The organism is Romboutsia ilealis (assembly GCF_900015215.1).
Classification (GTDB): Bacteria; Bacillota; Clostridia; order Peptostreptococcales; family Peptostreptococcaceae; genus Romboutsia; species Romboutsia ilealis.
Genome location: NZ_LN555523.1, coordinates 173,015 through 288,357 on the forward strand (window position 1 = coordinate 173,015; position 115,343 = coordinate 288,357).

112 protein-coding genes, 1 other RNA gene, 1 pseudogene and 1 other annotated feature (2 of these 115 running past the window's edge) are annotated in these 115,343 nt (G+C 27.7%); of the genes and pseudogenes, 102 read left to right on the top strand and 12 right to left on the bottom strand.

Annotated features, from left to right (window positions below):
* The 12 genes from CRIB_RS00795 to CRIB_RS00850 form a co-directional block, all read left to right on the top strand.
* Positions 1 to 702 carry the 3' portion of a phosphate ABC transporter substrate-binding protein gene (locus tag CRIB_RS00795; RefSeq protein WP_071119138.1) on the top strand. It extends 123 nt beyond the left edge of the window, so 702 of the gene's 825 nt are visible here — the last part of the coding sequence; its start codon lies off the left edge, out of view; the stop codon is at positions 700 to 702.
* A 224-nt stretch (positions 703 to 926) separates the two neighbouring features.
* Positions 927 to 1,841, top strand: a complete 915-nt coding sequence (gene pstC, locus CRIB_RS00800) for a phosphate ABC transporter permease subunit PstC (RefSeq protein ID WP_180702686.1) — start codon at positions 927 to 929, stop codon at positions 1,839 to 1,841.
* A 1-nt stretch (position 1,842) separates the two neighbouring features.
* Positions 1,843 to 2,667, top strand: a complete 825-nt coding sequence (gene pstA / locus CRIB_RS00805) for a phosphate ABC transporter permease PstA (RefSeq protein ID WP_180702687.1) — start codon at positions 1,843 to 1,845, stop codon at positions 2,665 to 2,667.
* A gap of 23 nt (positions 2,668 to 2,690) precedes the next feature.
* Positions 2,691 to 3,452, top strand: coding sequence for a phosphate ABC transporter ATP-binding protein PstB (gene pstB / locus CRIB_RS00810; RefSeq protein ID WP_180702688.1), 762 nt, complete (start codon positions 2,691 to 2,693; stop codon positions 3,450 to 3,452).
* A 48-nt stretch (positions 3,453 to 3,500) separates the two neighbouring features.
* Positions 3,501 to 4,154, top strand: coding sequence for a phosphate signaling complex protein PhoU (gene phoU / locus CRIB_RS00815; protein ID WP_180702689.1), 654 nt, complete (start codon positions 3,501 to 3,503; stop codon positions 4,152 to 4,154).
* A 250-nt stretch (positions 4,155 to 4,404) separates the two neighbouring features.
* Positions 4,405 to 5,781: an NADP-specific glutamate dehydrogenase gene (gene gdhA, locus CRIB_RS00820; RefSeq protein WP_330404894.1), complete on the top strand. Its 1,377-nt coding sequence runs from the start codon at positions 4,405 to 4,407 to the stop codon at positions 5,779 to 5,781.
* A gap of 304 nt (positions 5,782 to 6,085) precedes the next feature.
* Positions 6,086 to 6,958, top strand: coding sequence for an FUSC family protein (locus CRIB_RS00825; protein ID WP_180702690.1), 873 nt, complete (start codon positions 6,086 to 6,088; stop codon positions 6,956 to 6,958).
* Between the two features lie 707 nt (positions 6,959 to 7,665).
* Positions 7,666 to 8,478, top strand: coding sequence for a polysaccharide deacetylase family protein (locus tag CRIB_RS00830; protein ID WP_180702691.1), 813 nt, complete (start codon positions 7,666 to 7,668; stop codon positions 8,476 to 8,478).
* 83 nt (positions 8,479 to 8,561) lie between these two features.
* Positions 8,562 to 8,804 (top strand) — a binding site (T-box leader).
* Between the two features lie 108 nt (positions 8,805 to 8,912).
* On the top strand, positions 8,913 to 11,576 hold the full coding sequence (locus CRIB_RS00835) for a valine--tRNA ligase (RefSeq protein ID WP_180702692.1): 2,664 nt from the start codon (positions 8,913 to 8,915) through the stop codon (positions 11,574 to 11,576).
* Positions 11,577 to 11,874: 298 nt separating this feature from the next.
* The gene (locus CRIB_RS00840) at positions 11,875 to 12,522 is read left to right on the top strand and encodes a YitT family protein (protein ID WP_243633546.1); all 648 of its coding nucleotides are present in this window, start codon (positions 11,875 to 11,877) and stop codon (positions 12,520 to 12,522) included.
* A 136-nt stretch (positions 12,523 to 12,658) separates the two neighbouring features.
* Positions 12,659 to 13,282, top strand: coding sequence for a PH domain-containing protein (locus CRIB_RS00845; protein ID WP_180702693.1), 624 nt, complete (start codon positions 12,659 to 12,661; stop codon positions 13,280 to 13,282).
* A gap of 45 nt (positions 13,283 to 13,327) precedes the next feature.
* Positions 13,328 to 13,663, top strand: coding sequence for a hypothetical protein (locus CRIB_RS00850; protein WP_180702694.1), 336 nt, complete (start codon positions 13,328 to 13,330; stop codon positions 13,661 to 13,663).
* Positions 13,664 to 13,810: 147 nt separating this feature from the next.
* On the opposite strand, the gene CRIB_RS00855 is transcribed toward CRIB_RS00850, so the two are convergent.
* Positions 13,811 to 14,464, bottom strand: a complete 654-nt coding sequence (locus tag CRIB_RS00855; protein WP_180702695.1) for a YczE/YyaS/YitT family protein — start codon at positions 14,462 to 14,464, stop codon at positions 13,811 to 13,813.
* A 150-nt stretch (positions 14,465 to 14,614) separates the two neighbouring features.
* Here CRIB_RS00855 and CRIB_RS00860 point away from each other — a divergent pair, with 150 nt between their 5' ends.
* Positions 14,615 to 15,925, top strand: coding sequence for a bifunctional folylpolyglutamate synthase/dihydrofolate synthase (locus CRIB_RS00860; protein ID WP_180702696.1), 1,311 nt, complete (start codon positions 14,615 to 14,617; stop codon positions 15,923 to 15,925).
* A gap of 49 nt (positions 15,926 to 15,974) precedes the next feature.
* Here the strand turns inward: CRIB_RS00860 and CRIB_RS00865 are convergent, their stop codons facing one another.
* Positions 15,975 to 16,223, bottom strand: a complete 249-nt coding sequence (locus CRIB_RS00865) for a TIGR03905 family TSCPD domain-containing protein (RefSeq protein WP_180702697.1) — start codon at positions 16,221 to 16,223, stop codon at positions 15,975 to 15,977.
* Between the two features lie 122 nt (positions 16,224 to 16,345).
* Here CRIB_RS00865 and CRIB_RS00870 point away from each other — a divergent pair, with 122 nt between their 5' ends.
* On the top strand, positions 16,346 to 17,212 hold the full coding sequence (locus CRIB_RS00870; protein WP_180702698.1) for a beta-propeller fold lactonase family protein: 867 nt from the start codon (positions 16,346 to 16,348) through the stop codon (positions 17,210 to 17,212).
* A 2-nt stretch (positions 17,213 to 17,214) separates the two neighbouring features.
* Here CRIB_RS00870 and CRIB_RS00875 read toward each other — a convergent pair whose 3' ends face one another.
* The 3 genes from CRIB_RS00875 to CRIB_RS00885 all read right to left on the bottom strand — a co-directional run bounded on the left by CRIB_RS00875 (position 17,215) and on the right by CRIB_RS00885 (position 18,479).
* Positions 17,215 to 17,751, bottom strand: a complete 537-nt coding sequence (locus CRIB_RS00875) for a DUF4364 family protein (protein ID WP_180702699.1) — start codon at positions 17,749 to 17,751, stop codon at positions 17,215 to 17,217.
* A gap of 263 nt (positions 17,752 to 18,014) precedes the next feature.
* The gene (locus CRIB_RS00880) at positions 18,015 to 18,218 is read right to left on the bottom strand and encodes an alpha/beta-type small acid-soluble spore protein (protein WP_180702700.1); all 204 of its coding nucleotides are present in this window, start codon (positions 18,216 to 18,218) and stop codon (positions 18,015 to 18,017) included.
* A gap of 96 nt (positions 18,219 to 18,314) precedes the next feature.
* A complete protein-coding gene (locus CRIB_RS00885; RefSeq protein ID WP_180702701.1) occupies positions 18,315 to 18,479 on the bottom strand; it encodes a hypothetical protein in 165 nt (54 codons plus the stop codon).
* A gap of 123 nt (positions 18,480 to 18,602) precedes the next feature.
* Here CRIB_RS00885 and CRIB_RS00890 point away from each other — a divergent pair, with 123 nt between their 5' ends.
* The 25 genes from CRIB_RS00890 to ssrA all read left to right on the top strand — a co-directional run bounded on the left by CRIB_RS00890 (position 18,603) and on the right by ssrA (position 43,735).
* Positions 18,603 to 19,367 carry a polysaccharide deacetylase family protein gene (locus CRIB_RS00890; protein WP_180702702.1) on the top strand — a complete coding sequence of 255 codons (765 nt, stop codon included), beginning with the start codon at positions 18,603 to 18,605 and terminating at the stop codon, positions 19,365 to 19,367.
* A gap of 96 nt (positions 19,368 to 19,463) precedes the next feature.
* Positions 19,464 to 20,099, top strand: coding sequence for a single-stranded DNA-binding protein (locus CRIB_RS00895; protein WP_180702703.1), 636 nt, complete (start codon positions 19,464 to 19,466; stop codon positions 20,097 to 20,099).
* Between the two features lie 93 nt (positions 20,100 to 20,192).
* Entirely contained in the window at positions 20,193 to 20,765 is a 573-nt protein-coding gene (locus tag CRIB_RS00900; protein ID WP_180702704.1) for a class I SAM-dependent methyltransferase, read from the top strand.
* 75 nt (positions 20,766 to 20,840) lie between these two features.
* Positions 20,841 to 20,981: a hypothetical protein gene (locus CRIB_RS00905; RefSeq protein WP_180702705.1), complete on the top strand. Its 141-nt coding sequence runs from the start codon at positions 20,841 to 20,843 to the stop codon at positions 20,979 to 20,981.
* Between the two features lie 2 nt (positions 20,982 to 20,983).
* The gene (locus tag CRIB_RS00910; protein ID WP_180702706.1) at positions 20,984 to 22,753 is read left to right on the top strand and encodes a sigma-54-dependent Fis family transcriptional regulator; all 1,770 of its coding nucleotides are present in this window, start codon (positions 20,984 to 20,986) and stop codon (positions 22,751 to 22,753) included.
* Positions 22,754 to 23,065: 312 nt separating this feature from the next.
* Positions 23,066 to 24,370: an L-cysteine desulfidase family protein gene (locus tag CRIB_RS00915; protein WP_180702707.1), complete on the top strand. Its 1,305-nt coding sequence runs from the start codon at positions 23,066 to 23,068 to the stop codon at positions 24,368 to 24,370.
* A 68-nt stretch (positions 24,371 to 24,438) separates the two neighbouring features.
* The gene (gene hpt, locus CRIB_RS00920) at positions 24,439 to 24,978 is read left to right on the top strand and encodes a hypoxanthine phosphoribosyltransferase (RefSeq protein ID WP_180702708.1); all 540 of its coding nucleotides are present in this window, start codon (positions 24,439 to 24,441) and stop codon (positions 24,976 to 24,978) included.
* A gap of 280 nt (positions 24,979 to 25,258) precedes the next feature.
* The gene (locus CRIB_RS00925; RefSeq protein ID WP_330404896.1) at positions 25,259 to 25,660 is read left to right on the top strand and encodes a VOC family protein; all 402 of its coding nucleotides are present in this window, start codon (positions 25,259 to 25,261) and stop codon (positions 25,658 to 25,660) included.
* An 81-nt stretch (positions 25,661 to 25,741) separates the two neighbouring features.
* Positions 25,742 to 26,347, top strand: coding sequence for a DUF4397 domain-containing protein (locus CRIB_RS00930; protein ID WP_180702709.1), 606 nt, complete (start codon positions 25,742 to 25,744; stop codon positions 26,345 to 26,347).
* A gap of 370 nt (positions 26,348 to 26,717) precedes the next feature.
* Complete coding sequence (locus tag CRIB_RS00935) at positions 26,718 to 26,969, top strand: small, acid-soluble spore protein, alpha/beta type (protein WP_083334976.1); 252 nt, start codon at positions 26,718 to 26,720, stop codon at positions 26,967 to 26,969.
* Entirely contained in the window at positions 26,956 to 27,702 is a 747-nt protein-coding gene (locus CRIB_RS00940) for a class I SAM-dependent DNA methyltransferase (protein ID WP_180702710.1), read from the top strand. Before CRIB_RS00935 ends, CRIB_RS00940 begins: the two co-directional genes overlap by 14 nt.
* 25 nt (positions 27,703 to 27,727) lie before the next feature.
* Complete coding sequence (gene hslO, locus CRIB_RS00945; protein ID WP_180703628.1) at positions 27,728 to 28,603, top strand: Hsp33 family molecular chaperone HslO; 876 nt, start codon at positions 27,728 to 27,730, stop codon at positions 28,601 to 28,603.
* A 416-nt stretch (positions 28,604 to 29,019) separates the two neighbouring features.
* Positions 29,020 to 30,366, top strand: a complete 1,347-nt coding sequence (gene rpoN / locus CRIB_RS00950; protein ID WP_180702711.1) for an RNA polymerase factor sigma-54 — start codon at positions 29,020 to 29,022, stop codon at positions 30,364 to 30,366.
* Between the two features lie 145 nt (positions 30,367 to 30,511).
* Positions 30,512 to 31,531 carry a sugar-binding transcriptional regulator gene (locus CRIB_RS00955; RefSeq protein WP_180702712.1) on the top strand — a complete coding sequence of 340 codons (1,020 nt, stop codon included), beginning with the start codon at positions 30,512 to 30,514 and terminating at the stop codon, positions 31,529 to 31,531.
* 56 nt (positions 31,532 to 31,587) lie between these two features.
* Positions 31,588 to 32,595 carry a type I glyceraldehyde-3-phosphate dehydrogenase gene (gap, locus tag CRIB_RS00960; protein WP_180702713.1) on the top strand — a complete coding sequence of 336 codons (1,008 nt, stop codon included), beginning with the start codon at positions 31,588 to 31,590 and terminating at the stop codon, positions 32,593 to 32,595.
* A gap of 130 nt (positions 32,596 to 32,725) precedes the next feature.
* Positions 32,726 to 33,925: a phosphoglycerate kinase gene (locus tag CRIB_RS00965; protein WP_180702714.1), complete on the top strand. Its 1,200-nt coding sequence runs from the start codon at positions 32,726 to 32,728 to the stop codon at positions 33,923 to 33,925.
* Between the two features lie 166 nt (positions 33,926 to 34,091).
* A complete protein-coding gene (tpiA, locus tag CRIB_RS00970) occupies positions 34,092 to 34,835 on the top strand; it encodes a triose-phosphate isomerase (RefSeq protein ID WP_180702715.1) in 744 nt (247 codons plus the stop codon).
* 12 nt (positions 34,836 to 34,847) lie between these two features.
* Positions 34,848 to 36,374: a 2,3-bisphosphoglycerate-independent phosphoglycerate mutase gene (gpmI, locus tag CRIB_RS00975; RefSeq protein WP_180702716.1), complete on the top strand. Its 1,527-nt coding sequence runs from the start codon at positions 34,848 to 34,850 to the stop codon at positions 36,372 to 36,374.
* Between the two features lie 105 nt (positions 36,375 to 36,479).
* Positions 36,480 to 37,790, top strand: a complete 1,311-nt coding sequence (gene eno, locus CRIB_RS00980; protein ID WP_180702717.1) for a phosphopyruvate hydratase — start codon at positions 36,480 to 36,482, stop codon at positions 37,788 to 37,790.
* Positions 37,791 to 38,007: 217 nt separating this feature from the next.
* Positions 38,008 to 38,229 carry a preprotein translocase subunit SecG gene (gene secG, locus CRIB_RS00985; protein ID WP_180703629.1) on the top strand — a complete coding sequence of 74 codons (222 nt, stop codon included), beginning with the start codon at positions 38,008 to 38,010 and terminating at the stop codon, positions 38,227 to 38,229.
* Positions 38,230 to 38,509: 280 nt separating this feature from the next.
* On the top strand, positions 38,510 to 39,175 hold the full coding sequence (locus CRIB_RS00990) for a hypothetical protein (RefSeq protein ID WP_180702718.1): 666 nt from the start codon (positions 38,510 to 38,512) through the stop codon (positions 39,173 to 39,175).
* Positions 39,165 to 40,127, top strand: coding sequence for a DUF4097 family beta strand repeat-containing protein (locus CRIB_RS00995; RefSeq protein ID WP_180702719.1), 963 nt, complete (start codon positions 39,165 to 39,167; stop codon positions 40,125 to 40,127). The genes CRIB_RS00990 and CRIB_RS00995 overlap by 11 nt, the downstream gene beginning before the upstream one ends.
* 351 nt (positions 40,128 to 40,478) lie before the next feature.
* The gene (gene rnr / locus CRIB_RS01000; RefSeq protein ID WP_180702720.1) at positions 40,479 to 42,662 is read left to right on the top strand and encodes a ribonuclease R; all 2,184 of its coding nucleotides are present in this window, start codon (positions 40,479 to 40,481) and stop codon (positions 42,660 to 42,662) included.
* Positions 42,663 to 42,804: 142 nt separating this feature from the next.
* The gene (gene smpB / locus CRIB_RS01005) at positions 42,805 to 43,260 is read left to right on the top strand and encodes an SsrA-binding protein SmpB (protein ID WP_071119183.1); all 456 of its coding nucleotides are present in this window, start codon (positions 42,805 to 42,807) and stop codon (positions 43,258 to 43,260) included.
* A 123-nt stretch (positions 43,261 to 43,383) separates the two neighbouring features.
* Positions 43,384 to 43,735, top strand: a transfer-messenger RNA (tmRNA) gene (gene ssrA / locus CRIB_RS01010).
* A 433-nt stretch (positions 43,736 to 44,168) separates the two neighbouring features.
* Here the strand turns inward: ssrA and CRIB_RS01015 are convergent.
* Complete coding sequence (locus tag CRIB_RS01015; protein WP_180702721.1) at positions 44,169 to 45,344, bottom strand: tyrosine-type recombinase/integrase; 1,176 nt, start codon at positions 45,342 to 45,344, stop codon at positions 44,169 to 44,171.
* Complete coding sequence (locus tag CRIB_RS01020; protein WP_180702722.1) at positions 45,334 to 45,828, bottom strand: helix-turn-helix domain-containing protein; 495 nt, start codon at positions 45,826 to 45,828, stop codon at positions 45,334 to 45,336. The genes CRIB_RS01015 and CRIB_RS01020 overlap by 11 nt, the downstream gene beginning before the upstream one ends.
* A 202-nt stretch (positions 45,829 to 46,030) precedes the next feature.
* Between CRIB_RS01020 and CRIB_RS01025 the strand changes: the two genes are divergently transcribed.
* From CRIB_RS01025 to CRIB_RS01185, 34 genes are all read left to right on the top strand, one after another.
* On the top strand, positions 46,031 to 46,219 hold the full coding sequence (locus CRIB_RS01025; RefSeq protein ID WP_180702723.1) for a helix-turn-helix domain-containing protein: 189 nt from the start codon (positions 46,031 to 46,033) through the stop codon (positions 46,217 to 46,219).
* Between the two features lie 8 nt (positions 46,220 to 46,227).
* Entirely contained in the window at positions 46,228 to 46,389 is a 162-nt protein-coding gene (locus CRIB_RS01030; RefSeq protein ID WP_180702724.1) for a hypothetical protein, read from the top strand.
* Positions 46,389 to 46,571: a helix-turn-helix domain-containing protein gene (locus CRIB_RS01035; RefSeq protein WP_180702725.1), complete on the top strand. Its 183-nt coding sequence runs from the start codon at positions 46,389 to 46,391 to the stop codon at positions 46,569 to 46,571. The genes CRIB_RS01030 and CRIB_RS01035 overlap by 1 nt, the downstream gene beginning before the upstream one ends.
* A gap of 11 nt (positions 46,572 to 46,582) precedes the next feature.
* Positions 46,583 to 48,883 (top strand): phage/plasmid primase, P4 family, encoded by a 2,301-nt coding sequence (locus CRIB_RS01040; protein WP_180702726.1) that lies wholly within the window; start codon positions 46,583 to 46,585, stop codon positions 48,881 to 48,883.
* Positions 48,884 to 48,901: 18 nt separating this feature from the next.
* On the top strand, positions 48,902 to 49,165 hold the full coding sequence (locus CRIB_RS01045) for a PX domain-containing protein (protein ID WP_180702727.1): 264 nt from the start codon (positions 48,902 to 48,904) through the stop codon (positions 49,163 to 49,165).
* Between the two features lie 4 nt (positions 49,166 to 49,169).
* Positions 49,170 to 49,445 (top strand): hypothetical protein, encoded by a 276-nt coding sequence (locus CRIB_RS01050; protein ID WP_180702728.1) that lies wholly within the window; start codon positions 49,170 to 49,172, stop codon positions 49,443 to 49,445.
* Between the two features lie 292 nt (positions 49,446 to 49,737).
* Positions 49,738 to 49,974: a hypothetical protein gene (locus tag CRIB_RS01055; protein ID WP_180702729.1), complete on the top strand. Its 237-nt coding sequence runs from the start codon at positions 49,738 to 49,740 to the stop codon at positions 49,972 to 49,974.
* 8 nt (positions 49,975 to 49,982) lie between these two features.
* Positions 49,983 to 51,254, top strand: coding sequence for an FtsK/SpoIIIE domain-containing protein (locus CRIB_RS01060; RefSeq protein WP_180702730.1), 1,272 nt, complete (start codon positions 49,983 to 49,985; stop codon positions 51,252 to 51,254).
* 16 nt (positions 51,255 to 51,270) lie between these two features.
* The gene (locus CRIB_RS01065; protein ID WP_180702731.1) at positions 51,271 to 51,864 is read left to right on the top strand and encodes a hypothetical protein; all 594 of its coding nucleotides are present in this window, start codon (positions 51,271 to 51,273) and stop codon (positions 51,862 to 51,864) included.
* 1,439 nt (positions 51,865 to 53,303) lie between these two features.
* Positions 53,304 to 53,729, top strand: a complete 426-nt coding sequence (locus tag CRIB_RS01070; RefSeq protein ID WP_180702732.1) for a hypothetical protein — start codon at positions 53,304 to 53,306, stop codon at positions 53,727 to 53,729.
* Between the two features lie 624 nt (positions 53,730 to 54,353).
* On the top strand, positions 54,354 to 54,503 hold the full coding sequence (locus tag CRIB_RS12685) for a hypothetical protein (protein ID WP_180702733.1): 150 nt from the start codon (positions 54,354 to 54,356) through the stop codon (positions 54,501 to 54,503).
* Positions 54,504 to 54,656: 153 nt separating this feature from the next.
* Positions 54,657 to 55,853 carry a poly-gamma-glutamate synthase PgsB gene (gene pgsB, locus CRIB_RS01080; protein WP_180702734.1) on the top strand — a complete coding sequence of 399 codons (1,197 nt, stop codon included), beginning with the start codon at positions 54,657 to 54,659 and terminating at the stop codon, positions 55,851 to 55,853.
* Between the two features lie 40 nt (positions 55,854 to 55,893).
* Positions 55,894 to 56,343, top strand: coding sequence for a poly-gamma-glutamate biosynthesis protein PgsC (gene pgsC, locus CRIB_RS01085; RefSeq protein WP_180702735.1), 450 nt, complete (start codon positions 55,894 to 55,896; stop codon positions 56,341 to 56,343).
* Between the two features lie 13 nt (positions 56,344 to 56,356).
* Positions 56,357 to 57,532 (top strand): CapA family protein, encoded by a 1,176-nt coding sequence (locus CRIB_RS01090; RefSeq protein WP_180702736.1) that lies wholly within the window; start codon positions 56,357 to 56,359, stop codon positions 57,530 to 57,532.
* A gap of 106 nt (positions 57,533 to 57,638) precedes the next feature.
* Positions 57,639 to 58,580 (top strand): IS982 family transposase, encoded by a 942-nt coding sequence (locus CRIB_RS01095; RefSeq protein ID WP_180701595.1) that lies wholly within the window; start codon positions 57,639 to 57,641, stop codon positions 58,578 to 58,580.
* 305 nt (positions 58,581 to 58,885) lie between these two features.
* Positions 58,886 to 60,373, top strand: a complete 1,488-nt coding sequence (locus CRIB_RS01100; protein WP_180702737.1) for a gamma-glutamyltransferase family protein — start codon at positions 58,886 to 58,888, stop codon at positions 60,371 to 60,373.
* A gap of 423 nt (positions 60,374 to 60,796) precedes the next feature.
* A complete protein-coding gene (locus CRIB_RS12575) occupies positions 60,797 to 60,991 on the top strand; it encodes a hypothetical protein (protein ID WP_243633549.1) in 195 nt (64 codons plus the stop codon).
* A 26-nt stretch (positions 60,992 to 61,017) separates the two neighbouring features.
* Positions 61,018 to 62,871, top strand: coding sequence for a type I restriction enzyme subunit R domain-containing protein (locus CRIB_RS01105; protein ID WP_330404964.1), 1,854 nt, complete (start codon positions 61,018 to 61,020; stop codon positions 62,869 to 62,871).
* A 155-nt stretch (positions 62,872 to 63,026) separates the two neighbouring features.
* Positions 63,027 to 63,362, top strand: a complete 336-nt coding sequence (locus CRIB_RS01110; protein ID WP_180702738.1) for a hypothetical protein — start codon at positions 63,027 to 63,029, stop codon at positions 63,360 to 63,362.
* A 65-nt stretch (positions 63,363 to 63,427) separates the two neighbouring features.
* Complete coding sequence (locus CRIB_RS12580) at positions 63,428 to 63,565, top strand: hypothetical protein (RefSeq protein ID WP_243633550.1); 138 nt, start codon at positions 63,428 to 63,430, stop codon at positions 63,563 to 63,565.
* A gap of 23 nt (positions 63,566 to 63,588) precedes the next feature.
* Positions 63,589 to 63,897 carry a JAB domain-containing protein gene (locus CRIB_RS01115; RefSeq protein WP_243633551.1) on the top strand — a complete coding sequence of 103 codons (309 nt, stop codon included), beginning with the start codon at positions 63,589 to 63,591 and terminating at the stop codon, positions 63,895 to 63,897.
* A gap of 137 nt (positions 63,898 to 64,034) precedes the next feature.
* Positions 64,035 to 64,328 carry a DUF960 family protein gene (locus tag CRIB_RS01120; RefSeq protein WP_180702739.1) on the top strand — a complete coding sequence of 98 codons (294 nt, stop codon included), beginning with the start codon at positions 64,035 to 64,037 and terminating at the stop codon, positions 64,326 to 64,328.
* Positions 64,329 to 64,354: 26 nt separating this feature from the next.
* Entirely contained in the window at positions 64,355 to 64,951 is a 597-nt protein-coding gene (locus tag CRIB_RS01125) for a hypothetical protein (RefSeq protein ID WP_180702740.1), read from the top strand.
* Between the two features lie 152 nt (positions 64,952 to 65,103).
* On the top strand, positions 65,104 to 65,376 hold the full coding sequence (locus CRIB_RS01130; protein ID WP_180702741.1) for a Mor transcription activator family protein: 273 nt from the start codon (positions 65,104 to 65,106) through the stop codon (positions 65,374 to 65,376).
* Between the two features lie 25 nt (positions 65,377 to 65,401).
* Positions 65,402 to 65,644, top strand: a complete 243-nt coding sequence (locus CRIB_RS01135) for a hypothetical protein (protein ID WP_180702742.1) — start codon at positions 65,402 to 65,404, stop codon at positions 65,642 to 65,644.
* Between the two features lie 70 nt (positions 65,645 to 65,714).
* Positions 65,715 to 66,017 (top strand): hypothetical protein, encoded by a 303-nt coding sequence (locus CRIB_RS01140; RefSeq protein ID WP_243633553.1) that lies wholly within the window; start codon positions 65,715 to 65,717, stop codon positions 66,015 to 66,017.
* A 297-nt stretch (positions 66,018 to 66,314) separates the two neighbouring features.
* A complete protein-coding gene (locus CRIB_RS01150; protein ID WP_243155163.1) occupies positions 66,315 to 67,505 on the top strand; it encodes a hypothetical protein in 1,191 nt (396 codons plus the stop codon).
* Positions 67,506 to 67,674: 169 nt separating this feature from the next.
* Positions 67,675 to 67,992, top strand: a complete 318-nt coding sequence (locus CRIB_RS01155) for a hypothetical protein (RefSeq protein WP_168572124.1) — start codon at positions 67,675 to 67,677, stop codon at positions 67,990 to 67,992.
* 11 nt (positions 67,993 to 68,003) lie between these two features.
* Complete coding sequence (locus CRIB_RS01160) at positions 68,004 to 69,767, top strand: hypothetical protein (RefSeq protein ID WP_168572125.1); 1,764 nt, start codon at positions 68,004 to 68,006, stop codon at positions 69,765 to 69,767.
* Positions 69,768 to 69,829: 62 nt separating this feature from the next.
* Positions 69,830 to 69,985, top strand: coding sequence for a hypothetical protein (locus tag CRIB_RS01165; RefSeq protein WP_021364900.1), 156 nt, complete (start codon positions 69,830 to 69,832; stop codon positions 69,983 to 69,985).
* A gap of 86 nt (positions 69,986 to 70,071) precedes the next feature.
* Positions 70,072 to 71,625, top strand: a complete 1,554-nt coding sequence (locus CRIB_RS01170) for a recombinase family protein (protein WP_168572126.1) — start codon at positions 70,072 to 70,074, stop codon at positions 71,623 to 71,625.
* Positions 71,626 to 71,681: 56 nt separating this feature from the next.
* The gene (locus CRIB_RS01175; protein ID WP_168572127.1) at positions 71,682 to 72,596 is read left to right on the top strand and encodes a Kiwa anti-phage protein KwaB-like domain-containing protein; all 915 of its coding nucleotides are present in this window, start codon (positions 71,682 to 71,684) and stop codon (positions 72,594 to 72,596) included.
* A 19-nt stretch (positions 72,597 to 72,615) separates the two neighbouring features.
* Entirely contained in the window at positions 72,616 to 73,197 is a 582-nt protein-coding gene (locus tag CRIB_RS01180; RefSeq protein ID WP_180702743.1) for a hypothetical protein, read from the top strand.
* Between the two features lie 319 nt (positions 73,198 to 73,516).
* On the top strand, positions 73,517 to 74,692 hold the full coding sequence (locus CRIB_RS01185; protein WP_180702744.1) for a hypothetical protein: 1,176 nt from the start codon (positions 73,517 to 73,519) through the stop codon (positions 74,690 to 74,692).
* A gap of 716 nt (positions 74,693 to 75,408) precedes the next feature.
* Here CRIB_RS01185 and CRIB_RS12690 read toward each other — a convergent pair.
* A complete protein-coding gene (locus CRIB_RS12690; protein WP_276701684.1) occupies positions 75,409 to 75,531 on the bottom strand; it encodes a hypothetical protein in 123 nt (40 codons plus the stop codon).
* Positions 75,532 to 76,015: 484 nt separating this feature from the next.
* Between CRIB_RS12690 and CRIB_RS01190 the strand changes: the two genes are divergently transcribed.
* Positions 76,016 to 76,216, top strand: a complete 201-nt coding sequence (locus CRIB_RS01190) for a helix-turn-helix domain-containing protein (RefSeq protein ID WP_180702745.1) — start codon at positions 76,016 to 76,018, stop codon at positions 76,214 to 76,216.
* Between the two features lie 19 nt (positions 76,217 to 76,235).
* Positions 76,236 to 77,843, top strand: a complete 1,608-nt coding sequence (locus CRIB_RS01195) for a VapE domain-containing protein (protein ID WP_180702746.1) — start codon at positions 76,236 to 76,238, stop codon at positions 77,841 to 77,843.
* A gap of 275 nt (positions 77,844 to 78,118) precedes the next feature.
* Here CRIB_RS01195 and alr read toward each other — a convergent pair whose 3' ends face one another.
* On the bottom strand, positions 78,119 to 78,703 hold the full coding sequence (alr, locus tag CRIB_RS01200) for an alanine racemase (protein ID WP_180702747.1): 585 nt from the start codon (positions 78,701 to 78,703) through the stop codon (positions 78,119 to 78,121).
* Positions 78,704 to 79,153: 450 nt separating this feature from the next.
* Positions 79,154 to 79,312: pseudogene (locus tag CRIB_RS12785) on the bottom strand (tyrosine-type recombinase/integrase); the annotation flags it as partial.
* Between the two features lie 338 nt (positions 79,313 to 79,650).
* Here CRIB_RS12785 and CRIB_RS01210 point away from each other — a divergent pair.
* Both CRIB_RS01210 and CRIB_RS01215 read left to right on the top strand, forming a co-directional pair.
* Positions 79,651 to 83,946, top strand: a complete 4,296-nt coding sequence (locus CRIB_RS01210) for a pectinesterase family protein (RefSeq protein ID WP_180702748.1) — start codon at positions 79,651 to 79,653, stop codon at positions 83,944 to 83,946.
* A gap of 287 nt (positions 83,947 to 84,233) precedes the next feature.
* Positions 84,234 to 85,610 (top strand): metallophosphoesterase, encoded by a 1,377-nt coding sequence (locus CRIB_RS01215; protein ID WP_180702749.1) that lies wholly within the window; start codon positions 84,234 to 84,236, stop codon positions 85,608 to 85,610.
* Positions 85,611 to 85,892: 282 nt separating this feature from the next.
* Here CRIB_RS01215 and CRIB_RS01220 read toward each other — a convergent pair whose 3' ends face one another.
* Positions 85,893 to 86,141: a hypothetical protein gene (locus CRIB_RS01220; RefSeq protein ID WP_180702750.1), complete on the bottom strand. Its 249-nt coding sequence runs from the start codon at positions 86,139 to 86,141 to the stop codon at positions 85,893 to 85,895.
* A gap of 292 nt (positions 86,142 to 86,433) precedes the next feature.
* On the opposite strand from CRIB_RS01220, the gene CRIB_RS01225 reads away from it, so the two are divergent.
* The 25 genes from CRIB_RS01225 to CRIB_RS01345 all read left to right on the top strand — a co-directional run bounded on the left by CRIB_RS01225 (position 86,434) and on the right by CRIB_RS01345 (position 115,242).
* Positions 86,434 to 87,504 (top strand): ABC transporter ATP-binding protein, encoded by a 1,071-nt coding sequence (locus tag CRIB_RS01225; protein WP_180702751.1) that lies wholly within the window; start codon positions 86,434 to 86,436, stop codon positions 87,502 to 87,504.
* On the top strand, positions 87,504 to 88,385 hold the full coding sequence (locus CRIB_RS01230; protein WP_180702752.1) for a carbohydrate ABC transporter permease: 882 nt from the start codon (positions 87,504 to 87,506) through the stop codon (positions 88,383 to 88,385). The genes CRIB_RS01225 and CRIB_RS01230 overlap by 1 nt, the downstream gene beginning before the upstream one ends.
* An 8-nt stretch (positions 88,386 to 88,393) precedes the next feature.
* A complete protein-coding gene (locus CRIB_RS01235; protein WP_180702753.1) occupies positions 88,394 to 89,212 on the top strand; it encodes a carbohydrate ABC transporter permease in 819 nt (272 codons plus the stop codon).
* Entirely contained in the window at positions 89,199 to 90,491 is a 1,293-nt protein-coding gene (locus CRIB_RS01240) for an MBL fold metallo-hydrolase (RefSeq protein WP_243633554.1), read from the top strand. Before CRIB_RS01235 ends, CRIB_RS01240 begins: the two co-directional genes overlap by 14 nt.
* A 17-nt stretch (positions 90,492 to 90,508) precedes the next feature.
* The gene (locus tag CRIB_RS01245; protein ID WP_180702755.1) at positions 90,509 to 91,777 is read left to right on the top strand and encodes an ABC transporter substrate-binding protein; all 1,269 of its coding nucleotides are present in this window, start codon (positions 90,509 to 90,511) and stop codon (positions 91,775 to 91,777) included.
* Between the two features lie 260 nt (positions 91,778 to 92,037).
* Positions 92,038 to 93,552 carry a bifunctional metallophosphatase/5'-nucleotidase gene (locus CRIB_RS01250; RefSeq protein ID WP_180702756.1) on the top strand — a complete coding sequence of 505 codons (1,515 nt, stop codon included), beginning with the start codon at positions 92,038 to 92,040 and terminating at the stop codon, positions 93,550 to 93,552.
* A gap of 377 nt (positions 93,553 to 93,929) precedes the next feature.
* Positions 93,930 to 94,352 carry an N-acetyltransferase gene (locus CRIB_RS01255; RefSeq protein ID WP_180702757.1) on the top strand — a complete coding sequence of 141 codons (423 nt, stop codon included), beginning with the start codon at positions 93,930 to 93,932 and terminating at the stop codon, positions 94,350 to 94,352.
* 471 nt (positions 94,353 to 94,823) lie between these two features.
* Positions 94,824 to 95,627, top strand: coding sequence for a hypothetical protein (locus CRIB_RS01260; RefSeq protein ID WP_180702758.1), 804 nt, complete (start codon positions 94,824 to 94,826; stop codon positions 95,625 to 95,627).
* 11 nt (positions 95,628 to 95,638) lie between these two features.
* The gene (locus CRIB_RS01265) at positions 95,639 to 96,769 is read left to right on the top strand and encodes an ATP-binding protein (protein ID WP_180702759.1); all 1,131 of its coding nucleotides are present in this window, start codon (positions 95,639 to 95,641) and stop codon (positions 96,767 to 96,769) included.
* 3 nt (positions 96,770 to 96,772) lie between these two features.
* Positions 96,773 to 98,182, top strand: a complete 1,410-nt coding sequence (locus CRIB_RS01270; RefSeq protein ID WP_180702760.1) for a vWA domain-containing protein — start codon at positions 96,773 to 96,775, stop codon at positions 98,180 to 98,182.
* Between the two features lie 617 nt (positions 98,183 to 98,799).
* Complete coding sequence (locus CRIB_RS01275) at positions 98,800 to 100,149, top strand: APC family permease (RefSeq protein ID WP_180702761.1); 1,350 nt, start codon at positions 98,800 to 98,802, stop codon at positions 100,147 to 100,149.
* 354 nt (positions 100,150 to 100,503) lie between these two features.
* Entirely contained in the window at positions 100,504 to 101,010 is a 507-nt protein-coding gene (locus CRIB_RS01280) for a superoxide dismutase family protein (RefSeq protein ID WP_180702762.1), read from the top strand.
* Positions 101,011 to 101,520: 510 nt separating this feature from the next.
* A complete protein-coding gene (locus CRIB_RS01285) occupies positions 101,521 to 102,471 on the top strand; it encodes an iron-hydroxamate ABC transporter substrate-binding protein (protein ID WP_180702763.1) in 951 nt (316 codons plus the stop codon).
* A 92-nt stretch (positions 102,472 to 102,563) separates the two neighbouring features.
* Positions 102,564 to 103,577, top strand: a complete 1,014-nt coding sequence (locus CRIB_RS01290) for a FecCD family ABC transporter permease (RefSeq protein WP_180702764.1) — start codon at positions 102,564 to 102,566, stop codon at positions 103,575 to 103,577.
* 3 nt (positions 103,578 to 103,580) lie between these two features.
* Entirely contained in the window at positions 103,581 to 104,594 is a 1,014-nt protein-coding gene (locus CRIB_RS01295; RefSeq protein WP_180702765.1) for a FecCD family ABC transporter permease, read from the top strand.
* Between the two features lie 35 nt (positions 104,595 to 104,629).
* Complete coding sequence (locus CRIB_RS01300) at positions 104,630 to 105,415, top strand: ABC transporter ATP-binding protein (protein WP_180702766.1); 786 nt, start codon at positions 104,630 to 104,632, stop codon at positions 105,413 to 105,415.
* Between the two features lie 9 nt (positions 105,416 to 105,424).
* Positions 105,425 to 106,777, top strand: a complete 1,353-nt coding sequence (locus CRIB_RS01305) for an MATE family efflux transporter (RefSeq protein ID WP_180702767.1) — start codon at positions 105,425 to 105,427, stop codon at positions 106,775 to 106,777.
* A 219-nt stretch (positions 106,778 to 106,996) separates the two neighbouring features.
* Positions 106,997 to 107,785 (top strand): threonine/serine exporter family protein, encoded by a 789-nt coding sequence (locus CRIB_RS01310; RefSeq protein WP_180702768.1) that lies wholly within the window; start codon positions 106,997 to 106,999, stop codon positions 107,783 to 107,785.
* Entirely contained in the window at positions 107,785 to 108,252 is a 468-nt protein-coding gene (locus tag CRIB_RS01315; protein ID WP_180702769.1) for a threonine/serine exporter family protein, read from the top strand. The genes CRIB_RS01310 and CRIB_RS01315 overlap by 1 nt, the downstream gene beginning before the upstream one ends.
* Positions 108,253 to 108,462: 210 nt before the next feature.
* Positions 108,463 to 109,101 carry a nitroreductase family protein gene (locus CRIB_RS01320; RefSeq protein ID WP_180702770.1) on the top strand — a complete coding sequence of 213 codons (639 nt, stop codon included), beginning with the start codon at positions 108,463 to 108,465 and terminating at the stop codon, positions 109,099 to 109,101.
* Positions 109,102 to 109,310: 209 nt separating this feature from the next.
* Positions 109,311 to 109,895: a helix-turn-helix domain-containing protein gene (locus CRIB_RS01325; RefSeq protein ID WP_180702771.1), complete on the top strand. Its 585-nt coding sequence runs from the start codon at positions 109,311 to 109,313 to the stop codon at positions 109,893 to 109,895.
* Positions 109,896 to 110,041: 146 nt separating this feature from the next.
* Positions 110,042 to 111,289 carry a serine/threonine transporter SstT gene (gene sstT / locus CRIB_RS01330; RefSeq protein WP_180702772.1) on the top strand — a complete coding sequence of 416 codons (1,248 nt, stop codon included), beginning with the start codon at positions 110,042 to 110,044 and terminating at the stop codon, positions 111,287 to 111,289.
* 557 nt (positions 111,290 to 111,846) lie between these two features.
* Positions 111,847 to 113,118 (top strand): cation:proton antiporter, encoded by a 1,272-nt coding sequence (locus CRIB_RS01335; protein WP_180702773.1) that lies wholly within the window; start codon positions 111,847 to 111,849, stop codon positions 113,116 to 113,118.
* 682 nt (positions 113,119 to 113,800) lie between these two features.
* Positions 113,801 to 114,658, top strand: a complete 858-nt coding sequence (locus CRIB_RS01340) for a bifunctional 5,10-methylenetetrahydrofolate dehydrogenase/5,10-methenyltetrahydrofolate cyclohydrolase (protein ID WP_180702774.1) — start codon at positions 113,801 to 113,803, stop codon at positions 114,656 to 114,658.
* A gap of 95 nt (positions 114,659 to 114,753) precedes the next feature.
* The gene (locus CRIB_RS01345; protein ID WP_180702775.1) at positions 114,754 to 115,242 is read left to right on the top strand and encodes a deoxycytidylate deaminase; all 489 of its coding nucleotides are present in this window, start codon (positions 114,754 to 114,756) and stop codon (positions 115,240 to 115,242) included.
* Positions 115,243 to 115,298: 56 nt separating this feature from the next.
* Here the strand turns inward: CRIB_RS01345 and CRIB_RS01350 are convergent, their stop codons facing one another.
* Positions 115,299 to 115,343 carry the 3' portion of a helix-turn-helix transcriptional regulator gene (locus tag CRIB_RS01350; RefSeq protein WP_180702776.1) on the bottom strand. Its footprint extends 684 nt past the window's final position, so the window shows 45 of its 729 coding nt (coding positions 685-729); its start codon lies beyond the right edge, outside the window — the gene reads right to left on this strand; the stop codon is at positions 115,299 to 115,301.

The window sequence follows — 115,343 nt, forward strand, 5'->3', positions numbered from 1 at the left end:
GTAGGACCAGTAGTTGAAATATTAGGAGAAGATTTTGAAGCTAAAAATGAAGGTGTAAGTATAGAAGTTCAACAAATAGGTTCTTCAGCAGGTATAAAAAATGCTATAGATGGAACTTCACAAATAGGTATGGCATCAAGAGATTTAAAAGATGAAGAAAAGGCAGCAGGATTAAAAGAAACTCAAATAGCTATAGATGGAATAGCTGTTATAACTAATAAAAATAATACAGTAAAAGATTTAACTTTAGAGCAAGTAAAAGACATATATACAGGAAAAATAACTAACTGGAAAGAAGTTGGAGGAAATGATGCTCCTATAGTAGTTGTATCTAGAGAAGATGGTTCTGGAACTCGTGATGGATTCCAAGAAAATGTTGGATTCGAATCAGAAGAATTAACTAAGGATGCTCAAATAAGTGATGGTTCAGGAAATATAAAATCAATAGTTGAAGGAAATGAAAATGCAATAGGATATATTTCTTTTGGATATGTTGATGAAAATGTAAATGCATTAACTATAGATGGTGTTGAATTAAATGCTGAAAATGTAAAAAATGATAGCTATGCTATAGCGAGACCATTCTTATTTGTTAATAAAGAAGATGTAATAACTGAACAAGGTAAAAATTTCATAGATTTCATATTAAGTGAAGAAGGACAAAATGTAGTAGAAGAAAATGGATTTATAAGTGTAAACTAATATACATAAAGTACTATGCAATTAATATTGTATAGTACTTTTTTATATTTAAAGTAATTTACATTTTATCGTTTGTAATATACTCATTCAATTGGATTAAAAACTTAACATAAACTTAACTTTATAACATAAATCTAACATAAACCTAATATAGATTTAACTTTTAAAAGTTATTATTTAATTATAGAAAATTAATAGAATTAATTTAAAGGAGAGATTGATTTATGTTGGAAAAAACTCAATCAACAGAAATTGAGAATATATACAATAGGGATAAAAATAAATACATTTTAGAGAAAGTATCAAAGAATATATTCTTTATAAGTTCATTAATAGCAGTTTTAAGCTTACTGTTAATAATCGGATTTGTATTTTATAAAGGATTAACACCATTTATATTCAAGGGATATTCTTTCATAGATTTCTTTACTGGAAGCGATTGGTTGCCAGGAAGTGATAAATTTGGTATAGCAACGATGGTTGTAGCATCAATAGTTGCTACAGTAGGAGCACTTATAATAGGGGTTCCAATTGGAATATTAACAGCAGTATTTATAGCTGAAGTTGCTCCAAAGAAGGTAGCGAAAATTATATCACCAGCAGTTGAATTATTAGCAGGTATACCATCAGTATTATACGGAATATTTGGATTAGCAGTTATAGTGCCTAATATACAAAATATATTTAATTTACCAAAGGGACAAAGTTTACTTGCTGTAATAATAGTTTTATCGATAATGATGTTACCAACCATAATATCAGTATCAGAAACAGCAATAAGAGCAGTTCCAAAGGCTTATAAAGAAGGTTCTTTAGCACTTGGAGCATCTAAGATAGAAACAATATTTAAAGTTGTATTACCAGCAGCTAAGTCAGGAATTTTAGCAGCTGTAGTATTAGGAATTGGTAGGGCTTTAGGTGAAACAATGGCAGTTATACTTGTAGCAGGAAATTCACCAGTTATGCTATCATCATTAATGGATAGTGTAAGACCACTTACGACTAATATAGCGTTAGAGATGGGATACGCATTTGGAACTCATCAAGAAATGCTATTTGCAACAGGTGTTGTATTATTTACATTCATACTAATATTAAACCTAGTATTAAATAAACTTTCAAACAAGGCGGGAAATTAATATGAGAAAGTTAAAAGAGAATTTATTAAAGTCATTAATTTATTTATCAGCATTTTTCACAGTATCAATGCTTGTAGTAATTGTAGGATATATATTTATAAAAGGAATTGGTGGAATAAATCTATCATTCTTAACAAGTAATTATTCAGCTAATGGAAGTGGAGGAATACTTCCAATGATAGTAACAACATTATATACAGTTATACTTTCTATAGCAATAGCTACACCTATAGGAATTTTGTCTGCTATATATTTACAGGAATATGCTAAAAAGGGAAAATTAGTAAATGCAATAAGATTTGCAACGGAAAGCTTAGCAGGAATACCATCTATAATATATGGATTATTTGGTGGAATTTTCTTCGTAGTAGTTTTAAATTTAAAATATTCAATATTATCAGGAGCTCTTACTGTAGCGATAATAATATTACCGGTAATAATAAGAACAACAGAAGAAGCTTTAAAGACAGTTCCAGATGGATATAGAGAAGCATCTTTAGCTTTAGGATCAACTAAATTCCAAACCTTATATAAGGTAGTATTACCAAGCGCAATACCAGGAATTTTATCAGGAGTAATATTATCGGTAGGTCGTGTAATAGGAGAATCGGCTGCAATATTATTAACAGCTGGTACAGTAGCACAAATGCCAGGCGGTATATTTGATAGTGCTAGAAACTTAACTGTACATGCGTATCTTTTAACGAAAGAAAAAGGAGATATAGCATCAGCAGCTAGTATAGGAATTGTTTTAATATTTATAGTATTACTTTTAAATACTGTTGCTAAAGCTATAGCAAAGAAATTAAATAAAGCGAATTATTAATTAATATATCATGAGGTGTAGATATGAGTTTAGATAACGTTAAATTAAGTATAAAGAATTTAGATTTATTCTATGGAGAGAATCAAGCATTAAAAGATATAAATATAGATATAAAAGAAAATAAAGTCACAGCTTTAATAGGCCCATCTGGATGTGGAAAATCAACTTTTCTAAGAACGTTAAATAGAATGAATGACTTAATAGAAAATGTAACAATAAAAGGGAAAATAGAGGTTGATGGAGAAGATATATATCAAACTGAAGATGTTATAAAATTACGTACTAAAGTAGGTATGGTATTCCAAAAGCCAAATCCATTTCCAATGAGTATATATGATAATATAGCGTACGGTCCTCGTATACATGGAATAAGAGATAAGAAAACTTTAGATAAAATAGTTGAAGAAAGTTTAAGAGGTGCAGCTATATGGGACGAAGTAAAGGATAGATTAAAAACATCAGCACTTGGTTTATCTGGAGGTCAACAGCAACGTATATGTATAGCTAGAGCTATAGCTATGAAGCCAGAAGTAATATTAATGGATGAACCTACATCTGCTCTAGACCCAATTTCAACATCTAAAGTGGAGGAATTAATAGAAGAGTTAAAGAAAGACTATACAATTGTAATAGTAACTCATAACATGCAACAAGCTGCGCGTATATCTGATGACACTGCATTTTTCTTAAATGGAGTATTAGTAGAATATAGTGAAACAAAAGATATGTTTACAGCTCCTCAAGATAAGAGAACAGAAGACTATATAACAGGGAGATTCGGATAAAATTTAAGTAATAATAATTATAAATTAAATAAATTAAAGGGGAGCAATATGTTGAATACAAATTTAGGACTGAGTATAGATACTTTAAAACAATATACTATAAATATGATAGATCAATGTGATAGGATATTAGATTTATCTGTTAAGTGTATGTTAAATCAAGATATTGAAGGATGCAAAAAAGTAATAAATCAAGACGATAAAATAGACGAATTAAGAGAATATATAAGAGACAGGAGTATTGAGCTATTAGCATTAAAGCAGCCAATGGCTAAAGATTTAAGATATATATATGCATTAGGATCTATAGCAATAGAATTAGAGCGTATAGGTGATTATGCAGTAAATATAGCGGAAGAAAGTATAAAAATAGGTCAAGATAAATATATAAAAGATTTAATTGATATACCTAAGATGTATGAAGAATGTAAAAAGATGATTTTAGGAGTAAAAGAATCTTTAGAAAATGAAGATGAGGATTTAGCAAGAGAAATAGCTTTAAATGATGACAACGTAGATAGTTTATATGATAGAGTTCAAGAGGATTGTTTAAAAATAATGAATGACAATCCTCAGACTATAAATCAAGGTGTAAATCTTTTATTCATAGGAAGGTATCTTGAAAGAATAGGAGACCATACGACTAATATATGTGAAAAGATAATTTTTGCAATTAAAGGAGAAATGATAGAAATAGGATAAGGCATTAGCTTTATCCTATTTTTATATGTTTTGAAATTAAATAATATATGAATAATTTTGCAATGATTATAATAGAAATAACTATAAAGATAAGGTAGTTTTTATTATGTATTTTAGATATAGCTGGAATGTATATAAAACCTTGAATAGAAAAATTGAAATAAATTTTAACGAAAAGCTATTAAAAATACTTTCAAAATCCAATAAAATTTAATTGAAATGTGTTTTTATATAAAAGGGGGCTGTTAAAATGGGATTTGAAGTTAAAGATACTATTGAAATACAAGCTAGAGAAACTATAGAGAGAGTTATAGAACAAGTAAAGGTTAGAAATATAGGTGAGAGTGAATTTCATCAAACGATAGAAGAAGTATTACATTCGTTAGAACCTGTATTAGTTAAGCATCCAGAGTATATAAAACAAAATATACTAGAGAGAATAGTTGAACCTGAGAGACAAATAATGTTTAGAGTTCCTTGGGTAGATGATAATGGAAATATACAAGTTAATAGAGGTTTTAGAGTCCAATTTAATAGCGCTATAGGACCATATAAAGGTGGGCTTAGATTTCACCCATCAGTTAACTTAAGTATAATAAAATTCTTAGGATTTGAGCAAATATTTAAAAATTCTTTAACTGGATTACCTATAGGTGGAGGTAAAGGTGGTTCAGACTTCAACCCTAAAGGAAAATCAGATAATGAAATAATGAGGTTTTGTCAAAGTTTTATGACTGAATTATGCAGACATATAGGTCCAGATGTAGATGTTCCAGCTGGAGATATAGGGGTTGGTCCAAGAGAAATAGGATACTTATTTGGACAATATAAGAGATTGAGAAATTCTTATGATGCTGGAGTTTTAACAGGTAAAGGATTAACTTATGGTGGATCTTTAGTCAGAAAAGAAGCTACTGGATTTGGAGTTATATATTTTGTAGATGAAATGTTAAATTATTATGGTCAAAGTTTCGAAAATAAGAGAGTTGTAATTTCAGGATCTGGAAATGTTGCTATATATGCAGCAGAAAAGGCTATGGTTTATGGGGCTAAAGTAGTTGCAATGAGTGATTCTTCAGGATACATAGTAGATGAAGATGGAATAGATTTAAATTTAATTAAGCAAATAAAAGAGTCAGAAAGAAAGAGAATAAAGGAATATGTAGCTAGAAAAGAAGGCTCTCAGTATTTTGAAGGGCAAAAGGGAATATGGACAGTTAAGTGTGATATAGCTCTTCCGTGTGCTACTCAAAATGATATAAACTTAGATGATGCTAAAATATTAGTCGAAAATGGAACTACAGTAATAGGAGAAGGTGCTAATATGCCTTGTACAAGAGAAGCTGTAGAATACTTTTTAGAAAAAGGATTATTAATAGCTCCAGCAAAGGCTGCAAATGCAGGTGGGGTTGCAACTTCAGCACTTGAGATGTCTCAAAATAGTATGAGAATATCTTGGACATTTGAAGAAGTAGATGAAAAATTACATGAAATAATGAAAAATATATTCAAAGCATCTAAAGAAGCTGCTGAAGAATATGGATTTCCAGGCAATTATGTGATTGGAGCAAATATAGCAGGATTTTTAAAGGTTGCAGATGCAATGATGAGTCAAGGAATAATATAACTGTATAATAAGTTATTAAAATACCAGATGAAAATCTGGTATTTTTTACGTATAAGTAAATTAGGATATAAAATCTTTTTTTGTAACTTATAAATATAAATAATATCAATAACTTCAGCAAATTAAAAAATGACATTTTAAAATGTTTCTCACACGCAGTCGATCAAGCGAAGAGAATTTTTTATTAAGCGAACTTATGAAATTATGAAAAAATTAATAATGATTAAGATTTAAATGAATTATTTGTGTTATTATAGTAAAATTAATAGTTGACAAAGTATTTATATCATTAGGAGGGAACAAAGTGAAGTTGCAGAAGATTGGTATGAGAACTGTGAAAACAGGGATTGCTGTTTCTCTTTGTACGCTATTAGCACAGTATTTAGTGCAAAATCCAATGTTTGCAGGAGTAGGGTGTGTAGCCTCAGTACAAGATACAGTAAAAGGATCTTTAAAGCTAGGATTTAATAGAGTAAAGGGAACAATGATAGGTGGATTAGTAGGTTTTTTATGTGTACTAATTAAACCAGGAGACCCTATATTAGGCGGCATCGGAATAATGGCGACTATATATGGTTGTACAATACTTGGAATAAATTCAGGTATAATAGTTTCTAGTGTAACATTTTTATCGATACATTTAGGTATTATAACATCAAATCCAGCGTATTATTCTATACACAGAGTAATGGATACATCTGTGGGTGTTGTTATAGGTGTAATCATAAACTATATATTAGCAAGGCCTGATTATTTAGAATTAACTGATAAAAGCCTAGATAATGCTAGAAAAGTTGTAGGAGAGTGTGTTAAATCTGGAATAATAAATAATGGAGTTTTTGATAGAGAAAGACTAAGAAAAAAAATTAGTAAATTAGAGACAATCTATTCTAAATTAATTGATGAAATGAAATATACTAAAAATCAGGTAAATATAGAAATTATAGAAAATGAGATTTCATTATATAAATCAATAAATCATCATATTAAATCTATACAACTTATTGATGAAGAGATATATATAAATAATGAAAATTATTTAAAAATTAAAGAAATGTATAATATAGATATTTTAAATTGGAAATTGGATAATGATAAAAGTCCAGTATTCAATTATCATTTATCGAAGATATTAGAAAAAATAGAAACAATAGATACTTTAAAAAGTATAATTTAAAACATTGTAAATAAAGTACAGTACCTTCACAAATTTTAATTAAAAGAATATATTTAGGAGGTACTGTATAAATTCAATAAATCTAAATAAAAAATACTTGAAGACTATAAAATGAAGCTTTAAATGAATTAGTAAATTTGATAATAGGAAGATAAGATTTAATATATAAATGATTTTCCACTAAAGAGTACTTGTCAAGTATATATTTAAAAAAATTAGTAAAATTAATAATTGATTTAATATGAATTATAATTATCCTAAATCCAATATATAAGTATGATGTAGACATTAAGTATATGTTATACGAAGTTCTAAATCTAAATGAAGTAAAGCCAACCCATATTATAAGTATTTTATCTAATACATGTACCCATTGTGAAGAAAAAAAAATAAATTAAGCATATTTAGCAAGAGACAAGCATAATTATTGTAATGAGAATGAGATATGTAGTGCTTATGAAGAGGTATATCAAAATGTAGTCTAGATGCTATATCAGACAAGTTTAAGTTTATACCTAGTAGTAAATCTATTGAAGAATGATAAATATTTTAAATCCTAAAGCTAAAGTTTCATTTATAGGATTATATTTTGATGGAACTAGAGCGTGTAGATAGGTAGTAGAAAAACAAAATATTAAAAACTTTCAATAGAAATTTTAAACTATACAGATGATCAATGTTATAAATTAAAGAAGGAGTATTTGGGGATGAAATATAATTTTAAGGGGAGTTACAAATTAGCATTTACTTTGTTATTAATAGTATTATTATTTGTAGGATTAATTAAAAATATGTTTATAAGTAAAGATAATGATATAAGTTATTATGATAATGAAGTATATAGAAGTATAAAAACTAATACTATAACCGAAATAATGAATAAGGTTTTAGAAAATTCAAAAAAGGATTCTGATATAAATTATGATAAGGTAGCTTATATAACTATTGATGATGGACCATCGAACTACACTGATAAGATATTAGATATATTAGATAGAAATAATGTTAAGGCAACTTTTTTTATGATAAATAGAAACATGAATACATATAAAGATGAAGTTATAAGGATACAACAAGAGGGGCATGGAGTTGGATTTCATAGCGTAAGTCATGATGTAGAAACATTATATAAAACACCAAAATCTACTCTTGAAGAGTTTTCTATATGTAGGGACACATTTAAGGAAATAACAGGTGAAACATCAAATCTAATAAGAATTCCATATGGCAGTAAACCTTATACGCCAGAAGAATCATATAAAATATTAGTTGAAAATGGATTTTTAGTATGGGATTGGAACTTGGATACAGAAGATTGGAAATCGACAACTGACAATATTGTAAGTAATGTTCTATTAAATGGAAGAAATAAAGATGATTTAGTTTTATTAATGCATGAGAAAAAGCAAACGGTTGAAGCCTTAGAGTATATTATAATGGTATTAAAGGAAAGAGGATATCAAATACTTCCAATAACAGAAGATAAGGAAGCAATGAATTTTTGGAGCCAAAACTTATAATAAATATATTTAAAAAGTACATATATTATCATAAGTAATTGACAATAATAATGTTAATTAGATATAATTAAAAATAAATTAAATATAAAACTGTGATGAAGAGGAGTATGTAAATACTGCTAAAAGAGAGGAAAGTTCATAGGCTGAAAGATTTTCCAAGTATAGATTTACAGAAGGTAGCTTCGGAGTTTCTAGGCTGAAATAATAGTAAGTTTAGACGGTGAGAATCGATAAAATCTATTGAGAGTCATGATTTTATTATTTATTTATACAGTAAATATATAAACATGGAATTAAGGTGGTAACGCGAGCTTTTCGTCCTTATTTATGGGATGAAGGGCTCTTTTTTATGCTCAATATATTTGAGTAAAATAGATTTCACTAATAAATATGAAACAAAGTAATTTATTACATAAAACTAAGGAGGAAATGAAATGGAAAATACTAATTTACCAAAAACGTATAATCCAAAAGACTTTGAATCAAGATTATATTCAAAGTGGGTTGAAGATGGTTTATTTAAATCTAAGCCAAACCCAAATAAGAAGCCATTTACAATAATGCTTCCACCGCCAAATATAACAGGACAATTACATATGGGACATGCTCTTGACCATACTTTACAAGATATACTTGTAAGATGGAAGAGAATGGATGGATATGAAACATTATGGCAACCAGGAACTGACCATGCTTCTATAGCAACAGAAGTTAAGGTTGTTGAAAGAATAAAAGAGCAAGAAGGAAAAACAAAGTACGAATTAGGAAGAGAAGAATTCTTAAAGAGAGCTATGGACTGGAGAAATGAATTTGGTAGAAAAATAGTAGACCAAATGAAACAGTTAGGAGATTCTTGTGACTGGGATAGAGAAAGATTTACAATGGACGAAGGATGTAACGAAGCTGTTACTGAGTTCTTTGTGAAACTTTATGAAAAAGGTCAAATATACAGAGGAAACAGAATAATAAACTGGTGTCCAGATTGTAAAACAACTTTATCAGACGCTGAAGTTGAGCATGAAGAGCATGATGGAAAGTTCTATCACATAAAATACCCAATAGCAGGTAGTGATGAATTCTTAGAAATAGCTACAACTAGACCTGAAACAATGTTAGGAGATACTGGTATAGCTGTAAATCCAGAAGATGAAAGATACAAGCACTTAGTAGGTAAGCATGCAATACTTCCGTTAATAGGAAGAGAACTTATAATAGTTGCTGATGATTATGTAGATTTAGAGTTTGGTACAGGAGCAGTTAAAATGACTCCAGCTCATGACCCTAACGACTTTGAAGTAGGTCAAAGACATAATCTTGAAAAGATAAATGTAATGAACGAAGATGGAACAATGAATAAGTTAGCTGGTAAGTACGAAGGTATGGATAGATATGAGTGCAGAAAGCAACTTATAGCTGACTTAGATGAAGCAGGATACTTAATAGCTATAAAAGACCACAACCATAATGTAGGTTCTTGTTATAGATGTAAAACTGTTGTTGAGCCAAGATTATCAGATCAATGGTTCGTTAAGATGGATGAATTAGCTAAACCAGCTTTAGAAATACTTAGAAATAAGGATTTACAATTCGTACCTGATAAATTTGATAAAACTTATACTCAATGGTTAGAAAACATAAGAGATTGGTGCATATCAAGACAATTATGGTGGGGTCACCAAATACCTGCTTACTACTGTCAAGAATGTGGTGAAGTAGTGGTTGCTAAAGAAATGCCAAAAGAATGTAAGTGTGGACATACTCACTTCAAGCAAGATGAAGATGTACTTGATACATGGTTCTCTTCTGCATTATGGCCTTTCTCAACATTAGGATGGCCACATAATACAGAAGAATTAAATTACTACTATCCAACAAGTGTACTTGTTACTGGATATGATATAATCTTCTTCTGGGTAGTAAGAATGGCATTTGCAGGAATGTTCTGTATGGGAGAAACTCCATTTAAGCATGTATTAATACATGGACTTGTTAGAGACTCTGAAGGTAGAAAGATGAGTAAATCTTTAGGAAATGGTATAGATCCATTAGAAGTAATAGACCAATACGGAGCTGATGCATTAAGATTCATGTTAGCTACAGGAAACTCACCAGGAAATGATATGAGATTCTACATGGAAAGAGTTGAAGCTGCTAGAAACTTTGCAAATAAATTATGGAATGCATCAAGATTTGTATTCATGAATATAGATGAAGAGATAATGAATGGTGTAACTAGAGAATCAGTTGAAAGCTCTATGACTTTAGCTGATAAGTGGATAATATCAAGAGCAAACAATGTTGTTAAAGAAGTTACAGATAACATGGATAAGTTTGACCTTGGAATAGCGGCTCAAAAGATATATGACTTTGCATGGTCTGAGTACTGTGACTGGTATATAGAAATAGTTAAGCCAAGATTATACTCTGATGATAAAGCTGCTAAGCAAACTGCTTTATATACATTAACATATGTATTAGAAAAGATATTAAAACTTCTTCACCCATATATGCCATTTATAACAGAAGAAATATACACTCACCTTCCAACTGTAGAAGGAAGCATAGTTATAGCACAGTTCCCTCATTACACTGAAGCTGATAATATGGCTAAGGAAGAAGAAATGATGAACTTAACAATGGATGGTATAAGAAATATAAGAAACGTAAGAGCTGAAATGAACGTACCACCATCAAAGAAAGCTAAGGTTATAATAGTTCCTACAGCTGAAAAGAAAGAAGCTATGGAAGCAGGTAAGGATTACTTTGTAACATTAGCATCTGCATCAGTTGTTGAAATAGTTGAAAATGAAAATAATATACCTGAAGATGCAGTAAGTGTTGTTATAGAAGGAGTTAAGATATTCATACCACTAGATGAATTAGTAGACTTCTCTAAAGAATTAGACAGATTAAATAAAGAAAAAACTAAATTAGAAGGTGAAATAAAGAGAGTTAACGGAAAACTTTCTAACCAAGGTTTCTTAGCTAAGGCTCCAGAGAGCTTAGTTAATGAAGAAAAAGCTAAAAAAGCTAAATTTGAAGAAATGATGAACTCAGTTCTTGAAAGAATAACGAATATAGAATCTAAAATGAAATAATTTAGATTAAAAACATATAAATCCTTAGCTAAAGTATAATAAATATATCTTAGCTAGGGATTTTTTTAGGCTCATGGATACTATAATACTTTAAAAGATAAAGATAAATTACGAATTTAAATCATATCGATAAACTGATTTTGATTGTAAAAAAGAGTTTGAGTAACGGACTAAGCCGTTAGCAAAAATAGAAATTCTAATAAAAGAATATAAAAAATAAAAATTTATGTACACATTGGCATTATACTAGGGTATATAATATTGTATATAAATAATTAAAACTATTAGGAGGGATATATTGCGGTATATAAAAAAAGAGACATTAAAAAGTATTTTATTAATAATTATAGGAGCAAGCATCTTATCATTTGGAAGCTATAATTTTAACTATCAAAATAATGTTACTGAAGGTGGAGTACTAGGATTATTATTATTAATGCAACATGTTTTTAATATATCTCCATCAATAACAAGTGTAATAATAGATTTTTCATTATTTGCTATTGGAACAAAATTTTTTGGAAAGAGATTTTTATTATATTCTGTTTTATCTACTATAACATTCTCAACTACTTACAAAATATGGGAAAGTGTAGGTTTTTTAATTCCTAGTTTTACAAATAACATGTTAATAGCAAGTATATTAGCAGGTATAGGTGTAGGAGTAGGTGTTGGACTTGTAGTTAGAGGGGGAGGAGCATCTGGAGGAGATGATGTAATAGCTCTTTTAGGTAATAAACTTCTTAAACTAAAAGTTAACCATGTTTACTTAGTAACTGATGCAATAGTTCTTTTAATGTCATTAGTTTACTTAGATATAAAACAAGTATTTTTCTCAATAATAGCAGTTACAATAAGTGGAAAAATTATAAGTATAATTTATAAAGATGATGAAGACAATAAAGATAATATAGAAGAAATAGATGATGTAATTATATATGAATAATAAAAAGCTATGAGTTTATGCTCATAGCTTTATGTATAAATAAAGGAAGAGAAGAATAATTAATAATTAAAATGCTTAAATTTATTATTATATAATAAGTTAATAGTATTAAATTATTAAAAATAGGAGGAGTAAAATGGCAGGAAATTTATTTGGAAAAATGGCAGCAGATACATTAGGATTATCAGATATAGGAAAAATAATATCACCTAAGGATTTTGATAAAGTTGATGGTGATGATTACATAATGAATGAAGATGGGGAGAAAATCTATTTCGTAATAAAATCAAAATCAGATGAGTATGTATTCACAAATAGAGGCTTATTACATGTAGATGGGACTAGTGCAGTAAGTAAAAAAAGAGTAGTAAAGAGACATGACTTTTACTATGAAAAAGTACATTCAGTAACATTAGAAACAGCAGGTACGATAGATCTAGATATAGAAATAAAATTTAGCTTTGGAAACAATTCATTTAGTATAGACGTTGATAAAAAGCAACTAGAACAGTTAAAAGATTTATACAAAGCATTAGTTGAGATAGGAAGAATACAAGGAAAAAATAGTACATCTATTGAAGATGGTATGAACGGCCTTAAGATGGCTAATGAAGCAATATCAAGAAGTTCACTACAAGGAAATGCATCAGAAATAGTAAAGGAGTTAACGAATTTTAACTTTAATTGGATGCAGAATATAAGAAATGAATACAACAACAAAGATTTTGGATATGTTTTTGAAAAATATATAAATAACTAATTAATATATAAAGTACGATTCAAATAAAATTTTAGAGGTAACTATATGGCAAATCATGAATTTGGAATTATGCAAAATCAACCTATGAATAAAGAACGATTTGGTGAATATGAACCCAATAAATATGATTGTATTGTAGTTGATGACAACTTTATTGACCCGATTTTAATAGATTTACAAAAGGTAGATTGTTATTGGCATACTCTTCAAAATCCAGCTAAAGGTCTTGCATATTATGGTATTACACTTATACCACCTGAATCAATGGATATATTAATAAAAGCTTTATTATTACAAGATAAATTAGAATATACAGATTTGATTTCTTTAGTTAATCAAGCAAAAGAAGAAAATAAATATATAATTCATTTTGGAATATAAATTATAATATGTATTTGAATGGTAAATAGGTATTTTATTATTAAAATCCATAAATATGTTATTAACTGAAAATAGCAATTACATTAGACGAAAATTTTCTAATGTAATTGCTATTTTTATATAAGAATTAACAGAAATATACATTATTTATGCAGTAGTTACTTCTGTTTTTTGAGATAATTTACAAAATACATAATTACATGGTTTTTGTAAATATTGAATCATAGGCCCTATTGCTAAAATAATTATAATTGTACCAATTCCAATAGTACCCCCTAAAATAAATCCAAGTACAAGTCCGATTGATTCAGATGTAATCTTAGACATCATTAAAGACAAGTTAAGCTTAGACTTTATTGCTAACATAAAGTAATCAAGTGGAGTATTAGGTAGTTTAGATACTAAATATATAGATATACCTATACTTATTATAGGTAAAGCTAAAATAAATACAGCAAACTTCATTAAAGTCTCTGTTATAATGATATCACCTAAAAATAACATCCAGAAATCTATAAATAATCCTAAAAATATAGAAGTTATCATAGTTGCAATATTAGGAAATTCTTTTCTAATTATTCCGCCTATAATTATTTGTATAAATGCTACAATATTCATGCATAGTCCAATTGATAAACCAGTCTTCTCACTTAATCCAATATTTACAGCATCCCAAGGTCCATTTCCAAAGTTAGAAATAGCTATAATAGATATACCAAGAGCCATAATAAGAAGTCCAACTAAGAAAAATACTATTCTAAGTTTTAAATTAGTTTTGTCAAATTTTAAAGTACTTTCCATTAAATCCTCCCAATAAAATATATTTATTATATACATTATACATTTTTATACACCAAATGCAAAACTTATAAAAATATATTATAATAAAATATATGGAAAATTTCTAAATTATACAATACATTATCTGAATAAAATACTTAAGGGGGAAAAATGGATTATCAAGAATCATTAAAATACATAGAAGAAAGTCATAAATTTGGAATTAGGCTAGGTTTAGATAATATGTCTAAATTATTGGAACTTTTAGGAAATCCGCAAGATAAATTAAATATAATTCATGTTGCAGGAACTAATGGAAAGGGATCAACATGTTCATTTATAACTAGCATATTAAAAGAAGCTGGATATAAAGTAGGATTATATACATCTCCATATTTGGAAACTTTTACAGAAAGAATAAGAATAAATGGCGAAAATATACCAAAAGAAGATGTGGCTAGAATAGTTACATTGATAAAAGAAAAAATAGAACAAATGGTATCAGAAGGGTATAGTTATCCAACTGAATTTGAAATAGTAACTACAATGGCATTTTATTATTATTATGAACAAGGCGTTGATTTTGTAGCCCTTGAAGTCGGACTAGGTGGTAGATATGATGCTACAAACATAATAAAAAAATCAGATTTAAGTGTCATAACATCAATAAGCTTAGACCATGTAGGCATATTAGGAGATACAGTTGCTAAAATTGCCTATGAAAAGGGTGGAATAATAAAGGAAAACGGAGTAGTTGTAGTTTATGATCAAAGTGATGAAGCTAAGAATGTAATAAAAGACATCTGCAAAGAAAAGAGTGCAAAATACATAGAAGTAAAATTTGATGATATAAATATAAAGCAATCTGACATAAATTCTCAAGTGTATGACTGCACAATAATAGGAGAAAGATACGAAGATTTAGAAATCAAATTAATAGGAGAGCATCAAGTAAATAATTCGATACTAGCGTTAAGTGCAATTGAGATTTTAAAACAATTAAAACACTTAAACATAAATGAAGATGATATAAGGCGTGGACTTATAAATACAAGATGGCCAGGTAGAATAGAAAAAATACTGGATATACCTACATTTATAATAGATGGAGCGCACAATGAAGATGGAGCCAGATCTTTAGCTAAAGCAATAGATAAAAACTTTAAAGGTAAAAAAGCTACTCTTTTAATAGGAATGTTAGAAGATAAAGATATAGATGGTGTTTTAGAAATACTTATGCCTTATTTTGATAAGGTAATAACAACTACGCCAGATAATGATAGAGCAATAAACAGTGAGATTTTAAAGGAAAAAATATCTAAGTATATAGATAATGTTATATCTAAAGAAAATATAGAGGATGCAGTAAACTATACTTTAAAAAATGCAAAAGAAGATGATATTATTATAAGTGCAGGATCTTTATATATGATTGGAACAGTTAGAACCCTATTAAATGATAGAATAATGTTAAATTACTAAAATATAAAAGGTGGTATTAACCACCTTTTTTTATTTTAAATATTAGTATTTATTTTAGGTTTTCGTTGATAGCTTTAGATAATTGATCCGGGCAAGATGTAACTTTTCCGCCACATGGTATATTAGCTAATTTATTAGCAACATCATGTGCATTTTGACCAATTACTAAACTTTTAAGTCCTAAAAGGTTACCAGGACATCCTCCTGTAAAATCGATACTAGTTATGATATTATTATCATCAACCTCGAAAGATATTTCTCTACAGCAAACACCACTAGGTTTAAATGTGATTTTCATAAAATAAACTCCTAATTATAATAATATAGTTAACATAATGATACACAAAAGAAAGGTATAATACAAGCACTATATGCAATATATTTCTATAGTATATATATTATAGGAGGGAGGGTGATTACTTGAAGGTATATGTTTCTAATTATCTATCAAGAAGTATTAGTATACTAGATTACTCAACTTTGGAATTTGAAAGAGATATAAAGCTAGATGAAAATATATATCCACATAACTTTTGTATAGATAAAGAACAACAATTAGCATATATACCAAGCTCATTAGATGGAGAGTTATACGTGATTGATTTATCAATAGGAAAAGTTATAGATGATATATCTATTGGAGGAAAATTAGCCAATATAGCATTGTGCAATGGAGAATTATTTATATCAAATGAAGATTCAAATAGCATTTATGTATTAGACGTAAAAACATTAAATCCTATAGGAGTAATTGGTGTAGATAATATGCCACATGGATCTGATATAGATTGTATTAATAATAAATTGTATGTAGCTTGTATAAATTCGATAATTTGTATAGATACATACAATAAAAGTATATGTAAAAAAATTGAGACAGATTTTAAAGCATGGCATGTGAAATTAGATAGAAATAGAAAAGAAATATATACATCAACGCTAGATGGAAAAGTTGTAGTAATAGATGAAGAAAGCTTAAAAATAACAAAGATAATAGACAAATTTTTGTTACCAGTTCAAATTTGTTTTAATTATGATGCTAAAAAAATATATATAGCGGATATGGGCCATAAGAAAGTAATAATATTAGATTATGACACTGGTGAAATATTAGACTATATAGATATAAATGGAGATCCCCAAGGACTTTATATATCAAATGATTATAAATTATTATTTATATCGGACACTAAAAATAATTTAATAAAAATATATAAAACATCAGATAATACATTAATAAAAAATATAAAAGTAGGAAAAGAGCCTACAACAATACTTTGTGTGTAGGCTTAGTGATTTTCTTTTATTAATAAGTCTATAATTTCTGCATACATATAAGATGCATTCTTTTTCCAATTATTACAGATTTGTTGAGCTTGTTTCTCTGAAGAAACATTTAAGTTTAAATCTATTAAGCTAGATTGATTTTCTATGACTCTTAAATTAACAATAAATTCATTGTTATTTTGTTGAATAAAACTTGATTTTACTTCAGTATCAGATAGTAAACTTTGTTTATTAAGAGTAATATAATCATCTATTTTCTTAGTAACATCTTCTGGAATTCTAGATAAAAAGTATTCTAAAATCTCAAGTCCTTTTTGAGTAAGAGAATAATATTCTCTATCAGATTCTTTATATGTAGTTAAAAATTTAGATTCCATAAGCTGAGATAAAAACTGTTGAAGAGAAAAATAATTCATCATTTCAGTTTCTAGAACAACTTGCGTTATTTGAGAATTAGTTAAATCCATATTAATTTTATCTAAAATATATAAAATTAAAAGCTTATGAGAAGCTAATTCTTCAGATGAGTTTTCAAACATAATATCATCCTCCGTAAACTATTTCTATATAATATATTAAACTAAAATATGTAAAAATAAAAGTAGAATTTATATATTATTATTATAAGTATATTTTATATATTAATTATTCTAAGCAATTAATTTAATTATTTATTTTTATAAAATATTTTATATAAAATTTTATCAGATAACACTTAAAATAAGTGAAATTTTATTTATTTTGGAAATAAAAAGGCTACCAATTGGTAGCCTTTTTTACTTGAGTGTCAAAATCTACTATACTACTTGCCAGCCATTTGTTGTTCAGCTAATTCAACTAATTTCTTAGTCATATAACCACCAACATATCCATTTTGTCTAGCTGTTAAGTTTCCTTTGTCAACAGTATCGTAGTTTGCTAATCCTATTTCGTTAGCTATTTCTAACTTCATTTGATTTAAAGCTGCTTTAGCTGCTGGAACTACAGTTTTGTTATTGTTTGACATAGTAAATTTCCTCCTTGGATGATAGTTAACAACATCTTGTGTTGTTATTTATAATGTTCCCTGAAGTTTAAGAAAATATACAAAAGTTTAAAAAATTTATTTATATTTTTTATCAATTTTTATTTTTTTATCTTTACGTATACCTTCTTGTATTCCGTGGGCCTCTCTTAAATAATGTCTGTTTTCAAATTTTATTGTTTGTCTTCCAGTTTCAACTTGATGACCTTTAAGGTTACCAAACTCACTTCTAATATTTGACATAAAATACACCACCTTTATTTAAGATTACTTTTAAGTTGCCCAAATAATTAATTTATTTTTATAGTAATTTTTTGAAATTAAAAAAATAAAGTTTATTAAATAGATTTTTAAAGGAGGTGTGATATGAAATTAAAATCGGGTAGAACTAAATCTTTATTTTCAACTGTATCTTTTTTAATATTAACCATGGTATTGTTATTCGGTATGGTTTATGGAATAAGATACGTCTGTTATAAGCAGGGTGATACAAATATGCCTATATACAAGGTAGATACAGATGATAAAAAAATAAGTTTAAGTTTCGATGTTGCTTGGGGTTCCAATAATATCGATGATATTTTAGAAATATTAGATAAACATAATGCAAAAGCAACTTTCTTTTTAGTAGGAAGCTGGGTAGATGACAACAAAGAATTAGTAAAGAAGATACATAGTAAAGGTCATGAATTAGGAAATCATTCAAATACTCATTCAAATACAACAGCTTTATCAGATGAAGATATAGTAGAAGAGATTCAGATAACATCAGATAAGATATCAAATTTAGTTGGAGAAGAAGTAAGTTTATACAGACCACCATTTGGTGAGGTAGATGATAAAACTATAGACATATGCAAGTCATTAGGATATCAAGTTATAAAGTGGGATATAGATTCATTAGATTGGAAAGAGATAGGTTCGCGCCATATAGTAGATAGAGTTGTTAGAAACTCACAGCCAGGATCTATAGTATTATTTCATGCAAATGTAAATGGTGTGAAATATTATTTAGATGATATATTAACTAAATTAGAAGAAGATAATTATGAAATGGTAACAGTATCAGAGTTAATATACCCAGATAATTATACTGTAGATAGTAATGGTGTTCAAAAAATAAAAAAGTAAGTTGTAATAAAAAGTGTTGTACATAAATATATTTATTATATAGATTTTAAAAATTATGATAAAAGAATATCAATTAACAATTTTGGGGGGATAAAAATGATAACTGTAAAAGAAGATACGAACATAGTTAATTTAAAAGGGAGGATAGAAAATAACTTACAATTTAGTCATGAAATATTTGGAGAAAAATTTTATACTACTAAAATAAAAATAAATAGACTTAGTGATTCATATGATGTTTTACCTATAACTATATCGGAAAGATTATTAGAAGAAATAGATTTAAATGAAAATAAATTAGTTAAAGTTACAGGACAATTAAGATCTTATAACAAAAATATAGATAATAAGAATAGATTAGTATTAACTGTATTCGCAAGAGATATAAAGATAGAAGACGAAGATAATAAAGATCCAAATAGTATATTCTTAGATGGATATGTATGTAAAGAACCAATATACAGAAAAACTCCGCTAGGAAGAGAAATAACTGATTTATTAGTAGCTATAAATAGACCATATAATAAATCTGATTACATACCATCGATAGTATGGGGAAGAAATGCAAAATTTGCTAAGAGTTTAAAAGTTGGCGATAGAATACAAATGTGGGGAAGAGTTCAAAGTAGAGAGTATGAAAAGAAACGTGAAGATGGTGAAGCAATCAAAAAGGTTGCTTATGAAGTTTCTATTTCAAAAATAAAGAAAATGTCAGAAAATAATAATGATTAAAACTTTTTTACCTTGGAATTTACCTATTGAATAGTTACCTCTAATTTATTATAATCTATTCTATGAAATGATAAAACAAAGAGGGGGAGCACTGTGAAAAGCATACTATATCACGATTATGAGCCCAATTCGGATTTAACAGATACTTCTGATGATATAACCTGTTTTTTAGATAAGATAAAGTATACTATAGGCAACCATATATTACTTGTTGGAGATATAGGAAACTTAGGTAACAGACTAAGAACGCTCGGAGTTTCTGTTACAATATTAGAAGATACTTGTTATGAGGATATATGTTATTCCTTAATACGAAATGTAAATTGTAATGTTGTAAAGGGTAACTTAGAATTTTTACCATTTGAAGATAAATATTTTGACAAAGTAATTATATTAGATCATTTTAATCATACTACTAACTGTGAAAGAGTAATAAGCGAGATAAATAGAGTGTTAAAAGTAGATGGAGAAGTTGTATTAGAGGATTTAAATCTAAAGAACATAAAGGTTAAATTAAAGAATTTGAAGCATAGGCTTTGTGGTGAAAACATAAATTATCACTACCCTAATGAAATCATAGATTTATTTTCAAAGGTTAATATTAAAGGTATCATGAAGGAAATAGAGAACGAAAGATATATTTATATAGGTAAGAGAAATAGATAGTAATAAAGTATATAAAGACTAGGTTTTACCTGGTCTTTTATATTTAAAAATAATAAAATAGGAGAAAATATAGTTATGATAATAAATTATAATTTAGTAATAATAGTTATGCTTTTTATAGTACTTATGTCTATTCAATTTACATTAAATAAGATATATGTTTTATTAAAAGAAATTAAAGAAATACTTAATCTAAAAAAAATTAAGGACAAATAATTATGATAAATCTAAAATATATAAAAGATGAAATACAAAACATAGCAGAAGCGATAGAAGCGGTTTTAGAAATAGATGTAACTATAGTTGATGAGGATTTAGTCAGGGTTGCTGGAACTGGTATATATGTACAAAAAATTGGGAAAAAGGTTAATGAATATTCAGTTTTCAAGAAATCATTAATTGAAAAATCAGCTATATTGATAACTGATCCGAGTTGCGATGAAATATGTAAAGAATGTTACTCAAGATTAGATTGTAAAGAGTTCGCAGAAATGTGTTGCCCAATAGTATGTGAAGGAAAATCATATGGAGTAATAGGTCTTATTGCTTTTGATAACAATCAAGCAGATAGAATAAATAAAAATCATGAAAACCTTATCAACTTTTTGGGGAAAATGGCAGATTTAATTTCTAATAAATTAAAAGCACAGATTAAAGCTTATGAATTAGAGTTAGAAAAGAAAAAGTTAGAAACATTATTAGATAGTATGGATAAGGCAATAGTATCTATTGATGTAAAAGGAAATATAGATAGGTATAATTCAAAATTTAAAGAAATATTTAAATTAAGTAATCCTATATGTAGTGAAAATATTTTTGATATATTAGATTTTATGAGTGCAACACCAATCAATAAATTCGAAAAAGAAAAATCTTATAGCTTTTATTATAAAAAAGAAAGATATACTTTAAGAGGGATATATAATATAAACAAGATAGTATTAAATAATGAACTTAAAGGATATGTTATAGATTTTATAGATAAAAAAGATGCTATAAAAAATTATAATAAAATAAATAAAGAATATAAGATAATGCTTGATAATATAATTGGAGAAAGTCAAATTATAAAAAATACAAAAAGTGAAGCATTGATGGCATCAAAGTCAACTTCTACAGTATTGATAATAGGAGAAAGTGGGACAGGCAAGGAGTTATTTGCAAGAGCTATACATAATCATAGTCAAAGAAGTGAAAATCCTTTTATAGCTGTAAATTGTGCAGCTATACCAGATAATTTACTAGAAAGTGAGCTATTTGGATATGAAGAAGGTGCATTTACTGGTGCTAAAAAGGGTGGAAATTTAGGAAAATTTGAACTAGCAGATAAAGGAACTATTTTCTTAGATGAAATAGGAGATATGAGTCTTCATTTGCAAGCAAAGTTACTTAGAGTTTTACAGGAAAAGGAACTTAATAAAATAGGATCTAATTCAAATAAATTAATAGATGTAAGGGTGATAGCTGCTACAAATAAAAATCTTGAAAGTATGGTAAGTAATGGATTATTTAGAGAAGATTTATTTTATAGGTTAAACGTTATACCTATAAATTTACCTAGCTTAAGAGAACGAAAAGAGGATATCCCTTTATTAATAGATTTTATGGTTCAAGAATACGCTAGAAAACTTAATAAAGATGTAGAGTATGTTGATGAAAGTGTAATTGATACTTTAATAAAATATAGATGGCCAGGCAATATTAGAGAATTACAAAATATAATAGAGTATAGTGTAAACATGTCATCCTCTAATAGAATTACTATGGATTTATTACCGAGTAAAATAAAGCGAAAGACGACAGATCAAGTATATGTAGAAACTGAAGATATAGAAACTTTAGATGAACTAGAAAGAAGAGAAATAATAAAGGCTTTAAATAAATATAAAGGTTATAAAAAGGATAAAGATTTAGTGGCAAAAGCTTTAGGAATATCAAGGGCCACTTTATATAGAAAATTAGATAAATATAATATAATCTCAAAATGATACAGAATATCATTTTGAGATTTTTTTTTATCATTTTGAGATATAAAATATAATTTAATTAATGTATAAAGTTTATTTTTTATATAAAATAAATTTATTAACTGAAAATAATATTAAATTAAAATAAATATATTTTTATGAATCATTTAAATGAGTCTGTAAATCGCTATATTACAATACTAAATTATTAAATCTAGAATGAGTAAATTATTTTTGGATAATTAAAATTTGAAAAAATATATTAAAAATAAAAAGTTGGCATGATTATTGCTTGATATAAATATATCAAAAATATTTTGGAGGGATAAAATTATGAGAAATGTAAAAGAACAATTAGTTAATATATTAAATGCGGAGGTAAAACCAGCATTAGGATGTACTGAGCCAGTTGCTGTGGCACTAGCATGTGCAAAGGCTAAAGAATTATTAGGGGAAGAAATAGTAAATCATTCTGTATTAGTTAGCCCAAATGTATATAAAAATGGAATGTGTGTAGGGATACCAGGAACAGAAAGATTAGGTCTTAAGATATCAGTAGCTTTAGGATTTGTAGGTGGACATTCTGAAAATGGATTAAGAGTATTAGAAACTTTAACGCCAGAAGAAGTTAAACTTGCAGAAGAGTATATGGATAATACTCCTATAGATATATCGCCTGCTAACACTAAGGAAAAGGTTTATATAGAAGTTTCTTTACAAGGAGCTACAAGAACTTCAAAGGTTGCAATAAGAACTAAACATGATAATTTTGTTTACTTAGAAGCTAATGGAGAAGTATTATTAGATGAAGAACAACCAGAAGAAGTAGCAATTACAGTTGAAAATGAAGAGAATATATTAGATACAATAACTATAAAAGAATTAGTTGAAAATGTAGAAGCATTAGATTTTAATGATATAGAATTCTTATTAGAAGGAATAGCTATGAATGAAGAAATAGCTAATTATGGATTAAATCATAAAGTTGGTATCGGTGTTGGATACGGAATAAAGAAATCTATGGAAGAGGGATTACTTGGAGATGATTTATTAAACAATGCGATGATGATAACTGCAGCTGCATCAGATGCTAGAATGGCAGGAATTAAAATGCCAGTTATGAGTTCAAATGGTAGTGGAAATCATGGTATAACAGCGATACTTCCAATAGTTGCTTATAATAAAAAATTCCCACAAACTGATGAAAAATTAGCTAAAGCATTAGCAATATCTCATTTAGTAACAGCTTATGTTAAAAACTATACTGGTAGATTATCTGCAGTATGTGGATGTGGTGTTGCTGCATCAACAGGAGCTACAGCTGGTATAACTTGGTTAATGAGTGGAGATATAAAGAAAATTGAAGGAGCTATGGAACATATAGTAGCTAGCTTAAGTGGTATGATATGTGATGGAGCTAAATCAGGTTGTGCAGTGAAATTAGCATCAGCAGCATCAACTGCAGTACAAAGTGCTATAATTGCAAATCAAAATTGTTTTGTGCCATCTAAAAATGGAATAGTAGGTTCAAGTGTAGAAGAAAGTATACAAAACTTAGGTAGAGTAAGTGATAAAGGAATGACAATTACAGATGAGGTTATAATAAATGTAATGGATGATATGAATAAGGTTAAGTAATTGTCTTGCAAAACTATTTAATCTCCTATAAAATGAATAATATCATCATATTAGTGGAGGGTTAAACTATGAATATAGAAACTAAGAAGTGGGAAGTTTTATGTTCTGAAGAGCAAATAGCATCAAGACTTAAAGAATTAGGAGCTGAAATATCTAAAGACTATGAAGGAAAAAAACTTTTAGTAGTATCTTTATTAAAGGGAAGCTTTATATTCTGTGCAGACTTAGTAAGAAACATAACTGTGCCAGTTAAAATTGAATTTATGACTACTTCAAGTTACGGACATGCAGAACAAAGTACAGGTAATGTAAAAGTAGTATCTGATATTAATTGTGATTTAGAAGGATACGATGTATTAATAGTTGATGATATAACAGATACAGCACTTACAATGCATCATGTTATAAATCATTTAAAATCTAAAAATCCTAACAGTGTAAAATCTTGTGTATTACTTGATAAGCCAAGTAGAAGAAAGGTAGAATTAGTACCTGACTACTGTGGATTTGAAATAGAGGATAAATTTGTTGTAGGATACGGATTAAACTACGGGGACTACTATAGAAATATACCTTATGTATTTAATGTTACAAATGAAGATAGATAAAAAAAGTTGCTCATAATGAGTAACTTTTTTTGTATAAGTAGATAAATGGATATGGCCTAAGTTAATTTTAAGTAAATTATCTAATAAATATGTATAACTTTTAGATAGTGCATAGATGTATAAAACGTAAGTATTATAATATAAGAAAAATATATTTCTTAAAATAAAAAATAATAGATAATTATTAATATTAGCAAATAAAATTGTACACATAATAACATTATAGTCGTGACTATGTGTATAAAATAAATACTGAAAAACTATGAGGAGGATTAAAATAATGATAAAAATGTTACATCATGTGTGTATTCAAACCGATAAATATAAGGAATCATTAGATTTTTATACAAATATATTAGGATTTAAAATAATTCAAGAAAGTAAGAATTTCCATACTAGAGATTATAACACTTGGATAAAATATGGAGAATTTATGATAGAGTTACAAACTGCTAAAGCTAATGATACTTTACATAAATGGAGTTCATCAAACGCAGGACCTGTACATTTAGGTTTTTTAGTTGATGATGTTCAAAAAGAATATGAGAGAATTAAGGAGTTAGGATATACAGAGTTTAAATTAAAAAATGGACAAATTGTATATGAGGTTGAGGGAGAAAAGTTATTTAAAATAAAGGCGCCAGAAGGTACAGAAATAGAAATAAGAGATACAAATATATAGGAAATTTAAATAGTGTCAAAATGGGTAAAGGCTTAATATTATGATAGTAGTATGATATTTTAAATTTAAGGGGGATACAAAGTGAGAAATTTTAATGAAAATTACTCTTTAGTTAGAGCCTTGCATGCAGTAGTAGGTGAAGACGTTGTAGATATATACTTAAATGGAAGTCCATTTTTTTATAATGTTCAATTTACAGATTTTACACCATATGTATATGTTCCAGAAGGAGCATATACGGTAGAAGTTTTTCCTAGGGATCAAAAGGAAAATCCTATTGCTACGGGAAAAATGGAAATTAAACCAGGTGAATTAATGACTATAGCAATTACAGGAGAGTCTGATAAGACAATAGACATATTACCAATCGAAGAAGAAATGGAGATACCAACAGGCAATAAATCTAGAGTAAGATTTATACATCTAGTTCCGAATGGAAAATCGGTAGATATATTATTAGATAAAGAAATGGTTTTAGAAGATGTTGAATATAAAGAAGTAACTCCATATACAGATATAGATCCTAAAACATATCAAGTAGATGTAGTATTAAATGAAAATGGTCAACTAATTAGACAAATAAGAGTTACTATAAATCCAGGAAGAGTATATAGTTTCTATGCATTAGGGAATAAACCTAACTTTCAAATTTTTCAATCCCTTGATGGAGCTACTTTTATGATTTAAATTAAATACAAAAGAGTATCTTATAAACATAAATACAGGATACTCTTTTTATATTTACTTTTTTTATAAAAATATCTCTTATTTTGAAAAAGTTTTTTATATCAACTTATTAATAAATGTATTGTGATAGGTAAATTTAGTTATTGAAAATACTAGATTTTTTTAGGTGATTTTATAGTTAAAAAGCAATATAGTATTTTAAATATATGCAATAGATTAAGAGGTACAACGGATTAATAAAGGTTAAAATTTATAAATTGATAAAATATACCATTAACAGAAGGATATATTTAATGAAGTTGTACCCCTTTAAATATGTGCATAAATTTTATTCATATGATAAAACTAAAAATACAAGAGGTGATTATTTATGGAAAAAGATATTTTAAATAAACCAGGTAAAAAAAGTGCAACAAAGTCTAAAAAAAGTAAGATATTGACAGATAATGATATAATGAAATATGAGATTGCATCTGAGCTTGGACTAATAGACAAAGTTACAGAGCTAGGGTGGGCAGGACTTACTGCTAAAGAAGCTGGAAAAATTGGTGGAATGTTAACATCAAGGAAAAAGCAAAAGAAAAAGGCGGAGGAAGCGAAAAAGGACGATGGAACAGTATAGAGACTTCGCATTCGTATACGATGAACTGATGAATGAAGTTGATTACAACGGATGGGTTAAATATATAGAAGATATAATTGAAAATGAAAATGTTCAAGTGAAAAATATATTAGAACTTGCTTGTGGAACAGGTAATTTAACTATACCTTTAACTAAGAAAAACTATGATATAGCAGGAATAGATATATCGGATGAGATGCTTAGTGTTGCAAGAGAAAAAGCAGAAAAAGAAGGTATTGAATTAGTATTACTTCAGCAAGATATAGCAGAATTAGATTTTGATGTACCAAATTTAGATTGTATATTATGTGCATGTGATGGATTTAATTACTTAACATATGATGATGAATTAGAAAGTGTATTTGAAAAAGCACATGAACTATTAAAAGATGATGGAATATTTATATTTGATATAAGTTCATATTATAAATTGTCTACCATATTAGGAAATAACATGTATGGGGAAAATAGAGAAGATGTTGCATATATGTGGCAAAATTACTTCGATGAAGAAGAAAATATAGTAGAGATGGAATTAGCATTTTTTATAAAAGAAGAAGATGGTAGATTTAAAAGATTTGAAGAAGTACATCAACAAAGAGCTTATACGGAAAAAGAGGTTCTTAAAATGCTTAAAAAATCAGGATTCACAACAGTGAAGACTTATGGAGATTTTACTTTTGAAGATCCAAAAGAAAATAGTGAAAGAATATTCTTTGTATGTAGAAAATAGAATCACTAATGGAGGAATACAATTTATGAAAGATTATGTAATAAGAGCAACAGGTGCAAATGGTCAAATAAGAGCTTTCGTAGGAATAACTACAAATATGGTAGAAGAAGCTAGAAGGCTTCATGAAACTTCAAAAGTTGCAACAGCAGCACTTGGTAGAACATTAACTGCAACTTCTATGATGGGGTTAATGATGAAAAACAAAGGTGATAAATTATCAGTTATAATAAAGGGTGGAGGTCCAATAGGAACTATACTTACTACATCTGATGTAAATGGAACTGTAAAGGGATATGTATCAAATCCAAAAGTTGAAGTACCTGATTATGAAAATGGTAAGTTAAATGTAGCGGCTGCAGTAGGTACTAATGGAGTTGTTAAAGTAATTAAAGATTTAGGTCTTAGAGAACCATATAATGGAGCTTATCCATTAGTAAGTGGAGAAATAGCTGAAGATTTTACACATTACTTTGCAGTATCAGAACAAACACCGTCAGTAGTAGCATTAGGTGTTTTAACAACAGAACAACATGTAGAGTGTGCAGGAGGACTTATAGTTCAACTGATGCCAGATGCAACTGAAGAATCTATAAGCCAATTAGAAAAAAATATTCAAAACTTAAAATCAATAACAACTATGTTATCAGAAGGTAAAACACCAGAAGATATGTTAAATATAGTTTTAGAAGGATTACAACCTAGAATACTAGATAAAATAGATGTTAAGTTTGAATGTGAATGCTGCAAAGATAAGGTTCAAGAAGCACTAGTAGCTATAGGAAAAACTGCTTTATCTCAAATAATAGAAGAAGATAAACAAGCAGAAGTAGGTTGTCAATTCTGTAACTCTAAATATATGTATAATGAAGAAGAATTATTAAATATATTAAAAGATATGTAAGCTTTAAAATATTAAAAATTATATAAATTTAAATAAAATAAAAAACCTTGTACGAAGATTTATTATAAATGGTAACGCATGCTTAGTATAAGGTTTTTTATTTTTTAGTTGCAGATGTATTCGATATATGTCGATGACACATGGTTAAAGTTAAGTGAATTTCTATGCTTAAGTATGTTAGAGTATTTAAAAAAGTGAATAACTTTTGAATGTAAGTAATCTTGATAAACTGGTTTTAAGCGTAAAAAAGATTTTGAAATACTTCGCCCACACAGAGGCTAAAGCAACGGATGTATCCGTATCGGTAGCAAGGATATATCATTGGCGAAATGAAGTATTTCGCCGACACGTCGCTCAAGCGAAGCGAATTTTTATTTAGCTTATATGTAAAAAGAGGAAGGTTATTAGGTGAAGATATGAATTTTAATAATAGTCTAGAATTGACTCAATCTCAGAAGCTTATAATGACTACACAGTTAAAACAATCTTTAAGTATATTAAATATGAGTAAGTTAGAGTTAGAGGAAGAAATAAAAAAGGAATCGGAAGATAATCCATTATTAGAAGTAGAGAAAAATAATGAAATAAATTGGGAAGAATACATAAAAGATATTGGGAATTCACGACCAATTGATAAAAGTGAATTATATTATAATTCAGATAACGATTTAAATTTAGATAATATTATAAAAAATACACCTAATTTATATGAAAATTTACATTTACAAATTAATTTATATAAAATTAACAAAAAAGATAAAGAAATTTGTGATTATATAATAGATAGTTTAGATGACGATGGATATTTAAGAATAGATGAAAAAGAGATAATAAATGAATTTAATATAAATAAAGATAGATTTGAAAACTGTTTAGAAATAATACAACAATTGGAACCTATTGGTGTAGGAGCTAGAAATTTATCAGAGTGTTTGATAATACAAATTAGAAATTTAGGAATTGATAATAAGTTATTAGAGACTATAGTATATAAAGATTTAGATTTAATTGGGAAAAATAAATATAAAGAAATAACTAAAAAATATAATATATCTATGCAAAAATGTATAAATATTATAGATATAATAAAAACATTAGATCCAAAGCCAGGGAGAATATGTTCTGTTGAAAATAGTGTATATGTTCAACCTGATGTTATTGTGGAAAAAATAGAAGATGAATTTGTAGTTTATATAAATGAAAGTGACAATTTGAAAATTAGAATAAGCAATTTCTATGAAGAAATTCTAAAAAATTCAAAGTATGATGAAAGTGCTAAAAATTATATAAAGGAAAAATTAAATTCTGCAACAAGACTAGTTAAAAGTATAGAAAGTAGAAAATCTACAATATTAAAAATAGCTCAAGAAATTGTAAAAAATCAAAAGGATTTTTTTGAAAAGGGAGAGAAGTATATTAAGCCTATGAAAATGAAAGATATTGCACAAAACTTAGATTTTCATGAGTCTACTATTAGCAGAGGTGTTAATGAAAAATACATGATGACTCCATTTGGGCTATATAAATTTAAATATTTCTTTAGTAATGCATTAGAAACTAATGATGACAACTTAACATCTAGTGTTAGTATAAAAAAAATAATACAGGAGATGATAAAGTCTGAAAATAAGAAAAAACCATTAAGTGACGATCAAATATCGAAGATACTCAATGACAGAGGTATTAATGTTGCTAGGAGAACGGTTGCGAAATATAGAGAAGAACTTGGCGTATTATCATCAAGTAAAAGAAAACTGTATTAGAGATAAATATAAGCTATAAAAAAATATGAAAATATTAGAAAAACTATTGAAAAATAAAATTATTTAATATAAAATTAAATTATCTTGTGGGACTAAAATAAATAGTAGGGACAGTATTTGTCCCTTAAGTAATAAGGAGTAATAAATGAAAGACTTATTAAAAATACAACAAAAACTTATTCCGCAAGTGATTGAACTTATGGAAAAAAGATACTCAATACTTAGACAAATATCTTTAAGTGAACCAGTTGGAAGAAGAACTCTATCAAATATACTTGATATAAGTGAAAGAGTTGTTAGATCAGAAACTGAATTTCTTAAAGATCAAGGGCTTATAGATGTTGCAGTATCTGGAATGACCATAACATATGAAGGTATTAAGCTTTTAGATGAACTCAAAGATGTCATAAATGATGTTATGGGATTGTCTACATTACAAGATAAAGTAAAAAATAAATTAGGAATAAAAAAGGTTTTATTAGTATCTGGAAGTTTTGATAGTAATAATAGTTTAATAAAAGATGTAGCAAGGTGTGGAGCAGAATATTTCCTAAGTGTTTTAAAAGATGGAGATATAGTATCCATAACAGGTGGAAGCACTATGTTGGAATTTGCAAATAGCATAAAAACTGATAAAAGATACAATGATGTAACGGTTGTTCCTGCAAGAGGGAGTATGGGGACAGACGTAGAAATTCAATCTAACAACATTGTAGCTATAACTAGTAAAAAGTTACATTCAAATTATAAATTACTAAATATACCGGATGAACTAGGTGAAGAAGCAATGAAAACACTTAGTCAAGAACCTGAAATAAAAAATACCTTAGATTATATACAAAAAACAAATGTATTAGTGTTTGCAATAGGTAAAGCAAGTGAAATGACAAAAAGAAGAAAACTGCCAGAAGATAAGGTTGATGAAATTATATCAAAAGGTGCAGTTGGAGAAGCTTTTGGTCATTACTTTAACGAAAAGGGAGAAATAGTTTATAAATTAAATACTGCTGGTATTGATTTGGAAACTTTTAAAAATGTTGAAGAAAGTATTGCTATATTTGCAGGTAAAAGAAAAGCAAATGCCTTAATTGCATTATCTAATGTAAATAAAAATATAGTTCTTGTTACTGATGAAGAAAGTGCAAAGGCTATATTAGAACAATAAATGTCAATCACTAGCAATGCTAGTAAAATATATTATACATATTAGGAGGAAGTAAAATGGTTAAAGTTGCTATAAATGGTTTTGGGAGAATAGGAAGATTAGCTTTAAGAAAGTTAATGGAGCAAACAGATAAATTTGAAGTTGTTGCTATAAATGATTTAACAGACGCTAAGACTTTAGCTCACTTATTCAAGTATGATTCTGCTCAAGGAAGATTTAATGGGGAAATAGAAGTTAAAGAAGGAGCTTTCGTAGTTAATGGGCAAGAAATAAAAGTTACTGCTGAAAGAAATCCAGCTGACTTACCATGGGCTGAATTAGGAGTAGATATAGTATTAGAATGTACTGGATTCTTCACTTCTCAAGAGAAGGCTGGACTTCACTTACAAGCTGGAGCTAAGAAAGTAGTTATATCTGCACCAGCTACAGGAGATTTAAAAACTGTAGTATTCAATGTAAACCATGATGTATTAGATGGTAGTGAAACAGTTATATCAGGAGCTTCTTGTACAACTAACTGTTTAGCGCCAATGGCTAAAACATTAAATGATGTATTTGGATTACAAAAAGGATTCATGACTACAATACATGCATACACTAATGACCAAAATACATTAGATGCACCTCATGGAAAAGGTGACTTAAGAAGAGCTAGAGCTGCTGCTTCTAACATAGTTCCTAACACTACAGGGGCTGCAAAAGCTATAGGTTTAGTTATACCTGAATTAAAAGGTAAATTAGACGGAGGAGCTCAAAGAGTTCCAGTTATAACTGGTTCTTTAACTGAATTAGTTTGTACATTAGATAAGAAAGTTACTGTAGAAGAAATAAACGCTGCTATGAAAGCTGCTTCTAATGAATCATTCGGATATACTGAAGAGCCATTAGTTTCTTCTGACATAGTAGGTATGAACTTTGGTTCATTATTCGATGCAACTCAAACAAGAGTTATGGAAGTAAATGGAGAGCAATTAGTTAAGGTTGTTTCATGGTATGATAATGAAATGTCTTATACAGCTCAATTAATAAGAACATTAGGATACTTCGCTAACTTAGCTAAGTAATTTCATATAAGTCCGAGTTTGTAGCGCTTTGCTACAAATTACGGACTTTTTTAAGAAAGAGTAGATATATTAAATAAAAAGTATTATGAATTTTTACCATTAGGGTTTCTTTTTGAGAGGAGAGATAACGATGTCAATGCTTAATAAAAAAACAATAGAAGATATAAATGTAAACGGAAAAAAAGTTTTAGTAAGATGTGATTTCAACGTTCCATTAAAAGACGGTGTTATAACAGATGAAAATAGATTAAATGGAGCACTTCCAACTATAAAATATTTAATAGAAAATGGAGCGAAAGTTATATTATGCTCTCACTTAGGAAAACCAAAAGGGGAAGCTAAACCAGAATTATCTTTAGCACCAGTTGCAAAAAGATTATCTGAAATGTTAAACAAAGAAGTAGTATTTGCTGCAGATGATAATGTTGTTGGGGAAAATGCAAAAGCAGCAATAGAAAAGATGGAAAATGGAGATGTAGTTTTACTACAAAACACAAGATATAGAAAAGAAGAAACTAAAAATGAAGAAAACTTCTCTAAAGAATTAGCTTCACTTGCTGATGTATATGTAAATGATGCATTCGGAACAGCTCATAGAGCACACTGTTCAACAGTTGGTGCAGGGCAATTCTTAGAAGAAAGAGCTTGTGGATACTTAATACAAAAAGAATTAAAGTTCTTAGGTGAAGCAGTTGAAAATCCTGTTAGACCTTTTACAGCAATATTAGGGGGAGCAAAGGTATCGGACAAAATAGCTGTTATAGAACAATTATTAGAAAAAGTAGATAACCTAATAATAGGTGGAGGAATGGCATATACATTCTTAAAAGCTCAAGGATATGAAATAGGAACTTCTTTAGTTGAAGAAGAAAAAGTAGAATATGCTAAAGAAATGATGGAAAAAGCAAAAGCTAAAGGTGTTAAATTATTATTACCAATAGATAATGCTGTTGCTGATAAATTCGCTGATGTTGAACCTGTTATAACAGAAGATGCTAACATACCTCAAGGATTTATGGGACTAGATATAGGACCTAAAACAATAGAAGAATATGTGAACACTGTAAACGCTTCTAAAACAATAGTATGGAATGGACCAATGGGCGTATTTGAATTTGAAAACTTCGCAAATGGTACATTAGCTGTTGCTAAAGCTATGGCAGCTTTAACTGATGCTACTACTGTAATAGGTGGTGGAGATAGTGCTGCTGCTGTAAATCAATTAGGATTTGGAGATAAGATGACTCATGTATCAACTGGTGGTGGAGCATCTTTAGAATTCTTAGAAGGTAAAGAATTACCAGGTATAGTAGCTTTAGATAACAAATAAATTTGTAAATTACTATAAAGTACTTTAAAGTACAATATGTTTATATAAATTTGACCACAGTTTAGTTTTACTTTAAGTAAAGCTACCTTAAAAATAAAATAATTAAATCCAGAGAAATTTGATTATCAAATTTCTCTAAGATTTAATTTTAAGTGGGAGGAAGATAATGAGAAAACCAATAATAGCAGGTAACTGGAAAATGCACAAAACTATAGCAGAGGCTTTAGAATTTGTGAACGATGTTAAAGATAAAGTGAATAATGATAATGTAGAAGCTGTTATATGTGCACCTTTCACATTATTAAAAGACCTAAAAGAAGCTACAAAAGGAACTAATATAAAAATAGGTGCACAAAATATGCACTTTGAAGAAAAAGGTGCTTTCACAGGTGAAATCTCACCGCTTATGTTAAAAGAATTAGATATGGACTATGTAGTAATAGGACATTCTGAAAGAAGACAATACTTTAATGAAACTAATGAAACTGTAAATAAAAAAGTTTTAAAAGCATTAGAAGTTGGAATAGATCCAATATTATGTGTTGGAGAAACTTTAGAAGAAAGAGAAGCAGGAAACACTAAAGATGTTTGTAAAGTTCAAGTTGAAAAAGCTTTAGAAAATGTATCTAAGGAAGATTTAGCTAAGGTTGTTATAGCTTACGAACCAGTATGGGCTATAGGAACTGGAAAAACTGCAACATCTGAAGATGCTAACGATGTTATAGCTTACATAAGAGAAGTTGTAGCTAATCTTTACAAAGAATTAGCAAATGAAGTTAGAATTCAATACGGAGGAAGTGTGAAACCTTCAAACGTAGCTGAAATAATGAATCAAAGTGATATAGACGGAGCTTTAGTAGGTGGAGCTAGTTTAGAAGCTAATGATTATGTAAAGCTTGTTAATTTCTAAGGAGATACATATATGAAAAAACCAGTTGCTTTAATAATAATGGATGGATTTGGAGAAAGCAAAAACCTTGATGGAAATGCTATAGCATCTTCAAATACACCTAATTTAGATAAAATAATGAATGAATATCCTCATACATTAATTCAAGCTAGTGGACTTGATGTAGGTCTTCCAGATGGACAAATGGGTAACTCAGAAGTTGGTCATACTAACATCGGTGCAGGAAGAATAGTATATCAAGATTTAACTAGAGTTAGTAAAGCTATAGAAGATGGAGATTTCTTCAAAAATGAAGTTTTACTAAAGGCTATGGAAAATGCAAAAGAACATTCTCTTCACTTAATGGGATTATTATCTAATGGTGGAGTACACTCTCATATAGACCATTTAAAAGCTTTAATAAAAATGGCTAAAGAAAATGGCGTAGAAAATGTATTTGTTCATGCATTTACAGATGGAAGAGACGTAGATCCAAGAAGTGCTCTGGAATTTGTAGAAGATGTAGAAAACTACATGAAGGAAGTTGGAGTAGGAAAAATAGCTTCACTTTCTGGTAGATACTATGCTATGGACAGAGATAAGAGATGGGAAAGAGTATGCCTTGCATATGAAGCTATGGTTAATGGAAAAGGAAATACAGCAACTTCTGCTAAAGAAGCAATAGAAAAATCTTATGCTGAGGACAAAAATGATGAGTTCATTGTTCCTACAGTTATAGTTGAAGATGGTAAGCCATTAGGACTTATAAAAGAAGATGATTCTATAGTATTTGGTAACTTTAGACCAGATAGAGCTAGAGAAATAACTAGAGCTATAGTTGATACTGATTTTGCTGGATTTGAAAGACCAAACATGAAGACATTCTTCGTATGCTTAACTACATACGATGTAACTATAAAAAATGTAAATGTAGCATTTAAACCACAAAGTTTAGAAAATACATTAGGTGAATATTTATCGTCAAAAGGGAAGAGCCAATTAAGAGCTGCTGAAACTGAAAAGTATGCTCACGTTACATTCTTCTTTAATGGTGGAGTAGAAGAACCAAATGATGGTGAAGATAGATTATTAGTTCCATCTCCAAAGGTTGCAACTTATGACTTACAACCAGAGATGAGTGCTTATGAATTAACAGATAAATTATTATCTAAAATAGATGAAGATAGATATGATTTAATCGTAGTAAACTACGCTAATCCTGATATGGTAGGGCATACAGGTGTTATAAAAGCAGCTGTTAAAGCTGTAGAAGCTGTTGATACTTGCGTAGGAAAAGTAGTAGATAAAATACTTTCTAAAGGTGGGAAGGCAATAATAACTGCTGACCATGGTAACGCAGAGTATATGTGGGATGCAAATACAGAGTCAACTGTAACAGCTCACTCAACTAATCCAGTACCATTTATGGTAGTAGGGGAAGAATTAAAAGATGCAAAATTAAAAGAAGATGGTAGGTTATCAGATATTGCACCTACAATCTTAGATATGATGAACTTAGAGCAACCAGAACAAATGACTGGTCACTCTTTAATAAAATAAAGTTTATAAAAATGATAAATTACATAAATTTAAAATTTACCCATCAAATAAATTTTAATACAATGTAATTTAATTTAATATATAATTTGGAGAGGAGATATAAATATGTCAGTTATAGAATTAGTATATGCAAGAGAAGTATTAGATTCAAGAGGGAACCCAACTGTAGAGGTTGAAGTAGCATTAGAAAGTGGAGCAGTAGGAAGAGCTATAGTTCCATCAGGAGCTTCTACAGGAGCTTTCGAAGCAGTTGAATTAAGAGATGGTGACAAAGGAAGATACATAGGAAAAGGTGTAGAAAAGGCTGTTGCTAACGTAAATGAAATAATAGCTCCAGAATTAGAAGGAATGGATGCTTTTGATCAACCTGCAGTAGATGCTTTAATGATAGAATTAGATGGAACTCACAACAAAGGTAAATTAGGGGCTAATGCAATACTTGGTGTTTCTATGGCTGTTGCTAGAGCGGCTGCTGAAGAATTAGGATTACCATTATTCCAATACATAGGTGGAGTTAACGCTAAGCAATTACCAGTACCAATGATGAACATATTAAACGGTGGAGAACATGCTGATAACAGTGTTGACGTTCAAGAGTTCATGATATTACCAGTAGGAGCTAAGTCATTCAGAGAAGGATTAAGAATGGGTGCAGAAGTATTCCACTCATTAAAGAAAGTTCTTTCAGATAGAGGATTAGCTTGTGGTGTAGGTGACGAAGGTGGATTCGCTCCAAACTTAGGATCAAACAGAGAAGCTTTAGAATTAATAGTTGAAGCTATAGAAAAAGCTGGATACAAGCCAGGAGATGACGTAAGATTAGGTCTTGACGTTGCTGCTACAGAAATGTACGATAAAGAAACTAAACTTTATGATTTAAAACACGAAGGTAAAAAATTAACTGCTGAACAAATGGTTGATTTATACGAAGAGTGGGTTAACAACTTCCCAATAGTAACAATAGAAGACGGTTTAGATGAAGAAGACTGGGATGGATGGAAAGTATTAACTGAAAGATTAGGAAAGAAAGTACAATTAGTTGGAGACGACTTATTCGTTACTAACACAGAAAGATTAGAAAGAGGAATAGAAGCTGGTGTTGCTAACTCTATATTAATAAAAGTTAACCAAATAGGTACAATAACTGAAACTTTAGATGCTATAGAAATGGCTAAGAGAGCTGGATACACTGCAGTTATATCTCACAGATCAGGAGAAACAGAAGATACAACTATAGCTGACTTAGCAGTAGCTGTAAACGCTGGACAAATAAAAACTGGTGCTCCATCAAGAACTGATAGAGTTGCTAAATACAACCAATTATTAAGAATAGAAGAAATGGTTGGAGAGCAAGCTAGATACTGTGGAATGAATTCTTTCTACAACTTAAAGAAAGAATCTGTTCTTGTAAAATAAATTAATTATAGAATTTAATATTATTTAAAAATAAATTTTAAATAATAATCCCTATACAGTATATTTGTATAGGGATTATTTGTATATTATACTGTTGCTAATATATTGAAGCAAAGGTTAATTTTAGGCTACATACCTTGAATTGACTACATTAGTGTGATATATTAAAGTATGAAACAATTTTATAAACTAAAGATTAGGAGGTGGATATATGAACATAAGTAATATACTAATGGGAGTGCAAGTAGTACTAGCAATAGTTCTTATATTAAGTATAATGCCACAAGATACAAAGAGTGCAGTTCCTTCGCAATATGGTGGAGAAGGAAACCAAAGCTACTTCAAACCAAAGGGAAAAGAAGCATTCCTTGGAAGGATGACAAAAATAGCAGCAGTATTATTCTTTATAAATGCAATAGCTATGCTTTTAGTTAAATAATTGGCCATTATTTAATTTATTTATTTTTAAGAATTAAATTTAGTTTTTAAAAGGACAACCACGTATATGCGTGGTTGTTTTTGTGTTGCAAAATATAACTAAGAAAAACTACTTATGATAGTAGAATATGAATTTTATATGTGTAACTAAAAGAAAGATATTTATATATTATATATTATTAGAAGATACCTCATTATAAACCGCAGGCGGTAGAAAAGAATATGAACAGAAAAAATAGATTATTTATAGTTTAATTTAATTAAAAATTGGGGGAATAGATATGAATACAAGAATAAAGCAATATGTAGATAGCTTGTTTCAAGATGCACCTAAGACTAGAAGAATATATGAATTAAAAGAAGAAATTTTTTTAAACATAAATGAGAATTATAATAATTTAATAGAAATGGGATTAGACGAGGAAAGTGCTTATAATAAGTCGATTTCAAATGTAGATAATATAGATAAACTGATACAAGATAATTATTTTTTTATAAAAGAAGAAAAAGAATATAAGAAAAAATCGGCATTAATAATAGCAATTGCAGTTGCTATGTATATATTATGTCCAGTACCTTTGATAATTTTAGGGACTTTAGGGGGTGACACATTTGCTATTTTAGGTGTAGGTATTTTACTTTCGATGATAGCCGTAGCCACAGGTCTTTTAATATATAACTCAAATACAAAACCAAGATATATTGATATTGATGATGAACTATATGAAGAATTTAAAGAATGGAAATCTGAAAAAGAATTAGATAGAGACGGAGAGAGATCAATACTTTCAGTAGTAGATTCATTAACCGTAGTAATTTATTTTATAGTTAGCTTTTATTATGGAAACTGGGGAGTATCATGGGTAATATTTTTAATTGGAGGAGCTATAAAAAAAATAATAAGAGCATATTTTGATTTGAAGGAGACGAAATTACATGAGAAATAGCAATGCTAAATTAAGAATTGCAATATGGTCAGTAATAACGGTAGTTTTAATTGGACTTCTAATAAATTGTACTTCAAATAGTAAATTTTATATTTTCGATAGATTATCTAACCTTATAGACTTTAGGAACTATGGAATTTTTAAGCACCTAAGTCAAGGTGAGATAAAAGAAATTAATGAATATACATCAAAGATAGATGATATAAAAGAAATTAAATTTGATTTAAGTATAGACACAGTAATAGTGTCAGAAAGTAATGAAAAATATGTAAAAATAATAGAAAAATCTAATTATAAATTAGAGAATGATGAAAAACTAAAAGTATCTAAAAATGGAAATACGATAGAAGTATCAAGGAACGAAATAAATGTTAGAAAAAAATTTAATAATATATATAGAACAGTAGAGATTTATTTACCAAAAGATTATAGAAATAATTTAGTATTAAATAATGAATTAGGAGACGTATACATTGAATCTCCTTTTAATTTAGAAAAGCTTGAAATAAATCAAAATACAGGTGATTTAAATATAAATTTCAATATAGTTTGTAATGAATTTATATCACATGTAGCTACAGGAGACATAGATATAGCAAATATTTACGTAACAAAATATTATATACAGACTAATGTTGGTGATATTGATATTAAGAGATTAAATGGTTTTGGTGATATAAGGTCAAATATAGGAGATATAGAATGTAATATAAATGAAATTGGTGGGGACATATATATAGAATCAAACACAGGTGATGTAGATATATTTTTAAATAAAGATTGCAACTTTAATTTAAATGCAAAGTATAATATTGGAGATTTTGACACTGATTTGGAGTTTGGAGATTTTAAACAAAATAAAAAAAATATAATTGCTAAAGTTGGAGATAATCCTTTTAATAACATAAATATAAAATGCAATATAGGTGATTTAGAAATAAACAGTAAATAAATTTATATAAAGAATAAAGTTTAAATTATTATTACTCTAAAATTTACCAAACAATTTTATTGGTGTATAATGATTAAAAGATAGGAATAATATAGTAATAAGTAATTAACTCCTTGTGCTAGTTAAATTTAGTCATTGAAATTACTAGGGCTAATTGTATAAAAGTGAATTATTAAAAAATACTGTATAGCATTTTCAATATGTATAGAGATTAACTAGCACAACAGATTAATTATTAAAATAATAGCGTATAAATTCAAATAGCTAAGCTTGAACAAGATATATATAATATCTTATCAACATATAGTTTAACTTAAGCGAATTTAATCATAAAAAATAGGAGGATAATAAATGTTACCTGGACTTAAAGAACGTTTATTAGGACTAATAAATGATCCAGCATATACACCTTTAAAAAAGGAAGAACTAGCTTTAATATTTGACATACATCCAACAGAGATGCCTATGTTTTATAATTTCTTAGAAGAATTAGAAGAAGACGGATACATAGGAAAAACTAAAAAAGGAAAAATAGCATCACCTAAATCAATGGGGTACTTCGTAGGTAAATTCGTAGCTCATAGGAAAGGATTCGGATTTGTTGAGTCAGACGAAGAATACACACAAGACTTATTTATACCAGCAGCTGATGTAAATGGTGCTATGCACAACGATAGAGTTGTAGCAGAAATAACAAAACCTGCAACTGATGAAAGAAGAGCAGAAGGTGCAATAATAAAAGTACTTGAAAGAGAAATAACTAAAGTAGTTGGTGAATTCCAATCAAACAAAACTTTTGGATTCGTAATTGCCGATGAAAAGAAATTCAATCAAGATATATATATACCTAAAAAATACTTCAGTGGAGCAAAAGACGGAGATAAAGTTGTTGTTCAAATAACTATATGGCCACAAGCTGGAAGAAAGCCAGAAGGTAAAATAATAGAAGTATTAGGGCCAAAAGGTGAAAAGGAAGTTGAAATACTTTCTATAATAAGAGCACATGGGCTTCCTGAAGAATTTCCTAAAAAGGTATTAGAAGAAGCTCAAAAAGTAGCAGTACCAATACCACAAGAAGAAATTGATAGAAGATTAGATATAAGAGATTTAAATATATTCACTATAGATGGTGAAGATGCAAAAGACTTAGATGACGCAATATCTATAGAAAGATTATCTAACGGAAACTTCAAATTAGGTGTTCACATTGCAGACGTTACACATTATGTACATGAAAAAAGTAAATTAGATAAAGAAGCCTTAAAAAGAGCAACATCTGTTTACTTAGTAGATACAGTAATCCCAATGTTACCGAAAACTCTTTCAAATGGAGTTTGTAGTTTAAATCCTCATGAAGATAAACTTACATTATCAGTATTTATGGAAATAGATAGAAAAGGTAATGTAAAACAATACGATATAAAAGAAACAATAATAAATTCTAAAGCTAGAATGACTTATACAGAAGTATCAGACATACTAGAGAATGATGATGAAGAATTAAAGGCTAAATATTCTCATGTAGCAGAAGATTTTAAAACTGCTGAAGTATTAGCAAGAATATTAATGGATAGAAGAAGTAAAAGAGGAGCAATAGATTTTGACTTCCCAGAAGCTAAAATAATATTAACTCCAGAAGGCAAAGTTTCTGATATAAAAGAATACGAAAGAAGAATATCTAATAGAATAATAGAAGAGTTCATGCTTATAACAAATGAAACAGTAGCAGAACATTATTTCTGGTTAAATATACCTTTTGTTTACAGAATACATGAAACTCCATCGCCTGAAAAAATGCAAGAACTAGGCAAGTTTGTATCTACATTTGGATATACTATAAAAGGTGAATTAGAAGAAGTTCATCCAAAAGCACTACAATCAATAATAAATGCAATAAAAGGAAAAAGAGAAGAAGAAGCTATAAGTACAATAATGCTACGTTCATTAAAGCAAGCTAGATATTCACCAGAATGTAGCGGACACTTTGGATTAGCAGCTAAGTACTATAGCCACTTTACTTCTCCAATAAGAAGATATCCAGACCTTCAAATACACAGAATAATGAAGGAACATTTAAATAATAAAATAAATAAGAAAAGACAAGAACAACTTGTAAATATAGTAGACTATGCATCAACTCAATCATCAGAAAGAGAAAGAGCTGCGGACTTAGCTGAAAGAGATGTTAAAGACTATTACAAAGCTGTTTATATGGAAGATAAGGTTGGAGAAGAATTTGACGGAGTTGTATCAAGTGTAACTTCATTTGGTATGTTTATAGAATTACCTAACACTGTTGAAGGATTATCTAGACTTGCAAATATGGGTGATGACTATTATATTTATGACGAAATGACATATACTATAATAGGAGAGCGTACAAGAAAGACATATAGAATAGGTGATCCTGTTAGAATAAAAGTTGACAATGTAAATGTAGATTTAAGAGAAATAGACTTTAAGATACTTTACAAATTAGAAGATAGACCACAAGTTGAAGAGCAAGATAAACCTTTTGATGAGATAGAAGAATAAGAAATTTTTTAAAAAATATAAGGTGTCGGTTTTCCCGACGCCCTATATTAAACTAGTAAACTTGACTAATAAGTACAAATATGGTATATTTTTACTAATAGAACATATAATAAATAAGAATTTAAAGTAAGAAGGTGAACGTATGGCAGGAACTAAAACATTAGCTACAAACAGAAAAGCAAGACATGAGTATTTTATAGAAGAAACTTATGAATGTGGTATCGAATTAAAAGGTACAGAAGTAAAATCAATCAGACAAGGAAAAGTAAACTTAACTGATGGATATGCATCTGTAGATAATAGCGAAGTATTTATAAAACAAGTTCATATAAGCCCATACGAGCAAGGAAACAGATTTAATGTTGACCCTTTAAGAGTAAGAAAATTGTTACTTCATAAGCATGAAATAAGAAAGCTTATAGGGGCTACAACAGTTAAAGGATACTCATTAATTCCTTTAAGCATGTATCTTAAAAATGGTAAAGTTAAAGTTGAATTAGCTTTAGCAAAAGGTAAAAAGTTACACGATAAACGTCAAGACTTAGCTAAAAAAGATGCTCAAAGAACTATAGAAAGAGAGCTTAGAGGAAAATACTAAATAATCCACTAAATAACATTTGATTTTAATACTAAAAAGTATTAATATATAAATACAACAACTTAATATAAATGGTGAATAAAAAAGTTTGCGAAAACAGTCCAAGGACTTTAAACTTACCACGGGGGCGTAAAGGTTTCGACGTGGGTTTGGAACTTGGGGCTGCGTGTCGTGTTACTCTGGGTCACGTAAAAACTGGGGAACTTAAAATAAACGCAAACGATAATTACGCTTTAGCAGCTTAATAATGCTGCTCGACCCGCCTCGCCCTCCTGCCGGTTAGGCCTGGTCGTCATTTATGCAGGGAACTACTTTTGGGGTGTCTCGACCAAAAGCGGACTAATTGGGACTGGTCAATCACATAGCCTGCCGCTGGGCGATGTGTGAGACGAGACTTTAGTACAGTTGGCTACACACGTAGATGCAACAGGGAAAAGACTTGCGGACAGGGGTTCGACTCCCCTCGTCTCCACCAATTATATAATAATAATGGCTACAATAATTGGAATTACTGAGGTTTAACCTTTGGTAGTTCCTTTTATTTTATAGTTTTCCCCACAACATGCCCACAACTAGATATTTTTAGGCTTATTTTTACCATAATAATTATAGTGATGGTGGCCTTTCCTGGTTTTGTATGCGGAGTAGGTTAAGTAATTAATTATTTAATTTTTTTTAAAAAGTTGAAAAAAGTATCTTTACTATCTTCAAAGTATCTTTACATATTGGAATTACTAGTGTTTAGAAAATGTATAAGTATCTTCAAAGTATCTTTATAGTGTCTTTATACTATCTTTAAACTATCTTTATATATAATATATATCTTAAAAAAACTAAAACCAGGAATACCACGACCATTATTATTATTGGTATTAAGCATAAAAAAAGAAACCATCTATTAAATGGCTCTATATTATAAATATACTATTAAGTTTCTCAACGGCTTCAAGTTTTGTATCATCCATTACATGAGTATATATATCCATGGTAATACTAATATCATAATGACCCATTAATATTTGGACTGTTTTAGGTGGGATATTAGCTTCAAATAATCTAGTAGCATAAGTATGTCTTAAAGCATGAAATTTAATAGGCTCTATATTTAATTTTTTTAATATTGATGTTAGATTTCTTCCAGGCCTTTTATCATCAATACTATTACCTATATCATCAGTAAATACATAATTATTATTGATATAAGCTTCTCCAATAAATAACCTTTGTTTATTTTGGTTTTTCTTATGTTCTTTAAGTTTATTTAATATATCATTAGGTATTGGTATAGTCCTATTACTATTTTTAGTTTTTGGAGTTTGCTCTAATATTTCATATACTCCAGTAACTGGATTTTTACTTCTTGATAAAGTTCTATTTACAGTTAGCATACCAGTATTAAAATCTATATCAGACCATTTTAACCCTAATAACTCTCCTAATCTTAATCCAGTACCAAGTGCCACCAGGAATAACATTTCTAACTTATGGCCTTTTATAGCTTCTATAAATTTTTGTTGTTCTTCTTTGCTTAATACTTTTATAGTCTTAGTATTATTATCCTTAGGTAATGTAACCATTTTACAATAATTTTTTTGAATATATCCTTGTTTTTCAGCCTCTCCAAGACATGGTTTAAGTCTAGTATTAATACCTTTAATTGTTGATGGTGGTTTATTGTCTACTTTTTGAAGCTTGTTATAGTATCTTTGTATATGTGTTACTCTTAAATCTTTTAATTTAACCTTACCGAGTTCACTATCTTTTATATAATTCCTATATATTCCCTCGTATTTTTCAAATGATTTAGGCTTTAAATCTTGTATTCTATGGTCATATAACCAAGTATAAAACCATTCACTAACAGTTATTTTATCATCACTTGATATAGTACCTAATAACATTTCTTTTTTATATTGCTCTAATTTATTTTTAACGTCAGATTGTGTTTTACCTTCAAACTCTTTTCTAATAGGCTTACCATTATCATTATATCCAATGGTTATAGATGCTCTCCATCCTACTTGCTTTCCATTTCTCATCCTTTTAACGATAGACCCTTCTCCGTTTGCTCTTTTATTTGCCATCAGTACCACCACTTAATAATTTATTTATTAATTCTCCTTGTTTATCAATAAACTTGTAACATGATTCAATTTCTTTATCCTTTATTTTTATAAACTCTTCTAATTGATTAATTTTTGATAAATAAAGTAATTCTAATTGTTTTGGCTCTAATTTATCATATAAATATTCTTTGTTTTCAAGTTCATTTTCATAAAGTTGTTGATTTTTCAGTGTTATTATATCGTCAATACTCATTTTTGATAGTCTTTGGTCTATATATTCACTTAATAGATCATCATATACATCATCTTCTATGTCTAGTAACTTATTCATATCTATATTGAATATATCCGATATAAACCTAACTACACTAGGTGGTGGTGTTATTTCATTAGATTCATACTTTTGTATAGTTCGTAATGATTTATTTAATTTATTAGCTAGTTCAGTTTGAGTCATTTTATTTATTTTTCTATATCTTTTTATATTGTCTCCTATCGCCATTTAAATACCTCCATGTATCTTTTATATATTATAATGCATTATATATCGTTAATAATTAATAATATTATAACATAATATGAACCTTATATGAATAAAAACATCTTAAAATGAAAAAAAAATTTGACTAATACAATAAAAGTTTATATAATTAAAATAAGAATACGAATTAATATGTACTAAGTATTTTGAAAGGAGGTAAAAAATGTTTAGTTTAAAGTTAGCAAGAATAAAGAAAAATTTAACTCAAAAACAATTGGCTGAGTTAGTTGGTGTATCATCATCAACAATAAACCGTATAGAAACTGGCAAACAAGTGTTAAAACTTGATATGCTTAGTAAATTAGCTGAAGTATTAGAAATACAAGTAAATGAGTTATTAGAGGTAAAATAGGGGGATTTATGAAGGAAATAAAAGAACATGAATTACTTCATCCAGTAGAAAGTAATTTATTAATTGATTTAGTAGAAGGACAGTATATAGCAATAGGAGAAAAAAAGACAGTTAGGAAAGTATTTGATGATTTAATAAAGAAGATAGAGAATTTAACAAGGGGGATATAATGGAAAATAAAAAACTAATGACAGTTAAAGAATTTGCAAAAGAATATGGATTAGGAACTAATAAAGCTTATGAGATGGTAAGAGCTAAAGGATTTCCAGTAATAACATTAGGTAAAAAGAAGCTTATAGTAAGAGATAGAATAGATGAGTTTTTATATAAAAATATAGGTAATTCATTTTAGGAGGTGATATATTGCCTAACAATTTTGAAGTAATAAAAGTTAAAGAATTGTTTCCAGTAGTTCCAGTATTTAATTACACTAATAAACCAGTAGTACCATGGAAAAAAGATGTTAACAGATTATCTAGGGATTATGAGTTAAAAGGTGTAAATGAATATATTGACTATGTAAATAATAAAAATGAAGTTAAAAAAAGTAAAGTAACTGGATATGCATTAATAACTGGTAAAGATAGTGGAATTATGGTGTTAGATTTAGACCGTAACCATGGAGACGGCTCTAAGGATGGTATAAAAGCATATAAAGAACTTATCGAAAGCTTAAAACTAACACAAGAGGAGCAAAAACAAGCATTTGATACATTTACTGTAAAAACTCCTAACGGTGGCCTACATTTATATTTTAAGTATAAAGAAGGTTTAAAAAATGATAGCAACAAGGATTTATCAATAGATATTAGAACGGATGGAGGACTTATAATTGCTCCTGGCTCACTTAGAAAAATTGGTGAAGATATTAGAGAATATACAGTATATAAAGATAATCCTATATATGATATTCCAATAAAGTTATTTGATAAATTAACTGAGTATTTTGGAGTTAACAAAGTTAAAGGTAATAAACCTAAAGAAACAAATAAAAAGCCTGGTAGACATCCAAAGAATAAAGAATATTATACAGTTACTAACGAGGGTGGTCGAGATAATGCATTAATTAAATACTTAGGTAGATTAATAACTCAACCAATGTTTAGAGATATTCACGAGTTGTTACCAATGGCTATGATGTATAACCAATGTTATATAAATCCTCCATTGGATGCTCAAGAAGTAGAAAACAAAGTAAATAGTATATTATCTTATGCAAAACCAGTTTACTGTAAAGATAATGGTAAAATTATAAACGGCTCTTTGGTTAAATATGTATTAGATAAGTCTCCATCATACATTAAAGGTAATATGTTATATATCTATAATGAAGAATTAGGAATATATGAATATAAAGATACTAGAGACCAACTAAAGCTATATTATGACCATGTAATTATTGATGAAGATATAGACCCTGGTAAAGCTGATAAATTCGCTAAAACAATACACTCAATAGCTGATAATCATAAAGAACTATTTATATATGAAAATAGATATATAAACTGTTTAAATGGTGTGATAGATACAGAAACGGATGAGTTATTAGAATTTACTCCACAAATAAAACTAGATACCAAGTTTAATGGTAATTACTATGATATAGATAAGTATAAAGAGGATTATAACAAATCTAAGTTTAAAAGCTTCTTAGAAAATATACTTGATGATGGTACTATATTAACACTACAAGAAGCCTGGGGAGTTATGTTGTGTCCTAATGCTACCAAAGTGCAACAATGCTTTATATATAAAGGAGAAGGCTCTAATGGTAAGTCTAGTTTATTTGATATACAAACGGCTTTATTATACGATAAGGATAAATCAGTATGTGGTATAGGCTTAGGTAAATTTGGTGATGAGTTTATAATGGCTATGGCTGAGGGTAGGAGAGTTAATATAGTTAGGGATGATACCGTAGAAGGTAAAATAAATGGAGTTTTTAAAAGTGCCGTATGTGGTGAAGAAATAACAGTTAATAAGAAAAATAAAGACCATGTGCAAATGAAGTTTAATATGGCCTGGTTTTATGGTTTAAATAGGATGCCAGTTACTAATGATAAATCGTATGGATTTTTTAGGAGACCTATATTTATACCATTTAATGTAAGGTTTGGTACAATGGAACAAGTACAAAGAGGAGAAGCTGATAAAATAGGAGTGCCTGGAATAGTAGAGGATATTATATCAAATGAATTAGATATAGTGTTTATGTGGGCATATGAAGGACTTAAAAGGTTAAAGGCTAATAATTGGAAAGTAACACAAAGTGAAGCATCCATCCAGGAAATGGAAGAATATAAAGAGGAAGCCGACTCAGCATATGCATTTTATAAAAGGGAACTTATAAGAGTACCAGGATATAACCTTCATGCTAAAACATTATATGAAGAATATGAAAACTGGTGTCTAATGGAAAAAATAAATAGTCCAATGAATGTAACTCAATTTGGTAGACAGATGGCATCTTATGGACATAAAAAAGGTACTGGGATGGCTCACGATATAGATAAACCAGGTAATTCAGTGTTCTTTGGTGTAAATTATAAAAAGAATGTATATATACAAGTAGAAAATACAGAAAAGGTATTTGAAGAAAATAAGCAAAGTACTTTTATGGATGCAAGCTTCAAACCATCTGATATTGGTAACTCGCCATTTTAATATAAAAGGGGGATATATATGGATAATAAGTCTAAACAGTTATTAAGTGAGTATATGGACGTATTGTACAAGATAACGGTAGGAGAATATTGGTTTAATAAAGAAGGTAATATAAAAACACATGGTAAAGGCTCTAAAGAACATACAGACTTTTGTAATTTACTTTATAGAATGAGAGATTTATATATAGGACTTAGAGAGTTAAATATAAACCCACCAAGATGGGTAAATGACAATATGAAGATAGATAAACTAATAGAAGAATATAAAGAGGGGATATAATAATATGATAAACAAAATACAATTTGAAGGAATAAACAAAGGGATAATATTTAGAAATGATAGAATAATAAAGTTTAAGTTAGAGAATGTAGGAAGCTCAAAGAAGAATAAAACGGCTCTAGTAAGTACATTTGATATGGATAAACTTGATTTATTGGAAATGAGTAAAGAAAAAACCATCCTGATAGATGGCGAGTTTTACGAAACCAGTTACAAAGATAAAAATGATAACTGGATAAATGGATATTGCATAAATGCAAAAACTATAATACTTAAATAAAATATATATTTAAAGGGTAGGAAGAAGGTCGAAGGTCTCCTACTCTTTTATTATGCTTACATACATATGTAATTAATAAAAGTATAGCATATTTAAGCCTAAAATAAAATAATGCAAAATAAAAAAATATAACACATAATATCATCCAAAAACATATAAATATTATTATCAAGGGTATTCGTTAAAGTATTCGTGCATCTATTCATTAAGTAAGATATATAAACCACAGTAATACTAATACTTCAAGGTTATTTATTAAAATTAACTATTGTAAAAGGAGTGTTATAAAAACATGAAAAAAAAGGATACATCCGACCATGACAACACAATAGAAATATTAACATACTCAGTAATAGGTGGTTCAATTTGTTTAAGTCTTATGCCAGGATATATACCTTATGCAATATGTTATGGAGGTATTATAGTTAGTTTATATGGTATAGGAAAAATATTAGATAAGTATAAAGATGTTGAGGATATGAACTTTGTATCTAAAGAAAACATTAAGTATTTTAATAAAGATAAGTAGGTGATAGCATGAAGTTATTTAACTTTTTATCTAATAATGATAATAAAATGGACATTATAAACTTTGAAAAGCTCTTTATATTACTAGGTTTATATATAAATGATGGAGATGTAAAAAAACAAGTAATATACCAAGTTGATTATATGAATAACTCACAATATAAAAGGCATAAAACCAAGTTTAATGGGTGCTTAATAGGATTAACTGATTATGGTTATATTGAACGTTTTAGAGTGCCTTATAGCTTCAATAAGGATGATATAGAAGGATTAAAAGATAAACTAGAATTACAGACTAATAAAAGCATTGATATAGAGTTTATAAGTAGTTCCAATGGTGCTTACTTTGATATTAAAGTATATAATCATAAATTAAAGTCTAAATATAACTTTGAATTAATAGAGCCACCAATAAAAGATAAAATAGTAGTTACTTTGGGATATGGTAGACTAGGATTACTTGATTTTATTATAGATAAGCATATAGGATTATTTGGAGAGAGTGGAAGTGGTAAAAGTACAACGTTAAAGACTATATTAACTCAATTAGTATTAAATTATAAACCAAGTGAATTACAGTTATATCTATCGGATAACAAAGGAGGTACAGAACTTAATATATATTCAAATATAGAGCATACAAAGGCATTTACAAAGGATATAAAAGGATTAAAAGATATATTTAAAGACTTAAATAAAGAAGCTGATAGAAGATATAATTTATTATTTAATAGCAAATTAGAGGATATAAAAAGTTATAATAATAAGTTTAAAAAAGATAAGTTACCAGTAATATTATTTGTTATAGAAGAGTTTGCAAGTGTATATAAAGATAAGTCTATACAAAGTATGCTACAACTTGCATTGAGTCAATGGAGGTCTATTGGAATATATATTTTAATTACAACTCAAAGACCATCATCAAAGATAGTTACTGGTGATTTAAAGTGTAACTTAGGTATTATATTAGGCCTTAAAACACTTGATAGTAATAATTCAAATGTGGTTATAGATAAGTATAATTTACTGAATAATTTACGAGGTAATGGCCATGGATATATAAGATACAATGGTAAATTAAACGAATTTCAAAGTTTTTATATAGACCATACCCAGGTTAAGAGGTTAATAAGAAAATTAGAGATTAAAAAGGAAAATATAAAGGATGATAATGTTAAATCAAATATTATAGAGTTAAAAAAAGAAGGATACAAAGACCCTAAAGACAATAATAATAATATAGGTGAAGTTAAGGATTTTAGCTTCTTGAATGATTTATAGTAGGGGATGATGTACTTTGAGTAGCTGCAAGTATGAGATACTAACCGATAGAGATAAAAAAATACTAGAGTTAGTAGAGCAATTAAAAGTGGTAGATGTTTTTACAGTAGATAATATATTATTTAAAAATACCAAGTGTAATAGAGTGTGTCAAAGAAGATTAACTAATTTATCAGAGTTTAACCGTATAAAAAGATGGAGGCCTAATCAAATATCATCATATATTTATTATTTAGGTAGGAAACCTGGAAATATAGACCATAGTTTATTAATAAGCCATTTTGTAGCATATATTAATATATTAGGTGGTGAAGTGGTGAAGCTAAAAAGGGAATGGTTAATACATGAAGGTATAAGGATAGATTTATTTATAGGATATAGATTAAATGATAAAAATTATATTGCTATTGTAGAAGCTGAGAACACTAAAAACTTTGATAAAAAGTATGAGAAATTAGAAGAGTATTATTTAAGTAATTCATATAAAGAGTTATTTCCTATTATGCCTAAAGTTATATGTATTACTGATAAGCCATTTAAACCAGGTGTACTGGATGTGGTTACAATAGATACAAAGTTTAACAATATAAATATTTTATTAGAAGCTTAATAGCTTCTTTTTTATTGTTTTATTAGGATATAAATACCCTATGAAGTTTTTTTAAAGGCCTTAAAATCGATTTAAATACGTTGGAAAATGTAGGATTAAAATTTAAATAATATTATTGTAAACTAGATAAAACCATAGGATACCAAATATTATTATTGTTATAGGTATTCCAATTAAATACAAATAAATTAGTTCCATATTATCACCACCTAGTAAGATGATGGTCTAATTATAAAAGTTTTATACTGGTAAAAATATTAATAACTTATTAAAAATACAAATATATTGTAAGTATTGAAATTTCAACATTTTATATATAGGGGTATACCTATTAATAAGCATAAGTTTTTCGGAGTTTTTCCAATAAAAAAGGATAAAAAGGCAATATTAGGGCAATGGTGCTTAGTTTTGCTAAGTTTAAATATTTCCAAATTATTTCCTAAATAATGTAAGGTTTAGTAAGGTACTATAATATATTAGATAATATTATAGTTATATCATAATGATATTATAGGAGAATGTAGGAATATAAACCGAAAAAATAAAATTTATAAATAGTACCGAAGTATTGCAAATACTAGATTTTATTATAGGGGGTATACCCTATTTTTACGGAAAAAATTAACTAAAAAAGATAAGATTAGGGTAAGGTATGTAAGATTAGTATAATGAATAACGAGATTTTTACGAGTACCCCAAGATTACCCTAAGGTATATGAAATTTTAATACACCATAAAGGGATAGGTACTAAGATTTTACTAAGGTATAGGTAGGTTAGGGGTAGGTATATGACTTTAATTAATATAAAAATAAGTGTATAGCTAACAAATGCTAACAAATATAACTTAGAATTTATCTATTAAAAACATTAAAATTTTTTATAAAGAGATAGTAAAGATACCTAAAGACACTTTGAAGATACATATAAAGACCCCTAGAACGTAGTAATTGCAATAGGTAAAGATAGTAAAGATACTAAAGACCCCTAAAAGTTATATAAAAAAAATAATTAATTAATTATACATATATTTATATTTTTCAGATGTAAAAAATACCCCACAACATACCCACAATTATTTCACGATAAAATAATAAATATCAATAAGATATAAAATTATAGAAGGTTAAAAAGTGCTTGTATACTGGTTTATAAAAATACATAAAATTAAGTAAAATATATATAATACATTCCCCTCGTCTCCACCATTGAAATCCACTAAAAAGATATTGATGTAATAGTCAATATCTTTTTTCGTTTACATGAATATAGTATTAGATTAATATTTATTATACTAAGTTTGATAATTATAGGTATTTTAATAATATATAGGGCAAATAGGGCATATGATTTAAAAAAATACTTAGTTAGAAAATCGAATTATTATTTTTAGAATTATCTTGACATTAGTGCCCTTAATGCCATTAGAGTTACTATTCTATGTATATAATTAGAATAAAGAAATATTATTTAGAAGAATTTGTCCTTATAGATCTAGAAAAACATGTATTAAATTATAAAGCAATACCAGATTTAAGCAAGGAATTAAATGAAAGATTGAAAGCTAAGTATAATGATAATCATGAAATGTTAATTAACCTTAGAAATAAGTTAGATAAAGTAAATAAGGAAATTGAAAATATACTTAATGCTATAATGAGTGGTATAGTAAATAATATGTTAAAAGATAAGTTAGATGAATTAGAGCAAGTTAAGTTAAATTTAGATTTGAAGATAAATGAATTATCTATAGAAAGTAATGATGTAGATTCAGTAGATATAACAGAGGACAAATTAGAAGTATGTTTAGTAAGTTTAAAGAGTTTGTACTTACTAGGAACTTACCAGAATGTAAAAAGTTTATAATTGATTATGTTAAAGAAGTAATAGTATATAGAGACCACATTGAAGTGATATTCAATGTGGTCTTTTCTTTTGTTGACAATGAATTAAATCATAATGTATATATTACAGTAAATAGAGAATAAATTATAAAATTATATTTAATTTATAAAAAATACAAGAATAAAAACAGAATTTATAAAAAATACAAGAATAAAAACAGAATTTGTATTATAAAAATTGTATAAATAAAGATAATATAGTGTTATCATGCTAATGGATATTTAATTTAGGAAGGAGTTATGGATGAATAGAGTTAAGTATATATGAGTCAATCTCTTGTGTTAGTTAAAAATAATTTTCTAAATAACGTAAATATTTTTAACGAAAAACACTACTTTATAATGTAAATGGATTGATTAGAGTGAAGGGAGTGAAATATCACAGTTATTATAGTAATATGTGTTTCGTTATTGATAATATTAGGAATAAAAGAGAAATATGATCAAAAAATATATATCTAAAATACCAATTAGAGTAAATATAAATGGTATATGTGTAAAATCAACGGTTATAAGATTAATAACATGAGTTATTACTGAAGCAGGTTATAAAACAATAGGCAAAACTACTGGAACGGCATCTAGAATGATATTTTGGTTTGACTATGAAGAAGAGATTATAAAAAGAAATCCACAAGTACCAAATATTAGTGAGCAATTAAGAGTTATAAAGAAGACTGCTAATTTAGAAGCTGAGGAACTTGTATGTGAATGTATGGCTATTAATCCTGAATAAGTGTTTAAGATGGATGATGGATGGGAACCCCAATATACAGAAGGCTATAGGATTCTTGATAAGTATGGATTTAGATGTAAAATTTACTATCACGAAATAAGCTAACATAGCCAAAAATTTTAATTTTGAGAATTGAAAGGATATTAATTCGTAATGTTTATAATTGTAATATGTATGATACTACTTTTCATATTAGGGTTTAAAGAAAAGTTAGAGAATGAAAAGAATATAGAAATGATTCCTATAAGAGTTAATGTTAATGGAATACGTGGTAAATCAACAGCAACAAGATTGATAACGGGTATATTAACAGAATATGGATATAAAACAATTGGAAAAACAACAGGTACAGCTGCAAGAATGATATATTGGAATCAGGATGAAGAAAAAAAAGTTGTGAGAGGAATACAAGGAGCAAATATAAAAGAGCAAATAAAAGTAATTGCAGAAGCTTCATATATGGGTGTAGAGGCTCTTGTATGTGAGTGTATGGCAGTTAATCCAGAATATCAAGAAGTATATCAAGAACAAATGATAAAAGCAAATATATGTGTAATAGTAAATGTTCTAGAGGATCATATGGATGTAATGGGACCAACATTAAATCAAGTAGCGCAAGCTTTTTCAAAAACAATCCCTAATAATGGATGGCTAATAACAGTAGATGGTCCATACAGAGGATATTTTGAAGAAGAAGCAAAAAAGAAGAATACAAAAGTTATAATAGCAGATAATTCAAAAATACCTAATGGATATTTAGAGAAGTTTGACTATACATTGTTCCCAGACAATGTATCGATAGCATTAGCGGTATCAGAAGCATTAAACATAGATACAGAAATTGCATTACAGGGCATGTTAAATGCACATCCAGATCCAGGGGCAATGAGAATACACAGTATAATTAATGATAATATCGTATCTACTTTTGTAAATGGTTTTGCTGCAAATGAACCAGCATCCACTATGAGTATATGGGATAAGGTATGCGAAAAAGATTTACCTACAGATAATCCAATAATATTATTTAATGGTAGACCAGATAGAGTAGATAGAACAGAGCAATTTGTTAAAGAGATGTTCCCACTTTTAAATGGTGGTACACTTATCGGAATTGGTGAAGGGATTAAGTGTATAAATGATGCTTATGAAAAAGGTAAGTTTAATGTAGATGAGTACATAGATTTAGGAGGAAATTCTACAGAAGAAATAATGCAAGTATTAACAAAAATTATGAATAATAGGGTAATATTTGGAATTGGCAATATACATGGTGATGGGGAGCCTTTAATAAAAGCATTACTAGATTTAGAAGAAAATGAAAACGTAACAAATTTAGCGTTTTTATAATAAGTTTAATAATATTTATAAAGAGGGGAGATTAAAAGATATGTACTTAACAGATTTATATTTATCGCTTATATTAGGGCTTACAATAGGCTTAATATTTACTGAAATAACAGGAATTACACCAGGAGGAATTATAGTGCCTGGATATTTAGCACTTATGTTGGATCAACCAATAACTATTTTGATAGTAGCATCAATCAGTATGGCAACATTCTTAATAGTTAAATTTATTTTACCAAAGTTCATAATATTATATGGAAGAAGAAGATTTGTTGCAGTAATATTTATATCTGTATTTTTAAAATTAATATTTGAATATATATATCCAATACTACCTTTTGAAATATATGAATTTAGAGGAATAGGTGTTCTTGTTCCAGCTCTTATCGCTAATGGATTCTTAAAACAAGGTATAAAATTAACAACAGTGAGTGCAGCTGCAGTTACAGCACCTATATTTTTAATAATGAATTTCTTATATATATATTAGGGAGTGTGTATAGATGAAGTTAAAAGATAAAATTCAAATATATATGAAAAATAATAAAGAAATAAGTCTCAAAAAGAGTATTATAATTACAGGAGTACTTTTTATAATGTTATTAAGTACGGGTTACATTAGAAATAATAAAAGTTATAATAATTCATATTCTTTAAATAAAGAAGATAATTTATTTAAAGCTACATTTGTTGGGGATATAATGATGACTAGAAGTATAGAACAAGTTGGTGAACGAAAAGGATATGAATATTTTTTTGAAAATGTATCTCATTTATGGAAAAATTCAGATTATGTATTAGGTAATTTAGAGAATGCAGTTTTAGAAATAGATGAATCAAATTATAATAAAGCTGATAAAGAAATACATCTAGCAACTAAACCAAAAGCTGTAGATGCTATTAAAGATTCTGGGTTCGATATTGTATCTTTAGCAAATAATCATACTGCGGATTATAGCAGAGAAGGAGTACTATCTACAATTAATGTACTTAAAGATATAGATATTAAATATATTGGTGCAGGAGAAAATATTAAAGAAGCTATAAAATATGACATAACAGAAGTTAACGGTATAAAGATAGCAACTATAGCTATAAGTGATGTAGTACCAAGAAGCGCATCTGCTACAAGTGAACAACCTGGTATATTAAGTACATATTATGATGGTTACATTGAAATCATAAATAAAGCATCTAAAGAAACAGATATAACAATAGTTGTATCACATTGGGGAGAAGAGTATACTTTAGAATCTGCAAGTAATAGACAAAGTGAGTTGGCAAAAAGTTTTATAAACGCAGGTGCTGATATAGTAATAGGAGGACATCCACATGTTCTTCAACCTATTGAATTATATAAAGATGGGATTATATTCTATAGTTTAGGAAATTTTATATTTGATCAAGGGTTTAGTAGAACTAAGGATAGTATGGTAGTAAACTATACAATAGATTCTAATGGAGATGGTCAATTTGAAATAATACCAATTAGAATAAATGAGGGTAAGCCATGTGTTACTGATAATAAGTTCTATATACAAAGATCATTCAAACTATTAACTAAATTATTAGATAGAAGTAAGTATACTATAGAAAATAATAAATTAATCGTAAAGTCAACTTCAGTAGACTTAGATTCTATAAGAAATACGGAGTTATATAATGAACTAAATAGTTAATTAAATTATTAATTAACTCGTTGTGCTAGTTAAATTTTTCAATAATAAAACTCCAACAAATATAGTATCCTAAGATTATCTCTACTATTCTAAAGGAGGATTATATATGCTAGAGTTTAATAATTATTATATCCAAGATCAAAAAAATTTAACTGATTTATTTACAAATATATTTGTAATTATAGATGATATATATAATGAGATTATACCTATAACTGTAAGTAATAGACGTAATATAAAAGATAGCAAACTTTCTGATAGTGAGATAATCACTATTAGCATAGTTGGTGAACTTTTAACTATTGATTCTGAAAAAGCATTCTTTAGTTTGCTTAAAAGGGAATATAAAAATCTATTTCCAAAGATAGGAGATAGAACGAGATTCAACAGAACTAAAAGAAACTTATATTGGGTAATATCTAAAATAAGAGAGCATATTTCTTTATTTATGCAATCTTATTCTAACAATATAAGAATTGTAGATAGTATGCCTATTCCAGTATGTGAATTTGGTAGAGCACATTTTAGTAAATGCTTTAAAGGCGAAGCCTCTTATGGTAGATGTCCTTCAAAAAAACAAACTTATTTTGGATTTAAATTTCATGCTCTTACTACAATAGATGGATTTTTATCTGATTATATTATAACTCCAGCTAATGTAGATGATAGAAATGCAGTATGGGATTTATGTGATAAATATAAATCTATTTCTATTATTGGTGATAAAGGGTATGTAAATAAAAGGCTAACGCCTGAACTGAAAGTTGAAAAGGATATAAATCTATTATTTTTAAAGCGCGGAAATAGTAAAGATAATTATCCCAAAGATATAAGACAATTGATATTTAAAGCTAGAAGAAGGATAGAAACTAGTTTTTCTCAGTTGGCAGAACAATTAAATTTGAATAAAGTAAAAAGTAAATCAATGTTAGGATTTATAACTAGAACTTCAATAAAAGTTTTAGCTCATAATATATCATTTCTAATAAACAAATTAATGGGAAATGAAGATTCTATATCTAAAATAAAAAGATTAGTATTTGGATAAAAATTACAAATACTAATCTTTCATAGGATATTCTTTTTTGCACAATTTAAATTCCTTTATTTGGAAAAATAATTAACTAGCACAACAGATTAATTAGATAAAAAATAATTGAGATAGAGTATTTATTCAATTAGCTATATATTTTAATTTTTAAATGTAGTTAATTGTTTTTATATTAATAAAGGTGGGTGAGTTAAATAAAAAGAAAGAGATTAAAAAAAAATAAAATATTATTATTGTGTCTTATCTTTGTTATATTGATTGTATATATTGGATTTACGAATTGGAATGTAATACAAGAAAATATGGATTTAAGCAAAGGTAATAAAATTATAGATGGTGAATGTGGTGTAAGCTCATCTAGTCCAATAGCAACTAAAGTAGGTATGGAAATATTAGAAAATGGTGGAAATGCAGTTGATGCAGCTATAGCAGTTTCATATGTACTAGGCGTTGTAGAACCTTGGGGATCTGGGATCGGAGGCGGTGGAGGAATGTTAATTTATGATTATTCAAATGATAAGTTTGACTTCTTTAATTACAGAGACTCAGCACCAATATCTTCATCTAAAAAACTTAGTAACATAGGTGTTCCAGGATTTGTAAAAGGTATGGAAGAAATACATAAATATTATGGAACTATAGATATTAAAGAGTTAATAGAACCAGCTATTAATTATGCTAAAAATGGATTTAAAATAGATTATGTTTTAGAAGAGCAATTAAAAAGATATGAGAAGTACTATATTAGCGATGATTTCTATGATGATAATGGAAAAATATTAAAATATGGGGATACTTTTATTCAAAATGATTTAGCAGAAACTCTACGAGAAATAAAACAAAATGGATCAAATGCTTTTTATGAAGGCAGTATTGCTGATAAAATTGTAAGTAACTCAACGTTAACTAAGGAGGATTTAAAAAATTATAAAGTAGATAGATTGGAGCCAGTAAAAGGAATGTATTTAGGGTATGAAATAGTTTCAGCACCAGCACCTTTTTCTGGAGTTACATTAATACAAATGTTAAAAATATTTGAAAAAATAGGTATAAGTAATCCAGATTATGATATTGAATCATATATAGAGGATTTAAAGTTTATAAGTAATATAACTGCAGCAGATAGAGTAAATAATATTACAGATCCAAATTTCTATAATGTAAATAATAATTATTTAGTTAGCGATGAGTATATAGATATCTTACTAAAAAAAGGTAGAGTAGCGTATAAAGAAGATAAAGAACATGAGAGTACAACACATTTTGTTGTCTTAGATAAAGATGGTATGATAGTATCTGCTACTAATACATTAGGCGGATTTTGGGGATCTAAAGAGAGTGTTGCAGGTATTTATTTGAATGAGACACTTAATAATTTTTCATCAACAAGTGGAAATATTAATAGTTATGAGCCTGGTAAAATTCCAAGAAATTTTACCGCTCCAACTATTATAAAAAAAGGTGATGATTATATTATGGGGATAGGATCACCAGGTGGAAGTAAAATAATTAAAATATTAGCACCAGTACTACTAAATATATTACAGTTTGGTACAGATATTAAAACTGCTGTAGATAAACCTAGGGTAGTATTTATTGATGAGATAAATTTAGCTGTTGAAGATAGAAAAAGTATAGATTTTGTAAAAGTAAAAAATAATAATTATATAATAAGTGAAAAAAAAAATAGATTCTATTTTGGATCAGTACAAGCTATAGGAATATCATCAGAAGAAGGTATGTTTAGTGTTATAGATGATAGAAGAAATGGATTTAAAAAATATGAATAATTTACTGAAAAGGTGCACTAGATATATTTAATATATGCTTTTTAGTTTAAGTAAAATATATTAGTGAGTTAATATTAATATGAATTTTTAGTATATTGATAATATAATAGTTTAAATTCAAAAAGTTAGTATATCTATTATTGATATATAGTTATATAAATAAAATGATAATAAATTAGATACTAGTATTTATAAGTTAATTTACTATAATAAATATATAAGAAAAGAGGCTTAGAATGAATTCTATAGCCTCAATTTTTTAATTACAAGGGTATTGATAGTAAAACCTTTTATTGATATTTAACTATTATTAGCATAGAGATCATTCCTTTCTTGGTTTGTGTGAAACTCTATGTTCTTTTATTTTGCAAGAAAAGTAAACACTTAAATGTCAACTAAATATTATACTATCAGGAAACATGTATGAAAAATATAAAATTAGTAGCACTAGCATTAATTATTATTTTTACAGTTGGATGTGAAAGTAATAATCTTAAAGAAGTTACTAATATAGAGTCAAAAGAAGTAGCACTAAAAGTCAAAATAGAAAAATCTGTGGGTGGATTGTTAATAGACTATGATGTATATGCAGATGATAAAAAAATAGGTCAGATTTAGCAGATGCTATTGTAAATCGAGCAAAGATTATTATAACAACTATACAAAAATTCCAGTATGCATTATCTAAGATAGAACAATTAGAAAAAAGACGTTATGCAGTAATAATAGATGAGGCACATTCTTCTACATCTGGAGAGAATATGAATGCTTTAAAGGAAAATTTATCAGGTAAAACTTTAGAAGAAGCTAAAAAAATTGATGAAGAAAATGAAAATAATGAACAATCTAGTTTAGACAAGATGAATGAGATTATAGAGAAAAGAACTAATGTAGGTAATATAAGTTTCTTTGCTTTTACTGCTACTCCTAAGAATAAGACTATACAAGTTTTTGGTAGGATAGGTGAAGATGGCTTACCACATGAGTTTCATTTATATTCGATGAAACAAGCTATAGAAGAAGGATTCATATTAGATGTTTTAAAGAACTTTATGCCTGTTAGTGTATATTACAAAGTAGGTAAGAAGATTGCATATAACCCTGAGTTTGATAAGAGTGAAACAAAGAGAGCTATAAATAAGTTTGTTAGTTTAAAAGAGCATAATATAAGACAAAAGGTTGAAACTATAGTAGATGATTTTGTAGATAATAGGGCTATGTGGTTAGATGGTAGAGCTAAGTGTATGATAGTTACTGCAAGTAGACTTCATGCTGTTAGGTATAAGTTAACAATAGATCAATATATAAAAGAAAAAGGATACAATATGAAAGCATTGGTTGCTTTTTCTGGTACGGTAAAAGATGGTGATGATGAATATACTGAATTAGATATGAATAAAGATGTAGCATCAGATATAAATGATTCTAATTTACCAACTATCTTTGAAAAAAGTGATTTTAGGTTACTTATAGTTGCAGAGAAATATCAAACAGGGTTTGACCAACCAAAGCTTTGTGCTATGTATGTTGATAAAAAATTAGATGGAGTAAAGACTGTTCAGACTTTATCAAGACTTAATAGAACTTATCCTAATAAGCAGACTTTTATATTAGATTTTCAAAATAGTGTAGAAGATATTCAAGATGCATATAAGCCATATTTTGAAATGACTAATATAGATAAAGTTACTGACCCTAATGTGGTCAATGATCTTTGGTATCAGTTACATGAGTATGGTATATATACAGATGAAGAGATAAATGATTTTGCTGTTTTATTTTATAAAGATAAAAGAACAAATGCACAAGATGCCAAGATGAATAATTTGATTGATATGGCAGTTGAAAGATATTGTTATTTAGAAGATGAGGATGAGAAAAGAGCCGATGAGTTTAAGAAAAAATGTCAAAAGTATATTACTTTTTATAATTTCTTGATTCAGATTTATCCTATAAAAAATTTAAATCTTTTAAGATTACAAGTTTATCTAGTTGTACTTTTAAGAAAGTTACCTAAAAAGCATAAAGAGAGAATTGATATAGATGATATGTTAAGTATAGATTATTATAAGTTGAAAAAGTTAGGTGAAGATAATAAAAAAGGTAATGATATATCTTTATATAAAGGTGAAGGTGAATTAGTTGGTATATCTGAAACTGCTATAGCTCGTGTTAATGAAGTGGATGAAGAGTGTTTAGAGGATATAATTAAGAAGGTAAATGATGTTTTTGGAGTAGGTCTTACGGAAGAAGATAGAATTATAATAGATCAATATGAAGAGATATTTAAAAATGATAAGAGTATTATGGATATAGCTAAGGCAAATAGCTATGAAGATTTGGTTAGTACTTTTGCTAAGAGCTACTTTAAGAGAGGTATTGTCAAGACTAAGAATAGAAATGATAGACTTGTTAAGGAGATATTAACTAATAGTAATTTACAAAATTATATGATTCATTATTTAGCTGAAAAAATATATGCAGAAGCAAATCATTAAGATGTATTAAATTAAATTATAAATATATATTATATTTTTGAATCTATATTAAATAGAGAATATAGTAGATAGTAACATAAAATTAATTAATTGAGATGTTGGTAGAAATACTAATATCTCTTTTTTATTGCAAAATTAAAAAGGAGGAAATTATAATGATTAACTTATGGAAGAAAGAAGATTTAAATGTATTATCAGAATATCCAAAGGAAGTAGTTGAAAATGTTGATAACATCATTAATATTCTAGATGAAAGTTATGGGTACAACAGAAAACTAACAGATGATGGTGGATATGTGTGCATAATTGAGGATATTAAAGAAGTAGAAAACTTAAAATCAAATATATTAAAGGGGTTAGTAGAAGAGTTTAGTGATGTAATATATGAAGATGAAGTTAATACATATAATTCAACACTATACTTGTTATCTAGTGATTATAGTGTTACTGTAATTTCTAAAAATGAAGAAACTGAGTACTTATTTAAATAAGCATATACATTGATAAGGTGTATATGCTTATTTTAATTTTAATAAATAAAGGAGAGAAAAGCAGAATGAATAAAAAGAGAACTCCTGCCAAGAGAGTTGATATAGTTTCATTTAAATTAGTAAAAGAAAGTAGTGTTCTATATGAAACGAGAAAAATAAGCAATCTTTATGATGCTTATAGATTAGCAAAGAATTTTTTATAAATAGTGCTAGTGAAAAGTTTGTAGTGGTATCTTTAGATACAAAGAATCAGCTAGTAAGCATAGAAGTTGTAAGTATAGGCACTGTAAATTCAGCTATGGTACATCCAAGAGAATTATTCAAAGTAGCTTTATTAAGTAATGCATCTAAAATAATATGCTTTCACAATCATCCATCAGGTAATACTGACTTTAGTAAGGAAGATGAAGAGATAGCTAATATGCTACAGAAGCGTGGAGAAATACTAGGCATTGAATTAGTAGGTTGTATAGTTATTGGAGATGATGATAAATACTTTAGTTTTAAAGAAAACTGTAAGATAGAAGAGTCTTAGCTTAAATAAATTAGGCTAAGGCTTTTTCTATGTTCCAAAGCAATTAAAAAAAAATCAATTTTAGGTTGAGCCCGGAAAGCCCTTTAAAAAAATAGTACATATAAATTTAAAATTAAAAACTAAATAGGAGTTGTAATATGTTTAAAAAAGAAAATAGGTATATGACAAAAGAGATAGCTGAAAATTTACCAATTGAAATAGCTATACTACTATGGGATTTAATAGATAACTTAACTACAGAAAAAGATTATCTGCAAATATTTGAAATAAATCCCATAGGATTAGGAGTAGTTGAGATAGTTCATAAGCAAGAAGTACCTGAATATGAAGCTAGGATATATATACAGAATGATAAAATTAAAGATAAATTAAAAATATATGTTATAGATAATGTTGAATATAGAACAATGATGTTTTCAAATGAATATTAGTTAATGATTAAAGGAGATAGAGTAATATGATAAATAATAAATCTGAAATAATTAATAAGTTATTTTTCAATGAATTAAAAGAGTTAATAGATAAATACAACAATATAGATGATAAAACTGTAGATGCAATAGAAAAGATATTTACATGTATAGAAGATGAAGAAATAAAGAATTACCTAATAAGAGATAATTGTAAGCTACAAGAGTTAGTAAATAGATACAATAAACTTGAAAATTTAAACATAGATGAAGCTATATTCTTTGCTTGGTACAACTTAAATATAAATACAATATCTATAGATAAAGCAAGTAAGTATTACTATGATTTAACTACAAGCAACTATATAGACGTAGAAAATCATCTAATATATACAAATGAAAGAGATTTAAGGCAGTATGCTAAAGATGAATTAGAAACTATGTTAAGCATGGAACATCATATAGATAGATTACTAGATAAAGACATGTTAATAGATATGTGGTTAAACAATACTTCAAAAGAAGAAGTACTAGAAGAAATATTAATGAGTGATGATATAGAAGATATATTGAATCTATCTCCAGAATATGCGTTTACATTAACTAATGGAATAGAATATAGATACTCAGAAAAAGAAGAATAAAATAAGTATATGTACTGAAAAATACGGGCTTTAAGGGCGTATACATTAAAGTACATATTTGAAAATACTATAGATTTTACAAGAGAAAATCAGAATGAAACTTTTTCAAATACTAGTTATTATTAATTAGTGCTAGAAAAGGAGGTGGAGTGATGACTAACAACAGTAATAATAATTGTGATTATAAAGGCATATATGCAGATATGGTTGAGGTTCTGGGTGAAGAAATAGTCATTAAATTACATAAGTATTATCGTGGACAACAAATAACATTTCCAATGAAACTATATTCTATTGAATATGTGGAACGATATATAGTGAAGAATTATAGAACAAAAACAATAAAAGAAATGTGTAGAGAGTTAGGATATACAGAGGGATGGATAAAGCAATTAATTAATAAAAATAGATTAAATTCAAAGTAATTAGAGAAGGAGATTGACAGTAGATATGATATTAACAGTATTAGCAATACTTATCGGGACAGGTATATTTTTTCTGATTAATTCAATGCTAGATATAACGTATTTTGGATGTGGCCCAATAGGATTTTTATGGTTTGGATGTTTTATTGTGTCATATGCAATATTAACATCATTAGGTGGTATAGTTTTAGGATTGTTAAAGTGGATAGTTATAGGAGTGATTATACTATTTGTAATAGGATTAATAGTAAATAAAAATAATGATTAATATAATTTAAGAGCCTTGCTACAGTTAAATGTGGCAAGGCATTATTTTTGTAAAGAAAGGAAGAATTAACATGGCGAATCAAAGTAAAGAGGAACTATTTGAAAAAGAAACTAAATATTGCAAGATAATAAGAAGTGTAACAGTAGAAGATGGAGATGAAAGATTTGCAATAGAGAAAATATATATTAAGTCATTACAAAGATACGAGGTTAGAATATGCCTATATCGTGACTGCCGAGATAGAATTAATAAACTTATTCCAAGGCCTGTAGATTTAACTATGGATAAGTTTGTAGCATTAATACTGGTAGGATTAAAGGCTGGTGTACTAGATGATGATTTCAAGCAAGAATTAATTAAAGGCTTAGCTTAGGAGGCAGAATATGACAATAGAAGAGTTTACAAGTGGAGTAATTTTTGGTATTTCAATCTTTAGTACAGTATTGAAGAAAGTATTGGAGAATAAAAAGTAGTATACAGGAGGTTTGATTATGATTGGATTTATGATAGGTACTATGATAGGAATAGGGATATGCATTAGTATAGAAATTATGATCTCGAAGAATGTCATAATATGCTAAGTTATATTTAAATTATTAATGTATTCATATATAATTTATTTAAGCTCTTGAAGCCCAGAAAAATTTTATATGAAGGAGAAATTTATAATATGAAATATACGTTAAAGTATGGATTGGGACAATTAAAATTTGATATAAAAATTCAATTAGAAGATATATTAAGATTATCATCTACAGGAGAGGATAATGATGAAACGAGATTAGCAGAAAGATCAAGTGAAATTAATGATATAATTGGAAAATTATATTTAAGACCAAGTGAAACTAAGAAGAAAAAATCTAATGATGATGGAAAAAAGAAATATAAAAGCAAATATGATAAAAATAGAATTAAGGATATCTTAACAGAAGATGAATTGAAAGTCATGGAACAGTATGTATTTTCATTTGAATCAGGAAATAATAAGTTATTTAAAGAGTACTGGGCGGACAGAAAGAAGACAGAGATACCGTTAATAACAACGATATTTTTTAGATGTATTTTAAGAATAAAGGATACATACAGAGGTAGTCTAGATAAACTATGGGAAGATTGGAATCTAATAACAGAAGAGTTTAATGAAAGTATATATAAATCACAAGATGAAGCTATAGGATTTATTAGATTTAAAGTTGAGGAAAGAATAGAAGAAGAAAAAGAAAGATTAGGGAAAAGTATAAATAACAAATATAAAAGCAATAAAAAAATTGTGCAATTACAAAATTCAAGTATTGATAGTATAGTAAATGATTTGATTATATCTGATGATCCTAATAATAATGAAATATATTCTAAGATAATAATTATTACAGATTCACTTTTTAAAATAACTGAATATAGAAGAAATTTGAGGTTAAGTAATCAAATTGCAACAGATAAGTTGATGGAAGAAATCATAAAACTATATAATATACTACCTAGAGAATCAAGATATGATGCTACATACAAGAACTTAAGGAAGTTAAAAGAAGATATTGAGTTTAAAATTAAAGAAATAGACGGATATATGGATACATATAGAAGAGAAGCTATAAAAAATTGTAAGATAGTTAATGATTATAAAAAGAAAGAAGATAAATTAAAAAAGTCTGGTTATATAGAAGAAGCACAAGAAATAGCCGAAAAATGTATAGATATAGAAACTCAATTTAATAAAAATATGAGAAAAAACATGGATATATATACTGATATGTCTCTAAAACGAATGGATTTGGAGATAGAAGAGATGGACATGAAAAAATATGAAGATGATAATATAATGAATTCAATGATTAAATTAATAGAAGATATTAATTCTTAATCAGCATAAAAATAGTACACAATGAGTGTGCTATTTTTTTTATAAAAATGCAAAAAAATTGGATAATGGTTTGGTTAGTTTTTAATCAAAAAGTAGTTTATATTTAGTATCAGAAGGAAGAAGTGAAAAAAACACGGCCTTTCGGGCTTTGACAACAGGAGGTATATTAATGACAAACTTTAAAAGTGTAAAGGTAGAATTAACTCTACTTATTGAGTGTAAAGAAGGAAATCATAGTGAATTAGAATGGATGATTGATGAAGGTGTATTAAATGAAAAAGAATATAGTTTAACTATATTGGGCAGTACAGAGTATGAAGATAACGCAAGGGCTATTTACATACTTATGAATACAGAGGGATCATACGAAAAAAACTTACAACGATTAAGTAGATTACACTTGAAAATTGAGAACTTACTTAAAGATACAAGTGTTAAATATAGAGGTATATCTTTAGTACCGAATAATGTTAAATGGGATAAATAGGAGGAATACAAATGAGCATGGCAATAAACAGAGAAGAATTAATTAAATTATATGAGGAAATAGGATTAAATGTTCTAGATAATAACACAGTTATGAATTCATCTAATAAAAAGATATGCAATTTTTTAGTAAATGTAATAGAACAAAGAGTTATAGATGGAAAAATGTACTTATGTATAAATGCTCTAGGGATTAACGGAGAGGTATTACCAGAGGTAATATTAGATTCACATACTATAAATAGACCTACATGGGTAACTGATAATTTTGGTTTTAAATATTCTATAGATAAAAAATATATTAATGACTTTATTGAATTGATACAACACTTATGTATGAATATAAAAACTAAGTATATATATGACCACACAGGATGGATATATCAAGACAATAAGTGGATATATCTACATGGTGGAGGAGTTATAGGAGGTTCAAATGTTCAAGTTGAGTTAGATGAATCAATAGATAACTATGTACTACCAGATAAAATTAGTGATATAAATAAAGCGTGTGAAATGAGCTTAAAGCTCGTAGATTTAATGGAAGATGATAAAGGTATTATATTCTCTTCATTAGTTTACTTATCTCCACTTATTGAAATTATCAGTAGAAAAACTAAACCACCAGAAAATATAGTATGGACATATGGAAAAACAGGATCAAGAAAAACAGCAGTATCAAAAGTTGTATTAAGTCATTTTGGTGATTTTAATAAAAAGATTCCAGCTACATTTAATGATACGATTACAGCTATTGAATTAAAAGCTAATAAGTTAAAGGATAGCCTATACTTATGTGATGACTTTGCACCTAAACAAGAATATAGGGATAAAAAAATTCAAGACTCAAAAGCAGAATCTATTATAAGAATGTATGGAGATAGAGTAGGGAAAGGACGCTCAAGTAATAAGTTAGATATAAAGGATGCTAAGAGGCCTAGAGGAATGATATTAATAACAGGAGAAGATCTCGTATGTGGAGAATCGTCTAATGCTAGATTATTATCAATAGAATTGAATAGAAACTCAGTAGACTTAAACATATTAACTGAATTACAAAACAACAGTCATTTGCTTGGCGAAGCAATGAGAGGATACATAGAATGGCTATTATGTGGTATGGAAAATATTGATGAATTATCTAATATATTATTATATAACTTTAAATCTTACAGGGATGAAATTAGAGAACAATATAAAGATGATATACATGGAAGAACTATTGAGTCTAGTGCATGGATATTAGTAGGTTTTAGTTGTATGTTAAATTATATTAGAGATAAAGGTGTTATAGATAAGTATGAAGATGATGAGTACATGGATAGAGCGATTAAAGTTGTAGAAAGATTAATAGAAGAGCAGATAAAATTAATATCGAGAAACTCACCTATAGATATATTTTTAAATACATTAAAGGAATCAATAAATTCAAAGTCAATAAGAATAGCAACATTAAATGACCAGAACCAAGTTATAGAAGATAAATTAGAATATATATGTGGATATAAGGATAAGGAATATTATTACTTTTACACAGATAAAGTATATTCTTTTATAGAATTTGAAAATAAAAAAAGAGGTATACATTTGGGAATAAGTCAAAGACAACTAGTGAAACAGTTAAGAGATAGTGGAATTGTGAAAGTTGATTCTAACAATGATTCTCCTAAAAAAACTATTCATACAAAAGATGCTAGTGATTCAACAGGATATACAACAATAAGACCAAGAATGCTTCAGATAGAAAGAAGTATAATTGAGAACTTTCAAATATAACTTATAATCAAGAGTGCTTATGTACTCTTGATTATATTCTATGATAAATGGAGGATATAAATATGACAGAAACTTATAAAATCAGCATAGGAAGAAAAGATTTATATTCTAAAGACTATAAGGTAGTTGAAAGAACTGACTATGAAAAGAGACACACAGTTAATATAAGTAGAAGCTTAGTAGATATACTTTCTATACTTGTAAAAGAAGATAGATAGATTAAAATATGGTTACACACTTAGTGTTAGTGTGTAGCCTCTAATATAGATTAAAATTAGTATATTTAAACTTTGGAGGAGCTAGTATGGCAGCGAAGAAAGCAGTAGTATATGCAAGATTTAGTTCAGACAATCAAAGGGATGAGTCAATAGATGCTCAATTAAGAGCAATCAATGAATATGCAGATAAGAATAATATAAAGATAGTTAATCAGTTCATAGATAGAGCAAAATCAGCAACATCAGATAAAAGACCGGAGTTTCAAAATATGATTAAATTCTGTGAAGCAGATACAACAGGAATATCTATGGTAATAGTTCATAAGCTAGATAGATTTTCTAGAGATAAGTATGATTCAGCTATGTATAAACAGAAATTAAAAGTAAAAGGAATAAGAGTTGTAAGTGTATTAGAGAACTTAGATAACTCACCTGAATCTTTAATATTAGAATCGGTTATAGAGGGAATGGCTCAATATTATAGTGCAAACTTAGCGAGAGAAGTTGCTAAAGGTCAAAAAGAAAATGCACTTAAAGCACTTCATAATGGAGGGGATGCACCATTAGGTTATGATGTAGCACATGATAAAACCTATATAGTTAATGAAGAAGAAGCTCAAGCAGTAAAAATTATATTTGATAGATATGTACAAGGATATTCATATAGTAAGATAATAGATGAATTAAATAATCTAGGATATAAGACTAAAAGAGGTAATAAGTTCGGCAAGAATAGTTTACATGGAATATTGAATAATGAGAAGTATACAGGAGTATATGTATTTAACAAGACCCAGAGAAAAGGTGTAGATGGAAAAAGAAATGGTCATAAGCAAAAGAGTGATGATGAAATAATAAAGGTAGAAGGTGGTATGCCAGCTATAATTAATAAAGAGATATTTGCACAAGCACAAGAGATGATTCAAAAAAGAAAGAAAACTCCAGGTGCACATAAAGCAACTACAACATATCTATTAACAGGACTAATTAGATGTGGGGAATGTGGACATGCAATGCAAGGTAATAAAAGAAAGGACTCTTATGGAAATGATTATATTTCATATAGATGTGGATGTAGAAAACAAAAGAGGGAATGTAGTAATAGAGAGATAAAAAGAGACTATTTAGAAGAGTTTATATTACAGGAACTTGAAAATAACATATTAAATGATGAAGCTATACCAGTTTTAAGTAAGGCATTGAATGAGAAAATGAATGATAAGAATGAAAGTAATGCAGAGTTACTTAAAAATTTAGAACAAAAGTTAGAGAAAGTAAATAAAGAGATAAATAATATACTAAATGCTATAATGAATGGTATAGTAAATAACATGTTAAAAGATAAGCTTGATGAGCTGGAACAAGTGAAGCTAAATTTGGATTTAAAAATGAATGAATTAAAGACAGAAAATAAATCTGTAGATAGTGTAGCTATAACAGAAGAACAAATAAGAGGTATGTTTTCAAGATTTAAAGATTTTGTACTAGAGAGAAATATACCAGAATGTAAGAAGTTTATAGGAGACTATATAAAGGAAGTAATCGTATATAAAGACCATGTTGAAGTTGTATTCAATGTGGTCTTTTCTTTTGTTGAGGATAAAGTAAATTATAATATACAGTGTATTCTACATAGATGATAAATATATGGTATAATTATACATATTATAACAAAAACGTAAAAAGGAGTATAAATATGCCATATAGTAATAGCTTAGATAGATTGAAAAATGAGTTGAATGAAATTAATGATGGACTATGTCTATTTTTGAAAACGAATACAAATATATATTCATTTAGAAGTGAATTAACAGAAGAACAGCAGATAGAAATATTAAATCCAATAAGTACATGCTTAGATGGAAAAGAATATGCTCAATACGATTCATTAGAGAGAAGGGTTAATACAGTATATTACATTATAGATGGTATGGAAGAATTTCATGCATTCAGTAATATTATAGATCTAAATAATCAAATAATAAATAATGATGTAGCAATTGCTACAATTAGAACTATTGACACTGAGAAGATAAAAATTATTATATTTAAAAAAGGTGATTTTATATTTTTATATAGATACAATTCTAGCAAATTATTTAAACAAGGGTGGAAAGCTAGATTTAATAATGAAGAAGCTGTGGTTGAAAAAGAAAATGATAGTATATTAGTATTATCTAAGGCTATACCTGACATAATATTAGATACTAGAGAAAATTGTTCATTTATACTAAATATAACTCAAGCAGAGTATATTTTAGAAATAGATGAATTATTTAGGGGGACTATGAATAATGTAGAAACAAACTTAAGAAGGTTTAACCTAATGCAAGAAGATACCATTATAGATTTTTTGAATGAAGTATCTGGAAAGAACACTTACATGAGAAAACTTCATAAAATACAAACAACACAATCATATCAATATTTTTATAATAATATTGAAAGAGTTCCAGAAGTTTTAAGACAATATAACTTAAATGTTAATTTTGATGAGATAAATGGTCAAATTATATTTGATGAAGATACAGATGTAGGAGATGTATTACATTTGTTTGCAGATGATTATGTTAGAAGATATATAAGTGAAAGAGATGATGTTATTAAATAGTTAAAAAGGAGGAAGACATATGCTTCCGAAGTTAGCTCTGTCCTTAACAGGATTTTTACCTCTATATTTAGTAATGATTTTTATGTATTCATATGTATATTTATGCATAGAACAAAGTAAGAATATTAAAAACTATATACTATGTACAATAACGATTGTATTAATAATACAAATTATTTGTATTATAATTGTAAATAAGTATATAAAAAGTAAAGAGTCGTTAAGAATTACTGAAAATGAAATTATATTTAGTAATATTAAAGAAGATAAAAAGGCTCATATGGATTATATGATGACATACTTGCTTCCTTTATTAACCTTTGACATAGATAAAGTTGATATTTTTTATATAGTATATACAAATATATTTATAATTATATTTGTGTTATTAAATGCAAAATCAGAAAATCTAAATATAAATATTTTATTATGGTTTAAAGGATATTCTGTTTATACAGGAATTAACAATGAAGGTGAGGAGAAAGTATTATTAATCAAGAAGAAAAGATTTTATAATATTAGAGCTAAACATGATAAATATAGATTTGTATCTTTTGGAGGTAGCAATGATATTTATTTATGTAAAAGATATATAGAATAGTGTATCGTGGGTATTATTCCTGCGATTCGTCTCCACCATTGAAATAAAAAACTACTAAGTTTATTACTTGGTAGTTTTTTATTTTAATTTATAATTTGTGTAAATAATATATTGAAATAAAAGTTAAGTACTAGAATATAGCTATGGAAATACAAGACAATTTAGAAATATATCCGTATAGTGAAAATATATAAAATATAATATATAATTAAGATAAATATTTCATACTTTTATTTATTAAAATAAAATTTTAAGTTTATTAAATAGATGATTAATGTAGGAATAAGAAAAAATGAATTTATTGAATAGGGAGATTTTTATGGATGCAAAGGATAATAATGAAACGATAAATATGATGCTAGATATGGAATATATTCCATCTATTTATGATGAAAAAATTAATATTGAAAAATACACAAAAATTCCATTATCAAAATTATCTATTTTAGGGGTTGGATTTTCAAATATATCTGAGGTTACACGTACTATAACACAGAGTATTAATACTGATGGATTATATAGATGTGTTTTACCTAAAGGTGCTACTAAATTAGCACAAGCAAAAGATGGAACAGGAGCACTAGGTTCTGCATTTGACACAAATAATAAATTAATTGGCCAAGCTAGATGGATAAAACAAGATAACGTTAGACAAGTTACAACAATGCCTTATAATCCAACAATGCTTTTTATGGCTGCCACATTAATGAGTATAGACAAGAAGCTTGATAGTATCCAAGAAACACAACAAAAAATACTCTCATTTCTAGAGAATAAAGAAAAGGCAAATTTAAAGGCAAGTTTAGATACTTTATCTGATATACTAAATAATTACAAATATAATTGGGAGAATGAAAAATACAGGACTAATAAACATATTTTAGTCCAAAGTATCAAACATGATGCATCTAAAAGTATTGAATTTCATCAAACTCAAATTAGGGAAAAATTGAAAAAACAATCATTATTACATATTAATAAAAGCGTTAATAATAAAATGGAAAAAATTTATTCACAATTTAAAGATTATCAATTAGCTTTATATATATTTTCATTTGCTTCATTTATTGAAATAATATTACTTGGTAATTTCAATGTAGAATATCTTAATAATACTTCTAATAAAATTGAAAGTTTATCTTTAAAATATAGGGAACTTTATACTGAATGTTATAACATAATTGAAGGATATGCTAGTACATCTATGGAATCTCATTTATTAAATGGATTAGCAAAAATAAGTAAAACTTCAGGACAATTAATTTCCAAAGTTCCAGTAGTAAATAAATCACCAATAGATGGGGTATTAATGGAAACAGGTGAACGATTAGAAAAATTTGAATCTAATAAAACTAATAAAACACTTAAAAATTTTATTGATGCTAGAAGTAGTCAAGTTCAATTATTTGTTGATAATATAAATACAGTGAATAAGTTATACAATGAACCACTAGAATTTTTAATATATAAAGAATACATATATATTAAAGATTAAAAAGTTGAATATTTAGTTTTGTATAAAATTCAAAGGAGTAGTCTAATTTTAATTATTAAAGTACATAAGAATTACATTGATGTAATGGTCTATATGTTTTACCTTATACTGATATATTATCTAGCGAATACAGAATCAAGAGTATTAAATATATCTGACGATTTATATTGAAATAATATGTTATTGATATAATTTGTAAAAGATTTTTTGCAACAATAACTTTGTTCTTGTATGACCTATGGAGAAAAATTGTATAAAATAAAATTGTGGATATGATTATTGTGAATCGTCTTCACTAGTGAAATATATGAAAAGATATTAGTAAATTGCTAATATTTTTTTATTTGTAAAAAACAATACAAGTAATGATTTAGATTTTCTTAAAACAGTAGTACTAGACTATTCTAGAGATGAATATCATAAAATATAAGCTATATTAACTAATGAAAATTTAATTATTACTTTAGAAGTAGAATCATTAGAATTTACTATCCAAATCTTAAAAGATTTAGATGCTTTTGAAGAAGAAGCATTAATTTCCTAGATAAATTTTTATAAAACTAATAATTTCAAATATTTTTTTGAATTAATAAATTAGACTAAGTAAATTTAAGGTTTATTTCTCAATAAAATATAGTATAATATATGTATATAAAGTAAAAAAGAAATTACAATCTACGGAAATAGAGTGTGATTTCTATGTAATCAATTTGATATTAATCGTTTGAATCACTCTTATTGCCAGTAAGAGTGATTTTTAATTTATCGTAAATAAAGGCTCCAAATATGCTAATTAATATAGCATCAGAGTTATTTAATAATAATTTTAAAATTTCCATACTTCCACCTCCTTCCTATTTGGAAGTAGGTTTAATTCTTAGTATAGAAACCATCACTCTTAGATTGTAATTTCTATTGTATTTTAACATAAACTACATAATCATTCCAATAAATATTTAATCATAGATATGATTTTTGAGAATAGTATCAATCATTGGAATATACTAAAATAGAGTAAGAGAACTACTAATATATAATGATTAGTAGTTCTTTTTTTACGCTTAAGGATATTATAATACTTAAAAAAATGTGGATAAATTCTGAATGTAAGTAATATCAACAAATTGGTTTTGAGCGTAAAAAGATTTTGAGCAACGGACGAAATCGTTGGCGATATGAGCGAAGCGAATTTTTTATACAAACAAATTATAATATAAAATTTTCTATAAAAAACTTTATACAAATACTTTATTATACTTTGACAACATTTCTCTGATATCATCTAACCATAAAACAAAACGAAACAAAAAGGAGAAATCAAACATGAACTACAAACTAAACACAGAACTAATAAAATCAAAAATGCTACAAAAAGGCTACTCAATCACAAAACTAGCATCAATAAGCCAAATATCAAAATCAACAGCCGCAAGAGCAGTAAAAGGACAAGGAACTCCAAGACCCAAAACCATATACAAAATCTCAAAATCACTAGACATAGACATAAAAGAAATAACACTATAAATCAAAGGGGGGGATAAACATGTTCAAAACATATATACAAGAAATAAACAACATAAGAGACTTAGAAAGTGTAATAAACTACTACTATCCAAACCAACTAAAAAGAAACAAAATGAGCTGCCCATTTCACAAAGACAAAACACCAAGCTTTTCAATAGTAGACAAAGGAAATGGAGCTTTCTACAAATGCTTTTCTTGTAGTGAAGGTGGAGACATAATAAAATTCATTCAAAAAATAGAGAACATACCATTCATACAAGCATTACAAAAAGCTTATGAAATACTAAACAAACCCTTGAATTTACCAAACATAAAAACTAATACATCAAAATCATTAAACAAAGAAAACTTAATAAATTTTTATAATGATAAATATGAAAAATCCCTACAAGAAGGTGACTTAGACAAAGCTTTTGAATTAAGTTGTAAAAGTGATGAAGTAACCAATAAAAAATATAACATCGTATATCCTTTCGTAAATAAAAAAGGTGAACCTATGAAAATATGGGACAACTTAAATGAAGTACTAAAAGCAAACAACATACAAGCTTATTATAACGAGATAACCAAAGATGTTGAAATAGATGGATTAGATGTAAGTAATGGAGATAACCAACTTGTAGAAATTCACTCATTATGCTCAAAGTGTGGATTTAATGTTAATCTTCATATGATTGATAAATTTATAGGAATAATAGCAGAATCAAATCCTAAAAATCCAGTGGCAGATTATTTAAGTGAATCTTATATGAACTTTGATGGAAACTATGAATATATACAAAAACTATGTGATGCAATTATTACTCCAAAAGATTATAGTCCTATATTAAAGAAGACACTTATAACTAAGTGGTTAATAAATACGGCAATGATACCTTTTAATGATGGAGATAAAAATATTGAAGGCATACTTACACTTCAAGGAAAGCAAGGAATCGGTAAAACAAGGCTTATTAAAAAACTAATACCAATATACGTAAAAACAGGATTAGAGTTAGATCCAAGTGATAAAGATAAAGTATATCAATGTATAAAATACTGGGTAGCAGAACTTGGTGAACTTGATTCAACATTAAAGAGAGACTTGGCTAAACTTAAAGCTTTTATAACAGAATCAAGTGATGAGTTTAGAAGACCATATGCTATGAAACCTATGGTATATCCAAGAAGAACATCTTTTTATGCAACGGTAAACAATGGAGATTTCTTAAAGGATGACACTGGAAACAGAAGATATTGGGTAATACCTGTGGAAAAAATCGATTTTAATATAATAGATAACTTAGATATAAATATGTTATGGGGAGAGGTAATGCATTTAAAAGAAGATTATAATATTAAGCATTATTTAGAAAAGGATGAATTAGAACTACTAAATAGTAGTAATGAAGATTTTAAAATATCTTTAAATGTTGAACTTATAGTTGAAAGGGAATTTGATTGGGAAAGTGACAAGTCAAATTGGAAGTGGAAACCAACAGCAGATATATGTAGTAAGTTAAATATAAATTCTACAAGTTCATTAAAGACAAGTTTATTTAAATATGGTGCACAGTATAAAAAGAGTAATGGAAGAAGAGGATATATTACTCCACCATATAAGTGTCCTTTATTTGATGCCATGTAGATAGCTTTATGAGACTGTAGTGCCCTGATTTTTTAGAAAAAATAATTAAAACTAGGGCAGTAGGGCAGTAACTTTTATATAGAACACTATAAAATTTAGTTAGTGCCCTGTAGTAAAAGTAAGTAATTTCAACAGATATATATCCTTAGGGCATTTGGGGCATCAAAATTACAATTTCTTATAAAATAATGAAATATATTAATTTTAAGGTTTGATAAAATAGGTGCCCTGATGCCCTAATCATAGTTTTTAATAATTATAATAGATTAAACATATTAATGTAATAGCTGATTAACCATATATTTATTATCGTTTGTTATATAAACTCTGTTTACTCTTTTAGTTAAGCAACAAAGTATTTCGTGATCTATTGTACCCATCTTACTTGATATATCACCTATTCTTATTCCATCTATGTCACCTATTAAGATAACTTCATCTTCCATATTAACATCAAGATCATTTGGAACTTCAATCATAGTTTGATCCATGCATATTCTTACTACTATATTTAATAATCTACCATTTATAAATGCTTGAGGATTTTTTTGTGTTCTAGGGAAACTATCTGCATAACCAACAGGTAATGTGGCTATTTTTGTATCTTCATTTGCTGTATATGTTCCAGAATAACTAACGCTAGTTTCCTTTTCTATAGTCTTTATGTTACTAACTATAGCTTTTAATTCTAAAGCTGTTTTTAGTTTTATATCTCTGCTAACTTCAGATGATGGGTAAGGTCCATATAAAGAGATTCCTAATCTAACCATGTTGAAATCACATTCTCTTAAATCTAAAATTGCAGCACTATTTGATACGTGTTTTATTGGGATATTTAAGTTAGCCTCTTCATAATGCATTTATAACTCTGTTGTATTTCTTTATTTGCTCATAAGAAGTATTACTAAGAATGAAAGTTTAGTAGTTCCTTTTTTGCTATCTAAATAACACAATACTAATACAACTAGAATTAAAGTGAACTTAAGCTTATACATTTGACTGAATTTTAATTATAATTAGGGAAAATATTTTAGGTAAATAAAAGGAGTAGAATTGAAAGTGATTACTATAGAAGAAGCTTTAACTAGACCAGAAGGTCAATATTTTGATATAAAAAATTCATAAATTAACATATCTAAGTTATCTGAGATTATAGTCAGTTTAGCTATAGGAATAAATGACGGCAAATTTGCAGGAATAAATAGTCAAGGTAATACTAAGATTCAAGATTTTATGCACAGTTACAACTGAAATGTGTAAGGTTGTAATTCAAATTAAAAAGGTTACTCCATAAATAAATGAGTAACCTTTTATAATGCAAAAATTTCATTAAGCTTTTCTATAGCTTCTAATTTAGTATCTTTCATAACATGAGTATAGATACCTAACGTAATGCTAATATCGGAATGTCCCATTAATACCTGAACCGTTTTAGGTGGAACATTGGCCTTAAATAGTCTAGTAGCATAAGTATGTCTTAATCAATGGAATTTAATAGGCTCGATATTAATTTTAGTTAAAATACTTTTTAAATTTTTAGCTGTTTTTTTATCATCTATAGAACGATTAACACTTAAAAGAACCTTAATAAAGATTATATTAGCAAAGGAGCTATAAGAAGCAAAAATAGTGCAATTGCAGTGTTTCTGGAAATAAATGGGTACGACAAAAAACGACACAAAAGGCAAATATAATATGTTAGAATCTTTTTTGCAATTACATTATACGACATAATATACGTTTTTATGAGTGTTAGAAAATATAATTGTATTTAAAATTAAATAATTAGTGGAGGAAAAACGATAATATGAGGAATGATCTACAAAAGAAATTTGTATCTTGTCTACTTATCATGACAATGATAATAGGTTACATTGTACCAAGCTTTAATGCTGTATATGCATTAACTAGCAATGAATTGCCACCAGGGTTTACAAGTGTAGCTATAGGTAATAATGATGGCACAGGAAGTGCAACCTTTGATAAGATAAATAAAGTACTGAGTATCAAAGGTTCAGGTCAATATATAGGAAAAGATCTTGGAAAAACAGATAGTTATCAATTTGTAAACTATAAAGTAGAAGGGGATGCTACAATAATAGCTAGGCTTTTAGATTTTGATATAAGTCAGGCAGCTAAAGGTCAAGCAGGAGTATTTATTCGTGAAGATAATAATACAGATAGTGCAAACTATTATGGTGTGTATGTAGATCCAACTAAAGATGCTTATAGATGTGCATATAGAGATAATTCAGCAGGAAGATCAGGAGCAACATCAATACAAGGACTTACATCTAGTTCAAAGAATCAATATATAAAGATAGTAAAAAAGGGAAGTAAATTCTCATATTCTATATCTAGTGATGTAACATTCCCAGAAGAGAATACTATCACTAAAACAAAAACAGTATCAAGTAATAGTAATACATGGTATGCAGGATTTGTTGTAAGTAATGGTGGAAGTGCTAATTCAGCAGTAGCTGACTTTGATAATATTATTATAGAAGATTCAACAGGTGAGCTATTTAATTCGAATAGTCAAATAGATGAGGAAACACCAGAACTTCCAGAAACACCAGAAACACCAGAAATACCAGAACTTCCAGAAATACCTGAGTTACCTGATTATAATCAAGGTATTTTACCAAATGGATTTACTAATTTATCTATAGGAAATAATAGTGAAAATGTTTTAGCGAATTTTGATAAAGATAAAAAACAATTTACTGTTAATGGATCAGGTACGTATATAGGTAAGGATGCAGGAGCAACTGATAATTACCAATTTGTTAATTACAAAGTTGAAGGAAATGCAACTATAGTGGCTAGACTTGTAGATTTTGATATGAGTCAAGCAATTTATGGTCAAGCAGGTGTATTTGTTCGTGAAGATAATAATACAAATAATGCAGATTACTTTGGTGTATATGTTGAGCCAAGTAAAAATGAATATAGATATGCATTTAGAGATAAAGCGAATGAAAGAGTAGGAGCTGCAACAATATCAGGTCTTACTAAAGACTCAAAAAATCAATATATAAAAATAGTTAGAGAAAAGACTGATACAGGAAGTCAATTTAGATATTATATATCTGAGGATAAAACATTCCCAGAAGATAAGACTTTAACAAATTCACAAACGGTATTAAGTACTAATGATACTTGGTATGTTGGATTTGTTGTAAGTAATGGTGGAAGTGAAACACCAGCAGTTGCAACTTTTGATAATGTTATAATAGAAAATGAAAGTAAAGTTTACTACAATTCAGAAGAAGAAGTAAAAGTGAACCCTATAGATACAGTAGAAAATTTAAAAGCTGAAGGTTCAGATTCTAAAGTAACTTTAACATGGAATGCAGTAGAAAATGCGACTTCATATATTATAAACAGAGCAACATCTAAAAATGGAGAATATACAGCTATAGCAGAGATAGATGCTCCAGAAACTACTTATGTTGATAATGATGTTGTAAACTTTGATACGTATTATTATAAAGTAGCTGCTAAAAATAAAAATGGAGTAGGTAATGATTCACAAGTTGCTATGGCAATACCAAATAACAGCAATTCTTCAAACATACAATATGAAGACAATGCAGCTATATTTAATATGACAAAGGAACCAAATGATACAGTATCTAACTCAGTAATATCATTAGAAGGTTCGACTAATAAAGATGGATATATAAGTATAATTCAAAATGGAGAGTTAAAAGTTAAAGACTTAGCAAAGAAAGCAGATGAATTATTTGAGAAAAATTTAACTCTAGACTTAGGAAGAAATACAATAGAAATTTATCATACTACAGAAGATGGTAAAAATAGTGTAAAATCTTATAATATAGTTTATTTAGAAAATACAAACTATGATATAATTGTAGATTGTAATTATACAGGTGTTGATGGTGAAATTGTTGATGGAATAAAAACATATAAAACTATAGCATCAGCTATAAATTCAGTTCCAAAAAACAATAAAGATAGAATAAATATTTATATTAAAAATGGAACATATAAGGAAAAATTAACTATAGAAAAACCATATGTGAGTTTAATTGGTGAAGATAGTAAAAAAACTATATTAACTTATGATGCTGCAAATGGAACTATAAATCCAGCAACAGGTAAAACATATGGAACATCAGGAAGTGCAAGTATTACTGTAAAAAGTAAATCAGTAGGATTTACAGCAGAGAACTTGACAATAGAAAATGCATTTAAAGAAACTGGTGCTAATAATGAACAAGCAGTTGCTTTAAATAACCAAGCAGACCAAAGTATATTTGTAAACTGTAGATTTATAGGAAATCAAGATACATTACTTGCAGATGCAAGTTCATCATCACCAGCAAGACAATATTACTATAAATGTTATATAGAGGGTGATGTTGACTTCATATTTGGTAGAGCACAAGCAGTATTTAATGATTGTGATATAGCATCATTTAATAGAAAATCAACAAGTAACAATGGATATGTAACAGCAGCAGATACTTGGGATAGTGATGCTTATGGATATTTAATAATGAACTCAAGATTAATAAGTCTTGATAATATAGCTGCAAATACTGTATCACTTGGTAGACCTTGGAGACCAAGTAGTCAAACAAGAAAAATGACTCCAGCAGTTACATATGTAAACTGCTATATGGGAGACCATATAACTTCTAAAGGGTGGGATGATATGGGAGTAGACTCTCTTGCATCTACATCAAGATTCTATGAATATGGAAGTTATGGACCAGGAGCTAAATTAAGTGAAACAAGAAATGTTTTAAGCAACAACCAAGCTATGAATTATACTATTTCTAGAGCATTTGCTAAAAATTCAGCAACTACTGTTGATGGAAATGATGCTTATGCTTATGATTGGATGCCAACAGATGAATCGGCAAATGTTAATATAAACTCATGGTATAAAAATAATGACAAAGTTGAAAAACTAGAATTAAATGCAAATGAATTACTTATGAATGTAGGAGATTCATTCAAACTTACAGCAACAGTAAGTACAACAAATAATGAAAATAATTCAACACCTGTAGTTATATTTGAATCAAGTGATAATAGTGTGGCTACAGTTGATGAAAATGGAAATGTAAAAGCTTTAAAAGTAGGAAGTACAGTAATTACAGCAAGATGTGGAAATAAACAAGCAACTTGCACAGTAACAGTAACTTACAAACAAGCACAAATAAATAGAGTACCAGTTATAAGTGCAGAAGATGTGGTTATAAATGTTGGTGAAGATTTTAATCCCATGTTAAATGTAACTGCAAATGACTATGAAGATGGAGATTTAACTAATAAAGTTGAGGTAATAGAAAATACAGTAGATACAACAACAAATGGAATATACAAAGTTGTATATAAAGTTACAGATTCACAAGGAGCAAGTGTAATCAAAGAGATTAAAGTAACAGTAAATCCTAAGTTTACTCTAATAAATAGAGTACCAGTTATAAGTGCAGAAGATGTAGTTATAAATGTTGGTGAAGATTTTAATCCAATGTTAAATGTAACTGCAAAAGACTATGAAGATGGAGACTTAACTAATAAAGTTGAGGTAATAGAAAATACAGTAAATACAACAACAATTGGAATATATAAAGTAGTATACAAAGTTACTGACTCTAGGGGAGCAAGTGTGACTAAAGAGATTAAAGTAACTGTGAAAAAAATAGTAACAGATGAACCAGTAGAAAATCCTGGAGATGATACAAATAAACCAGGTGTAGATACTGATAACTCAACAAATACAAATAAACCAGGTGTAGGAACTGATAACTCAGCAAATATAAATAAACCAGGTGTAGACACTAATAACTCAGCGAATACAAGTAAACCAAGTGTAGGAACTGATAACTCAGCAAATACAAACAAACCAGGTGTAGGAACTGATAACTCAGCAAATACAAATAAGCCAAGTGTAGACACTGATAACTCAGAAAATACAAATGAACAAGACGTATATAACGATAATAATATATCAGATTCATCATCGCCAGAAAAAGGTTATACTGGAATATTTGGAATGATAGCTTTAATAGTAGCAGCAGTAGCAGTAGTTATCTATGCAATAAACAGAAAAAAATCTAAATAGATTTATCAAAGATAGTAGGTTACACCTGCTATCTTTTTTACGCTTAAGGATATTATAATACTTAAAAAAATGTGGATAACCTGTGTGCTAAAGTAATATCAATATATTCAAAAAAGTAAAAAGTTACAAAAATATTCTAAATGAAATGTGTAAATTAAGTTAGTGTTATAATATAATAAAGGTCGCAATTGTTATATATATATAACGAACCTAGAATAGGAGGGACATATATAAGTATCAAAAGAATATTTGATTAATATATTTAAAAGGAGGTAGTAAAGGGGAATATGAAAAATAAAAAAGTTTTAATTATAGTATCAGCGCTAATCTTAATACTAATATTATCAACAGGATGTACAAGCTCAAATACAACAGAAATAAATATTGTGGCAACGACGGATTTACATGGTGAAGTACCATACAACATAACTGAATATATAAAAGTAGAAAAAGAAAATAACCCAAATACAGTAGCAGTAGATGCAGGAGATTTTTTTGATAGTAGAGTGTATGGAACACCCATGAAGAAATACTTTGATGATAGACAAAATAATATAGAACAAGGAATAGAACAATATATAGAAATGCCATTAGTGAAAGAAATGAAGGATGATGGGTATGATGCGGTAGTTCTAGGAAACCATGAATTTGTATCAAACGATAAATTTTATCTAGATAATATGGTATCAGACTTTGAAAAGTATAATTTAGATATATTATCAGCAAATACTTATAAAAGAGATAATACAAACTATGTAAAGCCATATACCATAAAGGAAATAGAAACAGAGTATGGTAATTTAAACTTAGGTATACTTGGACTTACTATAAAAGAAGTAGGTGAATCTGTTGATGAATCTAGAGAATTAAAAGATATGCCACAATATAACGAAGAATTATACATAAATGATTTAGTAGATGAAGCTAAAAAATGGGTAAAAATAATGCAAGAAGAAGAAAATACAGATGTAATAGTAGCAGTAGCACATAGTGGAGAAGAACCTAAAAATCCTAAAAATCCAGGAAATAGAATACAAGAATTAGCACAAGAAGTAGACGGGATAGATGCTATAGTTGCAGGTCATACACATCAAACTTTTGAACAACACAATTATAAAAATAGTAAAGGCGAAGAAGTTATAGTTACTCAGCCAGGTAAGCATGGAGAGGCTATATCTAAAATAACTTTTGAATTAAAAAATCAAAATGGTGATTGGAAGGTAGTAAATAAGTATGCAAAATTAACCAAATTTGATACGATAAAATTTGATGAATATTTAGTTGAATTATTATCTAAAATATCAAGTTTAAAAAGTACTGATAAAGAAATACACTTGAGTGAAGTAGTTCCATTTCAGTGGGATAAGGTTTATGTATTTGATGAAAATATTGATGTAGATAAAATATATGAAACTATCGGATATAAATGGCAAAGTATTATATCAAAAGATAAACATAGTGAACAGCAAATGGTATTTATGAATGATGATAAAGTAGTTTGTTATTTATATGGTGATATTAGTGATATGGATATAAATATTAACTTTGATAAATCATCTTATAAAGATGGCATTATAGAAATTTATCCAAATAAAAATGATGAATTTAAGGTGAAAAAAGGAGAAGAAGAGTATCAAACATATTTGACATATATATCAAAGTAAAGTATAAAGGAAATAAACCTTTGTAATTGAGATATATATAATTATAGAGGAAATAATTTTCATTTTAATAAAAAATATATATACTTAATATATTGTTACTGATTTATAATAAATAATACAAGTATACACATTTAATTTATGGTTTATTTTTATAGTATAACATAATATAAAAAATTATAACTTAGTAGAACAGAATGCGATTTATATGTGATTAATTAGATATTAAATGTTTGAATCACTCTTATTGGTAATAAGAGTGATTTTTAATATATTTAGCTAAATTTAGATTATAACAGTTATATATTTTGATTTATCAACAGCTACATTTTTATTATTTTTAAAGTAGTCTATTATTATATCAGGCATCTCCATTAAATTTTCTTGAACAGTTTTGCATTCAGTGTAAAACGCGTAACCATCTGCAACACTAGCTCTATAATTATTCATAACTAGTTTAAGAATAGTATTATCATCTAATTCTTTTCCATTATTGTAATCATTTTTAGGCAAGTTCTTTATATTATAATTCATTAAATATACAATAAATTTTTATATAATTTTAGTACGAAATATGTTAAATATCTGTTAACTTATTGTATAGAATTTAGGACCTGAGGTATTTCAACTAGCAAAACTAGATTGTTGATTAAAATCTAAAATTATAAAGAATATAATATTGTATAATTAAGTCGAATAGTGTATATTATAGAATGATAATGGTGTAAAAAATTGAACTATGATATACTATAATGTTAAGTATTTTATGGTTAAATTTTCCAACTTATATTTAGTATATATAAAAAATACATGCTAGAGGTGAAATATGATACAGATAGAAAAACTAAAGAAAGTTTATGACAATGGTTATGAAGCTTTAAAAAATATTAATTTAGAAATCAATGAAGGAGAATTAGTATGCTTATTAGGTCCTAGTGGATGTGGTAAAACAACTATACTTAATCTTTTAGCAGGACTATTAGATCCTACAAGTGGAGAGATTAAATTTGATGGAGAGTCAGTTATAAATAAGCATCCTAAAGATAGAAATATAGGACTTGTATTCCAAAACTATGCATTATATCCTCACATGACAGTGTTAGAAAACATTATGTTCCCTCTAACAGTTGGTAAGAATAAAATGCCAAAAAATGAAGCAATGGAAATTGCTAAGAAATACATGAAGATAACTAGTATAGAAGAACTAGCAGATAAGAAACCGGGGAACATGTCAGGTGGACAGCAACAAAGGGTTGCAATAACTAGAGCATTAGTTCAAAATCCAAAGGTGTTATTACTAGATGAACCACTAAGTAACTTAGATGCAAGACTTAGATTAAAGATAAGAGAAGAAATAAGAAGATTGGTTAAAGAAATAGGTATAACAACTATATTCGTAACTCATGACCAAGAAGAAGCGTTATCTATAAGTGATAGAATAGTTCTTATGAACCAAGGTATAGTACAGCAATTTGATATACCACAAAATCTATACTTAGAACCAGCAAACTTATTTGTTGCACAATTTATGGGTAATCCAATAATAAATATATATGAAATGAAAAAAGAAGGAAATGTATTAAAAGGAGAAAACTTCTCTATAGATTTAAGCTTATTAAATAAAGACAGATTTAAAGCAGATTTAACTGAGGAAAACTACGTTGTAGGTATAAGACCAGAGTACTTTGTAACAAGTGAAAATCCTTTATTTAATGTTGAAATAGAAACTGTTGAATTAATAGGTAAAGACTGTATACTAAACTTTAAAACTAATGGAGTAAATTCAAAGTCTATAGTAGATGTAAATGACAGAATAAAAGAAAAAGATAATGTAGGATTTGATATAGATTATAATGGAATTTATTTATTCCAAGAGAATGGAGTTAGAGTATACTAATGAGAAAGTTAAAATATAGAGCGGAAAATTCACCACAAGCATGGTTATTCCTTTTACCAGCTTTAATAATAATAGGCGTATTTAATGTTTTACCTTTAATCAAAACATTTATAATGTCTATGCAAAAGGGTACATTAAATAATTTACAATTTAATGGATTTAAAAATTTCCAAGTTGTATTACAAGACCCAAAATTTCATGATGCAATAGGAAATACAGCATTATTCTCATTTGTTGTTGTGCCAGTAGGTCTTATAATATCAATGTTTATAGCAGTAACTATTTTTGAGAAAATTAAATATAAAAGCTTATTTGAAACTATATTCTTTATACCGTATTTAACAAGTGTAATAGCAGTAGGTATAGTATTTAGATTTTTATTCAATGGAGACTATGGTTTTATAAATTATTTATTAAGTTTTATAAATGTGGGACCAATAAACTTCTTAGATGATCCAAGTATGAGTATGACTACTTTAATTTTATTTGGGATTTGGTCAGGTCTTGCATTTAATATAATAATATTACTTTCAGGATTAAGAACGATTGATGAAAGTTATTATAAAGTTGCTGATATGTTTGGGGCAACTAAAATGGAGCAATTTTTCAAAATAACTTTACCACAGTTAATTCCAACAATAACATTCTTATTAATGATGAACTTTATAAATGCATTTAAAGTATATGCGCAAGTATTCTCATTATTTAATGGAAAAGCTGGAATAGCTAATAGTGCAACTACTGGAGTATTCTATATATTCAATAAATTCTATGTTGAGTACCGTTATGGTCAAGGTATGGCAGCTGCAGTAATATTATTTGCTTTAATATTATTATTTACATTAATTCAAAACTATGTTTTAAAAAGAATATCTAAGTAGGTGAAAAAATGAAAAAGGTTAATTTATTTTTATCAAAAACATTTATAGTCATAATGTCTTTAATTACACTGTTTCCTTTTGTATACATGATATTATCAAGTTTAATGACATTCCAAGAGGCAACAAGTATACCACCGACATTTATACCAAAAGAATTTCAGTGGGAAAACTTTAAGTTAGCAATGGAACAAGCACCTTTTGTTAGATATTTCTTTAATACAATAGTAGTAGCAGGGTTATCAACAATAGGAACTTTAATAACTTCTATTTTAGCAGCTTTTGCATTAGTTAAATTAGAGTTTAAATATAAAAATATTTTAGTAATGTCAATGGCAGCATTATTAATGGTACCATACGAAGTTACTGTATTTACTAATTATCAAACTATAGCTAATCTTGGATTATTAAATACATATACAGCTTTAATACTTCCATCGTTAGCAAGTATATTTTATATATTCTACTTAAAGAATTACTTAACAAGTATACCTTTATCTTACTACAAAGCTGCAAAAGTAGATGGATGTGGGGATTTAGAATTTATAAGAAGAATATTAATACCATTAGCTAAACCATCATTATTTACAATGGGTATATTAACTTTCATAAATGGATGGAACTCATTCTTATGGCCAATACTTGTGACAAATAATAAGGAAATGAGATTATTAAGTAATGGATTAAGTGCGTTTGCAACAGAAAGTGGTACAAATGTTCATTTACAAATGGCTGCTTCAACAATAGCAATAGTTCCAATATTAATTTTATATTTAATATTTAGAAAACAAATTATAAGAGGAGTTGTTAAGAGTGGTGTTAAAGGATAAAAAAACAAAAATCACGTTCCACAATGGTATTTTAACCATTGGTGGAACTATTATAGAAATAGCTTATGAAGATAGTCGTATATTCTTCGATTTTGGTAGTGAGTATGACCCAGCGTCACCTCATCAACCAAAAGATTTACAAGATTTATTAGATATGAATCTTGTTCCATACTTAGATAATATGTTTGATCCAAGTATAGAGTTAAAGGGATATGAATCTAAAGAAGATAAATTTAAAGATACAGCGGTATTTTTATCACATGTTCATTTAGATCATTCAAAAATAATTAACTATTTAAATCCATCAGTACCTTTATATATGTTAGAGGGAACAAAGTCATTACTTAATACATTAAATATAAATAACGACTTTTTATTCCCGCTTCATAATCAAGGGGAATCTAATGTAAGAGAGATAAATGGAGTTAAAGAAAATGAAGTAGTTCAAGTTGGAAAAATAAAAGTTAAAGTAATGCCAGTTGACCATGATGCATATGGTGCAAGTGGATTACTAATAGAAACTCCAGATTTAGTTATATCATATACAGGAGATATAAGACTTCATGGATATAGAAAAGATGCAACTTTAAACTTCTGTAAAGAAAGTGAAAATTGTGATGTTTTATTAATAGAAGGTGTTACAGTTTCTTTCCAAGAATTAAATGAAGATGCACGTGTGCCAGAAGATGAAAATGAACCAAATTTAATAGAAAAAATAAATAATATTGTAAGAGAAAATCCAAATAGACAAATGACTTTCAATTACTATATATCTAATATAGAAAGAATATTAAACATAATAAAAACTAATCCAAGAACTGTAGTTTTAGATGCATATTATTCTTATGTATTAAAACATGCAACAGGATATCAATCTTATTATTATCAATTAGATGACAAAGATTATGGATTAGACAAAAATTATGAAGTAGAGTTTGAAAAACTTCTACAAGACGAAGGTAGTTATTTCTGGCAATTAGATACACTTGCCATTGAACACTTTGATAGATTAAAAGAAAATGGAATTTATATTCATTCAAATGCAACACCACTTGGAGATTATGATCCAAAATATGCACCATTTGTAAAAAGATTCGAAGATAATAATATTGAATTTAATTTAGTAGGGTGTAGTGGACATGCTTATCCATTTGATTTGATTGAAATAATAGACTTAATTAAACCTAAGTTATTAATTCCTATTCATTCACATCATCCAGAAAGACTTTACAATAAGTCTGGCGATGTACTATTACCAGAAAAGAAACAAACAATATAATTTTGGAGGAGTTAGATATGAAATTTAAAAAGCTTACATCATTAGCATTATCTGCAGTATTAATGACTGGATTAATGACTGGATGTGGAAGTAAAAATAATACTTCATCTGAGGAAATTGTAACAGAAATAACTGAGCCAGTAGAGATATCATTCTGGCATGCAATGAGTGGAGATTTAGAAAAGACGTTAGAAAACTTAACTGATAAGTTTATGGAAGCTAACCCAAATATAACAGTAAATTTACAAAATCAATCAACTTACAATGACTTACAACAAAAAATGACTGCTACTTTAGCAAGTCCAAAAGACTTACCAACTTTAACTCAAGCATACCCACACTGGATGATAAATGCAATGCAAGATGAGTTATTAGTTGACTTAAAACCTTACATAGAAAATGAAACTATAGGTAGTGAAAACTATAATGATATATTAGAAGGATTTAGAACTTCTTCTGAAATAGATGGAAAAATATACGGAATGCCTTTTAATAAATCTACAGAAGTTATATGGTACAACAAAACATTATTTGATGAATTAGGATTAGAAGTACCTAAAACTTTTGAAGAATTTGCTCAAGTTGCAAAAACTATAACTGAGAAAAAAGGTATAGTTGGAGCTGGATTTGACTCTTTAAATAACTTCTACACTACTTACTTAAAAAATAAAGGTGTAGATTTCAATAGTGAAACAGATGTAACTAGTGCAGAATCAGTTGAAGCTGCTAACTATTACTTAGATGGTATAAAAGAAGGTTACTTTAGAATAGCTGGTACAGATATGTATTTATCAGGACCATTCGCTAATGAAACTTTAGGTATGTATGTTGGATCAAATGCTGGTGAATCATTCGTTAAGCAAGGTGTTGATGGTAAGTTTGAAGTAGGTGTTGCTCCATATCCTGCTGAGTCAGTTATGCAACAAGGGACTGATTTATATATGTTCTCAAGTGCAACAGCTGAACAAAGAACAGCTGCATTTGAATACTTAAAGTTCTTAACTTCAACAGAAAATCAAATAACTTGGGGTGTTGAAACTGGATACATACCAGCAACACACGCTGCTATATCATCTGATGAATACAAAAATTCAGGAAGTTTAGTATCATCTATATTAGAAGAAGCAACAAGTAAAAATTTATTTATAAATGATGTTGCTCAAGGTGTTGACAGTGCTTACAATGAATCAAGAGTTGTAATGGAAGATATATTAGCAGATAAAAACTCAGATGTAAAATCTAAATTAGAAGCGTATAGAAATACTTTAATGGGAATATACGAATAATATTTTAAACAGGGGATGTCTTAATTTTATTTAAGGCATCTTCTTTATTTATATGTAAGTATGCTCGATGATAATATAAGTATCCCTCCAAGCTAAAAAATTATCGCCAACGATACATCCTTGATACCACTTTGAGCAACGTATTAGTGAAGTATTTCGGATATATCCGTTGATTAAATGTCGGCTCATCTTATATACTATCATCTTCGCTAAAGTAATTTAGATATAAAAATTTTGATTTTAGAAAAAAGGAGAAAATTATGAAACTGGTTATTTATCAAACAAGTGATTTACATGGATATGTATATCCTACTAACTATGTAACAGAACAGCCCCTTGGAATTTTAAAAATAGGGAGTTATATGAAAAAAGATGAGTTAAATTATGATGCATCTTTAAAAATAGATTGCGGAGATTTAGTTCAAGGATCTGCTCTTACACATTATTTATATAAGCATGATATAGAAAGAAATCCTATTATTGAAGGGTTAGAAAATATAAAATATGATGCTTATGTTTTAGGTAATCATGAATTTAACTATGGATTAGATTATTTAAATAAATCATACTCTCCAGTATGTGATAAGATTATAAATGGTAATATAGAAGGTTTAGATTTTGATACAAAACCATATAAAATATTTGAATTTGATGGATTTAAAGTTGGATGTATAGGGTTTACAACATCATTTATACCTAACTGGGAAAGACCATGCAACATAGAAGGATTAAGTTTTAATGATCCTGTTGAAACATATGCAAAATATGAAGAAGAATTAAAGGAAAAATGTGATTTTATAATAGTATGTTATCATGGTGGATTTGAAAAAAGCTTAGAAGATAACACAACACCAACTGAAGCACTGACAAAAGAAAATCAAGGAAGCAAATTATTAGAAAAGTTCAATTCTATAGATATGGTTTTAAGTGGTCATCAACATAGATCATTTATTACTAAGATAGATAATAGAATATGTTCTCAACCTCTTAACAATGGTCAAAACTTCACAAAAATAGTTATAGATACAGAAACTAAAGAAATAAGCTATGAGTTAGTAGAAGTTAAGAATATTGATGTTGAAATTGATAAAGAACTTCAAAGTATATTTGATGATGTAGAAGCTAAATTACAATTATACTTAGATCAAGAAATAGGTAATTTCGATAAAGATATAATTGTTGATGATATATTCTTAGCAAGATTAAATGGACATCCGATTATAAACTTTTTACATGAAGTACATCTTGAAGCAGGAAATGCTGATATTTCTGCATTATCGTTATTTGATAGTACAATTGGATTTAAGAAAAATGTATCTATTAGAGATGTATTAATAAATTATCCTTACCCAAATACATTAAAAATTCTTAAAGTAAAAGGTGAGAATATCAAAAAAGCAATTGAAAAAGCAGCTACTTACTTTGTTTTAGAAGATAATAAAGTAGTTGTAAATAGTACATTTTTAGTACCTAAGGTTCAACATTATAACTATGATACATTTGGCGGACTTGACTATGAAATAGATTTAAATAGAGAGTTTGGAGACCGTGTTGTTTCTATGAAAAGAAATGGTGAAGATATGGATTTAGAAAAGTATTATAATGTTGTAATGAATAACTATCGTGCAACTAATACTTCTATATATCCTAGTTATGAAGGAGCAGAAGTTGTAGGTGAAGTAAATATAGATATAAGTGAAATTATAATAGACTATATACAAGATAAGAAAATGATTAAATCGGAAGATAAGTGTAACTATAAAATTAAGTACTAGAAAAATATCAAAAATAAGTATAAAAGTGAACTTAGTAAGAATTTAGAGAAGTTGAATAATTAGATAGATAATTCATATTCGACTATAATTTCTAGATATTAGTACTGCTTTATTAATAATAGAGAACTTGATTTACTTAGATTAAATTTAACTTTTAACTTTAAAATCATAAAAAGATATTATACTTTAAAGTTTAATTCAAAATGCGGATATTAAAGGACATTTTGAATTAGACTTTTATTATAGTGTATGATATATTAAGACACATTGAGGGGAAAAGAACACTTGATATAGACTTAGGATTTGGGTGTGATTTAGATATATAACTAAATAAAGTGATTAATAAAAATTTAATAATAAGTAGGGGGTTATATACTATGATAAGAAAATTAGAAAATAAAGATGTAGATATAGTTATGAATATATGGTTAGAAACAACTATAAAGGCTCATGATTTTATATCAAAAGAATATTGGGAGTCTAACTATGATATGGTAAAAGAAGTTTATATACCTGCGGCAGATAGTTTTATTTATGAAGAAAAAGGGAATATTAAAGGTTTTATATCAGTTATAGATAAAGAATTTATAGGAGCTTTATTTGTAGATAAAAAGTATCAAGGATGTAGTATCGGTAGTAAATTGATTAGATATGTGGATAGTATATATAATGGATTAACATTATCTGTATACAAAGATAATAGTAGAGCTGTTAATTTTTATAAAAATATTGGATTTGATATAGTTGAAGAAAAGATTAATGAAGATACTGACTGTATAGAATACTATATGAAAAAATAAAGATTTCTAATATCGCTATAGAAAGTTAATATGTATAAGTGTAAATATGAATAATTATTAAGAGTATTTAAAGAGATATAAGATGTTGATTGAAAAATTAATATCTTTTTTTTATGATTAAGGATATTATAATACTTAAAAAAATGTGGATAAATTCTGAATGTAAGTAATATCAACAAATTGGTTTTGAGCGTAAAAAAGATTTTGAAATACTTCGCCCACGCAGTGGCTCAAGCAACGGACGAAGTCGTTGGCGACATGAAATGTTTCGCCGACACGTCGCTCAAGCGAAGCGAATTTTTTATCAGTAAATTATATTGAATTTATCTAAGTCTATTGTGGGTTTAGAGATTTTTATTATATATTGGTATAATTATTCTGTTTAAATTAATAAAAAAAGTATATTAATTATAATAAGTAATAATTATATTTAAATAAAATTAAAAATGAGCATAAAAAGAAAGGCGTACTATGGAAGAATCAAGAATCATAAAAATGATAAATAATAATCCTAGCATTATTTCAACAATAAATAATCCAACCGATGAAATGAAACTATTAGCTATAAAAAAAGATGGATTAACATTAGAGTATATAGAAAATCCAACTATAGAAATGCAGCAATTGGCATTAGATAATAATATTAGAGCTATTAGATATATAGAAAATCCTACGGAATCAATGATGATAAAGGCTGTAAATGCAGGATGGAGTATATTAGAGTATATAAAAAATCCGACAGATAAAGTAATTGAGTTAGCTATAAATCAAGCTGGATGGGCTATAAAATATGCTAAAAATCCAAGTGAAGAACTACAATTATTGGCTGTTAGAAAAAATTATGACTCAATCAAGTTTATAAAAAATCCTTATGAAAGTGCTCAAAAAGAAGCTTTAAAAATAAGTTATGATGCATTAAGATATATTAATTCACCAAGCCATAATATAGAAATTGAGGCTATTAAAAATAATGAGGCGGCAATTAGCTTTATACATAACTTAGATAAGGATAAAATATTAAATTTCTTAAAAGAAAATATTTTGGTAATTAAATATGTTGCAAGAGAAATATCAAAAGAAGACTTGGAAGAAGTGTTAAAAGAAGTTTTATCAAAAGAAGAAGTCGAAGAAAAATATGTTAGAGACTTGTTAAATTGCAGTATGATAGATAGAAATAGTAAAAACTTTGAAATAGACAAGATAATGTTTATTTATAAGTATGGTAGTAAGAAAGCAAGGAAAATAGCAGTAGATGAAAAATTAAAGATGATATAGGAGATAGACAGATGAATTTTATAGATACATTAAAGAGCGTTAACTTAGTATTATCGACGAATGAAGTACCACTAGTAGTAGGAGAAAGTGGAATAGGAAAAACAGCATTAGCAAGAAAACTTGCAGGTGATAATAATTGGAGCTTAGTAGTTATTGATGGAAATTTACTTAAAGAAGGTGAAATAGGTGGACTTCCAACTATAGAATCTTACACAATAACTAACTCTAAGGGAGAAAAATTAGAAAAGAAAATCACAGTGTATGCAGTTCACAATAAATTAAGAGAAATTGATGAAGAAATAGCTAAAGGAAAGACAGTTCTTTTATTTATAGATGAAATAAACCGTTGTGAACATACAGTACAACAGGAGTTAATGAACTTAATATTAAATAGAGAAATAAATGGATATAAGTTACATGATGATGTAAAAATATTAGCAGCAATGAATCCATCAAGTAAATATGGTTCAGATTTTGATTATCAAGTTGTTGATATGGATGCAGCTCAAGAAAATAGATTTGTATGGTTAAACATGGAACCTGATTATACACAATGGTTAGATTGGGCAATGAATGCAGGAATAGAGCAAAAGGTTATAGAGTTTATATCAACATTCCCTGAATATTTACACAGAATAAATGAAGATGATATACGTGCAACTCCAAGAAGTTATGAAAGAGTTTCAAAGAGTTATAAGATTTATAAAGATCAGAAAGAATCTATACCTAGATCAGTATTTTTAAATGTTATAAAAGGAAATGTGGGAAAGGTTATAGCAGAGGAGTTTATAAGTTTTGTTGAGTCTGATTGTAGTCCGTTAATATCTTATGAAGATGTGTTTTCATGTGAAACATTAAATTCAAATATAATAGAGAAAGTAAAAAGTGAAAGTCACACAAGACTTTATTTATCAGCAATGAATATTTTAAAAACATTAGAATTAAATATTAAAAATGATGAGAATAATTCAACAGATTATGTAACTAGGTTTATAGAGTTTTTAAAATTATATCCTATAGATTTAATGGTTGGAATTATGAAGGATATAAAAAGTAGTTATGCTGAAGTATATAAAAGGGCTATAGAAAACGAAGAATTCGTAGAATTATACTTTGAATCTTATAATATGATAAGGGGATAATCTATGGAAAGTTATTTTGATAAACAAGCTAAATACCTTTATGATAAAGCTGAGGAGATAATAAACACTTATGCTATGTTAAAGTCAAATAAAAAAGGTGAAAAATTTGAAATAGATATACCTCAAGATTTCAAAAATGAATTTTTTAAACTAGTAGATAAAGTTAACTTAAGTCTTATGGAAGATAAAGATAACTTTTATGGTTATTTTTTATTTCAGACTTTAAGAGATATTAGATTTGATATAAGTAGTCCAACTGCTGTAAACTTTAAAGGTGCTAAATATGTAATATATTTTAATCCAATAATCTTTTTAAGTCTTGATATGAAACAGATGGAAAGTACTATTAAGCATGAAATACTACATATACTATCTCTGCATTTATTAAGAGGAAAAGAATTAAAAAATAAGTATAGTACACTGGCAATTAATATTGCAATGGATGTAGTAGTAAATCAATATTTAAACTATTTACCACCATATGCAACAACGCTTCAATGGTTAAACTCAAATTATAACTTAAAACTTGAACCATATGAGTCTTTTGAATATTATGTAGAGAAGATTCAAATGGAACTTGATTTACAAGAAGTTGATGAAAATGGTGAAGAAGTTGATAATCATGAAAATGAAAATATAGAAACTGAATATAATCCAGAGCATACTCATGATGTTTGGGAAGAATCTGATGAGATAGATGAAAAAACTCTTAAAGAATTTACAGAGAAATTTGTTAGTTTATCTCAAAAAGGTGAAGTACCAAACTATTTAGGAGGTTTGATTTCGGCTTTAAAAAATAGTAAGGGAGAGTTACCTTGGAATTTATATCTTAAAAAACTTATGGGTACAGTTGAAAGTAATAAAAAGAAAACCATAACAAGAAGAAATAGAAGGCAACCAAATAGATTAGATTTAAGAGGAGAACTTAGAGGTCATAAAGCAGAAATAGCTGTTGCACTTGATACAAGTGGAAGTATTAGTGATGAAGAGTTTAAACAAGCTATTAAGGAAGTTCTTAACATAGTAAAAAACTATAATCATGAAATTACTATTATAGAATGTGATAATGAAATTAGACGTACTTATAAAGTTAAATCTGTAAAAGATATAAAAGAAAGAATTAATATAAGAGGTGGTACTAAGTTTACTCCAGTTTTTGAATATGCTAATAAGAAAAAACTTAATTTATTAGTTTATTTTACCGATGGCAAAGGTGAAGATAGGTTAGAGGTAATACCTAGAGGATATAAGGTTTTATGGGTTATTTCAGGAAGAGGAGATAAATTATCATTAAATAATCCTTATGGAGCAGTTAAAAAACTTAGCAAGGTTGAAGTTAAAGAAGATACTATAGATATGAGTGATGTTAGAGATGATGGATACTCAATGAATAATCAACAACCAATGTTATAAAAATTATTATTTGGATTATTCCTACTATCTTATAGTAAATATTTAAATTTAGGTTATGTTTTAACACAATGTTGAAATTAGATAAATTTTGAACAATAAAAAATCAAGAGTTGTATGAATAAACAAATACAACTCTTGATTTTTTTATACTTTGAATTTTTTATTCAATTTCATCAATTTATTCAATTATATTCTTCTTAATTCTACATCTTTCAACATTTTTTATGTTAATATTTTTATTACTTGCTATATTCTTTATAACAACTTTGTAATCAATATTATAAAATTTAATACAACAAAAAGAGAAATCATAATATGAATGTTTTAAGTCAAAATAAAAACAAGAAATTTGTAACAGGTTGGCTTACATGATGGGACCTTCATTATTAGTTGATAATATTGAATATGGAGTTGCTTGGTGGTATGTATTAGCATTCATAATAGTATGCTACAAAGCCTTAATAGTTGCTTCTAATAGGTATGACTAAGTTAAACAAAGAAAGAATATCAAACTTAGAAAATAATTCTACAAAAGAAGTTATGTAATAAATAATATTAATTAATGTAGTTATAATAATTATTATTAAAATTTAAAAGCATGAAAGGAGCAAAATCAAATGGAGAAAAAACAACTTCAAAAAAACTTAGGTGCTGCTGCTGCTTTATCAACAGTTGTTGGTATGGTTATAGGTGGTGGAGTATTTTTTAAACCACAAGCAGTTTATGAAATAACTGGTGGAGCACCAGGACTTGGAATGATAGCATGGGTTTTAGCAGGTATCATGACAATAACTGCTGGACTTACTGCAGCAGAAGTATCAGCTGCAATACCTAAAACAGGTGGAATGATGGTATATATAGAAGAAATATACGGTAAAAAACTTGGTTTCTTAACTGGATGGATGCAATCTGTATTATTCTTCCCAGCTACAATAGCTGCTATATCAGTTATGTTTGGTCAACAAGCTGCTATATTATTAGGTAATGAATCTTTAGTAATACCTATGACAGTAGGAGTTATATTATTAATAGGTATATTAAATACTTTTGGTTCTAAAACAAGTGGTGCAATACAAACTGTATCAACTGTATGTAAATTAATTCCTCTTGTATTAATAATAGTATTCGGATTTATAAAAGGTGGAGGAGATAATCCTATAGTACAACCTTTAGTTGCAGAAGGTATAAGCCCAACAGGAGTAATAGGACAATTATTAGTTGCTATATTATTTGCTTACGATGGATGGATAAACGTTGGTACTTTAGCTGGTGAAATGAAGGATCCAGGAAAAGATTTACCAAAAGCAATTGTTGGTGGTTTATCTTTAGTTATGGCTGTATATGTAGTTATAAACTTAGCTTACCTTTGGGTATTACCAGCTAATGAATTAGCTCAATATGCTTCTCCTGCTTCAGCAGTTGCAACTGAATTATTCGGACCAATAGGTGGTAAAATAATAACTGTTGGTATATTAATATCTGTATTCGGATGTATAAATGGATACCTATTAACTGGACCAAGAATAATTTATACATTAGGACAACAAAAATCTATACCAGTATCATTTGGTAAATTAAATAAAAATGATGTTCCAGCTAACGCAACATTATTAATGGCTGTATTATCAGCTTTATATGCATTATCAGGACAATTTAACTTATTAAGTGATTTATCAATGTTCGCTGTTTGGTCTTTCTATGTTTTAACATTCATAGGTGTTATGAAACTTAGAAAAACTCATCCAAACTTAAACAGACCATACAAGGTACCTTTATATCCTATAGTTCCATTAATAGCTATATTTAGTGGATTATTCGTTGTATTAAACCAATTATTCTTCGCTGGTGCTAAGAGTACAATGATGTCTTTAGGAGGAGTTATCGTAACTCTTATAGGTTTACCTGTTTATTCTTATATGACTAAAAAGTATGCTAACTCTGATAACGATATAGATAAAGCTGCTTAATATAATAAAAGAGCGTAGACAAAATCTACGCTCTTTTATTTTTAGCTTATTTTATTTTGCTAACTTTATTTAAAATATTTTTTATATCTTCAACTATACCAACATCTACTAACTTATTTTTAAACTTATATCTAATTATATATAATATATACTGTATAAAAAAATATGAGCAGATGCTCCTATCCTTTTAGTTCAGAATATATAACAATTGCGAAGTTAATTATATTGTATCATTTCCAACACTCATTTAAAACATAGCCTAATAATAAAATGTAAAGAGACAATATTAACATAAAATAAGGATAAAGCATAATATGTATCGTGATAACTGATTATATTATTAGGAGGTATATTATGGATATATCTTGTCCCAAATATGATATTCAAAAGATATTTTCTGGATATGACCCATCTAGACCAAATGCGTATGCTCAAATAAAAGGTGGACCTTTAGCACCTTGTATAAGAGGAACTATATATTTATACCAATTAGGTGAAGGAGTATATATAAAGGTATATATAACAGGTATCCCTAATGTAAACAATCAAGCTAGTTCTTTTCATGGATTTCATATTCATGAAGTTGGAGATTGTTCTATTGGTAATGATAATGAGCCGTTTACTGCTGCAAAATCTCATTATAATCCTAATAATGTAGAACATCCTATGCATGCAGGTGATTTACCACCAATTTTATCTGCTAATGGTATAGGAATCCTTTCAACATTTACTAATAGATTTACTGTAGATGAAGTTATAGGTAAATCTTTTATAATTCACTCAGGATATGATGATTTTACTTCACAACCAGCAGGAAATTCAGGTACGAGATGGGCATGTGGAGTTATTGATTATTATTAGAACTTAAAGTATAAATCTTACATTACTAGCTTATATTAATAAATCATATAATTAAATAATATAGATATAGATAGAAAAGTTCTTGAAATTATATCAAGAGCTTTTTTACGTACAAGAAAATTATGATATAAAATTTTTTGTGGATAACCTATTAACATAAGCAAGATCACTAACTTTATAAATGTAAAAATGACATTTTGAGCAACGGATGTATCCATAGCGGTAGCTAGGATATATCGTTGGCGACATGAAATGTTTCGCCAACACGTTGATCAAGCATAGCGAATTTTTTATTGTTATTAGAAATTATAAATAAAAGTTTTATTAGTTAGTTAAAGGGTATATAAAATATAGTAGATATAATATTATTTATAAAATATGTAGATAATTTATAATATTTTCTACTAATTTATATTGACGATAGAAAACTATATGATATAATAAAAATATAAAATAAGTGATAATGATTATTAATAATATACGAATTAAAAAATCAATAGGAGGAGAGATATGAGAAAATTAAAAGTATTTGTTGCGTTAAGTTTAACAATAGCTACTCTTGGAATAGTTACTGGTTGTTCGGGAACTAATAACAATGAAGGGAGTAATAAATCAGAAACAAGAATAGTAGAAACAGTTAAAGGAGAAGTTGAAATACCAGCTAATCCACAAAGAATAGTAGATATATCAGGAAACAGTGAAGAATTAGTATTATTAGGATATACTCCAGTAGGAACTTCAAATGTTGACTCATATAAGCCAGATTCAGTACCAGCATATATGGAAGACAAATTAGGAAATACTAAAGTAGTAGGACATGCGATGGAAGATACTGCAGATATAGAAGCAATACTTGGATTAAACCCAGATTTAATAATAATGGCTCCAAGACAAGAAAAGATATATGATCAATTAAAAGAGATAGCACCAGTAGTTATGTTAGATGACGAGTATAATGACTGGGAAGGAAAATTAATGGATGTAGCTGACATATTTGACAAAGAAGATGAAGCTCAAAAATGGTTAGATACATACTATGCAAAAGCTAAAGAAGTTGGTAAAGAGATAAAAGCTGCAAATGGTGAAGATGAATCATATGTAGCAATATCAACAGACTTAGCAAATGGACAATTCTTTGTATTTACTAGCGGAGGAATGGGAACAGTGTTAAGTGAAGATATGGATCTTAAGCAACCAGAAAAAATACCAGCACAAGATTCTATAGAATTACCTAAAGTTACTCTTGAAGGTTTAGATGAAATAGATGCTGATAATATAGTACTTATAGGAAGTGAATCTGATAAAGCTGAATTAGAAAATAACTCTGTATGGAATGAAATAGATGCTGTAAAAGACGGAAATGTTACATTCTTAAACAACAGTCCATATTTCAGTCAACCATATAACCCAGTAGGAAGATTATTAATATTAGATACGATAAAGAATGAACTTGTAAAATAGCTTATAGATAAATAGTAGGTGAAAGGGTATAAATATCTTTTCACCTACTATTTATATTTAGAGGTAAATATATGTAAATTTATGGAGGATAAATGAAAAAGATTAATAGAAAGAAAGTCGCATATATACTTATGCTTGTAGGTATAGTATTGTTACTAGTTGGAATAGGAACCTCTATTTCTTTAGGAGCAAAAAATATAGACTTATCAACAATAGTCAATAGTATATTACATGATAGTAATGATATAAATACTAAAATAATTAGAGATGTAAGAATACCTAGAGCTATTGCAGCAGCTCTTGTAGGAGGATTTTTAGCAGTAGCAGGTGCAATAATGCAAGGTATAACTAGAAATCCTATAGCAGAACCATCTGTAATGGGGATAACACAAGGTGCTACATTTATGATAGCTGTGGCTTTAGTTATACAAAGAATGTTTCCAGATTTAATAATAAGTAGTTTTACAATGATGATGTTTGCATTTGCAGGTGCAAGTATAAGTGGACTTTTAGTTTATTTTGTAAGTTCAAGAAGTATGAGAAAAGTAGACCCTGTAAAACTTGCGCTGGCAGGAACGGCATTGGGTACATTATTAATATCATTAGCTATGGGTATATCAATGTACTTTAACTTATCTCAACAGCTTACGTTCTGGATATCGGGAGGAGTAACTGGAGCAAAGTGGAGTAGTATAACACTACTTGCCATAATAGGAGGAGGAGCTTTAATTGGAGCAATACTTATGGCACCTAAAATAACTATACTAAGCTTGGGTGAAGAAATAGCTATAGGATTAGGACAAAAAACAAATAAAATAAGATTTATAAGTATATTACTAGTAATATTATTAACTGGTGCGTCTGTTTCTGTTGCAGGTAATATAGTTTTTGTAGGACTTATAATTCCACAAATAGTAAGAGGAATAGTTGGTGCAGATTATAAATATATAATACCAAGTTCCATGGTATTTGGTTCGGTTTTACTAGTATATAGTGATATTTTAGCAAGAATGATAAACCCACCATATGAAACTCCAATAGGTTCATTAACTGCATTATTAGGAGTACCAGTATTTATCTATCTTGTTAGAAAGGATACAAAATAGATTATGAATATAAAGAAAAATAAAAAATTTATAATAGTTATTGCTATATTAGTAGCAATGATATTTGGGACTTTTTTAATTAGTTTAAATATGGGTTCATTATCAATATCACCTGGTGATGTTATAAAAACATTAATAGGACAAGGCACAAAAGCACACGAAATAGCAATATTTAAATTAAGATTACCTAGAATAGTAATTGGAATACTTGTAGGAACAGCATTAGCAGTAGCTGGTACTATACTTCAAGGTGTTACGAAAAATGATTTAGCAGACTCAGGGATACTTGGTATAAACTCAGGAGCTGCATTATTCGTTGTTATATATATATTCTTAATGAATGGAAATGTATATGATGGTGTAAGTAACCTTACAATATTTACAATGCCAATAGTAGCTCTTAGTGGTGCATTATTTGGAGCATTTTTAATATATATACTTGCATGGAAAAACGGAATAAATTCATCAAGATTATTATTAGTAGGGATAGGTATAAATATAGCCTTTACATCAATACTTACTATTTTCCAATTAAGATTTACTACACAAGAATTTAATAGAGTAATGGCTTGGACAAACGGAAGTATATGGGGAACTAACTGGAATTATGTTATAGCAGTTTTACCATTTATATTAGTAATTACTTTATTAGCAATGTATAAATCAAGATATTTAGATGCACTAAACTTAGGTGATGAAGTAGCCACTGGTTTAGGTGTAGAAGTAGAAAAAGAAAGAGTAAAATTAATAATACTTGCAGTTGTACTAGCAGGGGTTGCAACGTCTGTAGCAGGAAGTATCGGATTTTTAGGATTAGTTGCACCTCATATAGCAAGAAAGTTAGTAGGACCAAAACATAAAAAATTAATACCTACGGCAGCACTTGTAGGAAGTACAATACTTTTAGTGGCAGATACTATAGCAAGAAATATAATAGCACCTAGAGAATTATCAGTTGGTATAGTAGTAGCGATAATAGGTGTACCATACTTTATTTATCTAATGTTAGCAGACTAGATAATATATAAAATTAGACTTAAAAGGAGATAACTATGAGCTGTATAAGTACTAAAAACTTAAACATTTCTTATGGAAATTTAGATATAGTAAAAGATTTAAATTTAGATATACCAAAAGGTAAAATAACTACAATAATAGGTTCAAATGGTTGTGGTAAATCTACAATATTAAAAACAATAGCAAGAATTATACAAGCAAAAAGTGGAGATATATTTGTAAATAATATAAATATAAAAGAACAAAGTCCAAAGGACTTGGCTAAAGTAATGGCGGTTTTACCTCAAAGTCCACAAGCACCAAGCGGGCTTACAGTAGAAGAGTTAATAGCTTACGGAAGATTCCCTCATCAAAAGGGATTTGGAAAAATGAGAAAAGAAGATGAAGATATAGTAACATGGGCACTTAAATCAACTGGAATAGAAGAATTTAGAGATAGACCTATAGAAGCTTTATCAGGAGGGCAAAGACAAAGAGCTTGGATAGCTATGGCACTAGCTCAACAAACTGAAATACTTATACTTGATGAGCCAACAACATATTTAGATTTAGCTCATCAATTAGAAATACTAAAGTTATTAGAAGAGTTAAATAAAAAGCAAGGTACAACTATAGTCATGGTTATACATGAACTTAACAATGCTGCTAGATTTGCAGACAATATGATAGGTGTAAAAAAAGGACAAGTAGTTTGCCAAGGAACTGCTCATGAAGTTATGACAAAAGAAAACTTAAAAGAGTTATTCAATATAGATGCTGAGATAGTTGAAGACCCTAGAAATAACAAGCCTGTATGTTTAACTTATGATATGTTAGTTTAGGAGATTTATATGGAAAGTCAAGTAGTAATAAAAGATGAATTAAAAGAAGAGAAAATTTGGCGTTTAATTATAAAATATTCAGTACCAGCTATTTTAGCGATGATGATAACGTCTTTATACAATACAGTGGATAGAGCATTTATAGGTTCTATGAAAGATATAGGAGCATTGGCTATATCTGGACTTGGCGTTACAATGCCAATACTTACAATACTAGGTGCATTTTGTGTTGGTCTTGCAGTTGGGGGAAGTACAAATATAGCAATTAAACTAGGAGAAGGAAATAAAGAAGAAGCTGAAAAATCATTAGGTAATACTATAGCAATAGAATTATTAGTTGGTATAGTAATGATGATAATATCAGTATTCTACTTAGAAGATATACTATACTTCTTTGGAGCGAGTAATGATACCATAAAATACTCAATGGATTATATGAGTGTAATAATGTGTGGTGCATGGTTTAACTTACCAGGATTTGCAATGAACAGTGTCATAAGAGCTGAAGGAAATCCTAAACTTGCATCTAATATGATGATAATAGGTTGCCTACTTAATTTAATACTAGATCCAATATTTATATTTGGATTTAATATGGGGATTAAAGGAGCAGCAGTAGGAACTGTAATATGTCAGTTAGTAATTTGTTTATGGTCAGGATATTACTTTACTTTTGGTAAATCAAATTTAAAGTTAAAATTAAAAAATATAAGAATAGAATCAAAAATAATAAAGGGAATTGTAGTAATAGCTTTAACACCATTTTGTATGGAACTTGCGTCAGGATTTATACATTTAATAACTAATAAAGTTCTAAAATTATATGGTGGAGATTTAGCAATAGGTGCTATGACAGCTATAACATCTATAAACTTATTATTTATGATGCCTGTATATGGAATAAGTCAAGGTATGCAAACTATAATTGCATATAATTATGGTGCTAAGCAATTTGATAGATCTAAAAAAGCATTATCAATAGGAATATTAGGGGCAATTGGAATTTTATCATTTGGGCTTATATCGATTTTATTATTCCCTAAACAGTTTATAAGTATATTTACTAAAGATGCTAGACTTATGGAGTTAGCATTAAATGGAATATCTATTTACTCATTAACACTACCTGCAATAGGTATATGCATATTAGGAACGGTTTATTTCCAATCGATAGGTAGTGCAAAAAAATCAATAGTACTTAGTTTATTAAGACAAGTTATTGTATTTATACCATTAATATTGCTAGTACCGAAGTACTTTGGACTAAATGGAGTATGGGCAGCTCAGCCGTTAGCAGATATAGTGTCAATGATTATAATAGGATTATTCTTGATAAAAGAATTTAAAGATTGTAAATTATAGAGTTTAAATTTAAAGATTATATTAAGTATTGAAATTTTATAATACTCATATCCATTGGATATGGGTATTTTTGATTTATAATGAATATAAATGTATTAAAGGTTAAATATAATTAAATATGTATAAAATATTATAAAGATAAAAAATATTACTTTATACATTTGAATTGAAGTGATATAATTTAATTTTAATAAAAAATAATGAATGAGGATGAAATTTATGATTGAGAAAAATACTCACGAATATAAAAAAGATGTTTTAAGGTTAGCTACATTTATAGGTCAACTTATGCTTAGCAATGGAGCTGAAACGTATAGGGTGGATGATACTGTAAAAAGAATTTGTAGTTCACGAGGATTTACTCATATAAATGTATTTGTGGCGCCTAACACAATTATAATATCTGATGATAGATTTGATGGATATACATTTATGAAAGTAATAGAAAGTAGATGTATAAATTTAAATAAAATAGACTTATTAAATGATTTTTCTAGAAGGTTTGTTAGTCAAGCTGACATGTCAGTAGGTAATGCAATAAAAGAATTAAAAAATCTAGAAGAAAAATCACCACATACACAAAGAGCTGTAAATATATGGACAGCAATTGGTTCTTCTAGTTTTGCTGTATTAGCTGGAGGGGATGATGTATTAACATTTATGCTAACTCTTATAACATCAGTAATGGCTATGATTATATATAATGAAGTTAAGAAAATAAGTAATATACCTGTTTTTGCTACATTAGTATCGTCAATAATTATAGGTCTTTGCGGAGTAGGTCTTGTAGAGATTGGAATACTAAATACACCAAAGATGTTGATAGTAGGGTCTATAATGCCACTTTTACCAGGAGTACCATTTATAAAGGCTATAAGAGATTTAGTATCAGGAGAGCTTATGTCAGGAGTAGGACGAGCGATTGATGCAGGAATTATTGCCACAGCTATTGCAGTAGGTGTAGGTATAGCAATGAATATATATGTTAGATTTGGAGGCGTATTATAATGATTTGGATGCCTATGTATATACATGTGATATTTTCATATTTAGCAGCAGTTGGGTTTGCAGTATTTTTGAACTCTCCTAAGAAAACACTTTATGTAGCTGGTGGTATAGGAATGATATCATGGGTAATATATGTACTTTTAATGAGAATTAATATTGATATGATGACTTCGAATTTTATAGGAGCATCTATTGCAGCTTTACTAAGTGAAATATTAGCAAGAAAGATGAAAAAACCTACTATATTATTTATAGTTCCTGGAATAATAACATTAATACCAGGTCTTGGACTATATAATACAATGTCTTATGTTGTAGAGGGAGATTTTCAATTAGCTTTTACTACAGGAGCTAATGTTCTTTTAGCAAGTGGAGCAATAGCCCTTGGAGTTATTGTGATTTCGTCTTTATTTAGGACATACTACAAAAATTTAAAAGAGAGGTTACACATTAATAAAGCTTCATAAATTTAAATTTTTACTGAAATAAATATTTAAATTAAAAAAGATATTGGCAAAAATGCTAATATCTTTTTTATTGTAATAAATCATGTTGTACTTTTAGCTAGGTACAAAAAGTGAATAGATAAGTTTATAATCTTTAAAATTTGACATAGAATATCTATAATTATATAATTACTTTGAAATTAAACTAGTTATACAAGAGGAGAAAATAATATGGCAAACTTAGATTTCATATACAACCGTAAAAGTGTAAGACAATTTAAAGATATACCTGTACCAAAAGAAGATATAGTTGAACTGTTAAAAGCAGGAACTTATGCACCATCTCCAAAGCATCAGCAAAATTGGCACTTTGTAGTATTACAAAACAAAGATATAATAAATAAAATGGCAGATATAGTAACTAAAAATCATGAAAAGATAGGACAGCTTGCAAAGAATGAAAAAGACTTTAAAAGACATATGAGTACAATAAACTATTATACATGTTTTAAACATGCTCCTGTAGTGATAATAGTGTATTCATGTGAATATAAGATGATAGAATATAAAATATTAAAGGAAAATAATGCTCCACAAGAGGTTCTAGATGTATTAGTATCTCCTCAATCAGCAGCACAAGGAATTGGAGCTGCAGTGGAAAATATTTTATTAGCAGCAACTCAAATGGGATATGGAAGTTGTTATATGACAGGCCCAACACATTCAAAAAAGGAAATAGAGAATCTTATAGGATTTGAAAAAGAAGGATATGAATTAATGTCTATGATTTCTTTAGGGGTTGCAGAAGATGATACTCCAAAACAACCATCTAGAAAGCCTTTAGAAGATGTTGTAACATTTATAGATTAAATAATAAGAAAAGCTTATTAGTAATTGGCTAATAAGCTTTTCTTATTATCTAATAAATGGATTATATTAAAAGTCTATATTAGTATATAAAATCAAGATAATTAATTAAATGAGAGATGCAAATACTTATAAATATAAAAATAACTCTACGTTTAGTTTATTGAATTGTATTATAAAGTAGCTTAAATTAATATTAAGAGGTGATAATGATGGATTGTAAAAAAATTGGAAGTTTAATATATGAATTAAGAAAAGATAAGAAAATGACTCAAAAGCAAATAGCTGATTTAATGAATATAAGTGATAAAACAATAAGTAAATGGGAAAGAGGTTTAGGATGTCCTGATATTTCTTTACTTCCAGAATTATCACAAATATTAGGTGTAAGTATTGATCAAATATTATCGGGTCAGATAAATTTAAACGATTTAGTAGGAGGAAATATGAACAAATTAAAATTTTATGTATGTCCACAATGTGGGAATTTAATGACAGCTACCGGAAATGCTACAATATCTTGTTGTGGAAAAACATTAGACCAACTGGTTGCAAAGAAGGCGGAAGAAGGACATAAACTTGATATAGAACCTGTAGAAGATGAGTTATATGTTACAACTAATCATGAAATGACAAAGGAACATTATATATCTTTTGTTGCATACGTAAAGGGTGACAGAGCTCTTATTACGAAACAGTACCCAGAATGGAATATGCAATTTAGATTCCGTAAATCTGGTCACGGAAAATTATATTTCTATTGTACAGACCATGGGTTATTTTACCAAATAGTATAATTGTAAATAAGATAAGCTTTATGAATTAAAAAGTGTAATAGAATATAAGAATCCTTAATAGTATTTATAGTATAGAAAAGCATATTAATGATAAAATGGGAGCTTTCTATTTTTATGTACTTATATTAAATATTAAGGAGGTAATAATGAGCGAACTATTTGCAAGATGGAACAAAATAAGTTTAGTAAAACGAATTTTAATCGGATTAATAATTGGTGTTATATTAGCATTAACAATTCCAGAATTTGCTAGCCCGATAGTAATATTTGGTTCATTGTTCGTAGGAGCTTTGAAAGCAATTGCCCCAATATTGGTATTTTTCTTAGTAACGACAGCAATATCTCAACATAAAAGTGGTCAAAAAACTAATATGAAATCTATAATAATTCTTTATTTAATAGGAACATTTTTTGCAGGTCTTACTGCTGTTGTAGCAAGCTTTATATTTCCTATAAATCTTACACTTGGTGCTGAAATCAGTGATGTAACTCCTCCTGGTGGAGTTATAGAGGTGTTAAAAAGTTTACTTATGAATGTAGTTGATAATCCTATAAATGCATTATTTAATGCAAATTATATAGGTATATTATCATGGTCTATACTACTTGGTTTAGCATTGAGAAATGCAGCAGAATCTACTAAAACTGTGATAAGTAACATTGCAGATGCTTTATCTCAAATTGTTAGATGGATAATAAACTTTGCACCATTTGGGATAATGGGCCTTGTATTTGATAGTATAGCTACACAAGGATTGGACACTTTATTTGGATATGGTCAATTAATAGTTTTATTAGTTGGGTGTATGGTATTTGTAGCGATTGTAATAAATCCAATAATAGTATATTTAGGAATACGCAAAAATCCATATCCGTTAGTTTTTAAATGCTTAAAAAATAGTGGGATTACAGCATTTTTTACTCGTAGTTCAGCAGCTAATATTCCTGTAAATATGAGATTATGCCAAGAATTAAATCTAGATAAAGATACATATTCTGTATCGATACCTTTAGGAGCAACTATAAATATGGGAGGTGCTGCTATTACTATATCAGTATTGACTCTCGCAGCAGTTCATACTCTTGGTATTAAAGTCGATATAGGAATGGCTTTATTACTTAGTTTACTATCTGCTGTAAGTGCTTGTGGTGCGTCTGGTGTAGCAGGAGGCTCATTATTATTGGTACCTCTTGCATGTAGCTTATTTGGTATACCAAATGATGTAGCAATGCAAGTTGTTGGTGTTGGATTTATAGTTGGAGTAATACAAGATTCTTGTGAAACTGCACTTAACTCATCAACAGATGTACTTTTTACAGCTTTAGCTGAGTTATCAAAAAAACGTAGGGTAGAAGTTAGAAATTTAGCTTTAGAAAGAAGCAAACATAATTAAATAAATTATAATAACCATCTAAACTTACAATTTAGATGGTTATTTATTTTATAGAATAAAATAAAATAAATTAAATAGAGTATTGTATTAATGATTAAAAAATTTTTTATAAATGATAAGAATATAAGTAAATTTTATATGAACAGGTTATTTGGTAATATAATACTAAGAAATAAAAATTTGGAACTAATGCGTAGATAATATTCAATTAATTAAAAAAATATATATAGATAAAAAAATAACAAAAAGATGTGAAATTTTGAATAGATATTATGATAAATAAGTTTTATCAAATAAAAAATTAAATACAAAAAGTTATTTATATGATTTGAATTAGAAAAATTAAAGATAGCAAAATTTCGTCAATGTAAAGGATGATATAAAAATATCAATGTTAACGTAAACATTTTATTTGTTAAAAATACTGATTAAATTGAATAGTAAGAAAAATAAATAAAATATTGACTCTTACATTTTAGAGGAATATAATCATCTCTATCATAAAACGATCGTTTATAAATTGATAATTTTAATATAAATAGGAGATGAGATATATAGTGGAAAATACAGTTGAAGCAATAGCAACCAACAATTTACTTTTAATATTTGCAGCTATAGCTATAACAGGTATAGTATTAGGTAAATTAAGTGAAATTATAAAGTTACCAGATGTAATACTTTATTTATTAGCAGGAATTATAATAGGACCTTCATTATTAAACTTAATAAGTGTACAAGCTTTTCCAATAGAAAATAATCTTATACTTACTTTTGGGTCGGCATTTATATTATTTGAAGGTGGAAAAGAAATAAACTTAAGAGTACTGAATAAAGTTAAAATTAGTGTAGGTATGCTAGCAACTGTAGGAGTTGTAATATCTGCACTTACAGTAGGATTAGTATCAAGTAAAGTATTTGGATTACCTATATTAACAGCTTTACTTTTAGGATCTGTAATAGCATCTACTGATCCAGCGGCACTTATACCAGTTTTTAAACAAGTTACTATAAAAGATAAGATAAAACAAACTGTAGTTAGTGAGTCAGCATTTAATGATGCTGTAGGAGCTATATTAGTATCTACATTACTTGCAGTTGTGACTAGCGGTGAATTTTCTGCAATGGAAAGTATAAAAGAACTTGTAATATCTACTGCAGTAGGTATAAGTACAGGCATAATTGTAGGATATATTTTAACTGCATTAGTATCAGATAAAAGAGTAGGAATATTCCACTCATATGCTCCTATAATGTCAGTGTTAAAGGTAGCTTTAGCTTATGAAATAGCTACTATGTTACATGGAAGTGGATATATGGCAGTATTTATAGCAGGATTAATATCAGGTAATAAAAAGTTATTTGGGCTTTGGATACCAGAAATAGATTTTAATTCAGATCATTGTTTTTCTGAAAATATAGGATCATTAGCTCGTATGGCAATATTCGTAGTACTTGGTACACAAGTGAATTTAGAAGCACTTGCAAAATATTGGGCACCATCATTATTAATAGTAATTGTGTTAATGTTTATAGCAAGACCACTTGTAATATTGGTATCTACATTATTTGATAAAAATGCAAAATGGACATTTAAAGAAAAATTATTTATGATGTGGGTAAGAGAAACAGGTGTTATACCAGCAGCACTATCAGGAATAATAGTTTCTATGAAAGTTCCAGGATATGAGATAATATCATCAGTTGTATTTATGACAATACTGATAACTTTAATAGTTCAGGCAAGTACAACTAAATTTGTTGCTAAAAAACTTGGAGTTTTAGAAGAGGAAGAAGAAAATAAAGCGGAAGTATTAAATATTATAGCTTAATATAGAGTGCATAAAGAACAGAATATATAGATTGTGATCTGTTCTTTTTTATATTTATAAAACAAAAAACTACAGTTGGGGGGAACTGTAGTTTTAATATACCTGGGGGAGATAGGTATGTTTTCCGTTCATATTTTAAGTATTATCATCTTTCAAAATAATATACATATTTTAGAGAAATTTTTATAAAGTTATATTTATTTAATTAAGGTGTATTAAGCAGATGGTTAATATGAGATAGAATTAATTATTAAATATTATAAATAATAGCAGAAAAGCACCTATCAAAAAGATAGGTGCTTTTATTTGGGCTAGCGTAATACTTATATTAATATATAAGTTCCCACTAACAAATATTATAATATAGATAGAGTATTATGTAAATGACTAAGAATATAATATATATCAATAATAGATGATATCAAATATAAGTATATTACTTAGTAGTGCTAGTTAAATATAACTATTGAAAATGCTAAATTCTAGTAAGCTATATTTTTATAGTTAAAAACTTTAGATGGTAACATGTTATTTTAAATAATAAAGGTCATCTAATAGAAATAAGAGAGATTTTTTATTAATAGGATGTAGAAGTGTTAAATTTTATAAATAATAAATCATTGTATTTGTATTATCTTATTTAATATAATATAAATAATAAAATACAAGGTAGGAGAAAAAAATGACAACAATAATAGATGGAATAACAATGTGTGAAGAAAAAATAAAGACATATCAAAATGAAACTAAAAATATAGAGATAGAAATAGGAAAAAGACCTAAATTTATAATAATAAATGCATCAAATGATGAAGGAAATGCAAGATATATAAAAGGTAAAATAAAAGAAGGAGAGAAAGCTGGACTAAGAGTAGAAGTTGTAAAATTTGAAGAAGATTGCAATAATGAAGATGTATTAAATATAATAAATAGATGTAATGAAGAAAAAATACCAGTTATACTTCAATTGCCAACATTTAAACACTTAGATACTAAAAAACTTATGGAATCAATAAACTATAATGTAGATGCAGATGGTTTTGCTAGAGAATGGATAGGGGAGATAAACTTAGGAAATGATAAGAAATTAGCTCCGGCAACACCTAAAGGCGTAATTTCATTATTAGAACAATATAATGTGGATATAGAAGGAAAAATAGCTTTAGTTATAGGGAAATCAAATCATGTAGGAAAGCCATTATGTACTATGTTAATGAATAGAGGTGCAACTCTTATAAATGCAAATAGCAAAACTAAAGATTTGTCTAGCTTAGTAAAAATGGCTGATATAGTAATTTCATGTGTAGGACGTCAAAATCTTATAAAATCGGAAGATATAAAAGAGGATGCAGTTGTAATAGGAGTAGGATTTACTTATGTAAATGGTAAACAGATTCTGGATTTTGATGTTGATGAAATAGTAGATTTAGGTAAAGCTAAATTTGTTTCAAATAGAATAAATTGTACAGGAAAAGCGACGATAAATTCATTGATAGACAATGTTATAGAGTTATATAAAATGAATTTTGATATAAAGTAATATATTTTTAGTAATGGATATGACCAAATAGGTAGTGAGTGTTATATCATTAGTTAAATGAATGAATCAAATTTTTAATTCAAATGGAGGTAATTATGAAAAGGACTGATTACATATCTTGGGATGATTATTTTATGGGTATTTCGCTGTTATCAGGAATGAGAAGTAAGGATCCATCCACTCAGGTTGGAGCGTGTATAGTTGATAAAGATAATAGAATAGTATCTATTGGATACAATGGATTTTTAAATGGTTGTAGTGATGAAGATTTTCCTTGGTCAAGAGAAGGCGAATTTTTAGAAACTAAATATCCATATGTAGTACATGCTGAACAAAATGCAATATTAAATGCCAGAGGAAAGTCTTTAGAGGGTTGTAGAATTTATGTGAATTTATTCCCTTGCCATGATTGTGCAAGAAATATTATTCAATCTGGAATAAAGACAGTATGCTATTTAGAAGATAAATATGCAGATACAGATTCTATAAAAGCATCTAAATACATGTTTGAAAAGGCAAAAGTTAAATTAATACAATTAACACCTCAAGTTGATAAAATAGAAATAAACTTTACTAAAAAATAGAAAGTAATTATAAAATAGCCTATATACTAAATTAACAAAAAGTATACAGGCTATTTTTATTCTTCTAAAGAAATAGAAGCTCTATATTTAGATGGACTCAT

What these genes read in the sequence shown, in the direction of transcription:
- pstC (WP_180702686.1), top strand. Translation starts at nt 927, where the DNA reads ATGTTGGAAAAAACTCAATCAACAGAAATTGAGAATATATACAATAGG.
- pstA (WP_180702687.1), top strand. Translation starts at nt 1,843, where the DNA reads ATGAGAAAGTTAAAAGAGAATTTATTAAAGTCATTAATTTATTTATCA.
- pstB (WP_180702688.1), top strand. Translation starts at nt 2,691, where the DNA reads ATGAGTTTAGATAACGTTAAATTAAGTATAAAGAATTTAGATTTATTC.
- phoU (WP_180702689.1), top strand. Translation starts at nt 3,501, where the DNA reads ATGTTGAATACAAATTTAGGACTGAGTATAGATACTTTAAAACAATAT.
- gdhA (WP_330404894.1), top strand. Translation starts at nt 4,405, where the DNA reads ATGGGATTTGAAGTTAAAGATACTATTGAAATACAAGCTAGAGAAACT.
- CRIB_RS00830 (WP_180702691.1), top strand. Translation starts at nt 7,666, where the DNA reads ATGAAATATAATTTTAAGGGGAGTTACAAATTAGCATTTACTTTGTTA.
- CRIB_RS00835 (WP_180702692.1), top strand. Translation starts at nt 8,913, where the DNA reads ATGGAAAATACTAATTTACCAAAAACGTATAATCCAAAAGACTTTGAA.
- CRIB_RS00845 (WP_180702693.1), top strand. Translation starts at nt 12,659, where the DNA reads ATGGCAGGAAATTTATTTGGAAAAATGGCAGCAGATACATTAGGATTA.
- CRIB_RS00850 (WP_180702694.1), top strand. Translation starts at nt 13,328, where the DNA reads ATGGCAAATCATGAATTTGGAATTATGCAAAATCAACCTATGAATAAA.
- CRIB_RS00855 (WP_180702695.1), bottom strand. Translation starts at nt 14,464, where the DNA reads ATGGAAAGTACTTTAAAATTTGACAAAACTAATTTAAAACTTAGAATA.
- CRIB_RS00860 (WP_180702696.1), top strand. Translation starts at nt 14,615, where the DNA reads ATGGATTATCAAGAATCATTAAAATACATAGAAGAAAGTCATAAATTT.
- CRIB_RS00865 (WP_180702697.1), bottom strand. Translation starts at nt 16,223, where the DNA reads ATGAAAATCACATTTAAACCTAGTGGTGTTTGCTGTAGAGAAATATCT.
- CRIB_RS00875 (WP_180702699.1), bottom strand. Translation starts at nt 17,751, where the DNA reads ATGTTTGAAAACTCATCTGAAGAATTAGCTTCTCATAAGCTTTTAATT.
- CRIB_RS00880 (WP_180702700.1), bottom strand. Translation starts at nt 18,218, where the DNA reads ATGTCAAACAATAACAAAACTGTAGTTCCAGCAGCTAAAGCAGCTTTA.
- CRIB_RS00885 (WP_180702701.1), bottom strand. Translation starts at nt 18,479, where the DNA reads ATGTCAAATATTAGAAGTGAGTTTGGTAACCTTAAAGGTCATCAAGTT.
- CRIB_RS00890 (WP_180702702.1), top strand. Translation starts at nt 18,603, where the DNA reads ATGAAATTAAAATCGGGTAGAACTAAATCTTTATTTTCAACTGTATCT.
- CRIB_RS00895 (WP_180702703.1), top strand. Translation starts at nt 19,464, where the DNA reads ATGATAACTGTAAAAGAAGATACGAACATAGTTAATTTAAAAGGGAGG.
- CRIB_RS00905 (WP_180702705.1), top strand. Translation starts at nt 20,841, where the DNA reads ATGATAATAAATTATAATTTAGTAATAATAGTTATGCTTTTTATAGTA.
- CRIB_RS00910 (WP_180702706.1), top strand. Translation starts at nt 20,984, where the DNA reads ATGATAAATCTAAAATATATAAAAGATGAAATACAAAACATAGCAGAA.
- CRIB_RS00915 (WP_180702707.1), top strand. Translation starts at nt 23,066, where the DNA reads ATGAGAAATGTAAAAGAACAATTAGTTAATATATTAAATGCGGAGGTA.
- hpt (WP_180702708.1), top strand. Translation starts at nt 24,439, where the DNA reads ATGAATATAGAAACTAAGAAGTGGGAAGTTTTATGTTCTGAAGAGCAA.
- CRIB_RS00925 (WP_330404896.1), top strand. Translation starts at nt 25,259, where the DNA reads ATGATAAAAATGTTACATCATGTGTGTATTCAAACCGATAAATATAAG.
- CRIB_RS00935 (WP_083334976.1), top strand. Translation starts at nt 26,718, where the DNA reads ATGGAAAAAGATATTTTAAATAAACCAGGTAAAAAAAGTGCAACAAAG.
- CRIB_RS00940 (WP_180702710.1), top strand. Translation starts at nt 26,956, where the DNA reads ATGGAACAGTATAGAGACTTCGCATTCGTATACGATGAACTGATGAAT.
- hslO (WP_180703628.1), top strand. Translation starts at nt 27,728, where the DNA reads ATGAAAGATTATGTAATAAGAGCAACAGGTGCAAATGGTCAAATAAGA.
- rpoN (WP_180702711.1), top strand. Translation starts at nt 29,020, where the DNA reads ATGAATTTTAATAATAGTCTAGAATTGACTCAATCTCAGAAGCTTATA.
- CRIB_RS00955 (WP_180702712.1), top strand. Translation starts at nt 30,512, where the DNA reads ATGAAAGACTTATTAAAAATACAACAAAAACTTATTCCGCAAGTGATT.
- gap (WP_180702713.1), top strand. Translation starts at nt 31,588, where the DNA reads ATGGTTAAAGTTGCTATAAATGGTTTTGGGAGAATAGGAAGATTAGCT.
- CRIB_RS00965 (WP_180702714.1), top strand. Translation starts at nt 32,726, where the DNA reads ATGTCAATGCTTAATAAAAAAACAATAGAAGATATAAATGTAAACGGA.
- tpiA (WP_180702715.1), top strand. Translation starts at nt 34,092, where the DNA reads ATGAGAAAACCAATAATAGCAGGTAACTGGAAAATGCACAAAACTATA.
- gpmI (WP_180702716.1), top strand. Translation starts at nt 34,848, where the DNA reads ATGAAAAAACCAGTTGCTTTAATAATAATGGATGGATTTGGAGAAAGC.
- eno (WP_180702717.1), top strand. Translation starts at nt 36,480, where the DNA reads ATGTCAGTTATAGAATTAGTATATGCAAGAGAAGTATTAGATTCAAGA.
- CRIB_RS00990 (WP_180702718.1), top strand. Translation starts at nt 38,510, where the DNA reads ATGAATACAAGAATAAAGCAATATGTAGATAGCTTGTTTCAAGATGCA.
- CRIB_RS00995 (WP_180702719.1), top strand. Translation starts at nt 39,165, where the DNA reads ATGAGAAATAGCAATGCTAAATTAAGAATTGCAATATGGTCAGTAATA.
- rnr (WP_180702720.1), top strand. Translation starts at nt 40,479, where the DNA reads ATGTTACCTGGACTTAAAGAACGTTTATTAGGACTAATAAATGATCCA.
- smpB (WP_071119183.1), top strand. Translation starts at nt 42,805, where the DNA reads ATGGCAGGAACTAAAACATTAGCTACAAACAGAAAAGCAAGACATGAG.
- CRIB_RS01015 (WP_180702721.1), bottom strand. Translation starts at nt 45,344, where the DNA reads ATGGCAAATAAAAGAGCAAACGGAGAAGGGTCTATCGTTAAAAGGATG.
- CRIB_RS01020 (WP_180702722.1), bottom strand. Translation starts at nt 45,828, where the DNA reads ATGGCGATAGGAGACAATATAAAAAGATATAGAAAAATAAATAAAATG.
- CRIB_RS01025 (WP_180702723.1), top strand. Translation starts at nt 46,031, where the DNA reads ATGTTTAGTTTAAAGTTAGCAAGAATAAAGAAAAATTTAACTCAAAAA.
- CRIB_RS01030 (WP_180702724.1), top strand. Translation starts at nt 46,228, where the DNA reads ATGAAGGAAATAAAAGAACATGAATTACTTCATCCAGTAGAAAGTAAT.
- CRIB_RS01035 (WP_180702725.1), top strand. Translation starts at nt 46,389, where the DNA reads ATGGAAAATAAAAAACTAATGACAGTTAAAGAATTTGCAAAAGAATAT.
- CRIB_RS01045 (WP_180702727.1), top strand. Translation starts at nt 48,902, where the DNA reads ATGGATAATAAGTCTAAACAGTTATTAAGTGAGTATATGGACGTATTG.
- CRIB_RS01050 (WP_180702728.1), top strand. Translation starts at nt 49,170, where the DNA reads ATGATAAACAAAATACAATTTGAAGGAATAAACAAAGGGATAATATTT.
- CRIB_RS01055 (WP_180702729.1), top strand. Translation starts at nt 49,738, where the DNA reads ATGAAAAAAAAGGATACATCCGACCATGACAACACAATAGAAATATTA.
- CRIB_RS01060 (WP_180702730.1), top strand. Translation starts at nt 49,983, where the DNA reads ATGAAGTTATTTAACTTTTTATCTAATAATGATAATAAAATGGACATT.
- CRIB_RS01070 (WP_180702732.1), top strand. Translation starts at nt 53,304, where the DNA reads ATGTATATAATTAGAATAAAGAAATATTATTTAGAAGAATTTGTCCTT.
- CRIB_RS12685 (WP_180702733.1), top strand. Translation starts at nt 54,354, where the DNA reads ATGATATTTTGGTTTGACTATGAAGAAGAGATTATAAAAAGAAATCCA.
- pgsB (WP_180702734.1), top strand. Translation starts at nt 54,657, where the DNA reads ATGTTTATAATTGTAATATGTATGATACTACTTTTCATATTAGGGTTT.
- pgsC (WP_180702735.1), top strand. Translation starts at nt 55,894, where the DNA reads ATGTACTTAACAGATTTATATTTATCGCTTATATTAGGGCTTACAATA.
- CRIB_RS01090 (WP_180702736.1), top strand. Translation starts at nt 56,357, where the DNA reads ATGAAGTTAAAAGATAAAATTCAAATATATATGAAAAATAATAAAGAA.
- CRIB_RS01095 (WP_180701595.1), top strand. Translation starts at nt 57,639, where the DNA reads ATGCTAGAGTTTAATAATTATTATATCCAAGATCAAAAAAATTTAACT.
- CRIB_RS01100 (WP_180702737.1), top strand. Translation starts at nt 58,886, where the DNA reads ATGGATTTAAGCAAAGGTAATAAAATTATAGATGGTGAATGTGGTGTA.
- CRIB_RS12575 (WP_243633549.1), top strand. Translation starts at nt 60,797, where the DNA reads ATGAAAAATATAAAATTAGTAGCACTAGCATTAATTATTATTTTTACA.
- CRIB_RS01110 (WP_180702738.1), top strand. Translation starts at nt 63,027, where the DNA reads ATGATTAACTTATGGAAGAAAGAAGATTTAAATGTATTATCAGAATAT.
- CRIB_RS12580 (WP_243633550.1), top strand. Translation starts at nt 63,428, where the DNA reads ATGAATAAAAAGAGAACTCCTGCCAAGAGAGTTGATATAGTTTCATTT.
- CRIB_RS01120 (WP_180702739.1), top strand. Translation starts at nt 64,035, where the DNA reads ATGTTTAAAAAAGAAAATAGGTATATGACAAAAGAGATAGCTGAAAAT.
- CRIB_RS01125 (WP_180702740.1), top strand. Translation starts at nt 64,355, where the DNA reads ATGATAAATAATAAATCTGAAATAATTAATAAGTTATTTTTCAATGAA.
- CRIB_RS01130 (WP_180702741.1), top strand. Translation starts at nt 65,104, where the DNA reads ATGACTAACAACAGTAATAATAATTGTGATTATAAAGGCATATATGCA.
- CRIB_RS01135 (WP_180702742.1), top strand. Translation starts at nt 65,402, where the DNA reads ATGATATTAACAGTATTAGCAATACTTATCGGGACAGGTATATTTTTT.
- CRIB_RS01140 (WP_243633553.1), top strand. Translation starts at nt 65,715, where the DNA reads ATGGCGAATCAAAGTAAAGAGGAACTATTTGAAAAAGAAACTAAATAT.
- CRIB_RS01150 (WP_243155163.1), top strand. Translation starts at nt 66,315, where the DNA reads ATGAAATATACGTTAAAGTATGGATTGGGACAATTAAAATTTGATATA.
- CRIB_RS01155 (WP_168572124.1), top strand. Translation starts at nt 67,675, where the DNA reads ATGACAAACTTTAAAAGTGTAAAGGTAGAATTAACTCTACTTATTGAG.
- CRIB_RS01160 (WP_168572125.1), top strand. Translation starts at nt 68,004, where the DNA reads ATGAGCATGGCAATAAACAGAGAAGAATTAATTAAATTATATGAGGAA.
- CRIB_RS01165 (WP_021364900.1), top strand. Translation starts at nt 69,830, where the DNA reads ATGACAGAAACTTATAAAATCAGCATAGGAAGAAAAGATTTATATTCT.
- CRIB_RS01170 (WP_168572126.1), top strand. Translation starts at nt 70,072, where the DNA reads ATGGCAGCGAAGAAAGCAGTAGTATATGCAAGATTTAGTTCAGACAAT.
- CRIB_RS01175 (WP_168572127.1), top strand. Translation starts at nt 71,682, where the DNA reads ATGCCATATAGTAATAGCTTAGATAGATTGAAAAATGAGTTGAATGAA.
- CRIB_RS01180 (WP_180702743.1), top strand. Translation starts at nt 72,616, where the DNA reads ATGCTTCCGAAGTTAGCTCTGTCCTTAACAGGATTTTTACCTCTATAT.
- CRIB_RS01185 (WP_180702744.1), top strand. Translation starts at nt 73,517, where the DNA reads ATGGATGCAAAGGATAATAATGAAACGATAAATATGATGCTAGATATG.
- CRIB_RS12690 (WP_276701684.1), bottom strand. Translation starts at nt 75,531, where the DNA reads ATGGAAATTTTAAAATTATTATTAAATAACTCTGATGCTATATTAATT.
- CRIB_RS01190 (WP_180702745.1), top strand. Translation starts at nt 76,016, where the DNA reads ATGAACTACAAACTAAACACAGAACTAATAAAATCAAAAATGCTACAA.
- CRIB_RS01195 (WP_180702746.1), top strand. Translation starts at nt 76,236, where the DNA reads ATGTTCAAAACATATATACAAGAAATAAACAACATAAGAGACTTAGAA.
- alr (WP_180702747.1), bottom strand. Translation starts at nt 78,703, where the DNA reads ATGCATTATGAAGAGGCTAACTTAAATATCCCAATAAAACACGTATCA.
- CRIB_RS01210 (WP_180702748.1), top strand. Translation starts at nt 79,651, where the DNA reads ATGAGGAATGATCTACAAAAGAAATTTGTATCTTGTCTACTTATCATG.
- CRIB_RS01215 (WP_180702749.1), top strand. Translation starts at nt 84,234, where the DNA reads ATGAAAAATAAAAAAGTTTTAATTATAGTATCAGCGCTAATCTTAATA.
- CRIB_RS01220 (WP_180702750.1), bottom strand. Translation starts at nt 86,141, where the DNA reads ATGAATTATAATATAAAGAACTTGCCTAAAAATGATTACAATAATGGA.
- CRIB_RS01225 (WP_180702751.1), top strand. Translation starts at nt 86,434, where the DNA reads ATGATACAGATAGAAAAACTAAAGAAAGTTTATGACAATGGTTATGAA.
- CRIB_RS01230 (WP_180702752.1), top strand. Translation starts at nt 87,504, where the DNA reads ATGAGAAAGTTAAAATATAGAGCGGAAAATTCACCACAAGCATGGTTA.
- CRIB_RS01235 (WP_180702753.1), top strand. Translation starts at nt 88,394, where the DNA reads ATGAAAAAGGTTAATTTATTTTTATCAAAAACATTTATAGTCATAATG.
- CRIB_RS01245 (WP_180702755.1), top strand. Translation starts at nt 90,509, where the DNA reads ATGAAATTTAAAAAGCTTACATCATTAGCATTATCTGCAGTATTAATG.
- CRIB_RS01250 (WP_180702756.1), top strand. Translation starts at nt 92,038, where the DNA reads ATGAAACTGGTTATTTATCAAACAAGTGATTTACATGGATATGTATAT.
- CRIB_RS01255 (WP_180702757.1), top strand. Translation starts at nt 93,930, where the DNA reads ATGATAAGAAAATTAGAAAATAAAGATGTAGATATAGTTATGAATATA.
- CRIB_RS01260 (WP_180702758.1), top strand. Translation starts at nt 94,824, where the DNA reads ATGGAAGAATCAAGAATCATAAAAATGATAAATAATAATCCTAGCATT.
- CRIB_RS01265 (WP_180702759.1), top strand. Translation starts at nt 95,639, where the DNA reads ATGAATTTTATAGATACATTAAAGAGCGTTAACTTAGTATTATCGACG.
- CRIB_RS01270 (WP_180702760.1), top strand. Translation starts at nt 96,773, where the DNA reads ATGGAAAGTTATTTTGATAAACAAGCTAAATACCTTTATGATAAAGCT.
- CRIB_RS01275 (WP_180702761.1), top strand. Translation starts at nt 98,800, where the DNA reads ATGGAGAAAAAACAACTTCAAAAAAACTTAGGTGCTGCTGCTGCTTTA.
- CRIB_RS01280 (WP_180702762.1), top strand. Translation starts at nt 100,504, where the DNA reads ATGGATATATCTTGTCCCAAATATGATATTCAAAAGATATTTTCTGGA.
- CRIB_RS01285 (WP_180702763.1), top strand. Translation starts at nt 101,521, where the DNA reads ATGAGAAAATTAAAAGTATTTGTTGCGTTAAGTTTAACAATAGCTACT.
- CRIB_RS01290 (WP_180702764.1), top strand. Translation starts at nt 102,564, where the DNA reads ATGAAAAAGATTAATAGAAAGAAAGTCGCATATATACTTATGCTTGTA.
- CRIB_RS01295 (WP_180702765.1), top strand. Translation starts at nt 103,581, where the DNA reads ATGAATATAAAGAAAAATAAAAAATTTATAATAGTTATTGCTATATTA.
- CRIB_RS01300 (WP_180702766.1), top strand. Translation starts at nt 104,630, where the DNA reads ATGAGCTGTATAAGTACTAAAAACTTAAACATTTCTTATGGAAATTTA.
- CRIB_RS01305 (WP_180702767.1), top strand. Translation starts at nt 105,425, where the DNA reads ATGGAAAGTCAAGTAGTAATAAAAGATGAATTAAAAGAAGAGAAAATT.
- CRIB_RS01310 (WP_180702768.1), top strand. Translation starts at nt 106,997, where the DNA reads ATGATTGAGAAAAATACTCACGAATATAAAAAAGATGTTTTAAGGTTA.
- CRIB_RS01315 (WP_180702769.1), top strand. Translation starts at nt 107,785, where the DNA reads ATGATTTGGATGCCTATGTATATACATGTGATATTTTCATATTTAGCA.
- CRIB_RS01320 (WP_180702770.1), top strand. Translation starts at nt 108,463, where the DNA reads ATGGCAAACTTAGATTTCATATACAACCGTAAAAGTGTAAGACAATTT.
- CRIB_RS01325 (WP_180702771.1), top strand. Translation starts at nt 109,311, where the DNA reads ATGGATTGTAAAAAAATTGGAAGTTTAATATATGAATTAAGAAAAGAT.
- sstT (WP_180702772.1), top strand. Translation starts at nt 110,042, where the DNA reads ATGAGCGAACTATTTGCAAGATGGAACAAAATAAGTTTAGTAAAACGA.
- CRIB_RS01340 (WP_180702774.1), top strand. Translation starts at nt 113,801, where the DNA reads ATGACAACAATAATAGATGGAATAACAATGTGTGAAGAAAAAATAAAG.
- CRIB_RS01345 (WP_180702775.1), top strand. Translation starts at nt 114,754, where the DNA reads ATGAAAAGGACTGATTACATATCTTGGGATGATTATTTTATGGGTATT.